General features: G+C 36.9%; 87 protein-coding genes. 32 read left to right on the forward strand and 55 right to left on the reverse strand.

The genetic code is table 11. The features are described 5' to 3' along the window. Positions 1-38: 38 nt before the first annotated feature. Positions 39-413 carry an MGMT family protein gene (locus KO502_RS14645; protein ID WP_354668338.1) on the reverse strand — a complete coding sequence of 125 codons (375 nt, stop codon included), beginning with the start codon at positions 411-413 and terminating at the stop codon, positions 39-41. A gap of 137 nt (positions 414-550) precedes the next feature. Between KO502_RS14645 and KO502_RS14650 the strand changes: the two genes are divergently transcribed. The 3 genes from KO502_RS14650 to KO502_RS14660 all read left to right on the forward strand — a co-directional run bounded on the left by KO502_RS14650 (position 551) and on the right by KO502_RS14660 (position 2,326). Continuing rightward, on the forward strand, positions 551-1,009 hold the full coding sequence (locus tag KO502_RS14650) for a YaiI/YqxD family protein (protein ID WP_216023313.1): 459 nt from the start codon (positions 551-553) through the stop codon (positions 1,007-1,009). Between the two features lie 98 nt (positions 1,010-1,107). After that, positions 1,108-1,914 carry an ion transporter gene (locus KO502_RS14655; protein ID WP_216023314.1) on the forward strand — a complete coding sequence of 269 codons (807 nt, stop codon included), beginning with the start codon at positions 1,108-1,110 and terminating at the stop codon, positions 1,912-1,914. Between the two features lie 13 nt (positions 1,915-1,927). Next, positions 1,928-2,326, forward strand: a complete 399-nt coding sequence (locus KO502_RS14660) for a hypothetical protein (protein WP_216023315.1) — start codon at positions 1,928-1,930, stop codon at positions 2,324-2,326. Positions 2,327-2,350: 24 nt separating this feature from the next. On the opposite strand, the gene KO502_RS14665 is transcribed toward KO502_RS14660, so the two are convergent. After that, a complete protein-coding gene (locus KO502_RS14665; protein ID WP_216023316.1) occupies positions 2,351-6,223 on the reverse strand; it encodes a translocation/assembly module TamB domain-containing protein in 3,873 nt (1,290 codons plus the stop codon). Further along, positions 6,220-7,983, reverse strand: a complete 1,764-nt coding sequence (locus KO502_RS14670) for an autotransporter assembly complex family protein (protein ID WP_216023317.1) — start codon at positions 7,981-7,983, stop codon at positions 6,220-6,222. The genes KO502_RS14665 and KO502_RS14670 overlap by 4 nt, the downstream gene beginning before the upstream one ends. A 196-nt stretch (positions 7,984-8,179) precedes the next feature. On the opposite strand from KO502_RS14670, the gene KO502_RS14675 reads away from it, so the two are divergent. Then, positions 8,180-9,034 carry a universal stress protein gene (locus KO502_RS14675; protein ID WP_216023318.1) on the forward strand — a complete coding sequence of 285 codons (855 nt, stop codon included), beginning with the start codon at positions 8,180-8,182 and terminating at the stop codon, positions 9,032-9,034. 75 nt (positions 9,035-9,109) lie between these two features. Here KO502_RS14675 and KO502_RS14680 read toward each other — a convergent pair whose 3' ends face one another. From KO502_RS14680 to KO502_RS14690, 3 genes are all read right to left on the reverse strand, one after another. Beyond that, positions 9,110-9,388, reverse strand: coding sequence for a hypothetical protein (locus tag KO502_RS14680; RefSeq protein ID WP_216023319.1), 279 nt, complete (start codon positions 9,386-9,388; stop codon positions 9,110-9,112). 129 nt (positions 9,389-9,517) lie between these two features. Then, complete coding sequence (locus tag KO502_RS14685) at positions 9,518-10,303, reverse strand: hypothetical protein (protein ID WP_216023320.1); 786 nt, start codon at positions 10,301-10,303, stop codon at positions 9,518-9,520. A 372-nt stretch (positions 10,304-10,675) separates the two neighbouring features. After that, complete coding sequence (locus tag KO502_RS14690) at positions 10,676-11,647, reverse strand: magnesium transporter CorA family protein (RefSeq protein WP_216023321.1); 972 nt, start codon at positions 11,645-11,647, stop codon at positions 10,676-10,678. A gap of 197 nt (positions 11,648-11,844) precedes the next feature. Here KO502_RS14690 and KO502_RS14695 point away from each other — a divergent pair, with 197 nt between their 5' ends. Together KO502_RS14695 and KO502_RS14700 are read left to right on the forward strand one after the other, a co-directional pair. Beyond that, the gene (locus tag KO502_RS14695) at positions 11,845-12,870 is read left to right on the forward strand and encodes a CNNM domain-containing protein (protein ID WP_216023322.1); all 1,026 of its coding nucleotides are present in this window, start codon (positions 11,845-11,847) and stop codon (positions 12,868-12,870) included. Between the two features lie 72 nt (positions 12,871-12,942). Beyond that, positions 12,943-13,791 carry a mechanosensitive ion channel family protein gene (locus KO502_RS14700; RefSeq protein ID WP_216023323.1) on the forward strand — a complete coding sequence of 283 codons (849 nt, stop codon included), beginning with the start codon at positions 12,943-12,945 and terminating at the stop codon, positions 13,789-13,791. Between the two features lie 136 nt (positions 13,792-13,927). Here KO502_RS14700 and KO502_RS14705 read toward each other — a convergent pair whose 3' ends face one another. The 6 genes from KO502_RS14705 to dnaK form a co-directional block, all read right to left on the reverse strand. After that, positions 13,928-15,295 (reverse strand): magnesium transporter, encoded by a 1,368-nt coding sequence (locus KO502_RS14705; protein WP_252730787.1) that lies wholly within the window; start codon positions 15,293-15,295, stop codon positions 13,928-13,930. Between the two features lie 111 nt (positions 15,296-15,406). Next, complete coding sequence (locus KO502_RS14710) at positions 15,407-17,239, reverse strand: SLC13 family permease (protein WP_216023324.1); 1,833 nt, start codon at positions 17,237-17,239, stop codon at positions 15,407-15,409. Between the two features lie 100 nt (positions 17,240-17,339). Next, complete coding sequence (locus KO502_RS14715; protein ID WP_216023325.1) at positions 17,340-18,212, reverse strand: mechanosensitive ion channel domain-containing protein; 873 nt, start codon at positions 18,210-18,212, stop codon at positions 17,340-17,342. 33 nt (positions 18,213-18,245) lie between these two features. Further along, the gene (locus KO502_RS14720) at positions 18,246-18,680 is read right to left on the reverse strand and encodes a RimK/LysX family protein (RefSeq protein WP_216023326.1); all 435 of its coding nucleotides are present in this window, start codon (positions 18,678-18,680) and stop codon (positions 18,246-18,248) included. A 331-nt stretch (positions 18,681-19,011) separates the two neighbouring features. Beyond that, complete coding sequence (gene rimK, locus KO502_RS14725) at positions 19,012-19,917, reverse strand: 30S ribosomal protein S6--L-glutamate ligase (protein ID WP_216023327.1); 906 nt, start codon at positions 19,915-19,917, stop codon at positions 19,012-19,014. A gap of 525 nt (positions 19,918-20,442) precedes the next feature. Further along, entirely contained in the window at positions 20,443-22,371 is a 1,929-nt protein-coding gene (gene dnaK / locus KO502_RS14730) for a molecular chaperone DnaK (protein ID WP_216023328.1), read from the reverse strand. 319 nt (positions 22,372-22,690) lie between these two features. Here dnaK and KO502_RS14735 point away from each other — a divergent pair, with 319 nt between their 5' ends. Then, positions 22,691-23,461 carry a Crp/Fnr family transcriptional regulator gene (locus KO502_RS14735; RefSeq protein ID WP_216023329.1) on the forward strand — a complete coding sequence of 257 codons (771 nt, stop codon included), beginning with the start codon at positions 22,691-22,693 and terminating at the stop codon, positions 23,459-23,461. 31 nt (positions 23,462-23,492) lie between these two features. On the opposite strand, the gene KO502_RS14740 is transcribed toward KO502_RS14735, so the two are convergent. Continuing rightward, a complete protein-coding gene (locus tag KO502_RS14740; protein WP_216023330.1) occupies positions 23,493-24,152 on the reverse strand; it encodes an MBL fold metallo-hydrolase in 660 nt (219 codons plus the stop codon). A 244-nt stretch (positions 24,153-24,396) separates the two neighbouring features. Between KO502_RS14740 and KO502_RS14745 the strand changes: the two genes are divergently transcribed. Beyond that, the gene (locus KO502_RS14745) at positions 24,397-25,734 is read left to right on the forward strand and encodes a sodium-dependent transporter (RefSeq protein WP_216023331.1); all 1,338 of its coding nucleotides are present in this window, start codon (positions 24,397-24,399) and stop codon (positions 25,732-25,734) included. Positions 25,735-25,829: 95 nt separating this feature from the next. Here KO502_RS14745 and KO502_RS14750 read toward each other — a convergent pair whose 3' ends face one another. Beyond that, on the reverse strand, positions 25,830-27,233 hold the full coding sequence (locus KO502_RS14750) for a DNA recombination protein RmuC (RefSeq protein ID WP_216023332.1): 1,404 nt from the start codon (positions 27,231-27,233) through the stop codon (positions 25,830-25,832). Between the two features lie 409 nt (positions 27,234-27,642). Here KO502_RS14750 and KO502_RS14755 point away from each other — a divergent pair, with 409 nt between their 5' ends. Continuing rightward, the gene (locus KO502_RS14755; RefSeq protein WP_216023333.1) at positions 27,643-28,443 is read left to right on the forward strand and encodes a PEP-CTERM sorting domain-containing protein; all 801 of its coding nucleotides are present in this window, start codon (positions 27,643-27,645) and stop codon (positions 28,441-28,443) included. Positions 28,444-28,573: 130 nt separating this feature from the next. Here the strand turns inward: KO502_RS14755 and nudC are convergent, their stop codons facing one another. Continuing rightward, on the reverse strand, positions 28,574-29,584 hold the full coding sequence (gene nudC / locus KO502_RS14760; RefSeq protein WP_216023334.1) for an NAD(+) diphosphatase: 1,011 nt from the start codon (positions 29,582-29,584) through the stop codon (positions 28,574-28,576). 2 nt (positions 29,585-29,586) lie between these two features. Next, positions 29,587-30,822: an MFS transporter gene (locus KO502_RS14765; protein ID WP_216023335.1), complete on the reverse strand. Its 1,236-nt coding sequence runs from the start codon at positions 30,820-30,822 to the stop codon at positions 29,587-29,589. Positions 30,823-31,005: 183 nt separating this feature from the next. On the opposite strand from KO502_RS14765, the gene KO502_RS14770 reads away from it, so the two are divergent. Then, positions 31,006-31,431, forward strand: coding sequence for a GFA family protein (locus tag KO502_RS14770; protein ID WP_216023336.1), 426 nt, complete (start codon positions 31,006-31,008; stop codon positions 31,429-31,431). A gap of 129 nt (positions 31,432-31,560) precedes the next feature. Here the strand turns inward: KO502_RS14770 and KO502_RS14775 are convergent, their stop codons facing one another. Continuing rightward, on the reverse strand, positions 31,561-33,078 hold the full coding sequence (locus KO502_RS14775; RefSeq protein WP_216023337.1) for a fumarate hydratase: 1,518 nt from the start codon (positions 33,076-33,078) through the stop codon (positions 31,561-31,563). A gap of 329 nt (positions 33,079-33,407) precedes the next feature. Between KO502_RS14775 and pabB the strand changes: the two genes are divergently transcribed. The 3 genes from pabB to KO502_RS14790 all read left to right on the forward strand — a co-directional run bounded on the left by pabB (position 33,408) and on the right by KO502_RS14790 (position 36,995). Next, positions 33,408-34,871, forward strand: coding sequence for an aminodeoxychorismate synthase component I (gene pabB, locus KO502_RS14780; RefSeq protein WP_354668339.1), 1,464 nt, complete (start codon positions 33,408-33,410; stop codon positions 34,869-34,871). A 6-nt stretch (positions 34,872-34,877) separates the two neighbouring features. Beyond that, positions 34,878-35,450, forward strand: a complete 573-nt coding sequence (locus KO502_RS14785; RefSeq protein WP_216023339.1) for a CoA pyrophosphatase — start codon at positions 34,878-34,880, stop codon at positions 35,448-35,450. Between the two features lie 132 nt (positions 35,451-35,582). Next, complete coding sequence (locus KO502_RS14790) at positions 35,583-36,995, forward strand: coniferyl aldehyde dehydrogenase (protein ID WP_216023340.1); 1,413 nt, start codon at positions 35,583-35,585, stop codon at positions 36,993-36,995. Positions 36,996-37,283: 288 nt separating this feature from the next. On the opposite strand, the gene KO502_RS14795 is transcribed toward KO502_RS14790, so the two are convergent. The 5 genes from KO502_RS14795 to rppH form a co-directional block, all read right to left on the reverse strand. Next, positions 37,284-38,135 (reverse strand): thymidylate synthase, encoded by an 852-nt coding sequence (locus KO502_RS14795; protein WP_216023341.1) that lies wholly within the window; start codon positions 38,133-38,135, stop codon positions 37,284-37,286. Further along, positions 38,135-38,986, reverse strand: coding sequence for a prolipoprotein diacylglyceryl transferase (lgt, locus tag KO502_RS14800; protein WP_216023342.1), 852 nt, complete (start codon positions 38,984-38,986; stop codon positions 38,135-38,137). Before lgt ends, KO502_RS14795 begins: the two co-directional genes overlap by 1 nt. Positions 38,987-39,203: 217 nt before the next feature. Next, entirely contained in the window at positions 39,204-40,007 is an 804-nt protein-coding gene (locus tag KO502_RS14805) for a sulfite exporter TauE/SafE family protein (protein ID WP_216023343.1), read from the reverse strand. A 100-nt stretch (positions 40,008-40,107) separates the two neighbouring features. Beyond that, entirely contained in the window at positions 40,108-42,459 is a 2,352-nt protein-coding gene (ptsP, locus tag KO502_RS14810) for a phosphoenolpyruvate--protein phosphotransferase (RefSeq protein WP_216023344.1), read from the reverse strand. Between the two features lie 211 nt (positions 42,460-42,670). Then, on the reverse strand, positions 42,671-43,186 hold the full coding sequence (gene rppH, locus KO502_RS14815) for an RNA pyrophosphohydrolase (protein ID WP_216023345.1): 516 nt from the start codon (positions 43,184-43,186) through the stop codon (positions 42,671-42,673). Between the two features lie 151 nt (positions 43,187-43,337). Between rppH and mutH the strand changes: the two genes are divergently transcribed. Next, positions 43,338-44,006 carry a DNA mismatch repair endonuclease MutH gene (gene mutH, locus KO502_RS14820; RefSeq protein WP_216023346.1) on the forward strand — a complete coding sequence of 223 codons (669 nt, stop codon included), beginning with the start codon at positions 43,338-43,340 and terminating at the stop codon, positions 44,004-44,006. A 33-nt stretch (positions 44,007-44,039) separates the two neighbouring features. Here mutH and KO502_RS14825 read toward each other — a convergent pair whose 3' ends face one another. The 6 genes from KO502_RS14825 to KO502_RS14850 all read right to left on the reverse strand — a co-directional run bounded on the left by KO502_RS14825 (position 44,040) and on the right by KO502_RS14850 (position 50,283). After that, a complete protein-coding gene (locus KO502_RS14825) occupies positions 44,040-45,008 on the reverse strand; it encodes a D-hexose-6-phosphate mutarotase (RefSeq protein ID WP_216023347.1) in 969 nt (322 codons plus the stop codon). 61 nt (positions 45,009-45,069) lie between these two features. Beyond that, positions 45,070-47,274, reverse strand: a complete 2,205-nt coding sequence (locus KO502_RS14830) for a patatin-like phospholipase family protein (protein ID WP_216023348.1) — start codon at positions 47,272-47,274, stop codon at positions 45,070-45,072. A 182-nt stretch (positions 47,275-47,456) separates the two neighbouring features. Next, entirely contained in the window at positions 47,457-48,086 is a 630-nt protein-coding gene (gene msrQ / locus KO502_RS14835; protein WP_216023349.1) for a protein-methionine-sulfoxide reductase heme-binding subunit MsrQ, read from the reverse strand. A 38-nt stretch (positions 48,087-48,124) separates the two neighbouring features. After that, positions 48,125-49,144, reverse strand: a complete 1,020-nt coding sequence (msrP, locus tag KO502_RS14840; protein WP_216023350.1) for a protein-methionine-sulfoxide reductase catalytic subunit MsrP — start codon at positions 49,142-49,144, stop codon at positions 48,125-48,127. 91 nt (positions 49,145-49,235) lie between these two features. After that, positions 49,236-49,604 (reverse strand): glutaredoxin, encoded by a 369-nt coding sequence (locus KO502_RS14845; RefSeq protein WP_216023396.1) that lies wholly within the window; start codon positions 49,602-49,604, stop codon positions 49,236-49,238. Between the two features lie 127 nt (positions 49,605-49,731). After that, entirely contained in the window at positions 49,732-50,283 is a 552-nt protein-coding gene (locus tag KO502_RS14850; protein ID WP_216023351.1) for a DUF2058 domain-containing protein, read from the reverse strand. A gap of 397 nt (positions 50,284-50,680) precedes the next feature. Here KO502_RS14850 and KO502_RS14855 point away from each other — a divergent pair, with 397 nt between their 5' ends. Next, on the forward strand, positions 50,681-50,959 hold the full coding sequence (locus tag KO502_RS14855) for a peptidylprolyl isomerase (protein ID WP_216023352.1): 279 nt from the start codon (positions 50,681-50,683) through the stop codon (positions 50,957-50,959). Between the two features lie 141 nt (positions 50,960-51,100). On the opposite strand, the gene KO502_RS14860 is transcribed toward KO502_RS14855, so the two are convergent. From KO502_RS14860 to KO502_RS14890, 7 genes are all read right to left on the reverse strand, one after another. Further along, a complete protein-coding gene (locus tag KO502_RS14860) occupies positions 51,101-52,396 on the reverse strand; it encodes an inorganic phosphate transporter (protein WP_216023353.1) in 1,296 nt (431 codons plus the stop codon). A 10-nt stretch (positions 52,397-52,406) separates the two neighbouring features. Beyond that, positions 52,407-53,087: a TIGR00153 family protein gene (locus tag KO502_RS14865; protein ID WP_216023354.1), complete on the reverse strand. Its 681-nt coding sequence runs from the start codon at positions 53,085-53,087 to the stop codon at positions 52,407-52,409. 239 nt (positions 53,088-53,326) lie between these two features. Next, positions 53,327-54,028, reverse strand: a complete 702-nt coding sequence (gene phoU, locus KO502_RS14870) for a phosphate signaling complex protein PhoU (protein WP_216023355.1) — start codon at positions 54,026-54,028, stop codon at positions 53,327-53,329. A 123-nt stretch (positions 54,029-54,151) separates the two neighbouring features. Then, on the reverse strand, positions 54,152-54,991 hold the full coding sequence (pstB, locus tag KO502_RS14875) for a phosphate ABC transporter ATP-binding protein PstB (protein WP_216023356.1): 840 nt from the start codon (positions 54,989-54,991) through the stop codon (positions 54,152-54,154). A gap of 158 nt (positions 54,992-55,149) precedes the next feature. After that, entirely contained in the window at positions 55,150-56,787 is a 1,638-nt protein-coding gene (pstA, locus tag KO502_RS14880; protein ID WP_216023357.1) for a phosphate ABC transporter permease PstA, read from the reverse strand. Positions 56,788-57,000: 213 nt separating this feature from the next. Next, positions 57,001-59,307, reverse strand: a complete 2,307-nt coding sequence (locus KO502_RS14885) for an ABC transporter permease subunit (protein ID WP_216023358.1) — start codon at positions 59,305-59,307, stop codon at positions 57,001-57,003. Positions 59,308-59,982: 675 nt separating this feature from the next. Then, the gene (locus KO502_RS14890) at positions 59,983-62,754 is read right to left on the reverse strand and encodes an SLBB domain-containing protein (protein ID WP_216023359.1); all 2,772 of its coding nucleotides are present in this window, start codon (positions 62,752-62,754) and stop codon (positions 59,983-59,985) included. A 768-nt stretch (positions 62,755-63,522) separates the two neighbouring features. Between KO502_RS14890 and KO502_RS14895 the strand changes: the two genes are divergently transcribed. Further along, entirely contained in the window at positions 63,523-65,037 is a 1,515-nt protein-coding gene (locus tag KO502_RS14895) for a peptide MFS transporter (protein WP_216023360.1), read from the forward strand. A 99-nt stretch (positions 65,038-65,136) separates the two neighbouring features. Next, entirely contained in the window at positions 65,137-65,715 is a 579-nt protein-coding gene (locus KO502_RS14900; protein ID WP_216023361.1) for a 5-formyltetrahydrofolate cyclo-ligase, read from the forward strand. Positions 65,716-65,740: 25 nt separating this feature from the next. Here KO502_RS14900 and KO502_RS14905 read toward each other — a convergent pair whose 3' ends face one another. After that, the gene (locus KO502_RS14905) at positions 65,741-66,616 is read right to left on the reverse strand and encodes a tRNA pseudouridine(65) synthase TruC (RefSeq protein ID WP_216023397.1); all 876 of its coding nucleotides are present in this window, start codon (positions 66,614-66,616) and stop codon (positions 65,741-65,743) included. Positions 66,617-66,910: 294 nt separating this feature from the next. Here KO502_RS14905 and KO502_RS14910 point away from each other — a divergent pair, with 294 nt between their 5' ends. Next, complete coding sequence (locus KO502_RS14910; RefSeq protein ID WP_216023362.1) at positions 66,911-67,822, forward strand: tyrosine-type recombinase/integrase; 912 nt, start codon at positions 66,911-66,913, stop codon at positions 67,820-67,822. A 50-nt stretch (positions 67,823-67,872) separates the two neighbouring features. Beyond that, complete coding sequence (locus tag KO502_RS14915; protein WP_216023363.1) at positions 67,873-68,241, forward strand: hypothetical protein; 369 nt, start codon at positions 67,873-67,875, stop codon at positions 68,239-68,241. Positions 68,242-68,312: 71 nt separating this feature from the next. On the opposite strand, the gene KO502_RS14920 is transcribed toward KO502_RS14915, so the two are convergent. The 16 genes from KO502_RS14920 to KO502_RS14995 form a co-directional block, all read right to left on the reverse strand. After that, positions 68,313-68,477, reverse strand: coding sequence for a hypothetical protein (locus KO502_RS14920; RefSeq protein ID WP_216023364.1), 165 nt, complete (start codon positions 68,475-68,477; stop codon positions 68,313-68,315). Further along, positions 68,470-68,790: a hypothetical protein gene (locus tag KO502_RS14925; RefSeq protein WP_216023365.1), complete on the reverse strand. Its 321-nt coding sequence runs from the start codon at positions 68,788-68,790 to the stop codon at positions 68,470-68,472. Before KO502_RS14925 ends, KO502_RS14920 begins: the two co-directional genes overlap by 8 nt. Before the next feature lie 24 nt (positions 68,791-68,814). Then, positions 68,815-69,072 (reverse strand): hypothetical protein, encoded by a 258-nt coding sequence (locus tag KO502_RS14930; RefSeq protein ID WP_216023366.1) that lies wholly within the window; start codon positions 69,070-69,072, stop codon positions 68,815-68,817. After that, positions 69,069-69,476, reverse strand: a complete 408-nt coding sequence (locus tag KO502_RS14935; protein WP_252730788.1) for a virion protein — start codon at positions 69,474-69,476, stop codon at positions 69,069-69,071. Before KO502_RS14935 ends, KO502_RS14930 begins: the two co-directional genes overlap by 4 nt. A gap of 53 nt (positions 69,477-69,529) precedes the next feature. After that, the gene (locus KO502_RS14940; protein ID WP_216023368.1) at positions 69,530-71,059 is read right to left on the reverse strand and encodes a hypothetical protein; all 1,530 of its coding nucleotides are present in this window, start codon (positions 71,057-71,059) and stop codon (positions 69,530-69,532) included. Then, positions 71,059-71,847, reverse strand: a complete 789-nt coding sequence (locus tag KO502_RS14945) for a hypothetical protein (RefSeq protein ID WP_216023369.1) — start codon at positions 71,845-71,847, stop codon at positions 71,059-71,061. Before KO502_RS14945 ends, KO502_RS14940 begins: the two co-directional genes overlap by 1 nt. 3 nt (positions 71,848-71,850) lie before the next feature. After that, positions 71,851-72,006 (reverse strand): hypothetical protein, encoded by a 156-nt coding sequence (locus KO502_RS14950; protein WP_216023370.1) that lies wholly within the window; start codon positions 72,004-72,006, stop codon positions 71,851-71,853. 65 nt (positions 72,007-72,071) lie between these two features. Further along, entirely contained in the window at positions 72,072-72,401 is a 330-nt protein-coding gene (locus KO502_RS14955; protein WP_216023371.1) for a hypothetical protein, read from the reverse strand. 9 nt (positions 72,402-72,410) lie between these two features. Next, positions 72,411-73,280, reverse strand: a complete 870-nt coding sequence (locus KO502_RS14960) for a major capsid protein P2 (protein ID WP_216023372.1) — start codon at positions 73,278-73,280, stop codon at positions 72,411-72,413. A gap of 217 nt (positions 73,281-73,497) precedes the next feature. Then, positions 73,498-74,226 (reverse strand): hypothetical protein, encoded by a 729-nt coding sequence (locus tag KO502_RS14965; RefSeq protein ID WP_216023373.1) that lies wholly within the window; start codon positions 74,224-74,226, stop codon positions 73,498-73,500. Further along, positions 74,216-74,731 (reverse strand): hypothetical protein, encoded by a 516-nt coding sequence (locus tag KO502_RS14970; RefSeq protein WP_216023374.1) that lies wholly within the window; start codon positions 74,729-74,731, stop codon positions 74,216-74,218. The genes KO502_RS14965 and KO502_RS14970 overlap by 11 nt, the downstream gene beginning before the upstream one ends. Further along, positions 74,688-75,071 (reverse strand): hypothetical protein, encoded by a 384-nt coding sequence (locus KO502_RS14975; protein WP_216023375.1) that lies wholly within the window; start codon positions 75,069-75,071, stop codon positions 74,688-74,690. The genes KO502_RS14970 and KO502_RS14975 overlap by 44 nt, the downstream gene beginning before the upstream one ends. Then, positions 75,061-75,237: a hypothetical protein gene (locus tag KO502_RS14980; RefSeq protein ID WP_216023376.1), complete on the reverse strand. Its 177-nt coding sequence runs from the start codon at positions 75,235-75,237 to the stop codon at positions 75,061-75,063. Before KO502_RS14980 ends, KO502_RS14975 begins: the two co-directional genes overlap by 11 nt. Positions 75,238-75,272: 35 nt before the next feature. Continuing rightward, complete coding sequence (locus KO502_RS14985) at positions 75,273-75,509, reverse strand: hypothetical protein (protein WP_216023377.1); 237 nt, start codon at positions 75,507-75,509, stop codon at positions 75,273-75,275. 43 nt (positions 75,510-75,552) lie between these two features. Further along, positions 75,553-75,780: an Rmf/CrpP family protein gene (locus KO502_RS14990; RefSeq protein WP_216023378.1), complete on the reverse strand. Its 228-nt coding sequence runs from the start codon at positions 75,778-75,780 to the stop codon at positions 75,553-75,555. Between the two features lie 786 nt (positions 75,781-76,566). Beyond that, on the reverse strand, positions 76,567-76,734 hold the full coding sequence (locus tag KO502_RS14995; protein ID WP_216023379.1) for a hypothetical protein: 168 nt from the start codon (positions 76,732-76,734) through the stop codon (positions 76,567-76,569). A gap of 228 nt (positions 76,735-76,962) precedes the next feature. On the opposite strand from KO502_RS14995, the gene KO502_RS15000 reads away from it, so the two are divergent. The 4 genes from KO502_RS15000 to KO502_RS15015 all read left to right on the forward strand — a co-directional run bounded on the left by KO502_RS15000 (position 76,963) and on the right by KO502_RS15015 (position 80,381). Then, entirely contained in the window at positions 76,963-77,235 is a 273-nt protein-coding gene (locus KO502_RS15000) for a helix-turn-helix transcriptional regulator (protein WP_216023380.1), read from the forward strand. 313 nt (positions 77,236-77,548) lie between these two features. Beyond that, entirely contained in the window at positions 77,549-78,652 is a 1,104-nt protein-coding gene (locus KO502_RS15005; RefSeq protein ID WP_216023381.1) for a DUF3549 family protein, read from the forward strand. 68 nt (positions 78,653-78,720) lie between these two features. Continuing rightward, a complete protein-coding gene (locus KO502_RS15010; RefSeq protein WP_216023382.1) occupies positions 78,721-79,023 on the forward strand; it encodes a DUF3301 domain-containing protein in 303 nt (100 codons plus the stop codon). Between the two features lie 164 nt (positions 79,024-79,187). Further along, positions 79,188-80,381, forward strand: coding sequence for a DUF805 domain-containing protein (locus KO502_RS15015; protein WP_216023383.1), 1,194 nt, complete (start codon positions 79,188-79,190; stop codon positions 80,379-80,381). 135 nt (positions 80,382-80,516) lie between these two features. Here the strand turns inward: KO502_RS15015 and KO502_RS15020 are convergent, their stop codons facing one another. Continuing rightward, positions 80,517-82,058: a cobyric acid synthase gene (locus KO502_RS15020; RefSeq protein WP_252730792.1), complete on the reverse strand. Its 1,542-nt coding sequence runs from the start codon at positions 82,056-82,058 to the stop codon at positions 80,517-80,519. Positions 82,059-82,399: 341 nt separating this feature from the next. On the opposite strand from KO502_RS15020, the gene KO502_RS15025 reads away from it, so the two are divergent. Continuing rightward, positions 82,400-82,942: a hypothetical protein gene (locus KO502_RS15025; protein WP_216023384.1), complete on the forward strand. Its 543-nt coding sequence runs from the start codon at positions 82,400-82,402 to the stop codon at positions 82,940-82,942. A gap of 323 nt (positions 82,943-83,265) precedes the next feature. Here KO502_RS15025 and KO502_RS15030 read toward each other — a convergent pair whose 3' ends face one another. Both KO502_RS15030 and KO502_RS15035 read right to left on the reverse strand, forming a co-directional pair. Then, entirely contained in the window at positions 83,266-84,384 is a 1,119-nt protein-coding gene (locus KO502_RS15030) for a PilT/PilU family type 4a pilus ATPase (RefSeq protein ID WP_216023385.1), read from the reverse strand. Between the two features lie 75 nt (positions 84,385-84,459). Further along, positions 84,460-85,503 (reverse strand): type IV pilus twitching motility protein PilT, encoded by a 1,044-nt coding sequence (locus KO502_RS15035; protein ID WP_216023386.1) that lies wholly within the window; start codon positions 85,501-85,503, stop codon positions 84,460-84,462. A 226-nt stretch (positions 85,504-85,729) separates the two neighbouring features. Here KO502_RS15035 and KO502_RS15040 point away from each other — a divergent pair, with 226 nt between their 5' ends. The 8 genes from KO502_RS15040 to tadA all read left to right on the forward strand — a co-directional run bounded on the left by KO502_RS15040 (position 85,730) and on the right by tadA (position 91,633). Then, positions 85,730-86,446 (forward strand): YggS family pyridoxal phosphate-dependent enzyme, encoded by a 717-nt coding sequence (locus tag KO502_RS15040; RefSeq protein ID WP_216023387.1) that lies wholly within the window; start codon positions 85,730-85,732, stop codon positions 86,444-86,446. A 25-nt stretch (positions 86,447-86,471) separates the two neighbouring features. After that, positions 86,472-87,296: a pyrroline-5-carboxylate reductase gene (gene proC / locus KO502_RS15045; RefSeq protein ID WP_216023388.1), complete on the forward strand. Its 825-nt coding sequence runs from the start codon at positions 86,472-86,474 to the stop codon at positions 87,294-87,296. Between the two features lie 127 nt (positions 87,297-87,423). Then, positions 87,424-87,969 carry a YggT family protein gene (locus tag KO502_RS15050; protein WP_216023389.1) on the forward strand — a complete coding sequence of 182 codons (546 nt, stop codon included), beginning with the start codon at positions 87,424-87,426 and terminating at the stop codon, positions 87,967-87,969. 42 nt (positions 87,970-88,011) lie between these two features. After that, positions 88,012-88,458 carry a DUF4426 domain-containing protein gene (locus KO502_RS15055; protein WP_216023390.1) on the forward strand — a complete coding sequence of 149 codons (447 nt, stop codon included), beginning with the start codon at positions 88,012-88,014 and terminating at the stop codon, positions 88,456-88,458. 43 nt (positions 88,459-88,501) lie between these two features. Then, positions 88,502-88,912 (forward strand): hypothetical protein, encoded by a 411-nt coding sequence (locus KO502_RS15060; RefSeq protein WP_216023391.1) that lies wholly within the window; start codon positions 88,502-88,504, stop codon positions 88,910-88,912. Between the two features lie 172 nt (positions 88,913-89,084). Continuing rightward, complete coding sequence (gene rdgB, locus KO502_RS15065) at positions 89,085-89,684, forward strand: RdgB/HAM1 family non-canonical purine NTP pyrophosphatase (RefSeq protein ID WP_216023392.1); 600 nt, start codon at positions 89,085-89,087, stop codon at positions 89,682-89,684. Positions 89,685-89,831: 147 nt separating this feature from the next. Next, complete coding sequence (gene hemW, locus KO502_RS15070; protein ID WP_216023393.1) at positions 89,832-90,989, forward strand: radical SAM family heme chaperone HemW; 1,158 nt, start codon at positions 89,832-89,834, stop codon at positions 90,987-90,989. A 152-nt stretch (positions 90,990-91,141) separates the two neighbouring features. Further along, the gene (gene tadA, locus KO502_RS15075) at positions 91,142-91,633 is read left to right on the forward strand and encodes a tRNA adenosine(34) deaminase TadA (RefSeq protein WP_216023399.1); all 492 of its coding nucleotides are present in this window, start codon (positions 91,142-91,144) and stop codon (positions 91,631-91,633) included. The last annotated feature ends 495 nt before the right edge of the window (positions 91,634-92,128 follow it).

Here is a 92,128-nt window from a genome sequence, read left to right on the forward strand (position 1 = left end):
TAATCAACTTGGTATTAGTCTTTAACTAACAAAGTAACCTAAAACTCTAGAGAAAATAATATTTCCGACAAGTCGGGTTGCCATTCAAAGTCTTTTAACTTTATCTTATTACCTATCACAACAACGTTTTCTGCTTGTAAATGTTGCTTTTGTCTTTCGAACTGTTCACCACCGAGAGGAAATGATATTTTACCTTGTGAGTTAATCACTCTAAACCATGGTACGGGTTTTCCACGCCAACCTGATTTAGGTATTTTACCTAAAGACTTTCCTACTAAACGCGCTTTACCAGGCAAGCCAGCTAAGTCAGCAACCTTACCATAACTACTTACTTTGCCTTGCGGGATCTGCTGCACTGTTTGCCAGATCCGCTGATAATTGTTTTCTGTATTTTGTTTACGCTCTTTTGTCACCTTTAAACCCATTTATCTTATTAAACTTTAATGATTTATAATAAAGATTGTCATGCTATCAGCACTTAAATTGCGGTATTATAGTTAATGTTAACAGGTATATACCATATCAGAAATTTAGTAAGTTAAGGAAACACATGAAAATTTGGGTTGATGCCGATGCCTGTCCAGTGGTTATTAAAGAAATATTATTTAAAGCCGCCGATAGAGCAAAAATAACTACCACCTTAGTTGCTAACCACCATGTACGTATTCCACCATCATCTTTTATTAAATTCATGCAAGTAAGCAGTGGTTTTGATATTGCTGATGATGAAATTGTTAAACGCGTAGCAGAAAATGATTTAGTTATTACCAGCGATATAGCACTTGCCGATGAGGTTATTACGAAAAAAGGACGAGCATTAAGTCCTCGCGGTGAGTTATATACCAAAGAGAATATAAAGTCTCGGCTTAACATTCGTGATTTTATGGACACTATGCGCTCTAGCGGAGTACAAACAGGTGGCCCTTCAGCATTAAGTCAAACGGATCGACAAAACTTTGCTAATCATCTAGACCGAATTATCACCCAATATAAACAAGCTAAAGAATAATAAAAAATACCATTGATAAAACAAAAAACGACTTTATATTGTTATCACGTATAATGCCTATATATAGGCATTGCCAGACTATTAAAAGCTAATAAGACATGTACGAAACCATACAAAGCAAGTTGATTAAACTCAAAGAAAACAAAATATTTGAATTTTTTGTGGTTGCTGTAATTATTATTTCCGCCCTAGAGATTGGCGCCAAAACGTTTGAGCTACCCGATACAGCAATTTCGCTTACAGGCGTACTTGATATTTTTATTACCGTGTTCTTTTTATTTGAGATCACCGTTCGTTTTATTGCCGATCCAGATAAAAAAAACTTTTTTAAAAAAGGTTGGAATATTTTTGACTCTCTCGTAGTCGCGATCAGTTTAATACCTATCAATGACAGTGAAATGGCATTACTGGCCAGATTAGTGCGAATATTTAGAGTATTGCGTATGGTATCTGTAGTGCCTGAACTTAGAGTATTGATAAATTCTTTAATAAAAGCTTTGCCTCAATTAGGTTACGTGGTATTACTAATGTTTATTATCTTTTATATTTATGCCGCCTTTGGTAGTTATGTATTTAAAGATATAAACCCTTTCTTGTGGGGTGATATCGCAATTTCAATGCTAACGTTATTTAGAATTATGACCTTTGAAGATTGGACTGATATTCAATATGAAACAATGGCAGTATACCCTTGGTCTTGGATTTTTTATCTCACGTTTATTTTCTTTACTGCTTTTGCCTTTTTAAATATGGTGATTGGTATTGTCGTTAACGTAATGGAAGAAGAACACGCCGCAATGAAGCAAGGAAAAGAGCCTTCTTTAACTGAACTTCAAAATGAAATTAAAGAGTTAAAAGATTTAATTATGGCAAATCAAATAGTTGAAAAGCCAAAAGATAAGTAATTATTGAGAACATATGCAAACACACGGCTCATTTATTATATTTAACCAAGACAATACCTTAGTTGTAAAACCAATAGGTGCTTGGAACTATGAAACTGCTGTAATGTGCGGCCTAGAATATAAACAGCTAGTAGGTGAGTTTAAAGGAAAACCTTGGGCCTGTTTGCTAGACCTTACTGAATGGGAGTTTTTTACTCCTGATGCTGCAGCTTATATTGATGAACTTAATGCTTGGGGTAATATAAACAACCAAAAATATGAAGTAGTCATCTCTAAATCTGCACTGCAAATAGCCTTATTAGAAAAAAGCCATAAAGTATTAACAAATGTTGAAACAAAGTTTTGTGATAACATTGAAGATGCTTACCAATGGCTAGAAGAGCTAGGTGTTATTAACGTAAGCATTACCTAAAATAATACCATAAGTTTTATTTCATTATTTTATATCGAATGAGTAATAAATACTGGCTGAGCTCTCTAAGCTAGCAACTGTTTCAAGCCAAAGTCTACTGAGTATGTAAAATCTTACCGTTAGCTCATTAATAGGCTCAACAACGCCTACACCATATTTTATATAAATTTTATCACCTAAATAACCGGCAATTGAAGCTTGCTGATCATCACCTTCAATCTCAATTCTATTTACCAAGGGTAATTTTTCTAGTTCGGTTAATATACCAGAATAATTAGTAACCGCTGTACCCAAAGCCATACCTAAAGCAGCTCCACCACCACTCGATTCTACATCTAAGCCTCTGCCACGAACTAAATAAGAGAGTATTTCAGACTGTTGCATACTCGGTTTAGAAAACAGTTTTACAGTTAAGTTATTCGCTAAACCAGAAACATCAACTCCAACACTAACATCTTCTTGTTCAATACTGCGTGTCGCTTGCATTGATACATAAGGGTTATTAACAGGGCCATTAAAAGAAATATTCCCTTTAGTCATAGATAAATCTTGTCCATAAGCACGATAACGCCCTTCTGGGATCACTAAACCACCGAACAGTTGTATTGGTTGATGTGCATGTTGACTCACTTGTAATTCGCCGCCTAATCGGCCAATAAAACCTTGTCCTTCAACCTTAAAAACGTCTTTAATAATAACTCTAATATTGGTTGATATATCAAACCTAGTATCTGTTTGTGCAATTTCTCCTTCATCATTCACTATAATGACATCTTTACTTAAACTCACACTGCCTTGCGGTAACTTATCAACAGAGAGCTTACCTTCAAGCACTTCAACATTACCGCTAAAATTAAGCGCTTTTTCGGTAAGTTTGGCGTTTAAATGTGGAGAAAACGTTACCGTAAGATCAGGTGGAACTGACAACATGATTGATTCGCCATCAAGATTTACGTCTGCTTGAAATATATCCTGCCAATTAGCCCTTCCGGTAATTGTTGCTGGTTTCTTATTAACATTAAGACCGCCTGTAATTACCGCCTTTTGCCCTGAAAAATCAAGCGCTAGATTAATATCTTCAATGTTATTTATATCTCCTGAAATATTGGTCTTCCCTTGAGTTACCGCGATATTTCCGTCGATGATTGGTGATGATAAATCACCTTTTACTGACACCTTACTGTTTAATACTCCTTCAACAACGGCAAGATCAGGAACAAAAGCCTGTAAAGCTGATAAATTAAAGTCTTGTATTGTTATTTGACTTGCAACAACGCCTTTAGCTAGGTCGTAATCCGTTTTAGGCAGTTTTATTACCGTACTTGCTTTAATTGCCTCAACGCCGTCAAGGCGAGTTAATCCAATCTGAGCAGTTAACTTTTGATGACTTAATTTTTCTTGGTTTAACTTGTTCTGGTTTGACTGGTTCTGGTTCTGGTTTAAGTTGTTCTGATTTAACTCTTTATTATTTAAATTGAACGTCAAATAACCTTCCTGCCATGTTAATAATGAATATAGTGTGCCAAGACTATTAGCTTTAAAATCGCCTGCGCTTATCGCCAAGTTAGCGGCAACTATGGGTAAAGAACCTTGTTGCCAAGTCATATTAATTTGTCCATCAACTGCGCTATTAATTGCTGTATCTTTGGGCATAAATAGATTAAGTAAAGGTGCATCTATTTGAGTTGTTAACGATAAATCTCCCTGCTTTTCACTTAACGTAGCTTTATCATCTAAACATAATTTTGAGGTATTTATTTGCCAACAATGTTTATTAACCAGTAACGATTTATCGACCTCGTTATAAACAAGCGCTAAAGGCTTGTTCGATGTAAAGTCAAATTCCTCAAAAACAAAGGCGGTATTGGCCGTGTTAATACTCCATTGCGATTTGTCTGCTAGATATTGACTATTCACCAATAAATCAATGGATGAATCTCCTAACCAAGCTATATTTAATGCTTGTTTGGTTAAGTCGCCATGACTCGATAAATTAACAGTATTTACATTATGCTCGGTTAGCGATACTGCTGCGCTAGTTACGTTCACTTGGTGTTGGTGATTATCCAGTGGACTATATTGCACATCAAAACTAATATTATCACTTGATAACGTCGCCATCATCAAATCAGTAAACTGCCCCTGTAAACTAAAAACAGGTTGTTGAATAGGGCCTGTGATGGCTATTTTACTACTCAGCTGGCTACTGATATTTTCTACCCATAAATTAGTATTTTCAACACTTACGTTACCGTTAATATGCCATTGTGTATCACTATAACCGTTAAGTGTTAATGCGGTATTTCCATACTCAATCAGTACATCACTTGGTGCTACTTCCCCCTGTTGATTCATATCAATATTGGCTTTAGCGGTTAGTTTACGTTGATTAATTTCACCTTTTACAACGGAGTTTTTAACTTGTAATGCCCACTCATCATCTTGCCAAAAACCTTTACTATTAATGCTGCCTTGTACTCGCCCAGAAATATCTTGGTTAATTTCAGGTATAGTGATCCCTGAAGATTTTACACGAATATCCCATGCTATTTTTTCAGCTAATTTAAGCTCACCAGTCATACTTAAATCATTTTCATCATGCAAATCTTGCAGCGTAAAGGTATCTATTTTAATTGTATTATTTTGATGTTCTGCGGCTAAATTAAGTGCCACATTTTGATAACCTAAAGCACTAAATTCACTTTTAAAATTAAGCACCTGCTGATTCAAATCACCTTCACTTCGCAATGAAAAAGTACTTGGTGAAATAGATAGAGGTATTTGCTGATAAATATCATTTGGTAAAATAAACTGGCTAACACTAAGGTTAATCGCAAAAGGGAGGTTAGCGTCTGTTAAATTAATGCTATTTTGCGATGTAAAGCTGATTGCACCATCACTACTCGCATTAATGGCTAGTTGCGATAAATCACCCTGTAAAAACAGCTTTTGCTCGGTTTCATTAAAGTACGGAAAAGCGTCACTACTTTTAAATGAATTCTTGATAGCTAAATCAACTTGATAAGGTGCCAGGGAATTAAGCTTGCCGCTTAAAGAAATCGCATCCGTTATGGCCTCATCATTTACCGTAACTAACGTTGATGAAAGTTGGTTAATTGTCAGTTTTGTTTGCACCCAAGAGATTCTTGCTACGGTATTGATTAATGACAATTGCGTTTTATCCGCAGCATTTTTCACCTGTGTATCAACGGTTAAGCGCTTAATTGTAAAAGGTTGTATTGACAAGGTAAAAGGTATCGTTATTTTCGGTAATGCCGCTAAAGGCCAAATTGTATCGTTAGTATTATTCGCTGTTACTGCGCTGGTATTGCTAACACTTGACTCTTTTTGTTCAGAAATAATAAAACCAGCTGTTGCCAACTTTGCTTGAGCTATTTTTATAGCCGTATCATTCATTGATAACGCTGTTGAGAAGTCTGTTAAGTTTATCGCTATTGTGGGCGTATCAATATGCACCTGAGCTAATGCCAAATGCTTAATTTGTAGCGAAAATGGTAAGCTTGGTAAAGGCGGAATAACAATATCGTTAACTACCGTTGCTGTTGTCTTTGCTTCACTATCAAGTACTTTGACACTTAAAGCGCTAACACTTAATTCATCAACACATAATTGCTTTTTCCATAGACAACGTAAATGCAGCTGTAAATGTAAATCGTTAAGTTGTGTACGTACTTGTTCGTTTTCAATGCTAACTTGCGTTAACGTCAGTGCCCGTAAAAGCGCCCCACTTTTATATTCAATATGTATTGGTGTAACTTTATTAACAACAAAAACAGTTAATTGAGCGCCCCACGGCGTTGATAACAAAATAGCCAAAAAACAAAGTAGACCGGTAATAAAGGTCATTAATGTAATTTTTATACTTTGATAACTCATAACTCTGTACCAATAGTAAAGTGAATTCGCAACGAAGGATCTTCTTCACTGATGGGGTAACCTAATTCCAAACGAATAGCGCCAACGGGTGAAATATAATGAATACCTGTGCCAACTGAATAAACCAAGTTAAGTTCATTAATATTGTTAACGCTGCCCGCATCGGTAAACCACGCGCCACGCCAATTTTCGGTAAAGTAATATTGATACTCTAAGCTACCCACAATTAAGTTTGTACCACCAGTTACGATTGTTTCGCTTGACTCCCCTGGCTCACTCAGCGTTACTTCAGGGCCTATTGACTGATAGGCAAAACCGCGAATACTTTGATCACCGCCGGCATAAAAACGTAGTGATGGCGAAAGCCCTTCGCCAACTTCATCTTTTGCTACAATGTAGCCAAGCTCTGCTCTGCTCACAAAGCGATGCTTATCTGCAAATGATCTAATATATTTCCACTGCGCGTTTAAGCGTAAAAAAGAGGTCTGAGAGTCGAGAGCTTCAAAACTCCCCTCTGCGTTATAATATTCTTGAAATCCATCGGTCGGGTTTAATGCAGATCCTTGCCACGATTTATCAGTCCAAGTCATGCCTGGGATCACATAGCGCACATCACTAGTTATTCCATCAACAGTCCATTTCTCAGTAAGGTGCCTTATATAAGGTTGACGTAACATTTGATCTTTTAGGTACACTCGACCAACTTGAAATATCATAAACTTACTGGTTAAATCGGCAAAATCATCTTCTTCCACTAACGCTTTCAGTTGTAATACGTCGTTATTTGCATGTGATAATGGGATGCTGTAAATAAAGTAACCTGTTGGATTTATGGTAGAATAAGATAGTTTCGTTTCTTGTCGGTGACCCAAACGGTTAACTAATGGCGTTTTCCAACCGATAGAAATGTTTTCTTTGGTGTCGGTAGCATAACCTAAACCTAAATCGATTTGATGACTTTTCGCTTTAGTTAATGACACATCAATTGGGATAGCAGCATTTTTTGACTTATCAAGATCAGGACGAACAATAACGCTATTAAAATATTCAGTAAGGTCAAGTTCATGTTGTAAATTTTGAAGTAAGTGCTGTTGATAAAAATCATCGGCTCTAAAAGGTGTTAATGCTGTTAATACATCGGCGTTAATGTCTTCAAAATTAAAAGCAACATCACCAAAGCGGTAACGAGGACCACTGTTAAACTCGATAATAATATCTGCTGTTTGTAAGTTTTTAGGTATAGCGATAACAGATTGAGTAAATTTATTATCAAAATAGCCTCGCTCTAATGCCAATGACACCAGATCTGATTTTATTTTCTCGTATTCACCATGATTTAATTTATCTCCTTCTTTGATGGCAATAGTTCGCACTAAGTCAGTAAATGCACTGTCATTATTTGCTTCGCCCTTAATAACAACATCTAACTTTTTAATTGATGTCGGCTCATTTAACACAACATCAATAACCAGCTCCCCGTGAGTGTTATTTTGCTCACCAACAGCTTGCTCGCTAACCGATGTACTTACTTTGGCGCGATAATAACCTAAAGCTTTAAGCGCATCTTTGGTGTTTTTAGTCGCAGAAAAAACAAAAGCTGTTCGCTCATTTTCATTACTAGGTAATGTACCTAAATAAGCGTGAATATTTTGTTTTACTGCGCGAGGTAGCGCATCAGATAGGGTAACAGAAAAGGTGTCCGATGATGCAAAAGGAGAAATGAATAAAAATAAAAACAACCAAAAAACACATCTTTGCATTGAGGGTAATTACCAATAAACCTTAAAGTTATTAATTACCCATAGCATAACAGTAAATGCACTTTGGCCGATACTACTGTTTAATGATAAAAAGCTATCTATATTTGAATAGTTACTATAAATTCATAACTGTTGATTCAAGGTAATGTTTTTGAGTTTTTAGCAAATAATGGCTATTAAAGCTAAAGGAAATAAAATGATAAGCGAGCAGTTAATCTGGTTTATAGATGGACGTTATTTCTATAAAAATATCACCTTAGATAAAATAGTCCAGCTAGCTAATTCTCATAACAAACACCTTAAAATAATCATTGATGTAAAAGTACGGGCAACTGACCGCTGGTATTGGCATTCAATGGTTGATAAGTCATTAACTTCTCTTGAAGGTTTAAACAGCATTGAGAAGAAAAAGCAAAACTTACTTAGTGCGTTGCAGATGAGTGCAATTAAAGCAGATATTATAACGACGGAATCTTCTGATCATGTAAATATCATCAACGCTGAAATAGAAAAATCAACCAATAACCTAGTAATTATTGAAGATGCACCACTGAAGCTTCGCCATGCTATTTTTCAAAGGCTGACAGAAATAGACGCGCCGGTATTATTACTAAGTAAAAAAGTGTGGACTAAACCAATCAAAATTATTGGTGCGGTAGACCCATTACATGAACATGATAAACACGCAAAAATAGATGAACATATTGTTGAACACCTAAAATATTGGGCTCAAACCCTGACGGTAAAATGGCAAGTAGTACACGCCTGCTACATTTCATCGGTATTATATGAATACCAACACAAGGTGCAAAAAATGCATCAAAGTGCTTTAACGGATTTTGCAAAAAAACTTGCTATCAAAGCAGAACAATATATTTTACTTGATGGTTTACCCGAAGACGTTATAAGCACTTTTATTAATAAGCAGCATATCGACGTATTATGCATAGGCTTAGTCAATAGAAATAAGTTAAATACCTTTTGGGTAGGTAGTACAACGACTCACTTTTTGTCTGAGCCACCTTGTGATTTATTACTTATTAAGCGTTAGAGCGTGTTCTCATAAAACGGACATTTTTAGTGTTCGTTTTATCGAAGGAATGATCATTTTCGTTTAATTGCTTTGTTATATAGCCGTTCTTCTATTGTAAACGGCTAAAGCGATACCAAACATAATGATGCCAACTATAAAGCAAACAATTGAACTTGCGTATATACCAAATATTGGACTTAAAAAATCTGATACTAAATTCATTACGGCAGTATATTTATTAAAACTATTTGAAAATAACTTACCATCATCTGCCCAAGCTTTATATCCGCGATGGAAAGATAGTAAAGCCACAATAATATATAGGGTGATTAGAAAGCTAGATAATTTAAAACCAAAAACTTTTTGATTCATGTTGTTGGCTCCAAAGTCTGCAACATAATAAAGTTATATAACGCCCATATTAACAGGCTAAAAATTGTGGGCTAAAATACGAACGGAGTGAGATAGCCAGCTGTTTTTAGTCCTTGTTGAATTGTCTTGTTATGTTTCTTTGTTATAGGCCCAATGTTTATCAATATTGTATTTAGTTTTACACTTGTCACATGAAATGTGGGATGGAACTTTTAACTTATAATAATTTATAAATATGGACTCACCGCACTCACAATCGATCACAAATTGATTCGGTTTAAATTTATACTTTCCATCAATTTCTTCCTCACAAACATACATCATTCCACAATTTTCTTTTAAACAACGAATTGCTTTACCGACTTTTAATGTATCTGCATTGTGATAAATCTTATGCTTACAATCTTCACATTCAAAACTGACAGTTTTACCTAGTCTCATATCGAATGTCGTATTTACAATCGGTTCTATACGTTTAATGAACTTTTCTAACGTAGTTTGTAATTTTTGAGAAGCACTCAAATATGAATTCTGCTTTGAGATTGTTGGAGTATGTAAATAATATCCAAGCTTATTATAGATTTTCTTAATTTCTTTTAAGGTAAGAGTTTCATGATTATCCTGGAGAATAAGCTTATCTCGATCACCATTTCTATCTTCGCTGTAAATTTTTACAGAGTAACTCTGATCCGCAGTTGGCTCCATTTCTAATAGAAACTCATAGACCCTCTTCGGCAACCATTCTTGAAATTCAGATTCAGGCACTACCTTCTTGTATGTCTTCAATTTTGAATAACAAATAGATTCGATGCATTGCCTCAATTCTAAGCAAGCGTACCTCAAAGCTACTGTTTCTTTTCTTTCAACTAATTCTTTTGCACGTTCAAAACAATCACGTTTATGAAAGCTAATCATTCGGGCTCCTTGAAACATAACAGCTTATTATCAAGACCTCTCTGTAATGTCAGTCTCATAAATATAATTAATTTATATTTAATACCCCATATATTCAATAATTTAGAAAGTATAAAAACATATAATACAAATTTTTTGGCTATTACTGAGAAGTCTCTTTAACATATAAAAGTAGATAAGATATAGAAGTTTTAATTATCAATTAGTTAGCCTGTTATTTTCTTACTGTTGCCATATTGCTAAGATTTATCAGTAATACGGCAATATAATTTAAAAAAAATATTATTAGCAATATAGCTATGCTCTTTAATTAAAATTACCTATGGGTTATGTCAATAATAAGTTCACAGCTGCCATTGATTAACTGAGCAATTACAACCAACGCTTTCTTTTAAAAACAGCAATCAAAACAACAGAAATAACCGCCATTACCCCAAGTAAAATAAAATAGCCGTTTTCAAATTTAAGTTCGGGGATATACTCAAAGTTCATTCCGTAAATACCCGCCAGAAACGTTAACGGTACAAATAGCGCGGTGATCACCGTTAATATTCGCATTGTTGAGTTTAATTGATGCGAGGTTATCGACATATAACCATTAATTAAATCGCCACAAATATCGTAATACATTTGCGATAAGCTTAATAAGCGATCAAGTCGTTCACGTAAATCATTGACGGTGTGAATCTCTTTTTCAGTAATTAGATCGGTTTCGTCATCTTCCATGTAAGAGTTTAACGTATCGCCAATAGTGACATGATAGCTAAAGGTACGTCTTATTTTTACTAATCGGGAACGATGAGCGGTAATTTCTCGCATCATGTGATCGTTACCACTTACTTGAAATTTATCCTCAATAGCTTCAAGGTGCGCTTCAAAATCAAATAACTGTTGTAAATAATTACCACAACTACTATGGAATATTTTTAACGCTAAATGAATTGGGCTACGTGCTAAGTGCTTCTCGCCAGTATTATTAAATAAGCTATTTATAGCGACAGAGCTTTCTGCATGACAAGTAATTAAAATGCGTTTGCCAATAAACAGTCCTATTTGTACATGCTCAAAGGTTAAGTTTTGCTCTTTAGCAACAAAACCACGGTAAAGTAGAAAAATATAATCATCAAATAATTCAACTTTAGGCGGATGTCTATCTCGTTGTGCATCACTGATAGCTAAAGCATGACAACCAAATTCTGTTAATATTTCTTTTTCCCGTGCTCGCTCAACTTTATCTAGATCAAGCCACAAGGTAGTGGTTTCATCCTGCTGCCATTGAGCAATTAATTCTTCCCCACCTGTTTTTGTCGGTGCAGAAGGAGAAATCAACATACATTTGATCATGGTAAATCCTTAGAAATCAGTATCGAAAATAATACACGGCGATAATAAACTAACTAAAATTGATTACCTACAATAATATTAGGCTTAACTTGCAAATAAATCTTAAAAATAAAGCTTTATAATGAGTTGTTATCTCAACAGTTAACCTTGATAATCCAGTTTTAAATACATTACATACTGCTAATTAGGATCACAACATGTCTACTGAAATTATCATCTGGTTAGGTATTGTTATTTGCATCACCCATTCAGCTATTTTCTCAGGATTAAACCTTGCCTTTTTTTCTATCAGTCGTCTGCATTTAGAAGTAGAAACCAAGAAAGGTAATAAAGCCGCACAAAAAGTATTGAAGTTAAGAGATGACTCTAATTTTTTACTCTCAACTATTTTATGGGGCAATGTTGGTATTAATGTTTTATTAACTATGCTGTCAGATTCTGTTTTAACTGGCGTAAGCGCATTTTTATTTTCAACTATCGCTATTACTATTATTGGCGAAATAACTCCACAAGCTTATTTTTCAAGACACGCATTAAAAATGGGTAGCTTATTAGCACCTGTTATTCGCTTTTATCAATTTCTGTTTTATCCGGTTGCAAAACCGACAGCACTCATTTTAGACGGTTGGTTAGGAAAAGAAGGTATTACTTATCTTGAGGAAAGTGAGTTAAGAAATATTATTCGTCAGCACATTACCGCTGAAGAAGCAGATCTTAACCAAGTAGAAGGTATCGGTGCATTAAATTTTTTTGCCTTAGATGAAATCCATGTAACGCAAGAAGGGGAAATATTAGATCCTAAATCTGTTATTGCGCTACCCACCAAATTAGACTTACCTATAATTCCTAGCATACAACAAACAGCTGAAGATCCTTTTCTTTGTTTAGTAAATCAAACCAATCATAGCTGGGTTATTTTAACTAATGAAGCAGGTTACCCTTTACTTGTACTAGATGCTGATGGCTTTTCACGTGCAGCGTTATATCAAAAAGAAGGATTTGATCCTTATAATTATTGTCATCGCCCTGTTGTTATCACCGATGAAACCACTCCGCTTAATGAAGCCATATTACAGATGAAGGTAAACACTTCTACAGATAAAAATTTTGATGGGGTTATTGAGCATGACGTTTTATTAATTTGGGGCGAAACTAGACGTATTATTACTGGCGCAGATATTTTCGGATTACTGCTCAAAGGTATGCTACCTGTGGTAAAGTAGTGCATTAAAACACAAATTTAATATTAGCTATAAATAACGAGGTATATTTTTATAATGGAGTGGTTAACTACAATGTTCGATATCACAGGTTTTTCTGATTTTTTAATAAAAAATAAGTTCATTGTAACTTTTTTAGTGATTGCCACATTTTTTTTAGTTAAACATGTCATTTTAAAAATAATAAAACGTAAATCAAAAAAAGATAAACGAGCACCAATTAACACCGTAAACAACCTTTTTACCATTTTACTTATTATTATGGTTTTTAACTTGTGGTCGGAAGAAATTCAAAAGTTTGCTTTCTCTATTGCGGCTTTTATCGTGGCAATTGTGTTAGCTACCCGCGAGTTTATTCAATGTTTTATTGGCTTTATTTATATTATCTCGAGTAGACCGTTTCGCGTAGGAGATTGGATCCAAGTAGGTCCTCATGTTGGTGAAGTGCATTCAACCGATTGGGCAAAATTAACCTTGCTTGAAGTGAACCAAGATGACTATCAATATACGGGTAAAACACTCTATGTGCCGAATAGCAGTTTAATCACCTCGGTCATTAAAAACCTTAACTTTCTTAAACGTTATGCGATGCATCACTTCACTATTGTACGAGATGAAAGTGTCAACCCTTTTGATTTTTTAGATATTTTATATGAAAAAGCAAACTCATATTGTGATGGTTTTAGAGATGTTGCGGTGCGTTATAATCATCTTATTGAAAATAGATTAGATGTTAAGATTTCAGGGCCTAAACCGCATATTCAAGTAGCCACATCAGATATAGGCGATACTCAGGTATTTTTCACTATTTTTTGTCCGACCGAAAGTGCAATGAAGATTGAGCAAGAGTTAACGAAAGATTTTTTAAACTTGTGGTTTGAGCGTAAAGCAATAAAAGAACAAGAGAAAGAGCAGGCTCAATAATATTATTGTTCATTATCAACAAGCCCAATAGTAATCATCTAGTTTTAGATGATTACTGACTCATTGCCACGCGGAGCATGGGTATTAAGTGCCTGAGAAGCGGTGAATTCATTTAATTTTTCTCCCCTGCTCAGCCCTATAATAAGAACATACTTCCCAAACCTAAAAACACCAAGAAGCCGACTACATCAGTAACCGTTGTCAATAATACCGAGCCTGATAAAGCGGGATCTATGTTTAATCGGTTTAATATAGACGGTATCAACACACCTGACGCTGCTGCTGCAATTAAATTACCGAGAATGGCAACACCTAATACCAAGCTGATACCAAGATCGTTAAACCAAAGATAAGTAATACTGCCAATAATAACAGACCAAATAATACCGTTGGTTAAACCCACTTTTAACTCTTTAATCAGTAACGCTTTTAAGTTAGCTTCGGTAATTTGTCCTAACGCTAACCCTCTAACAATAAGTGTTAAGGTTTGACTACCTGAAATACCGCCCATAGAAGCAACCACTGGCATTAATACTGCCAGTAATACGACTTGTTGTAATGTCACTTCAAATAAGCCAATAACGCCTGATGCTAAAAAAGCAGTAAGTAAATTAATACCTAACCAAATACCTCGGTTTTTAGCACTTTGCGATACCGTTGCAAATAAGTCTTCGTCGTTATTTAAACCACCCGATTGATTTAACTTTTTAGCAGCTTCAGCTTCTTTAAAATAATAAGCAGAGGCAACAGTAAAACGCCCCATAAACAGGCCTGATTCATCACACACAGGTAACGACATTTTTTCAGATAAAATTAACGCTTCTGACGCTTCTTCTACCTCAGTAGTCGCATTTAACTTTAAGAAGTTAGGTTCAATTAAATCACTTAATATGGCTGAGTCATCAGCATTAAGCAGCGTATTAATATTAACAACCCCGGTTAATATGCCTTGTTTGTTTACCGTATAAAATTCATCGGTATAAATGTTTAAGCCTTTTTTAATTAAGCGTTTAGCGCTGGTTACTTTAAGCTTTTCAGAAATACGTACATAGTCATAATCGAGATTATGACCTAATTCACTTTCATCATATTGTTGTGCTTGTTGATAAAGTGCTTTTTGCGATTCATCTAACTGTTTAATGGCATACGTTAAAAAGCGATCAGGTAATGCTTCAGCTATTTCTAATAACTCTTCAAGATCAATTTCCGCCAGTAGCTCAAAACATTGTTCATCCGATAAAACATCAACCAACCATAAACGTGTTTCGTTTTTTACTTGAATGAAAGTAATGCGCTGAATGTCGATAGTAAAATGCGACCAAACAGCAAGTCTTTTATCAAGAGGTACCGCCTCAATTAATAATGGGTATTGATCATTGAATAAAGTGGTATCTAAGTTTTCAAGAAGACTATTGAGCTCAGTACCACTTTTACTCGCTAAAATATCATTTATTAACAGAGGTAATTGATCGACTGTGTTTTCACTCATTATTTGTTCACTCATCACTTTTATTCATATTCCTTATTTTCAACGCTTGGAAATAGTTGTTTTCAATATTATTACTTTAAAAGGTGGCTGCTCACGTAAAAATAATACTTAAACCTAAACTTAAACTTAAAGATACAGCCAGTTTAACAGGAAGGATAAAGTTACCCACATTAATAAAATTAATGGAATACCAACTCGCATAAAGTCAGAAAATTGGTAACCACCAGCATTCATTACCAATAAATTAGTTTTATAAGCCATAGGTGTGGCGTAACTTAAGTTAGCACCAAATAAAACCGCTAATATAAAGGGCTCTGCTGGTAGGTTTAATTGACTAGCCACCGAAATAGCAATAGGCGTTCCAATAACCGCGGCCGCATTGTTTGAAACAATATTGGTTAATATCGCTAATAACAACATTAATGAAGCTAAAATACCGCCTGGTGGCAAGCCAAAGGAAACACCTACAAAAACTTGTGCTATATATTCCGCCCCCCCTGTTACCATCATAGCTGAGCCTAACGCCAGCGATGCCGCTACAATTAAAATGACTTGGGTACTTAATGCTGAAGAAGCTTCTTCCCAATTTAAACATTTAGTCAGTAATAAAATTAACACTCCCAAAATAGAGCTAATTTCAATAGGCAAAATACCTAACGCCGAAATAACAACAACAGCAAACAAAGTCCCTAAAGCAATAGGTGCTTTACTGGTTTGAGGAAGCGATTCCGCGCCATCAATAGTTAAAAAGCCTTGTCTTGATTTTAACACCTTAATTTGCTCTGTTTCACCTTGTACCAATAACACATCACCAATTCTTAATCGTGTATTACCAATACTACTACGCCCTATTTCCATCGCTTTACCGGCTCTATGTAGAGCAACAACTGACACTGCATATTTTTGAATAAAGTGCGCTTGTTGTAAGGTTTTACCTACTAAGCCAGAGCCTGAAATAATAACAACTTCAGCAAGGGTTTGTTTCTCTGCTTTTAACGGGTGCTCATCATCAACTTTATTGATCCCTGAAAACAAAGTAGCTTTGAGTACTGTTTCGTATTCTTTTAAACGATCTGGGTAATCATGTACTTTTAATCTATCGCCAACAGTTAATACGGTATCAGGTAAGGGAATAATATTACGGCTGTCTGGACCACGCTGTACACTTTCAATTTTAATTTGGCCGTCAGTCAACGCGATTACATCGGCAATAGTTTTCTCGTTAATAAGACTTTCTTCATTGATATTTAAATACGCACTAAATAACCGTGGCGAAATGTCTGGCATGGTTGGCACTCGGCGCGGTAGTAGTTTTGGCGCAATTAACCATAAGTAAATAACCGCAACCACAGAGGCAATAAGTGCAGGTTTAGCAAAATCAAAAAGCCCAAACTCTACAACGCCCATATTTTTAGCAATACTCACAACTAATAAGTTTGTTGAAGTACCAATGGTCGTAACCATGCCGCCAACCAGTGTTGCTAACCCCATAGGCAATAACATTGGCGATGAGTCACTTTTTGTGCGTATTGAAACACTAATTAAAATAGGCAATAAAAGCACAACAACAGGAGTGTTATTGATAAAAGCACTTAATGTTCCGGCTAAAATAAGGGTTAACAATAATGATAATGCTGGGCTAATTTTCCATAACTTTGCTAAATATCGACCAATGGGCTCAAGCGCGCCGGTGCGAACAATACCTGAGCCTATAATCATCAAAGCACATACAGTTACTAAAGCTTCATGACCAAAACCAAAAAATAAAGAGCTTGCTTCAAAATGTTTTTCGTCCGCTTGATAAAACGGAAAGACCGAAAAAAATACACATAAAACAGTAATAACGGCTAACGATGACGTTTCTAAAGGCACGTCATCTCGGCGAAATAAATATAAGGCAAAGACGGTAATTAATAAAACCGCTAGCGCATGATAATTAGGTAGGTCTGGAATATTCAAAAGTAACACCCTGTCTTTAAATGAATGACGGCTCTATTGCTTTAATATTAATACGTAATTTTAGTTATATACGTTTTATCGGAAATAAATTAATAACTTTTTATTTTACAGGGCTACTGTTAATGACTGTTATAGCACCATCAAGATGTACGTCACGCTGAGGGAACGAAATAACAATATCGTTTTTATCAAATAAATCATCAATGGCAAAGCGTACATTGCTTTTTGCAACGCGTAAGCCGCCTTCAACATTAGATTGAATCCAAAAATTCACTTCAAACACGAGTGAGCTGTCACCAAAATCTTCAAAACTGACTATCGGTTTTGGCTCTTTTAACGCTTCTTTTTGGGCGAGTGTCGCTTCTAAAATAAGATCGGCAACTTGTCGAGCAGGGCTACCATAGGCAACCCCTACCGAAACAGTGGCTCTCACTAAGTTATCGCGTAAGGTCCAGTTAACGACGGTATTTTCAAGTAACTTACTATTAGGAATAAGCAGGTGCACACCATCAACTCTTCGTATGCGGGTTGAACGAGTGTTAATTTCTTCAACAACACCTTTGGTATTTTCTACCTCTAAAAAGTCACCTATTTTAATCGGGCGCTCCCACATTAATATCCAACCACTGATAAAGTTGTTGATTATATTTTGTGCACCAAACCCAAAACCAATCGCGATTGCCCCTGATAAAAAAGCAAAGGCCGTAATCGGGATATTAATCATATCAAGAGTTGTGATCAACATGACAACAATGGCGATCACATAAAAAACACGTTGCATCAAATGTATGATGTTTGGATCGGTATTGTGATTAGTTAGACGACGAGTAAGCAACCGTACTGACCACTTAGTGAGTAATAAGCCTATGTAAATAAAAATAGGGATTAATAACACTTCACCGATTGTAATCGCTTGCTCAGAAACCGTAAAAGCGGTAATTGATAAAATTGATTTTATTTGTTCAAAATCCATAACTATCCCTTAGCTGTAATTTTACTGATAAGCTTACTTTGAACCTAAAAATACTTTAGCAGGATCAACAAGAAACCTTTTACCAAGCGCCTCTCGACCAAACAGCATTAAGTTACTCATGTCAGAACGATCAGTTAAAGTAATTTCTATCGACCATTCCTCTTCTCCTAATATTACTGGTGTTTCAATAACATAACGTTCTTCTGAGGTACCATTAGATGATTTTACTTTTCTGATATCACTTATTGGCGCGGTACACTGTTTAATAGCATCAACATTATGTACATCAGGATGAAGATCAAAAGTGACGCTATGAATACCATTAACTATAGATTTTTTAATATTATCGACATGTAGGGAAGACGTTTTTGCTCCTGTATCTACACGCACTTGTAAGTCTGTAATAGCGAGTTCAGGCAATGTAATTGACTCTAAACGTCCAATAATTATTTTATTTTTTTGACTCATTATCTATCTTCTCGAATGTGCATTAGGAGTTGTCTGCTTTAATAGCTATCTGCTAGCCAATAATTTCATTATTTATTTTTTACTTATTAATTTACTATCGATTAATTTATATCGAAAACTAAGTACTGTCATTATTTTCAGGTAATATTTGACCTTTGATGATTTGGTCACCGTCGAGCGCCTTGTCATGCATTAATGCTTTAATACATTTAACACACCTTTCATACCTGCTCGAATGGAAAACTCGTCAAAACGTAATATATCCATAAAACCGTTTTACAGTGTAATAACGATATTATTTAGTGAATTTAAAGAGTTGGTAATTTTGTAATCAACCTTTACCACGGGTTCTGGTGCTATTCGGTTTTGCATTTTTTTCTAAAAATTCAAACACCATACCGGCTACGTTTTTGCCTGTAGCTGTTTCAATACCTTCTAAGCCTGGCGAAGAGTTAACTTCCATTACCATTGGTCCATTTTGTGAGCGAAGTAAATCAACACCGCACATATTTAAGCCCATCACTTTCGCTGCATTTACAGCAGTTTCGCGTTCTGCTTTAGTTAACCTAACCACTTCTGCAGAGCCGCCACGGTGTAAGTTAGAGCGAAACTCACCTTCGGCGCCTTGGCGTTTCATTGCTGCAACTACTTTACCGCCAATAACTAAACAGCGAATATCCGCACCACCCGCCTCTTTTACAAATTCTTGTACTAAAATGTTGGCTTTTAAGCCCATGAAAGCTTCGATGATCGCTTCTGCAGCTTTGGCAGTATCCGCTAACACCACACCAATACCTTGCGTACCTTCTAATAGTTTAATTACAACTGGCGCACCACCTACATTTTTAATTAAATCTTTAATGTTATCAGGTCGGCTAGCAAAACCTGTGCGTGGTAAGCCAATACCTTTGCGTGACAATAATTGTAATGAGCGTAACTTATCGCGCGAGCGACTTATCGCAACCGACTCATTAATATTAAAAGTGCCCATCATTTCAAATTGTCTAGCTACTGCAGTACCATAAAAAGTTACTGACGCACCAATGCGCGGAATAATAGCGTCATATTTAGGAAGCTCTTTACCATGGTAACGTACTGTTGAGTTATTACTGGTGATATCCATGTAGCAATGTAAGGTATCAATAATATCAACTTCATGCCCCATGGCTTCACCCGCTTCTTTTAAGCGGCGTGTAGAATAGAGGTTTTTATTTCGAGATAAAATGGCGACTTTCATAATCTTTCCTTTGGATTTATTTAATTAATACTTTTACATTGTCATGTTCAGTCAGACATTAAAAGTAATGTATTAATTTATATGATTTTTAGAATGCCTTATTAATTCACTCAATAAGAGAATAACACCATAAGGCTTCGATTTAAGTTTATAAACCTAGTAAGCCACAATATTTTGGTGATTTTAATCATAAAAAATCTTTAAAATCAATTTAATATCATCATTGCTTGAATAGTATAGAGTATTTGAGTTAGTTGATGGTGTGTCATTAAATTTAATAGTGTTACAAGGCGTTAAATTGACCATATTTCATATGATGAAGGCAAAATGGCCAACTTATATTTAACGAGTTAAATCAACATTTTTAATCCACAACTAAAATCATTAAATCTACTAAAACAAGACTAAATAAAATAAGAATAAAGTAAGAGTAAGCGCATCAAAAAAAGCCCCTCTAATATTTGCTATTAGAGGGGCTTTAAACTTAGTTAATAAAAAAGTTAATTAGTTAGTTAATAGTACTCATTAACCGTTGCTTACGTCTTCAAATTCAGCATCAATAATATCGTCGTTAGCACTATCTTGCTTGCTACCTTGTGCCGATTGTTGCTGATTTTGACTTGCTTGCGATTGTTCTGCTTTTGCTTGCTCAGCTTGCGTAATATTACTGTAAGCTTGTTGTAATGCCTCTTTTCGCATTTCAATCGCTGACTTATCGTTGCCATTAACAGCCATTTTCAGTTGCTCAATTAATGCTTTAAGCTCTGTTTGCTGTTCATCACTCAAACTAGTCATTGACGTTTGCACGGTATGAATTAGCTGATCGGCTTGGTTACGCTGCTCCACTAATTCACGTTTTGCTTTATCTTCCGTGGCATGATTTTCTGCATCTTTAAGCATACGGTTAATTTCATCTTCGCTTAAACCACTTGATGAAGTAATTTTAATGCTTTGCTCTTTACCTGTTGCTTGGTCTTTCGCTGACACATTTAAAATACCGTCGGCATCAATATCAAAAGTTACTTCTACTTTTACCGAGCCGCGTGGACCAGGGTTAATATCAGTTAGATTAAATTGCCCTAACGATTTGTTGTCTGTTGCCATTTCACGCTGACCTTGTAACACATGTATCGTTACTGCCGCTTGATTATCTTCAGCGGTTGAAAACACTTCCGAGGCACGTGTTGGTATTGTGGTATTTTTATCAATAAGTTGCGTCATTACCCCACCTAAAGTTTCAATACCCAATGACAATGGTGTTACATCAAGTAATAACACGTCATTTACAGTACCCGATAATACCCCTGCTTGAATTGATGCCCCTAAGGCAACTGCTTCATCAGGGTTTACATCTTTACGCGCTTCTTTACCAAAGAATGCATTAACTGCTTCTTGTACTTTTGGCATACGTGTTTGACCACCAACCAAAATAACTTCGTTAATGTCACCTTTTGATAAACCCGCATCTTTTAACGCTTGCTCACACGGAGCAATAGTCGCTTTAATTAAATCTTCAACTAAAGATTCTAATTTCGCTCGCGTTACTTTCACGTTTAAATGTTTAGGCCCACTAGCATCAGCAGTTACATAAGGTAAGTTCACCTCAGTTTGTTGAGTTGATGACAATTCAATTTTAGCTTTTTCAGCGGCTTCTTTAATGCGCTGTAAGGCTAATGGATCGTTATGAACATCAATACCGCTGTCTTTTTTAAATTCATCGGCAAGATAATTAATTAGGCGTAAATCAAAATCTTCACCACCTAAAAAGGTATCACCGTTGGTAGCTAATACTTCAAATTGCTTTTCACCGTCAACATTCGCTATTTCAATAATAGAAACATCAAAAGTACCGCCACCTAAATCGTAAACCACCACGTTTTGCTCTGCTTTACCCTTTTTGTCAACACCATAGGCAAGTGCTGCAGCTGTTGGCTCGTTAATGATACGTTTGACATTTAAGCCGGCAATTTTACCCGCATCTTTAGTGGCTTGACGTTGCGAATCATTAAAGTAAGCCGGTACGGTAATAACCGCCTCTGTTACTTTTTCACCTAAATAGGCTTCAGCATCTTTTTTCAGTTTACGTAATATTTGTGCTGATACTTCTTGTGGAGATAAAGCTTTGCCATTAACTTCAACCCAAGCATCACCATTGTCTGCCTTCACAATTTTGTATGGCGCTAATTTAATATCTTTTTGTACTTCTTGGTCGCTAAATTTACGCCCAATGAGTCGCTTAATGGCGAATAAAGTATTGTTTGAGTTGGTTACGGCTTGTCTTTTTGCAGGTTGACCTGCCAACGTTTCATTATCGCTATATGCAACAATTGACGGTGTAGTACGGCTACCTTCAGCGTTTTCTATAATTTTAGCAACGCCGCCTTCCATAACCGCTACACATGAGTTAGTTGTACCTAAATCAATACCAATAACTTTTGATGTAATGTTTGTCATAATAATCACCTATTCATTTAAAATGTAATAAAAGGTCTTATGCGTATGGTATTTATCCTGTATGCAGTTTGACCGTATAAACAACCTTTAAACATATTGTGAAACCGACTTACTTAACTTGATTAATATAATGCGTTAACCTTGTGTAGTAATCTTATTGGCTTTAGCACATGATGTTTGGTTAGTGAGGCTATAATACGTAAGTGGTAAAATTGCTTCTGTCACTTATATGACAGTTAGCTACATTTAATTAAAATAAATCTACAAATGTACGCAACGTATTGTTATTTGAATCATATTTATTAGGTCTTCTTTTATAATGAACAACACTCTAGGTTTACCACAACGTGCTAATCCCGTACTCGTTAAACAATCAAATATTTTTGCAGGTTTGCCAGAAAAGTTAATTGAAGACTTTCAACAAGAATTTCAGTTAAATGAATGGCACAAAGACGATTATATTAATTCAGATATTTTAACAAAGCGCTTCTTTGTCATACTTTCAGGGCAGCTAGAAATAAAGCAAAGTAATGCTGATACAGGGAAAGAAGCAACGTTAGATATGCTTTATGCGGGGGATTGTTTTGATTTAATGGTGTTACTTGATGATCAACCGCATGATATTACTATCTCGCCCCTGACAACAGTAAAGTTATTGTCGGTAAAGTTAGAAACAATGCGCCAATGGCTGTGGACTTATCCTGCTTTTAATAAACAGTTCATGCCTTATTTAGCCAAAAAGATGCGCGAGAAGGAGCAGCAAGTGAGTAACCTTGCCTTGCACGATGTCACCACACGCTTGGGTAGAATTATTTTAGATCACATTAATAAAATTAAGTTTTACACAGGACGTGCTGAAGAAGAGCATCGTCACCATTTAATTAATGGTTTAACTGATGAAACTTTAGCAAGAATGACAGGCTCGGTACGACAAGTCATTAATAAGCAATTACAGCTATGGAAACAAGCTGACATTATTGATAAAAAACGCAATCAGCTTATTATTAAAGATTTAGAAGCATTAGAAGAAGAGGCAAAATATACGCAAAACCTGTCAAACTCTCCAAGCTCTGCGTTATCAAAGGGTTAACTTATATTTAACCTTATAAGTAGCCTTATCACTAGCTCAGTCCAAGTGCTCTATCACTAACATGCGGGTTACTACGACGCTCTTGCCCAAAGGTACTCATAGGTCCATGCCCAGGAATAAATCTAACATCATCGCCTAACGGAAATAAATTTTCACGAATAGAGCGAATTAATGTGCCGTGATCGCCTCTTGGAAAGTCAGTTCGACCAATAGAGCCACTAAATAACACATCACCCACTTGCGCTATTTTTGAATCACGGTGGAAAAATATAACGTGACCCGGTGTATGCCCTGGGCAAAAATAAACCTCCATAACAATATTGCCAAACCCTACGGTGTCGCCTTGCTCTAAAAATCGTGTTGGTACAAATTTGGTTGCATAAGAAAAGTAACCACCGAAACGTTGTTTTTGATCTTCAATACCGTCAATCCAAAATTGATCACCTTTATGCGGCCCTTCAATTTCAACACTAAAATGATCAGCTAATGCTTTCGTGGCGCCAGCATGATCAATATGGGCGTGGGTAATTAATATTTTTTCTAACGTTACACCATTACGAGCAATAGCCGCTTTGATTTTTTCAATATCGCCACCAGGGTCAACCACTGCGGCTTGATTAGTTTCACTACACCAAAATAAGGTACAGTTTTGTTCAAAAGGTGTTACGGGAATAATTTCATGCTTTAACATAGTGGACTGCTCATCGTTTACTTATTTGATTCAGGGTTATATTAAGGATTACATTCAGAATTACGTTTAGAGTTATATTTAGAGTTAATTCTGTTGCATTCAAAGTTATATTTACTTACGTTCAGGAGAAAACTTGCACATAATAACACATCAATTATTATTTTAATTTAAGAGATAAATCCTTTCACTTCAGTACTTAAATCGCTAAGCTTTAATCATTAAATTTTTCAAAGCGTTATTTTCAATGTCTGATTCATCAACACGCGATTCTTTTCATTCTCGCCTTGGTTTTGTACTGGCTGCGGCTGGTGCTGCTATTGGTTTAGGTAATATTTGGGGTTTCCCAACCCAAGCGGCTAATAACGGCGGCGGCGCGTTTTTAGTAGTTTATCTGATTGTAACTGTATTATTAGCTCTACCGGCGCTTTATGCAGAAGTGACTATTGGTAATCAAGCACAAACTAATCCTGTTTCAGCATTAACAAAAGCCTGTGGCGATAAATTATCAAAACTGGGTCATGGTGCAGGAATTATCGGCATTATTGGTGCGTTAATGATGCTAAGTTTCTACACTATAGTCGCCGGTTGGATGTTAGCTCATGCTTTGGCCGCTGTATTTGAGCTAATTGGTTTACAGCAAATATCATTGTGGTTATCTACTTCTAGCACATTACGTAATCTCCTTTTTACACCCATTTTTATTGTGTTAAGTGCCGCCATTGTTTTTCAAGGAGTGCACAGCGGCATAGAACGTTGGTCAGCGCGATTAATGCCTTTGCTACTAATAATGATGCTCGGCTTAATCATTTACATGCTACAACAAGAAGGCGCACAAGCAGGTTTAGCGCTTTATTTAGTGCCTGATTTTAGCCAAATAACTGAACCAACCTTAGTTATTTCAGCGATGGGACAAGCATTCTTCTCATTAGCAATTGGTGTTGGCGCTATGATGGCATATGGCTCATATATTCCAAAAGGTAAAGGTATCGGCAAGTTAGTATTGTCGATTACCCTGCTTGATACTTTTATTGCCTTTATAGCGGGTTTATTAATTATCCCTGCACTTTTTGTAGCGCAACATAACGGCCAAACCGTTTTTATTGATGGTAATTTAGTTGGCGGTGGCCAGTTAATTTTTAGTATTTTACCAACGTTATTTAATGAAATGGGTACTATGGGTTTAGTGGTGTCTTTGCTGTTTTTTAGTCTACTTTCAATTGCGGCATTAACTTCAACTATTTCAACGACAGAAGTACCGGTAGCTTATCTTATTGAAGATAAAAGTATGAGTCGAAAACAAGCGACTTATTTCACCTCTGGCATAGTCTTTATTGCTAGCTTACTGGTGATTATCTTTTTTGAACCACTATTTGAATTAGTGATTCAACTGCTGACTACAATTTTACAGCCGTTAATGTCACTGTTTTATTTCATTGTCATCGGTTGGTTATGGCAACGAGGTAATAAATTAACTGACTTAGCTGAGTTGAATAACAAAACATCGTTAAAGCTATTAGGTTTCTACCTACGATTTATTTGCCCTGTGTTGCTGATGATAGTTTTTGTTAATGTAGCGTTTTAGTTGGGTATTTAAATTTGAAATTATCAATTTATTGTTACTGCAGTGCTTTATTCGCTAACAACTCTGATTTTGTTCTCATCAATAAAAGTAGCATTTTATTTTTCTAACAATTCTACCTCTTCTTTCGCTAACTCTACTTGCTCTATTTTTTCAAAACGTGTCGATATTTTATCTGCCGAGGTATGTATTTGTTTTACATCACTCGCCGCTTGATCTATATGTTTGGCAAGGTTAGCGAAGCGTGTTTTAAAACGATTAAAATCTTTACCTAAATCAGACAAGTGCGCTTGAATTATGTGAATTTGTTGACGAGTCGCCTCATCTTTAAGTACAGAACGCGCGGTAGTTAGTATTGCCATTAACGTTGTTGGTGAAGTTAACCAAACCCGTTTTTGATTGGCGTATTCTACTAAATCACTTTGATGTCCGTGAATTTCAGCAAAAATAGCTTCCGCGGGAATAAACATAATAGCGCCATCGGCAGTTTCGTTATCAATCAGGTATTTTTCACTAATATCATTTATATGTTTTTTGATATCGACTTTAAACTGACGCATGGCAATAGTTCGGTCAGTTTCATGAGCTTCTAAGTCGACCATTTTACGATAACTTTCTAACGGGAATTTAGAGTCAACAACCACATTACCGGTAGGTTTAGGTAAAAAGAGTACGCAGTCAGCGATTTTACCGTTAGATAGCGTATGTTGTAGTTTAAAGCTTTGCTCCGGTAAGACATTACGAATCAAACTATTTAATTGCACTTCACCAAAAGCGCCGCGCGAACGTTTATCGTTAAGTACTTCTTGTAAGCTCACCACGTTAGTTGAAAGCTCGGTAATTTTCTTTTGAGCATCATCAATAAGAGCTAAACGCTGTAAAATATCACTAAAGGTTTTCGTGGTTTTTTCAAAACCTTCGGCAAGGCGCTTTTCAACCTGACCGCTAATTTCTTGCAAGCGATTATCTGTAGCTTGCGTTAAACCATCAATGCGCTTACTCATTTGCTCACTGGTTTGCGCCAAAGTTTTCGCTAACTCTTCACGGTTAGCTTGCCCCGTGTTATTTAAATGATTGATCACTTGATCGAGTGATTGGCTTTGCTGATTCGTTAATTGAGTTTGCAAATCATTCATTTGTCTCATTAATTTAAGACGTAAATCAGCCATTTGTTGATCAATAGTATTTGCTAACTGTATTTGTTGTTTATCATGCGCTTGCGCTAATTGTTGCTGATTAGTTTGTTGGTAACTTTGTTGTAAGCTACTTAGTTGATTAGCGAAGTGATTAGAAAATTGCTGAGCTAATTCTTGATTTAGCGTCTGAGTTAACAACGACTTAATGCGTTCTTCTTGTTCTAAATTTGGGCTTAACATTGCCTTTTTAATTTGTGCTATTTGATATAACAGCCACATCATAATGATGAAGAATATTAAAACTAAGGTGAGTGCCAAGGGTAAAGTATGCTGTGGCGCAATATTAATGTCGATAGGAAAATTCATAACTGACTCTCAAATAAAATAGTGATTAGCTAGTTTGGAACTAGCCCTAATCTAGCCAAACAAACAAAAAACACTGTTTTTTATTACAGTACCTATATATTAGAACATACGTCGCTATATTCAACCAGTAATTTTACTAATTTGCGGTTTAAATAACTTAAAACAATATCATTTATTAAATATAAACATACGCGCTACAGGCACAAATTAGTGTCGGTTTTTTTTACACATAAACACCAACCCGTTAACTATTAATTTACACAAACAAAACCAAAAAGAAACAACCAACCTTAAATGCATGAAATATAACAACAAACAAAATAAAAACAAAACGGACAAATAACGGCTTGTTTTTTGCTTTACGCCGAGTGATATTTTTAAATTTAATTAAACTTAAGGAACAAGATAAATGATAAAAAACAAAGCACTTATTGCTTTTACAGGATTACTCTTAGCTGTAACTTCTATTACAAGCCAAGCTACCATAATGAACGCGGACGATTTAGGTGTTAAAACTAACGCAGTAACTTGGGAAGATTGCCCATCCTATTGTACTGGTGAATACTCAAATAATGAGGGCTTCGGGGTTAACAGTTCTTCATCACAAGAAAATAGTTATGGAACATCCCAAGCAATAGGTAATTACTCACCTCTAACTATGTTACCAGATTTAAAAGTATATGCTAAGGCAAGTGATGGACAAATGGCACAAGCATTTGCTGCTGGCGTACAAGGTTTTAATTATACAGGCGTCGGATCATCAACTTATGACTTAGACTTTAATCTACATGGTTCGGTATCAGGAAGTGGAGCTTACCTAACTTCCACTATTGCTGTTATAATTGCATCTGAGCTAGACTGGGATTACAGTATTGAAACTATTTATTACGAAGTTATATCACGTAATGAGCGAGCTGGTATAGAAAGTTTAGCAATCAATAACGGTATGGACGTTAATAAAACTAGTAGCATTAGTTTTGATCTTCTAGAAGGCCAATCTTTCTTCGTATATTCTGAGATTATTGCTACTTCTGGTTCTAATGATGGTATTGCCGATGGTTTAAATACTTTAACAATGTCCTTTCAAGATTCGACAGGTCTACAAGTAGTTGGTTCAGATCCTTCGACAACTTCAGTACCGGAGCCTTCTCCATTAATGCTATTTGGTTTATCATTAGTATTATTTGTTAGGCGTCAAATGACTAAATAGATGAAGCAATAACTGTTATTAAACACCTTATGGAAAACGGCTTTAATTTACTCAATTAAAGCCGTTTTTATTTTTACTACTTTTTATTATCGATCTTTGGGCTTATCTCTATTATTTCGATATATTATTCTTAATACTGCCCTATTTCTTTATTTTTCCATGCTTTAATTAAATACGCTGAAATAGAGCTACTACTGCTTATTTTAAATTCTACTTCGTTATTTTGCTCTCCGACTTCACTTTTAACGCCAAAATTACTAAGTTGCTCGCGTGAAAACCATTGAGCATCTTCTAAGGCATCGTGAGTAACATCAATGGCATCTGTTTTTGCAACCGCGGTGAAGCCTAACATGATAGAGGCTGGAAACGGCCAAGGTTGCGAGCTACAATATTTTGGGTTTTCAACGACAATTCCTGACTCTTCAGCGACTTCTCTAATCACCGCTTGTTCGAGACTTTCACCTGGATCAACAAATCCAGCTAAGGTTGAATAAACGCCCTTCTCCCAACTTGCTTGTCGGCCTAATAAACATCGCGGAATACCATCAGCAAACATTTTTTCAACTAACATGATCACCGCAGGATCGGTACGTGGAAAACTCATATTACGACAGTCATTACAACGTCTGGCGTGCCCTGCTTCAACAGCTCGACTATGGTTTCCGCAAAGTCCGCAAAACTGATGGCTAATATGCCAATGCACCATGCCTTTAGCGAGTGCTAATATTGAAGCATCTGCAGGTGACAAATTAGGCGTCATTGCTTTTAAAGGTTGCCATTGTCCTATCTCAGTTAACTCTTCCTGAGTGGAGAACCGTAGCTTATTAAAATCGACAGTAAAAATGGAAACAGCTTTATTACTTTCGATATGTGTTGCTGCGTTTGTGTCGGTGATTTCTGCTTGGCTTAAAGCTATATCTCCTTTACCTAAATAAATACAGCTATCAACACTAAGCGTGGGTAACTGCCCTTTCGTTAGATAAATTGGTGCAATAATGCCATTAGTAGCAAAAAGCCCCATGCCATCATTAATCACACAAAATAGAGTATTATCGTTGTTAAACTCTGTTTTTAACCATGATTTATTTTTTCGTTGGTTAGTACATCGGTCTAACGGCATGTCAGCATAAGCGAATGTCATTGTTATATTTTACCCTCTATTATCTGAAGTTTTTCTGCGTTTAAGCTTTTAGTAATTAACTGGCTTGCTAGCAACGATATAAGGGCAAAGCCTGCACCTGCATAAAAAACTAATGAGGCATCATAAAGCCAAATTAAACCAAACACCGCTGGAATAACTACCGCGGCAATGTGGTTAATACTAAAACTAACGCCAGCACTTGAGGCAATATCTTTTGGATCGGCTATTTTTTGAAAGTAAGTTTTTAAGGCTATCGCCATCGCAAAAAATAAATGATCAATCACATAAAGTGCTGCGGCAACATTTGCTGACTCAACCAACGCATAACCCACAAAAACAATAATTAAGCCTGTGTATTCAACCGTTAACGCTCTACGCTCGCCAACTCTAGCAATCCACTTACCTATTTTCGGTGCCAAAAAGAAGTTAATTACATGATTAAGCATATACAAAAAGGTAATTTGTTGCACGCTGTAACCAAACTTTTCAACCATTAAAAAACCTGCAAAAACGACAAATATCTGCCTGCGTGCGCCAGATAAAAAGGTGAGAAAATAGAATAGGCTATAACGTTTTCTTAAAATTAACTTCTTATGCTGAACATGCTCCATTGGAAATTTAGGCATGGCAAACGCTAACCATAACGTGAGCAATAAACCGCTTAATCCAAAAAATAAATACATAGCTTGATAACTAGCAGAAATAACACTAAAACCAATCCAAATTAAGGCATAACAGGTTAATGATGCAGCTGATTTGATTGACATTAACTTACCAAGTTTCTCAGCGGCTTCACCTTTTTTAAACCACTGTAAACTTAACGAGGTGTTAATTGTTTCATAGTAATGAAAGCCTATCGACATTAATACCGTAGTAGCATAGAGTCCATAAATACTAGGGAATACGCCAGTAAAAGCAACGCCAATAGATAATAAGCATAAGGCTACAACCGCAAAAACTTGCTCTGTAAAAACCAATAAAACGAACACCGCGGTAAAGGCTAAAAATCCAGGTATTTCACGCAAAGAATGTAACATACCAATTTCAGCGCCAGTGAATGCTGCTCGCTCAATAACAAAGTTGTTGAGCATTGCCATCCAAGCGGCAAAAGTAATAGCCATAACAATGCTAGCAACGGCTAAGAAAACAAACGGAGTTTGCCATTTACTTCCCTGTGTTAGCTTATTTTCTGTTGGCTTACCTTGTGTTGATGTGGATGTCACTTGGGTGCTTTCCATCGTGCTTTGTACCTTATTCTTGATAGGGGGTTAATTTAAGAGCTGCTCTATATTGTTAATAATATTTTATCGAAGGTAATTATATGCTGATTTACGCTTTATCCCTAGCAACAATAGTGCTTTGTTTTTTAGGTTAATCACGTTAAGTTAGTATATTAAACGTTATTTCCTGAGGTATGATTAATGAGTTTTCCAATTAAATTTCCAATAATGGGCGCTTGTCAATGTGGACAATTAACCTATCAATTGTTTGAAAAACCCAAGATGGTATTAGCGTGTCATTGTACTGAATGTCAAAAACTCGCAGGTAGTCCGTTTAGTGTAACCGCTGTAATAGATACAGCTGCTATTAAGTTTTCTGGTGAAATGAAAGAGTGGATCCGCAGTGCTGATAGCGGTAATAAAAACCACGCTAAATTCTGCCCTAACTGCGGCACCCGAATTTACCATTATAATCCTGCAGATATGAGTACGGTAAAATTAAAGTTAAAACCAATAATGCCTGAAGTTGCCGAATTATTTGCGCCGCAAGTACATGTTTGGGTTAGTGAAAAGCTGAGTTGGTACAAAATACCTGATGATATGAAATGTATTGATAAGCAGCCTTGATGCGCTTTCCATTCAATAGGTAAAACTGTCGATTATTCAATTAAGGTCAAAAATCAGAAACAAAAAAGGCGCTTAAAGCGCCTTTTTATTATTTAATTTTAATAAGTAAAAACAAGATTGAGTTAAAAGCTACGCTTTACCTTCCGCTTCTTGAATTTTAACTTTCCAAATTTCAGGGCCTGTTACGTGCGCTGATTCACCTGTACTATCAACCGCTACTGTTACTGGCATATCTTCTACTTCAAATTCGTAAATAGCTTCCATACCCATATCTTCAAAGGCAACTACTTTCGCTTTTTTGATTGCTTTCGAAACTAAGTAAGCCGCGCCACCAACTGCCATTAAATACACAGATTTATGGTTTTTAATGCTTTCACACGTTGCCGCGCCACGCTCTGCTTTACCGATAGATCCTAAAAGACCGGTTTGCGCTAACATCATCTCGTTGAATTTATCCATACGTGTTGCTGTTGTAGGGCCTGCAGGACCAACCGCTTCATTACCAATAGCATCAACTGGACCTACGTAATAAATAAACTTGTTAGTAAAGTCTACCGGTAATTCTTCACCGTTTGCTAACATTTCTTGAATACGTTTATGCGCTGCATCACGACCTGTTAAGATAGTACCGCTTAATAATACCGTTTCGCCAGTTTTCCATTCAGCGATATCTGCTTTAGTTAAGCCATCAACGTTAACGCGACGAACATTTTCGCCAACTTCCCAAGTGATTTCTGGCCATTCTTCCAATTTAGGTGGTGTTAAGTCCGCAGGACCTGAGCCATCAAGGTGGAAATGTACGTGACGCGTTGCCGCACAGTTTGGGATCATAACTACCGGTTTAGACGCCGCGTGTGTTGGCACTGAATTAATTTTAACATCAACAACCGTTGTTAAACCGCCAAGACCTTGGGCACCAATACCTAATTTGTTTACGCGCTCAAAAATCTCAAGACGTAATTCTTCTTCAGCATTTTGCGGACCGCGTTCCATTAACTCTTGAATGTTTACAGGATCCATTAAACTTTCTTTAGCTAATACGCCAGCTTTTTCAGCCGTACCACCAACACCTATACCTAACATACCTGGCGGACACCAACCTGCGCCCATTGTTGGTAAGGTTTTAACAACCCAATCAGCAATTGAGTCAGACGGGTTTAACATCGCCATTTTAGTTTTGTTTTCACTACCGCCGCCTTTCGCTGCGATCATGATTTCAAGACCAGTACCTGGCACCATATCAATATGTACAACGGCAGGCGTATTATCTTTAGTATTAACACGTTTGCCTGTAGGATCGGCAACAATTGAAGCACGTAAAGGATTATCAGGATTTAAGTAAGCACGACGTGTACCTTCATCAACCATTTGTTGTACGGTCATATCAGTTTTATCCCACTGAACAGCCATACCTACTTTCACGAAACAAGTAACAATACCTGTGTCTTGGCAGATTGGACGTTTGCCCTGCGCTGACATACGTGAGTTAATTAAAATTTGTGCTATTGCATCTTTCGCTGCAGTTGATTCTTCTTTGTTATACGCTTTTTCTAACGCTTGAATAAAATCAAGAGGATGGTAATAAGAAATATATTGTAATGCGTCTTCAATACTATCGATTACGTCTTGTTGTTTAATGATGGCCATAGTGCTCTCTATTAGCTTTACTTGTATATTAAGATGAATCGCTTAAAACTGCGTTAATACTCTTTAATACAAGGTTGTTGAAAGATATAATAAATCTAACCCTATAATAACTCGCTAATGAAAGTGCTGCCACCGCAAATGCTTTATAATGACTATTTAACTAGCGAATAATGAGAGAATGCAAAAATTTGTGCAATTCGACTGACACTAGCAACAGCAATCCACTAAAACCTGCTCGTATTACAGCTAAAAAAATCACCTTTGCTCATCTTATCCGTGAAGCTAATAACTGTGATGTTAATAACTGTGATGTTAATACTGAAGAAAATATTACTAGTGAAAGGTTGTTCAGCTTGTTCTCACATCAACCGTGGGCAATGTGGTTAGACTCTTGTGAAAGTGAACATGTCGATAGTCGTTTTGATATTATAGTTTGGCAGCCTATTGCGACAATTACTACCCGTTATAATTCATCACAAATTTGTTTTTTCAATCAATATAAAAAGCAGAATGAAAAACAAAGTAAGGTTAAAACAACCAGTACTGACGATCCGTTAACCTTACTAAAAAACCTGCAAGCGCAATTGTTTGATATATCAAGCCCTAAGCATGAACACCTCCCCTATTTAGGTGGTGCATTGGGTTATTTATCTTATGATTTAGGTCGTCGTTTTGAAACCTTACCCAGTATTGCCGAGCAGGATATTAATTTACCTGATATGGCGATGGGCTTGTACGATCAGGCCATTATTTTTGATAAAGTCGAACAGTGTTTTTACCTTATTTGCCAAGAGGACAAACGCCAAAGTATTGAAACATTTATTTATGATGCTCTTGCTCAAAAACAATTACACTTAAATAATATACCTAAGCATGTTAAAGCAAAAACAGCCTTTCAATTAACTTCGTCATGGCAAGCGAATATGACTAAAGAAAGTTATATTGAAAAATTTAAGCAAGTGCAAGAATACTTATTATCCGGCGATTGTTATCAAATTAATCTCGCACAACGCTTTAGCACGAGTTACCAAGGTGATGAATTTGAAGCTTACTTAGCCCTTAGAAAAGCCAACAAAGCCCCTTTTTCAGCTTTTATCCGATTAGATAACTCAGCTATTTTAAGTGTTTCCCCTGAGCGCTTTTTACAACTTTCAAACGGTAAAGTCGAAAGTAAACCTATAAAAGGCACCATGCCGCGCAGCGAAGATCCAATACAAGATGCTAAAAACGCTGAAACTTTAAAAAATTCTCCCAAAGACAACGCTGAAAACCTCATGATTGTTGATTTACTGCGAAATGATATCAGCAGAAGCTGTGAAGCAGGTACAGTGAAAGTACCGTCACTTTTTGCTATTGAAAGCTTTCCTGCGGTACATCATTTAGTGAGTACGGTTGAAGGGGTTTTATCACCAAATAAGCATGCTACCGATTTACTGCGAGGTGCATTTCCTGGTGGCTCAATTACTGGCGCACCTAAAATTCGCGCTATGGAAATTATTGAAGAACTAGAGCCACACCGTCGTAGTGTGTATTGCGGTTCAATTGGTTATATTTCCAATTGCGGCACTATGGATACCAGTATTACTATTCGTACGCTTATTTGTAAGAAAGAAGTTTGTCCGCAAGAAGCCTCTCAGCAAAACACGGATAATGCCCCAACATCTACAGGTGAAATTCATTGTTGGGCGGGTGGCGGTTTAGTTGCTGATTCAACAGCAAATAGTGAATATCAAGAAACTTTTGATAAAGTGAATTGTATATTACCTGTTTTATCAAAACTGAATCAGGTATAGCCCCAAATGACCAAGGATGAATTTTTAGCACGCTTTAATTTATTAACTTTGGTTGAATCTGAACATATTTATAAACATCCTTTACCTTTACGCTCTGCCGCCGTACTTATTGCGTTAATTGACACTAATAATGGTTTACAAGTCTTACTCACCAAACGCGCCAGTCATTTAAAGCATCACGCCTCACAAATAAGCTTCCCAGGTGGCAAGGTTGAACAATATGACGCGTCTTTAGTCGATACTGCATTAAGAGAAGCCTTTGAAGAAATAGGTTTACGCCAAAATAATATAACTATTGTTGGTCAGCTTCCGCCTTATGAAACACTGAGTGGCTTTCAAATAACGCCTGTGGTTGGTATTGTTAAATCAGCTCAAAGTTATTTAATGGATACTGGTGAAGTTGCTGAAATATTTCATGTACCATTACAGCATTTTTTAACACTAAGTAATCACAGGGTTGTCAGTTCAACCCTTAATGGTTTTCAACATAACGTACATTTTTTTCCTTACAAGCATTACAACATCTGGGGCGCAACGGCAGTAATGCTCAAAGATTTAGTCGCCCATATTAATTTTTAGTTTAAGTGTTTACTCGAACCGCCATGACATTTTCATAATTGGATCACCGCCAAGATACCTCTGGGGATGACGCACCTATACAAAGTGCATAGGCATAGGCATAGGCATATAACATAATATAACCAAGGTGAAATGAATATGATTCATAATAAGCAATCTCTAACCGCTATTTTAGCTAAACAGCAATTGGCTTATAAACTATCACCAGCACCTTCTATTGATTATAGAAAAATTCAATTAATGGCCTTAAAAGAAGCCTTATTATCACATCAAGAGGCTTTAATATCAGCACTCAATAGCGATTATGGACAACGCGCCAAACAAGACAGTTTAATTGCTGATATTTTGCCTTGTATCATGAATATAAAGTACACCCTTAAAAACCTTAAAAAATGGACGAAACCACAGCGCCGTCATTCAGGGTTATTGCTATCGCCTGCAAAAGTTACTGTGCATTACCAACCTCTTGGCGTGATCGGTATTATGGTGCCATGGAATTTTCCAGTGATGTTATCAATCGGTCCTTTAATTACCGCTTTGGCCGCGGGTAATCGCGCTATGATTAAGTTATCTGAATATACTCCTGCAACAAATGCAGTACTTAGCACCATGCTCGCTAGTATTTTTGACAGTGAAATTGTCGCTGTAATTGAAGGTGAAGCCGATGTTGCGGCTGATTTTTCAGCACTGCCTTTTAATCATTTATTGTTTACCGGCTCAACAAATATAGGCAAGCACGTTATGCGTGCTGCTGCGGATAACTTAACTCCCGTCACTTTAGAATTAGGTGGGAAATCACCGGTAATTATTACTGACGACATAACTATTGAAACAGCCGTTGAGCGCTTAATTTATGGTAAATGTTTAAATGCTGGACAAATATGCGTTGCCCCTGATTATGTTTTTTGCCCTGAAGCTAAGGTCGAGGAATTTATTAAGGCTTATCAACACAAATTTCAAACAATGTATCCTAACAATGAAAATAGTGACTACACGAATATAATCAATGAGACTCAGCATCAACGTTTACTCACTTGGCTTGATGATGCCAAAGCTAAAGGTGCGACGGTAATTTCAGCAAGCAGTGAAAAAGTAGATCGATCTTCAAGGCAACTTGCCACGCAATTAATTACTGAAGTAAATGACGATATGTTAATCATGCAAGAAGAAATTTTTGGCCCTTTGTTGCCAATATTGCCATACAAAGAGCTTGATGATGTTGTAAATTATATTAATGATCGCCCTCGCCCATTGGCTTTATACATCATGAGTTTTGATAAAAGCACACAACAATTAATTCTTGATAAAACTCACTCAGGTGGTGTAGGTATAAATGATACGGTTATGCATGTTGCTGCAGACGATGCACCTTTTGGTGGTATTGGTGATTCAGGGATGGGACATTATCACGGTAAAGAAGGATTTTTAACTTTTTCAAAGGCGAAAACAGTACTAACACAAGGTAAATTGAATATGGGCAAGTTTATCCACCCGCCTTATGAGCGTTTTGCTCAAAAATTACTGTTGAAGATTTTTATGCGATAACGCTAACTGTTTTTTATTAGTAGCCTTTTCCTTAGGTCTATAATTTATGTCTAAACTTGTGTCTAAACTTATGACTAAGCGAAACTACTACCGATAAAAAATAAGCACTCTTTAGCATACAAAGATCGTATAAAGACGACTCTGATAAGTTTGTATTCAATCTGTAGAAAATAAAAAGCCAATAATTATTAGTTAAAGTAATTTATTGGCTTTTTGAGAGACTAGAAGCTTAAATTAATACAGAGCTTAAATCACAACTCAAATCAGAGCTAAAAGACCTTGTAATAATTACACTGCAAATGGGTATTTAATTGCATCATGGCACTCATAGCCTTCAACAGTAAAGTCATCCATGGTTACCCAAGTTTCCAGATCTTCTAATGTTTTTATTTTAGGGTTAATGATCAATTTAGGTAATGGAAGCGGCTCACGCTTTAATTGCACGTCTTGCATCAATTGTAATTGGTCTTCATAAATATGAGCATTCACAATTTTATGATACGCCGTACCTGCTTTTTTCCCTGTTATTTGTGCCATTAGCGCTAAAAAAGTAAATACTTGCACTTGATTAAAATTAAGACCTAGTGGAACGTCACACGAGCGCTGAAAACTTGTCAAATGCAAGGTATCTCCCACTAAAGAAAAATTGTGAGTGTGCATGCAGGGGCGTAAACAGCCCATGTGAAATTCACCGGGATTATAAAAGGTTAAAATTTCTGCGCGATCATCAATACCATTAGTGAGGTTATCAACAATCTTTTTAAGTTGATCAATGCTACCACCATCTGGTTTTGCCCAACTACGACCTTGAATACCATAAACACGGCCCATATCATCTTCACCTTTACGGTGAGAGTTATTGAGCCAATCTTCATTTAAGTTAGCATTTGCATCCCATGTTTTAGTGCCTAATTTACGAAAATCTGCGGCGTTATCGTAACCTCGAATATAACCAATAAACTCAGCAATAGCAGATTTAAAGAAGCTTTTACGGGTGGTTATTAAAGGGAATTCATTATCGCCAACGTTATATTGCAAATCGGCGTTAATCACAGTTAAACAACGTTTACCTGTGCGCTCGTTCTCAATCCAAGTGCCTTCATCAATAATTCGTTGACATAAATCTAAATAAGCGCGCATTAGCTGTTCCCTTTTATTGTTTTTTTAGTGTTTGAGCCATTCTGACTAATTGCTGACTTTTGTTGTGCTAAATGGCCTACGTAAATCATTAATATCCCCGCTAAAATCATTGGAATACTTAATATTTGCCCTTTTGAAATGAAAGAGAAATATAAACCAAGGTGAGCATCAGGCTCGCGGAAAAACTCAACGATACTTCTAAACACACCGTAACCAATTAAGAATACACCTGATGCTAACCCTAAACGATTAGTTTTACGGCTAATAAAGTATAAAATAGCAAAAAGTACTACTCCTTCTAAAGCGAATTCATACAATTGTGACGGATGACGAGGCAGTTGTAACGGATCGGTAGGAAACACCATAGCCCATGGCACATCAGTCTCACGCCCCCAAAGCTCAGCATTAATAAAGTTACCTAAACGGCCCATACCTAAACCAATAGGTACGAGAGGCGCAACAAAATCACCTACCGTTAAAAAGGATTTATTGGTTTTACGAGCAAAAATAAATATAGCTAAAATAACCCCTAACAAACCACCATGGAATGACATTCCACCTTGCCATATTTCAAATAAATACAAAGGATCAGATAAGAAATATTCAAACTGATAAAACAGCACGTAACCAACACGACCACCTAAAATAACACCTAAAAAACTGTAAAATAATAAATCACTTACTTGTTCACGTGTCCATTCACCTTTGCTGTTATCAGCGGCTTTATTTGCCAAAAACATAGCGGCAAGAAAACCAATTAAATACATAGCACCATACCAACGCAGTGATACTGGACCAATACTAAAAATAATTGGGTCTATTACAGGAAATTGTAAAAACTGATCTGTCATTGCTTATCCGTCTCTTTAAGGGGGAATTTAAAATATAATTAGGTAATAACTTAGTTTGAGCTAATTAGTACATGAGTATTGGTTATTTGAACATTGTTTACTTGAACACTGTTTATTGACAACATCATGTCAATAAACAGACATTTTCGTTATGGTTTACCATCTTTTTATCGAGCTAGTATACGTGTTTAAATATTAAATTTCTTCGTTAAAGCACTTAACCGAGCATCATTTTTATTGCCACAAAAATAAGAAACACTGCAAAAAACTTATTTAATGTTTTAACAGGTAATTTACTCGCAAGTTTAACTCCTATAGGCGCGACAAGCGATGAACTAACAACAATACCAAATAAGGCTGGTAAGTAAATATAACCAATACTCCAATCAGGCAAGTTAGCTACATTCCAACCCGTGATAATGTAGCCAATAGAGCCAAATAGCGCAACCATAACCCCACAAGCAGTGGCAATACCAATAGCATGCCTTACCCGTAAACCAAAAAAACTCAAAGCAGGAACCAATATAGCACCACCAGCAATGCCCATTAAACTTGAGGTTATGCCAGTAATAAAGCTCAATAACTGCAACACATAAGCAGCAGGGAGCGATTTAACTTCGCTTACCTTACTGGCTTTTATTGACAATAACATATAAACCGCAAGTAAAATAACCACGATAGAGAAAAAGTGAGTGAGTGTTTTTACAGAAAGCGAATCTGCAATAAAAGCGCCCATTAAAGCGCCAACAGCGACTAAAACCATTAACTGTTTTGCTAGCTGCCAAGGAATATTATGATTTTTATGATGTGCAAAAGCTGCACTTGTGGAAGTAATAACAATAGCTGCTAAAGAAGTACCAAGCGACATAGGAAAAATAATATCATTACTTACTCCTATCATAGGCAACAAATAAATAAGTGCGGGGACAATAATAAGGCCACCACCGATTCCTAACAACCCAGCCAGAAAACCAACGATGCTGCCTAAGACAATACAAGAAATTAATACCGTTAAAATCATCTGCTGTGCGGAAAACCGCTCCCCAAAAGGTTATAAACTAGTTATTTCTATTACGTCAGATAAATGAAAGAATCTCTTTATTATGATAGGATAAGTGCGCTTAAAAACCAGCACGAATAAAACCACCAAGCCCAAATATTTCAAGCTGTTCATTAAGATAGCTATGCACTTCTTTCGTTGTTGATAATGTTAACGTTTTATCTAATAAGTTTACTGCTTGTTCAAAAGTAATATGACGAATTACCCATTTGATACGTGGTACATTGTGACCATTCATACTTATTTTATCAAAGCCCATTGCTAATAATAAAATAGCGCCGGCTGGCTCTGAAGCTAACTCACCACACAAACTGATAGGGGTTAAATATTGTGCCGATTGCTTCGCTAAGCTATTTAAAGCACTTAATACCGCAGGATGAAAAGCATCGTATAAATTAGCCACTTGACTATTATTTCTGTCAACGGCTAATAAATATTGAGTAAGGTCATTACTACCCACCGAGAAAAAATCAACGCGTTTCGACAAAGCTTCCATTTGAAAAATTACCGATGGAACTTCTAACATAATACCTATTTTAGGGCGAGTTAACGCAGCAGAAACCGCTTTAGCTTTTTGTTGTGCCTGAAGTAATGTTAACTGATTTTGGCTGTTATTAGACATTAACTCATTGGCAATATCAGTGGTTAATTCAACTTTTAACTCAAAAAATGCCTGATTGATTAACCTAACCGCTTCATCAACTTCCTCAACACTTGAGATCATCGGCAACATAATTTCTAAGTTATTCAAACCTTGATTAGCGCGTAACATGGCTCTAACTTGCACAAGAAATATTTCAGGATGATCTAAGGTTATTCTAATGCCACGCCAGCCAAGAAAGGGGTTTTCCTCAGTAATAGGAAAATAAGGTAGTGACTTATCGCCACCAACATCCAATGTACGCATGGTCACGCCATGTTTTGGAAACGCTTGTAATACTTTACGATAAATCTGTGTTTGCTCTTGCTCTGAAGGGAAACAACTACGTGTCATAAACGGGATTTCAGTACGATACAAACCAATACCTAAAGCGCCCAGTTTAGCTGAGTGTTCAAAACCTGCTGATAACCCGGCATTGAGTAACACTTCAATAGCTCTTCCATCTTGCGTTATGCATGGCAAATCTGCCACTTCCATAACTTTATTGGTTAGCTCTTCTTCTTGGTTGAGTAAATATTCGTATTCTTGTTTTAACGTGTCGTTAGGGTTGATAAATAACTGACCGCTATAACCATCAATAATTGCCTGCTGTTGGTGTAACTGGCTCAATACAACGGCATTTACTCCCATAACAGCTGGCAAGCCTAATGAACGTGCAATAATAGCGGCATGGGAGTTATTAGAGCCTGATAGCGAAATAATTCCTAACAAACCTTGATGTTGATATTGCGCAACCATTGAAGCACTGACATCTTGAGCAAGTAAAATAAATTGTTGAGGTAATGTTAATTCTTCTTGAGATTGCTGCTGAAGGTGTACTAGCAAACGCGTGCCTAAATCACGTATATCACTAGCACGCTCGCGAAAATAACTGTCGTCTAATGCTTCAAATTGACTAATATAATGTTCAATTACTAATTTAAGAGCACTGTCTGCACGCCAGCCTTCATTAATTTTAGCAGTAATCTCTTGCCCTAAATTTGCTTGTTCTAATAACTGTTTATAAACATCAAAAATAGCTAAGCTATCATCATTAATCGTTTCACTAAGTTTATTACTTAATTGATTAAACTCTTGACGGGTATTTTCAACAGCTTGTTCAAAACGTAATAATTGATTGTTGGTATCATCAGATTTTTTTAATGATATAGCAGCGAGATCGGCTTGCGGCTGACATACAACAATTTCACTTAACGCAATACCTGGAGAGCCAGCAATACCATGTAGTTGTTTAACTCCTTGGTTTCTCTCTTCTTGTTGATTAAGCAAGCTTTTAATTTCAGCATTCGCTAAGGCGTTTGCTAATTGCGCACTCAAGGTAACTAAAAAGGCCTCGTCATTTTCGGTAAACAACCGAGACTCTGTTTGTTGTACCGACAAAATACCAATAACTTTTCGTTGATGAATTATGGGGGTGCCAAGAAAAGCATTAAAGTCATCTTCTTCAACTTCAGGGGCATGAATAAAGTCTTGATGTTTATGGGCGTCAGATATATTTAACGGCTCTTCACGTTGACCAACTAAACCAATTAAGCCTTCAGAAAAGCCTATACAGGTTTGCCCTTGTGAGCCCTTAGCTAAACCGTCAGATGCCATTAATACAAAGTGTTGCTGATTATAATCGGCAAGATAAATTGAACAACAATCCGTTGCCATCGCTTTTTTTACGCTAGTTACTATACGTTCAAGCGCAACTTGCAACTCTGCTTCTTGGCTAAACTCCAAGACGATACGGCGTAAAGTAGTTAACATTCTATTCCTTTGCGATGACTATAATTGAGCCAAGGTGTACTTTAGCACTTTCTTATTGAGTGCTTTGTAGTAAATAATTTAGTGAGTAAATATACCCGACTAATATTAAAGCTTGTAAATAAATAGCCCACAATAAAGTGGGCTATTAGGATTCTTAACGCGAATCTTCAATCATAATAATAATTAATGTTTTTTATTAACAATAAAAAATTTAAGCCCGACGTTTACGACGTTCTGGACGCCTTTCGTACGTTAACGGTAAAGCATAACTAGCGAACTCTTTCATGACCTTACGATAAACATCACGCTTAAAAGAAACTACCTGTCTCACTGGATACCAGTAACTTACCCATCGCCAATCATCAAACTCAGGATGCGAACTATGTAGTAAATCAACAGATGATTCAGCAGACGTTAATTTTAATAAAAACCATTTTTGTTTTTGACCAACACAAACAGGTTTAGAGTCATGTCTAATATAACGCTTTGGTAATCTATATTTTAACCAATGTTTGGTTGAAGCAACAATTTTCACGTGTTCAGGTTTTAAGCCAACTTCTTCATGTAACTCTCGATACATAGTTTCTTCAGCTGATTCACCTTCATCAACACCACCTTGTGGATATTGCCATGAATGTTGTCCAAACCGTCTTGCCCAAAATACTTGTCCCCTGTCATTAATTATTACTATGCCGACGTTGGCGCGATAGCCTTCGGCATCGATCACAGGAACTCCTGACAATATATATAATACTTACTTCAATTCAATCATATTAACGGCTATTGGGCAAATGATTACTTTGATTTTTTTAGCAAATCTATGATAATAATGGTTAACTTACTTTAGAAAATACCTGCAAGCTTATTTAACTTCCTATATGAACATTCCCTCCTCAGAACAAGAGCTGATCAATAGAGCGACAAACCTTGCTGGTTTAACCTTAGGTGAAATAGCCGAGCAAGCAGGTATTGCCGTACCAAAAGATTTAACCCGTAATAAAGGTTGGATAGGCTTGTTACTAGAACACGTTTTAGGTGCTAGTGCCAGTTCAAGACCTGAGCCAGACTTTCCTCACTTAGGCATTGAGTTAAAGACCTTACCTATAAATGAGCAGGCTAAACCGCTTGAAACAACCTTTGTTAGTGTCGCCCCTTTAACAGGCCTTGTGGGTATAAACTGGCATAATTGTTACGTGCGTAAAAAGTTAGCGCGGGTACTTTGGGTGCCTATTATTACCGACAAAGCAGCACCAATTAGCGAGCGTTTAGTCGGAACGCCTTTTTTATGGTCACCCAATGCTGAAGAAGAAGCTCTACTCGCGCAAGATTGGCAAGAATTAACTGATATGATAGTGCTAGGCGAAGTGGAAAATATTCACGGTAAACATGGCCAAGTGATGCAGTTAAGACCTAAAGCAGCAAACAGTAAAGCTAAAACGCAAGCGTTTGATAAAAAAGGCAAACCTTTTATGACATTACCCAGAGGCTTTTATCTCAAAATTAACTTTACCCAAGGTTTGTTACATCGCTATTTACGAATAAACTAAAACAAGATAAACAATTAAAACTGAAATAAGTAATTAAAGTTGAGATACCTTTATTGTTTGGCTAATAGTCACCGTTTTACCTGCCGGTAATGTTTGCCATTGGGTATTGGCCGCCTCTAAACAAACATACTCTTGTTCACCATGATCGTGAACATCAGCCATAGAGTTTGCTAATTCAGTACCTGGATTCCATAACACCCACTGCTGACAATGTGTACTCACTATATCAATTCTTCGCTGCCACTGACTGTCAATGAGACTCATCTTATCACTACTATGATATACGCGGTCTATCTCACCAACACAACTTACAGACTGTTGTTGCACATTGGATTTGCCTGTTACTTTATCGTCATATTCAACACCAGTTAACGCAGGAATAGTAATATTTTCAGGATTACTAACGCTAAAATAACTATGCAGAGCAGCCGAGTAATGTGTATCTTCTTTACTATGGTTACTCATCGCTAATGTTTGTTCAAAGTTTTTACCAAAAAATAGTGTCTGAGTTAATTGGTAAGCATTTGGCCAAAGTGGATGTTGGTTTTCACCGACTAAAGTTAAAACCAGGGTAACACCTTGCTCGTCAGCACTCACATCTGTAACTGTCCACGGTAACTGTCGAGCAAAGCCATGATTCACAGAGGCCGATAGTAATGGCTCTGTTTCGGTAATATTAACCTTTGATTTTTCCTCTGCGTCTAACGGTGGTGTTGCCATCGATTGAAGTTCAGGTCTTTTATACGGACCAAACCAAGGCCAACACAGTGGTATGCCACCTCGAATTGCTTTACCTTTTTGGTAACTTGCTTGTTCGCTTAACCAAAAAATATCTTTATGCCCCGTTGGGGTAAAACTTAAAACATGACCACCATATAAGCTAACAACTGCAGTACAATGCGCATGCGTAATAGTAAGTGCTTGATGGCTATCTCCCTCATTTTGACTTAATACTCGCGTGGTGACTTTAGTAAAAGGGTTTTCTAACAAACTTTTAGTCATGACGTATTTTCCTGCTATTTAATAGATTACTGTTGAATTTAAATAAGAATAAAAAGGTACTTTACCAATTTTTACCTACCGATAAGAAAAAGCTATACTCCCCATCTGTGGCCAGACCAACACCTAAAGCAGCAGGGCCAACACTAGTATCAGTGCCAAAATAAACACTACCTGAATATATTAATTCATTAATATTAATTTTTTCATCAACATTCCAGACATTGCCGGCTTCTAAGCTAGTACCTAAATACAACGGTAAGTCTAAACCGCCGGGTACATCTTGCCCTAAATCATATTGATAAACAGCCGCAGCAAATGCCGAATGAACACCAAGTAACGCATCTTCTTGATAGCCCGAAAGATTTAAAAAACCGCCCAATTCAGTTACATGAATATTAAAAGGGTTTTCATTTTTAAGGGTTGTAAACGATGTAATCCCAACAAAAGTATGGCCCCCAATACCTACAGCGCCACGCCAGTTAAAGGTTAGCCTTAAGGTTTCATCGTCTTCCTCAAGTGCTAAACCTTGATCATATTTATCTTTTAACCACTGTAATTCTATATGTAATTGGTTGCCAGATGTGGGGAAGTTAATACTATTTAATGTATCATATCCATAAGCAATGAATGTACCTGCACTCTCATACCCTAAACGACCAGCGCCAACAATATCAACCGAAAGCTCCCCTTTTTCAGCAATAGCACCGACTTCAAAAATACCTTTAAAAGAGTAATCGTAACCTAAAGCTAATGTCGCTCGATAGAAGTCATTTTTTAATTCGTCTCGTTCACTTGTTTTTTCCCACTTATCTTGGGCAAAAGCTAAACGAGCACGAGTATAAAGATCAGGCTCTCTTAAGAAAGGTTGATGAAACTCTGTCGATAATGCAACCTCCCAACCTAATTCAATCTCATTTAACCAACGACCACCATAGCTGTTCATATCGGTTAATAAATAGGACATATTTATTGTGGCAATAGAGCGATCAGAAAAGTCTGTTCGCAGATTAAAACCAAAATCAAAGTAATTAGGCCCCCAAGATTTAGCTTTAGTATGCAAGGTGATAATTCGACCCGCTTCAGTGTTTATGAAATCAACGGTTACCTGTTCAAATTTATCTAATGCAAAAACCCTATTAATGGCAGCATTTAATTCGTCTTTAGATAGTGCTTTATTTAACTCAACATCAAAGTATTGGAGTATAACTTTGTTCTCTACTTTGGAATTATTTTCAACATTAATAGCGATAATTTTTGCTGAAAACTCATTGCGAAATTTTTGATTTTTTAATTTTTTATTAGCTTGGTATGCCTGATAATCGTCATCGCTTAGTGAGTAATTATTTAATATTGATAACTGGGCTCTTGCAGCTTCTTCTCCTAATGCTAAGGCTTTAGGCATAATAGACCAATCTGCGGTCCCTAATAAATCAATCGCGGGACGTAATAAAACATCTTTATCCGTTAATAATTTTTTTTGCGTTAAGCTAGTATTATTAGTCAATATAGTGGAAAGCTGATTAACTACTGAAACCGTACTGGTTAATTCACTTTGAGCAACTAAAGGGGAGCCGATATCAACTGCAATAATAATATCTGCACCCATAGCTTTCGCTACATCAACCGGCATATTATTAGTAATCCCTCCATCAACTAACATTTGCCCATCAATTTCAACTGCAGCAACAATCCCCGGTATAGCAGCCGACGCATTCATTGCGCGATTAATACTACCAGAGTCAAGCACGACCATTTCTGCTGTCGCAATATTAGAAGCTACGGCACGGTATGGAATAGCAAGATCATCAAAACTCGTAAATACACCCACCACATCAGTTGATGTTTGTATTAATTGGTAGGCTGTTTGCCCTAATAAGAGTCCATGAGGCACTTTAAATTCAGCGTCGCTATAACCTAAGCGAATACCTAAATTATACATATCTCGGTGTTGTTTATTGATATAAGACAACGATTCTCTTGGGATACTGTCAGAAAAACCATCTGACCAACTCAAGCCAAGCATGGTGGTTTCAATATCTTCAATGCTATAGCCCAATGCGTACATACCACCAACATAAGCACCAATACTTGTACCAGCAATATAATCCACTGGAATATTATGCGCTTCTAACTCCTTGATAACGCCAATATGAGCGGCGCCTTTTGCACCACCACCACTGAGCACTAATCCTATTTTTTCGCGTGCTTCAATGGCAAAGCTAAAAGCTAATACATAAAGCAATATAAAATAAAAAATATAACGCATAAAGGCACTTAAAAAGTAGTTAGTTGGATATGGGCGGCGACACACCTAAACAGGCATCGCAGAGACTTTCGAGGTACAGGGTACAGATAGTACAACAAAATTAACGCAAACAAAATGGATATGCTGTGGCTAAAGGGGAACAAAGTAGGAACAGGCAGAAAAAATCTAGGTACAAAGACTAATTACTTTTTACCCTTACAAAATAATAAGAGTAATAGACTTTTTATTTTTCGATGACGAAAAGCTAATAAAATAATCGTCAGCAGAATATAAAGCATAGGGGATATTAGCTCGGACTTAACTGACCAATAAAAATGTACTGCAACTAAAATCACAATAAGGTAATTAAAATTATGCAATTTTTGCCAAGACGCTCCCATTTTTCGCCTCAAAGCATTATGAGACGTTATCGCCAATAAAGTTAGCAACACAAACGCCGCCATACCAATAGAGATATACGGGCGTTTAACAACCTCATTAAAAAAAAGTGACCAGGCAAACTGTAAATCAAAAGAAATAAAATTTAATACATGAAATAAAGCATAACTAAAAGCGTATAAGCCAAGTAAACGTCTAACTTGTAATAAATATCCTTGTTTCAATATTTTTGCTAACGGGGTAACCAATAAGGTAATTAATAATAAGTTAAAAGCACCAATACCAGTAAAATGAATAACCCGCTGTACCGGATCGGCACTTAATTGATCCGTAAACGCCAAATAATAAAGATTTAATAATGGTAATAGTGCTGAAAGGTGAATAATAACTTTTAGTAAAAGGACTTTAGTTGATGTTTTTAGCTTAGCGTTCATTGACTTGATTCCAATTACTAATAGTCATAACTATTATTCTAATAATACTTGCTTAAATCCATACCTTTATAGAGGTGAGCGACTTGTTCACCATAACCATTAAACGGTAATGTTTCTATGCGGTTGCGAGCAAACAAACCGCCAGAGGTAATACGCCTTTCACTTGCTTGACTCCACCTTGGGTGATCGTGATTTGGATTGACATTAGCATAAAAGCCATATTCATTAGGCGCTAATTGTTGCCAGGTCGTTTTCGGCTGCTTACTGACTAACTTAATAGAGACGATTGATTTAATGCTTTTAAAACCATATTTCCACGGTACAACTAAACGTATGGGTGCACCATTTTGCGGTGGTAAGGTTTTACCGTATAAACCAACGCTCATCAAGGTTAGCGGGTTCATTGCTTCATCGAGTCGTAAGCCTTCAACATAAGGATAAGAAATACCCCCACCTAAACGTCTGTCTGCTTGTCCTGGCATTTGTTTGGGGTCATACAAGGTTTCAAACTGTACGTACTTAGCTGATGAATTAGGAACTACTTTCTTTAATAACTCAGCTAAAGAAAAGCCAATCCAAGGAACAACCATTGACCATGTTTCCACACAGCGCAGTCGATAAATTCGCTCTTCTAATGCAAACATTTTAGTTAAATCATCGTAATCTAACATTATCGGTTTTTCACACTCACCGGAAATAGTAAGTTGCCATGGATCAACATTAAAATTTTGTGCTAATTCTGCAGGCTGATTTTTTTGCGCGCCAAATTCATAAAAATTATTATGCGTAATAATTTTATTTTCTGGGGTTTTAATTAAAGATTGATTCTTTGTATCGGTGGTAAATTTCAGCTCCGTGGTTTTGAACACGGTATCTTTTTTAGCAGGTGCACTGTCAAAAAAACCTGCTTGAGCATTTTTAGCGATGGCAGAGCTAAGTATAGCGCCTGCTCCTAAAAAACCCATATTTTTAACCAGTTGACGACGTTGTAAATAAACAGACTCGTCTGTAACGTCAGAGGCTTTCAGTTGGTCTTTATTTTTGAACTTTATTAACATAAAAGTGCCTACTCGGTTTCATCTAGAATTTAAATCAAGTGATTAACCTAATAGACACGTTGAACTGATAAATAATTTCAAAGCAAAGTATTTATTTTGGTTTAGTTAGCGCTTCTAAATAACTAACTATATCGTTTGATTCATATAACCACTGTACTTGTCCCGCTTGTTTTTCTATACGTAAACAAGGCACTTTACGTTTACCTCCTTCACGGGTAAGTTCCTCACTAAAATCATTTTGACCGTTGATATTACGTAACTCAATAGTTAAGCCTTCACGTTTGATAGCTCTGCGTACTTTTACACAAAATGGGCATGACGGTAATTGATATAAACTTAACCCTTGTGTTTTGGCGTCAAACGTTGCTTGTTCGTCGGCAGTGCGTTTAGGCGAACTTGGTGAAAATATCACATTTAGTAATAATATTAATTGCCCTATTGGCCAACGGATTGCTTTCATTAACATAGTAAGTAATAACTCTTTAGTTTAGTTTAGTTTAAATTTAAGGTGGATTTAAAGTGTGATTGTAAACACTAAATAGAAGTGTAAAACACAGCTGAAATAAATGAGACTAGTTTGCAGCTTATTACCACATTAAATCATCAGGAATTTGATAATCCGCATACGGATCTTCTTCATCAACCTCTGGTGTATCAACTTTGTCATTTTGCACAAGAATAATACTGCTATCTAATTCAGCTATTTTTGCTGCAGTTTCACTGGTCACAATAAAAGTAGTTTCATTTAAGCCACATAACGCTAAGCGGCCATTGACCAATGCTTTATGCGTATTGCTATCAAGCGCTAGTTTTTTAACTTTATTAGCAAAGGTATAGTTATACTCATTATCACCACTAACACCTTTAAGTTGATGATGTTCAAGTATTTGTTTAATACGTAATTGCTGTTCTTTATTCGCTAGTTCTAGCTTTTTAGCTTCATTAAGCGCGGCATCTTTCGCGGCTTTGTCTGCTTTTGAGATAGCTAAATCTTGTTTTACTTGTTCTTGCAAAGTAGCACCGTGAGCAACACCACTACGCTTTTGTTTGTTTTTTTTACGTTGGTCAGAGTTAGCCTGACGTGCTTTTTGTTTAGTGGTTAATCCTGCTTTAAGCAGCTGTTCCTGAAGAGAAGCCATCAATAATCCTTACATAATTAAGCAATTAATTGTAGCCGCCTGTTATTACGATGAGGCTAGCTGATCACAGTTATTGCATAATAAGTTAATAAGTTGGGTTAATAATATTGCCGTTATTCTACCTACATTTAAAGGTAAGTGCGAACCTATACCGCCCAAATAAACAAAGATTACCCCATAAGTTTATTTTGATTAGAAGCTTTCTTTGTAAGCGACTAAATACAGGCAATGCACAGGCAATATATCCATTTATTTGTTGCTATATTACGAGCTTAAACCGCCTGACTTTCAATTGTTGGAAATATGCGTTACTGTACGTTGGCTCAATTATATATATTTTAATATAACTATATTTCGATATAACTATAATTTCACATTACAGAAATAGGAAAAAAGTATGTCTCAAGCAAGCGCACGCCACCTTTTAGTGGAAACAGAAGAACAGTGTTTAGCCTTAAAAGCTGAAATAGAAGCCGGTAAAGACTTTGCTGAAGTTGCGAAAGAACATTCAAGTTGTCCGTCAAATGCACAAGGTGGTGACTTAGGTAGTTTTGGTCCTGGCCAAATGGTTCCTGAGTTTGACAAAGTAGTTTTTTCAGCTCCTCTAAATACAGTGCAAGGCCCAGTACAAACTCAATTTGGTTACCACTTATTAGAAGTAACAAATCGTAGCTAATCAGCTTGTTCCTTTTAATTAATGTATCAATAAGTAAAAATAAAAAAGCCGCAATAAATTGCGGCTTTTTTGTATCTTGAAAATATTAACAAGTTAACTGTAATAGATAACTTGTTAAATCACTTCGCTTTGATTAAGTAATTATCCAAACCATGCTTGCATCATCCAGAAGAAGATGATTGATAAACCAGCACCTACCGGTAAGGTAATTACCCAAGAAACTACAATATTACGAACCACACTCAAATTAATAGCAGCAATACCGCGCGCCATACCAACACCTAACACAGCTCCAACAAGTGTTTGGGTAGTAGAGATAGGTAAACCAGCACCAGAGGCTATAACAACGGTACTTGCCGCCGCTAATTCTGCAGCAAAACCACGACTTGGTGTTAAATGCGTGATGCCTTGTCCAATAGTCGCGATAACCTTATGACCAAATATAGCTAGACCTGCAACAATACCAAAACCACCTAATGGTAATATCCACCAAGCAATCGTTGACTTAGCAGCAATTTCACCATTGTGCTCAACAATACTTACTACCGCCGCTAATGGGCCAATAGCATTAGCAACATCATTTGAACCATGAGCAAACGCCATTGCACAAGCAGTTACAATCATTAAAATAGCAAAAACTTTTTCAACATTAACGTAATGCGCTTCTTTCGCTAAATTTTCATCGAACTGTAAACGCCTAATAAATATTTTACCGATAGCCGCAACAATCACAGCGATAATCGCCGCTAAGTAAAAGCCACCGGGGCCATTAAGTTCAAAACTAACAAAACCTAAATCGACATTGTCTAAGCCAATATGCTTAAGTCCTTTTTTGATAGTAACTAATGATAAAACAAACCCGGCAAGAAACATATAAGCAGGAACCCAACGTTGAGCTTGCTTTAGTGGATGGTCTGTATCAAAAATAAGTTTTTGAGCGCTATTAAATATAAGAAAAGCAATAACACCAGAAATAAGTGGGGTGATAATCCAACTGCCGACAATACCAACAACTTTACTCCACTCTACTGCTTCAGCACTAACGCCTACCGCAGCAAAACCAACAATAGCCCCAACAATTGAATGTGTTGTAGATACTGGCCAACCTAATGCTGACGCAATTAATAACCAGGTTGCTGCAGCAAAAAGCGCTGAAATCATCCCGTAAATAAGTAACTCAGGGCTACTTATAAAGTAACTTGCATCAATAATCCCTTTACGTATTGTTGATGTTACTTCTCCACCGGCAAGGTAAGCACCGGCAAATTCAAAAATCATTGCGATAATGATAGCTTGTTTAATTGTTAATGCTTTAGAGCCAACTGATGTGCCCATTGCGTTTGCAACATCATTAGCACCAATACCCCATGCCATGAAAAAACCGACAACAGCGGCAAGTATAATAAAAGTACTACCTGAGTTAAGAATAATATCCATGAATTAAGCCTTATTTTCTAGCAAGAAGAATTTCTAAACGCGCACCTACACGTTCAGCTAGATCGGCTAAATCACCAACCCAATCAATAATTTGATATAAGAATATTACATCAACTGGATTCAAGTCCTTTTCAATCGCTAATAAATGTTTACGTATTGACACTTGTAATCTATCGGTATCATCTTCGATAGCATCTAATTGACTTATCATGTTTTCAACTAAACGAACTTCACGGCCTCGAAAGCCTGTTTCTAATAAGTCATCAAGTTCATTAATGGCTTCTTCAGCTTTTTCTGTTGCTTCAATACAACGTGTTAAATAAGCAGTAAATTCAGCTTGTAAGCTTGCTGGGATTTCAAGGCTACGCCCTAAAACACGACCAGCAATATCTTTTGCTTTGTTTGCTATTTTATCTTGTTGTGACACTAGCTCAAGTAAGTCTGTTCTATCAACAGGCATAAATAAGCCCCCTGGTAGTTCTAAACGTAATTGACGTTTTACAGCATCAGCATCTTGCTCTAGCTTGGATAATTTACGACGAACATTTGCCGCTTCATTCCAGTCTTGAGCGGTACAAGCTTCAAAAAAAGGGATTAGTTGTTGGCTACATTTAACAACTATTTGAATATGATTTACTAACGGTTTTATCGGTGATTTTGCAAATACACCTAAGATTGTATTTTTATTCATAATTTGTCCAGTCAGTCTATAACTCTCGTCATTGCTATTCGCCGCGGATAGTACCCCATTTAACCGTTAATGTTAAATGCTAATATCAGCATAACACTACTCAGATATTAGCTAGACAATACTATCAAGAATATATCATTACTATTTTGTACTTTATTAACGTTTTCCTATTTATAAAATAGTTAGGTAATCAATTGAATTAAATATAATTATTTACACTCAGATGAAACTTTATGTTTTCAAAGGTTTTGCATATCTTCTGCTGTGGTATGGCGTACAACTTTACCTTTTACAAAGTAAATAATATATTCACAGATGTTTTGACAGCGATCACCAATACGTTCTAATGCGCGTGCTGACCAAATTACCGTCATGACTTGTGGAATTGAACGTGGGTCTTCCATCATATAAGTCATTAATTGACGCATTAAGGCTTCATACTCACGATTAATTTTATCATCCATTTGGTGTATTTTAATCGCCGTTTCAAAATCCATACGAGTAAAAGCATCAAGACTCGCTTGTAAAAACTCCAATACTTGACGACCCAAATTATCAAGGTTAACAAGTAAATCTTGCTGTGAAGATGAAAAACTTTCCAGCGCTACTTTTGCAATTTTTTCAGCTTCATCACCAATACGCTCTAAGTCTGCAATAGTTTTCACAACGGCCATAATTAAACGTAAATCACCAGCAGCTGGTTGGCGCTTAGCAATAATGCGGGTACATTCGTCATCAATACTGACTTCATAAGCGTTAATTTGATAGTCATTGCTCAACACTTGTTTAGCTAAATTCACATCAGACTGACCAACAGCAGCTAAGGCGTCAATTAACTGTTTTTCAACTAAGCCGCCCATGTGCATTACATTGTTGATAACACGCTCTAAATCTTCATTGAATTGACCTGAAATATGTCGGCCAATTTGTAACTTATCCATGATATATCCCTTTATAGGTATCTACTTTATCTAGGTACTTGTAAAAGTTAATACTTTATAGGCTTAACTTTTATTTAAACTATTCATTATCATTACTACTACGATAATTGTTAATACGAGCGATTAACCGTAACGACCGGTAATATAATCTTCAGTTTTCTTTTTTTGTGGTGTCGTAAATAAGGTATTTGTATCGCTATACTCAATTAAGTCGCCCATATACATAAATGCGGTTTGGTCTGACACTCGTGCCGCTTGTTGCATGTTATGAGTAACGATTACTACAGTAAACTGTTCTTTAAGATCGTTTATCAACTCTTCAATCGTTAAGGTAGAAATAGGGTCTAGTGCCGATGTTGGCTCATCAAGTAATAATACTTCAGGTTGAATCGCAATAGCGCGAGCAATAACCAAACGTTGTTGTTGTCCACCAGATAAACCTAACGCACTTTCATGTAACCTGTCTTTTACTTCATTCCAAAGCGCTGCGCTGCGTAACGATTTTTCAACGGCTTCATCAAGATTACGTCGATTGTTTTCACCCATAATACGTAAACCATAAACAACATTTTCATAAATAGTTTTCGGAAAAGGATTAGGTCGCTGAAATACCATACCTACTTTTCGTCTAAGCTCGGCTACATCAACATGTTTATTATAGATGTTATTACCGTGCAGGTTTATTTCACCACTAATATGACAATCATCAACTAAATCGTTCATGCGGTTAATACAACGTAATAACGTTGATTTACCACAACCACTTGGACCGATAAACGCGGTTACCTGCCCTTTTGGTATCGACATTGAAATATTGTTTAACGCTTGTTTCTTACCATAAAACAAATTCAATTTGTTAATGTCTAAAGCAACTTGCTCTGGCGTTAAGTTGGTTAAATCTAACTTGCTCTCAAAAGAGGTTTCTGAGCCTGTAGCCTGTGCTTTTGGGGTAATAGAAATCATAATAGCCTATTCTCTAATTCTTTTTCATTGTTCAATACTTATAAAAAGTCATTTACGGTTTTATAAATATTGATTGTTTATAGTATTTACTACTGTTTTTAATGCTGCTTATAAATATAGATAGTGCAAGTAGTTATTACTGCACTATTTATTAAATATTAATGTTCTAGCATTTTATATCGTTCACGTAACTTATTACGAATTGATACAGCAGTCATATTCAAAGCAACAATTATAGTCACTAATAATAATGCGGTTGCAAAAACAAGTGGGCGTGCCGCTTCAACATTCGGGCTTTGGAAACCAACATCATAAATGTGGAAACCTAAGTGCATAAACTTTCTATCTAAATGTAAGAATGGGAAGTTACCATCTAACGGTAAGTTAGGTGCCATTTTAACAACACCAACTAACATTAGCGGTGCAACTTCACCGGCAGCGCGCGCTATCGCTAAAATAATACCTGTCATGATCGCTGGGCTAGCAATAGGTAAGATAATACGCCACAAGGTTTCTGCCTTTGTTGCGCCAAGTGCTAATGAGCCATGTCGCATAGCCGATGGAATACGAGACAGGCCTTCTTCTGTTGATACAATAACAACCGGTAATGTTAATATTGCTAAAGTTAACGCTGACCATAAAACACCTGGGGTACCAAAAGTTGGACTTGGTAAATTCTCTGAATAGAATAATTGGTCAAGTGAACCACCCACCATATAAACAAAGAAGCCTAAACCAAATACTCCATAAACAATGGAAGGTACACCGGCGAGATTAATAACCGCGATACGTAAAATTTTAGTTAATGCATTTTTACCTGCATATTCATGTAAATAAATAGCGGCGATAACGCCAAATGGTGAGACGATTATCGTCATTAATAACACCATTAATACCGTACCAAAAATAGCGGGAAAAACACCACCTTCGGTATTGGCTTCACGTGGGTCTTCAACTAAGAATCCCCAAATTTGGCTAAAGAACATGCCTGTTTTTTGAAAAACATTTAGTTGATTATTAAAAGTTACTTTTAAGATGTGTTCAAAGTTAACGGTAACTAGTTGACCGTCCATAGCACGCATTACAATATGATCACGTGCTACCTTTTCTCGGTAACCCATTAATTCAGCTTCAAGTTTTTCGTAATCTTGTTTTAAAATCTCTGTTTCGCTATCAATCTCTGCTTGTCTAGCTGGTGTTAATTCGTTATCTAATTGATATTTACGTTTTTGTAAACGTAAACGCTCTAACTTGTAATTGATTGCACCAATATCTGACTTTTGTAATTCATCAATTTGCTCTTGAAACGCGTCAACACGCTCTAAAAGTTTAGGTAACTCACTTTGGTCAACAGTTTTTCCGTCAAGTACTACGCTATCAATGTAACCATAAAAGTTACCGTGTGTGCGACGTTCAACAACGGCTATTTCTTTTGGTTTTTCAGTTTTAGTAATGTAATTACTTAATAACCAACGAAAGTCTAAACTAACTAGTTCTCTATTACCGGTTTTAATTAATAAGCGTTCTAACACTTCTTGGTTAGGATCAAGTTGCAGGTTTAAATGTGCTAATTGACTAACAGGAATTTCTTCACGATCATAGATCTCACCAATAACAACACTTTTAGCACCATTTTGATCGGTAATATCAAATTGATATAAGTCACTTGGCCAAAAATAAGATAAACCTCGAGAAGCAATAAGCCATAAAAGGCCGAGTACTGAGATTAAACTAATACTTACGCCACCTGCTGATAACCATATCCACGGTGAGCCTGATTTAAACCATTTATTCATAAATAACTCTTTATTGGTAAGTAGTTATCATCTTGTCGCTATATAGCTAAATTTAGACAGAAACAATACTCATTGATAGTCATCAACTCCGTATTCTTTATTTTAAATTTAATCATATAGCTTAAAGCTGACACACTGCTTTATCTCTATAACTTTTATTGTAACTTTAATAATTAACTTCTAATCTTGTACTGATTGACTAAATAAACTTGCCTACATTGAGCTGTATTTTTCACGTAAACGTTGACGAACAAATTCAGCAATAGTGTTAAAAATGAAGGTAAAAATAAATAGTACAAAAGCTGCTAAAAATAAGATGCGGTAATGTGAACTACCTACTTCTGACTCAGGCATTTCTACCGCAATGTTTGCCGCTAATGTTCTCATTCCTTGGAAAATGCTCCAGTCTAAAATAGGGGTATTACCTGTTGCCATTAATACAATCATGGTTTCACCAACGGCTCGACCTAAGCCCATCATAACAGCTGAGAATATACCAGGGCTGGCAGTAAGTAAGACAACTTTAGCTAAGGTTTGCCATTGTGTAGCACCCAATGCTAAGGAACCACTTGTTAAGTGGCTTGGCACACTAAAAATTGCATCTTCAGCCATAGAAAATATGGTAGGAATAACCGCGAAACCCATAGCAAGACCTACAACTAGTGCATTACGTTGGTCAAAGTCGATACCAAGATCATTGGTTAAATATTGACGCATATCTCCTTGAAATAAAGTACTTTCAAGTACCCCCGATAAAGAAAAAGCCAAGTAAATAGCCAACACGAGTACAGGAATAAGTAATAAAGGTGCTAGGGTTTCTGGTATTTTCTCTTTCCATTCATTTGGTAGGTTGTGCCACGCAAAAGCCGTAATGAGTGTTGCTAGTGGTAAGAAAAAGAACAGTAAGAAAATTGCTGGTAAATATTCTTCCATTATTGGCGCCAACCATAAGCCAGCCAAAAAACCTAAAATAACGGTAGGTAATGCTTCCATCATTTCAATGGTAGGCTTTACTTTTTTACGCATAGCGGGTGTCATAAAATAAGCGGTATATATAGCTGCAGTTAAAGCAATTGGCACGGCAAATAACATGGCATATAGCGCCGCTTTAACCGTACCAAATGAAATAGGAACTAAGGAGAACTTACCTTCAAAATCATCAGAACCAGAAGTTGATTGCCAAACATAATCAGGCTCAGGGTAACCTTCATACCAAACTTCTTGCCATAATGCTTGCCAAGTTACCTCAGGATGTTCATTGGTCACACTAAAGGTTTGCAAGTTAATGTTATTAGCTGAGTCTTTGCTAACGGTAATTAAGCCATTTGAGCGAGGAGCTATAGCAAAAGCTTCAGTTGCAGCATTAACTAATTGACCCTGCCATAAATGTGCGTCACTCGTGGTATAAAACACATTAACTAAACCACTGTTAGTCATAGTGTAAAAACTTTTTCTAAAACGTTCAGTATGGATTGCCGTAATGGCATTTGATAATTTGTTATCATTATCAGTTTCAAAGGTTCTAATTTGTTTAAACTGACGACCATTATCCGTTGCTACTTCAAACCATTGACTAACACGACCGCTACTGTCACCAAGTAATACTGAGCTACTACCAGAAAGCAATGCCATTGACGTTAAGTAAGTATCAGAGTTTTTCAGTGTTGGGGTGATAGTTGCTTTTAATTCTGCATCATACTCTTCATTTAGATCATACACATACACTGTTGAGTCACTACGAATAAAAGCTAAATTTAAATCGGGAGTAACATGAACCTCATCAACATGGTGTTCGAAATCAATTTCTTGAAAAACCGTTTCGTATTCAACATCATAACCATCATTTGAAGAGCCAAAATCATCTTCTGCAATATAGGTAGTTTTAATTAAACGGTTATCTTCTGTAAAACCCACAAAAACAATTAATTCATCGTTCATAGCGAAAGATAATTTTGATAAAGGCATTTCTTGCTCATCAATAATTAAAGCATCTTGACCTAACGGATAGTTAACTTGCGGGATTATTTCTCGAATATCTTTTTCATAGCTGGCAAAAAAACTAGGTGCTACAAGTAATGTTTTCCCTGCAACAGTGTGGATTAATTTATTTTCAGAAAAGGAATCAACAATACTTGTGATTTTTTTTTCAGCGAAGTCATCACTTTCAAGTAATGATTGAGATAAAGCGACATCACCTAGATTAAATGCTTTATTTACACCTTTAGTGCTACTTTTCAAATGATAAAAATTAATAGTGCCCGCATCATTAATTTGATAAGCAACTTCTTGTAGCTCGTCAACACCTGTTGCTAATACTTTTTCCGAATTTACTAACTGCAGACTTATATTAACGTTATTTTCTATTTCCGCAGATTCAAAAACAGGTTTAACAACATAAAGTAAATATAAGAAAATGAGTACTAACGTAAATAAAACGCTAATACCGCCTAAGGTGATGAACCACCTTGCTAATGAGTTTTTAACCCCGCGACTGCGGTTAGAGCTAATAAGAGTTGTCACTTCGTTAACCTTATCATCAATAAACTACTTGATAGTTTATTTAATAGTGAGAATATGATTTTATAATGAGGCGAAGTATAAGTGAGTAATATGACACTTTTATTACAGGCGTTAGATTGCTCGAAGATTAAAGGGATATGGCTATTACTAGCTATTATTTTGCTAGATTTAAAAAAATACTAAAATTAACTAGATAAGTTATTGAGAAAACAATTAAAAACAAAAATACCCAATAATCAATATTATTGGATATTTAACGATGAAGCTGTTCTGTTTACTGTACTTAGCTTACTAATATGAACAGTAAACACTAGTTATATTACAAATTAATAACAGTTAGGTTACGTTTATATTAACTGCAAAGTTAACTAACCTCAACTCTGGTTAAGGCACAGTTACTCAACAAGCTATTTTAAGCTTAACATCTTGAATTTGTTATTATACCAACCTCACAAACTAAGCGAACATTTATACGGGCTAAAATAGATCACTTAATTAATGGAACTGGTATTAATAGCCAACTATTGTCTTGGATACAAAGTCCATTTCATTAGTTATAAACTATTAATATTGAGCGGTAATATACCCTAAAATATAACAGAGTTTAGTTATTTGATTGATATACAGTGTTTTTTTGTTGATTTTATAATATAAATTAACCAAATCCTAAGCTAACTAAATACCATTAATAGCCGCAATTGCCACAGCTGAGTTATAAATAATACTAGTAACACTTGACCATAAAGCGAGATTATTCGTATATTCAGCGTCAAGTGGTACAACAATGGTATCCCCTGGTTTTAAATTATCACCTACATCACCGGTGAACCAATTACCACTATTCATCATTTTAATACTACCGTTTGCGGAAATAATATAAATTCTGCTTTCATCTGCTCGTTTTTTACTACCACCACTTTGTGCTAAATAATCATCGGCAGTTAAGCTTGGATCATATATATGCGACGAAGTAACTTGTACTTGACCGACAACGTTGATTGAGCTTTTCTTTGTTGGTACATAAAGAACATCTCCGCCTTCAAGTAAAACATCATAATTGTCATCAGTCATAACTTTAGGCAAGTCGATAACTAAACGTCCTACAGGTTGTACATTTGCCATATCTGCTAACATTTGTTTCACTTCAGCATACGATTGAGAGTAATCGTCATCTGTCAATGATTTAGATGCCATTTCAATGCGTAAATCTGCCGTTAATTTTAAGAGATTTTGTTGTTCTATTTTACGTAATTGTGTACGTGTAAATACTGATCCATCTTCATGTGCAAACTGGGTGAAGCCGCCTGCTTTAACGATTAAGTCAGCTAAACTTTCACCACGACGAATTGTATATTTACCGGGAAAAACAAATTCTCCTCTTAGCTCAACAACGTTATTTTCACTCCATGAGGGTATTTTGTGAATATTTAACCTATCTTTTGACTTAAGTAATATATTGTCTTGCTCATTACCATTAATTGCATTGCCTAAGTTGATCGAAATAGACGTTTGTTGCGCCATATGATTTATAATTTGGTTTCTAGTTACTTCAGATCGTTCTAAGTAAGCTGACTCAGTTAACCCTCCTCCAGCTTTAATTAAATTGTCAATCCTTCCCTCTTGAGCTAATGGGTAAACACCAGGAAACTTCACTTCACCATCAATTTCGACTAATGATATAGGCTGGCCAGAGCGTCCTTGTCGCTTTAATTGCTCAATAATGGGTATTAATAAGCGTTGACGAGAGAATACAGTTAATTCTTTAATATCTATATCTTCTTCTATATCGCCACCACTTAATTGAGCAATAGATCTCTCAATTAACTTTGCTTCTGCGTTTTTATCGCTGTCTAACGCTGAAAGTTGCTCTTCATCACCATACTTCAACCAAAATTGTTTTTTATTATATTCGTCCTTTGCTGTGTCTTGCTCTTTCCTAACTAAATTTTCTTGGGTAAAGGCTAAAGCATCTATATTAACTTTATTGTCAACTGATTTTAGGATATTAGAAAAAACAAGTATTTTATCATTACCCTGTAACAGTAAATTATCTTTTGAACCAGGTGACGCTAATGCTTTTGCAAGATCAAACTGTAAAACTTCGATATTACGTGCGTTATCAATTTCTCGAACTACAAGCGAGTAGTTAAGATCTGCATAATGTAGTACATGCGAATTAATATCGGGGAAAACATCGGTAATACGTTGGCCATTTTGCCATTGATATTTACCAGGACGAGTTACCGCACCTATAACGGTAATAGATTGCTCAAACATTTCAGCTGCTTTCATTACAAATACGGCATCGCCTGCTTTAGCTTTTTTAGCTAAATCACTGTCTTTGGTTAAATCAATATTAACAACAGAGCGTAAAGCACCTTGATTGTAACGCTCAACTCGTGTTGTTTTTGAAAATGCAGTAGGTAATAAACCACCTGACATAGCTACTACGTCAGCAAAACTTTCGTTCTCAGTTAATTCATAAATAGCAGGACGACGAACTTCACCTTCAACCGAGATAGTGCCGCCTTTAGGTGAAATAAAGACCACGTCGCCAGATTGTAATAATAAATCACCGCTTGAATCGCCTTTTATTAATAAGTCATATAAATCTAAGGTATCAATTAATTTTCCTGAACGTTTGAGTTGGATAGTACGCAAACTACCTAAGTCACTTACACCGCCCGCGGCGAATATAGCGTGAGTAATACTTGATAATGAACTTAAGGTGTAAGGCCCTGGCTTATGCGCATCACCTAAAACAAAAATACGCATAGATCGTAATGAAGCGATACCAACCACCACATCTACACCAATTATTTTTTCTTTAATTCGTGCTGTTAATAAGTTTTTCATCTCGTTAAATGTTAAGCCTGAAACAGTAAATGGGCCATGTTCGGGAAATACTATTTGTCCTTCACGATTCACTTCTAATTCAAGCTCATGCTTTTCTTTCCCAAAAACTTGAATAGAAATTTGATCGCCAGGGCCAATAATATAATCAGCAGGAATGGCTATATCCATTGTAGGAGCAAAAGTTTGCGGGGCATTGGCAAAAACATCATAACCGAAGGGCTTTACTTTGTTGTCTTCCTCTAATATTTCTAACTCAGTTAATTCGCCTTCAGTGATAGGGTTGCCTTCTGCATCAAATTGAGTACCACGAGGAAAAACTGCAGTATTAAGTTTTTCACCCGATGCATTTCCACCTGAGATTTGCCCTTGAATACTATTAAGATCAATACCCATGCTTTTTGCAAGCGACTCTTGTTGCGATCTAGGGAGTTTTTTAAATTGCTCTATTTGTTGCTGACTAACAGCAGCAAAAGCCAAGGCTTTATTTGGTACCGTCAAAAGTGTAAGCGTAAATATCATTAAAGCTGCAACAATCGGGCTAGCTATGTCAAAATTACGACGATTAAAAAACTGTTTCATGGTGATTATCATTTTAACAATAGGTTCCTATCTTTATAGCTTGTATTTCAGACAAATTAAAAACTTAAATACTATAAACATTTTGGTAAATACAGCTATTCATTCTTGAATTAAAATTAGAATACAAGAATAACAGCATAAAGCTTACTCACTAGATTTAGTGACGACGAAGTTTACCAGTATATACTTGTGCAAACAATATATTAGCTTAACTCCCCTTGAGTAATTATTATGAAAAATTAATTCTCATTAAATTTTTCATAATAATTTATATCCGTTACCAATTAAGATTTAGGCTTCAAAGTATTTGAGTTACATATCAAGTTGCAATAAGGAGACGCTGTGATGTCGGTGTACTCATTATCTTGCAATGAACACCAATGAAGTAAATATTTAACTTGAACTCGGTTTAAGATGTTTTAAGTTCCATTGAAAACTCTGTACTTTGAATAGTAATAGCTATAAAAAACAACAAGGATGTTGTATATAAAAAAGGCATCTGTAAAAAGTTAATGACACTCTATGCTTACTCTTCACACTGCCTTTTTAACTTCTGAACACAGCTATAGACATTTTTGAATATCGTAATAGTGATTCATTTTCTTTATATTCTCATTCAGTTATAACATTTGCCTCGTTAATAATGTTACTGGTAAAGTAGATTTAATGACTTTGCAAATAATAATCTCGAACAATAAGCCAAACACTTTTCAACAACAACAACAACAACAACAACAACAACAACAACAATCGTTCTGCGTATTTTGAAAGGAAAATATTATGTCAACTCAAACTGACACTGCTTTTTTTGGCCAACCTGCGGGCCTAAAGACTTTATTCTTCACCGAAATGTGGGAGCGCATGAGTTACTACGGTATGAGAATGTTGCTGGTTTTATTCATGACAGCAACATTACAAGAAGGTGGTTTAGGTCTTACTGTTGCTTCTGCTGCTGCAATTTATGGCCTTTATACAGGTAGCGTTTATTTCATGGGCTTACCCGGCGGTTGGATTGCCGATAGGTTAATTGGTGGTCAAAAAGCAGTGTGGTATGGCGGCTTAATTATTATGTGTGGTCATATAATCCTAGCGATACCTAATGATAATACTTTTTTTGTCGGCTTAGTTTTTGTCATGTTAGGTACAGGTTTATTAAAACCTAATATTGGTGTTTTAGTCGGGCAACTATATTCTTACGAAGATAAAAGACGTGACGGTGGCTACGCTATCTACTATATGGGCATCAATATAGGTGCTGTTATTGGTTACTCTGTTTGTGGCTATTTAATGGAAGATCAAGAAAATTACGGTTGGCATTGGGCATTTGGTGCCGCAGCTGTAGGTATGGCTTTCGGTTTACTTCATTATCGAAAGACGCTTGCTACCTTAAACGGTGCCGGCGCAAAACCTTCTTTCCCGCTATCAGTCAAAAATACAAAAATAAGCTGGATAATAATCAGCAGTATTTTGGTAACTATCTCTGTTGTGATGGGTTTAATTATGACGGGATTAATGACAGTTAACCCTGTTGCTATCGCCCAATATATTGCGGTTACTTTTACCTTAGTTTTCTTTATCTATTATGGCTCTATTTATTTTGGCGGTAATTTAACGACTAATGAAAAGAAGCGTTTGTGGGCACTATTACTCGTTTGTGTGGCATCCGCTTGTTTCTGGTCAGGCTTTGAGCAAGCAGGATCTTCTCTTAATTTATTTACTCGAGATTATACCGATCGCATGATAGGTAATTACGAAGTCCCTACCGGCTGGTTTCAATCGTTAAACGCTATTTTCATCGTACTTCTCTCGCCTTTTTTTGCTGCCTTATGGATTAATTTAGGTAAACGTTTAGTTAGCCCGTCTTACGGTATTAAGTGTGCTATGGGCTTAATAGTTATGGCCAGTGGTTTTCTGGTAATGTTTTTTGCAGCGCAATATGCCGCATCAGGCATGAAGGTAGCGCCATACTGGTTAGTGGCAACCTACTTTTTACATACCGTTGGTGAGTTATGCTTAAGCCCAGTAGCCCTGAGCGCGGTAAGTAAATTATCGCCGCGACGTTTTGCAGGGCAAATGATGGGCATATTCGTACTAACTTACTCAATAGGTAATATCATTTCAGGTTTGTTAGCTGGTAATTTTGATCCTAATAATGTTGAGCAACTACCTTATCTTTACCTACAAATTGGATTATTTAGTATTGGCATAGGTATTGTGATTTTATTAATTGCTTTTAAAAGTCGTTTCTGGGAAAGCTTGGCTGACGAAGAAACTGACAATAAAATTAGAGTATAGCAACATTGACTAAAACGATGAGTCATTGTGTACTCATCGTTTAATTTTCTTGGTTATTATGCTGATAATAAACCCTACAACCTTGCTACAGATACGCCCATGAATATGAGAACACAACTTCGTAAAGAAATAAGACAACGTCGTAATTCACTTTCAAGCATTGAACAAAATGCAGCGGCAATTGCACTAAGTGAACGGTTAGCTACCCATAAAATAATTCAACAAGCGCAACATATTGCACTTTATTTGAGTAATGATGGTGAGTTATCAACAACTCGGTTTATTGATTGGTGTTGGCAACAAAATAAAGCCGTGTACTTACCGGTAATTCACCCTTTTAGCCCTGGTAATTTACTCTTTTTGCGCTACCAAAAAGACACGCCTCTGATCAATAATATTTACGGTATTTTAGAGCCGAAATTAGATGTGACTCAAGTATGCCCGCTGAATCAGCTAGATGTTATTTTCACGCCTTTAGTCGCTTTTGATGGCTCAGGCGCAAGGTTAGGTATGGGCGGTGGTTTTTACGATCGCAGCTTAGCTAACTGGCAAAGCACAAAGTTATATCCGCTTGGCTTAGCTCATGACTGTCAGCGTGTTGAAGAAGTCCCTGTAGAAAGTTGGGATATTCCTTTACCTGAAATAATTACCCCGAGTAAAAGTTACTGTTTTAGTTAGAGAAATATAAAGTAGGAACTAGAGCTTAATCTATTGACCAATCCAGTTCAGTAAACACCTGCTGCCACTGTTCATCAAAAGGCGCGACAATGTTAATTCGCTCATGAGTGATAGGGTGATCAAAGGCTAATGATTGTGCATGTAACATTAACCGTTTAAAGCCAAAATGCTGATTAAAAAATGGGTTTTGCTTATTATCACCATAATTAATATCGCCGATAATAGGGGTTCTCAAGTGAGCAAGATGACGACGTATTTGATGTCGCCTTCCCGTAACGGGGCGTACTTCAACAAGAGAGTAACGCACGCTATCAAATTTTCCTAACGGGATGGGTAAACTCGCTTGTTGTTTTATCTGATAATAACTCTGCGCCGATTGTGCGGGCTTATCACGACTAACATTTTTATCGCCTAACTTATCTAGCTTTTCTTTAAGTGGATGATCAATTAAACCTTCAGGTACAGTTAAATGACCACGTACGAGCGCATAATAGGTTTTAACCATTGTGCTAGCTTGTGATGCAGCTTCAATATCAGATGCCGCTCTCCCCTTTTCTTCGGCACTAATATCTGACGCTTTTAAGGAGGTTATTAAAAGATCCGCTTGTTTAGATTTATTAGCAAAAGCCTCACTTAACAAAGTCGCTACTTCTTTTGTTAAAGCAAAAAGCAGTACTCCAGATGTTGGCCTATCTAAACGGTGAACGGGATAAACATATTGTCCAATTTGGTCACGCACTAACTGCAAAGCAAAATAAATTTCATCTCTGTCCATAAAACTACGATGGACAAATAATCCCGCAGGTTTATCGACAGCCACCATAAACTCATCTTGATATAAAATAGTCAAAACGGGCTTATCTGGATCTTCATTAATTTCAGCTTGATTATCGATATTCATTTGCAAGTTACTATTAGCTTTAAGTACTACTTCATCATTCATGTTTTTTACTGCCTAGTTCATACTAATAATCACATAAAAATACGAGTTCAGCGTACTTGAATTTGAGTAATAGCTGAGTTTTATTAGGTTAATGTCGTCATTATCCTTAAAATACCACCTAATTGTACTTTAAAAACCGCTTTAACTGTTGTTTTTTAGTGTTTCACTCTATTTTTTTATATAAACCTTTAAAAATCATTGTTTCGACTTTTTTATTTAAGTGACCCATATATAACAAAAAGGAATTAAAAATTGAATATAAACAACAAAAAAATCTATAAAAACCCCGCAGAAAATTATATTTTTTCTCTCGATTCCCCAGTAAATGCACAAAACACGGCTTTAGCTCTTAATCGTTTATGCAATAAATTACAAAAAAATAGTAATTATTTGTCATTCGATTGGTCAAAACTAAGCTATTCCGCATTAATAAAGTTAAAACATGATCTTCAGAATGACGATTATAGCGCGGGAACGATTAACACTTACTTATCTATATTTAAAAGCGTTGCGCTTGATGCATGGCGTTTAAAATTGATTGCAACGGATGATTATTTACATATAAAAGATATAAAGCGTGTAAAAGGTTCACGCGTTGCAACTGGCCGAGCGCTCACACCAAAAGAGATCAACAATATAGTTAAGCGCTGCTTGAACTTAAAAACAATGGCAGGTTGCAGGAACGCAGCTATAATAGCCATAACTTACGGCGCAGGGTTAAGAGTTAGTGAGCTTGCGAGCATTAAGAAAGAAAACATAAACAATGATGTTTTAGTTGTAATAGGTAAAGGAAACAAGCAAAGAATAATCCCTTTGCCCGCTTTTGTACTTAAACACGTTAAAAGGTGGTTAAAGTCTAGGCTTGCTTTTGATTGTGAGTACGTTTTTTTGCGGGTGCAAAAAGGCGATCACATCATCAACGAGCGCATTGCAAAAAAAGGATATAGCGACATATTCAGTAAAATAGCTAAATATTCAAAACAAGAACATTTTACACCGCACGACTTACGGCGCAGCTATGCAACCAATCTTTTAGAATGTAATGTTGATTTATTTACAGTACAAAGCCTTTTAGGGCATTCTAGCCCAGACACAACAAAAATTTATGATTTACGGGGAGAAAAGACAAAGGCCGAAGCTGTTAAACTGTTGCCGTTTCAATAATTAAGCTTTACCCTATCAATAAAATACTAATTAAAAATAAGGATCATTTAATGAGAAATTTACTCTTAACTGCCGCGGCCTTATCTGTGTTAATGGCTGGCTGCTCTTCAAAGCCGAGTTTATATAGTGCAGTAACACCGTTAAAAGGCGGCGAATTAATAACAATTACTACGGCTATTAGTAGAGAAGAGGCACTATTAAAGGCGAACACTAACGCAGAAAACTATTGTGAATATAAGCAGTTTTCAGGTTATGAAGTAAATGAAGTAAACACTATTTACCAAGGCTTATACGAAAACGAAAAAGCCGCGCAAAAAGTAAAGAAAGGCGAGCAAGTATTAGGTAGATTTACGGCGGGAATGTTTAGGACAGATTCTAAAACAGATTTTAAAACAGATTTAAGCTTTAGGTGCATTTAATAACATTATTAATGTTTGTTCGCACGAACACGCCCCCTTGTACGTACGAACAAACTTAACAACGTTATAATTTAACACTTTGCACATTTTTCAGCAGCCTGCTCAAGTAGCGCTAAACGCTTATCAAAGCCGCTTGTTATTTTGTTAAACTTAAACAAGAAAAAAAGCGCCATACCGCCTACGGGCGTTATTCCTAATTCCGCCAGGTCTTTTAATGTTGGTAATAAATCAATCATTGTTTTTTTTCCACCTAAAGAGCTTATCTATACCAAAAACAGCAAAACTTATAGATAAAAACCCGCCAACGTACCAGTCAGGGAAAATCCCCAATTGTTCAAAAGCTGCCTGCGTTGATTCCCGCAGGGGCGGGATAAACAAGCTTATAAAAGGATATGACCAAATCAACACTAAAAATTCATCAGACCAACCAATCAAGCTGTTTTTTGAATTTTCAATTTTTGCCTCCGCTTTTAGTAGTTCTGCTTTTGATTTACTACTAACCCAATCTTTAAACGTTCCGCCGATAATCGACAAGATAAGAGACATCATGTTACCCACTCCCACAACTTAAAGTTAATCATGCGTAATATCATAAATCCACCCGCCTAAACTCCAATTGCTAGACCCTGATAACTTTGCTCCAACAGCGTTAACACCGCTAGCAAAGATATTATCGTTATTTAACGGATTGATAGAATTACCAACAACCCCCGCCGCCTGTGTCGCTGCTTGCGCTGCTTTTTGCGTGGCAAAATACCCCACCACACCAAGCGCTAAAACACCAACACCAACCATGGCCGCTTTACTGTTTAGTATTTTTTCTACTTTCATGAATAAAAGCCCATTTTAAAACCGTCTTGTATTGTTGATATGGTGTACGGCTGCTGTCCGTTTTCGTGATAAATCATAGCTTCGATAAGCTTTATATAATCAATTTCACTTAACGACTCTTCAGCACTAACACCAACCTTTTGAGCAACGCTATTAATATAGCTATCAGTATCGTTTTCGGTCGGCGGTGCCCATCGCGTGATAATTTCCGTTATTGTTGTTAACCCGTACTTATCACGATAGCTTTTTAGAATTCGGGAGGCTGCTCTTATGCCATGTTCTGCCGTTTCAAACTGCACGAACGAACCATCATTACCGACCGAACCAAACCAATCATCATTACTTGTGCGAATGTTTAACGGATTGTTGTTTCTAATGCCTCGCGGCGTAGAATTATTTTTCATGATATAAAATCCTAAAATAAAAACGGCGGCTATCGCTGCCGCTTTAGCTTTCATTAATTTAACTCTGACATTATCGAGACACCTAACCCGCCAACTGTGACAACTTCGCCCGCCAACTCTATAACATGAACCCCTGCCGACTGAAGTAACAAGAAAACTTTGCCGCTGTTATCTACCGCTAACCCTCTATGTGTAATATCACCACCAACAACACCCCTTAACTGTAATGAATCCCACGCGCCCGCTTCTACATCATAAGAAAGTACGCCGTCACGGGTCAGTATATGCAAATACCCCCCCGAAACACCGAACCGTTGTATATCACTATGTCGCCCATTCATCATCGGTGCCTCAATCATATCGTTATACGTGTAGCCACCATCGCTAGAATAAAAAATATCACTCCCCGAACAGAGATATATTCTACCTCTTTCAGTATCAATACCTGTTTTTTTTTCATTTGTGTACGTATCAGCTATACTTAAAGGTACTGACGTCCACGTCACCCCTAAATCTTCTGTTACTGCGCAAACCCCGTCCCTCCCCATAACAGCGATATTTCCATCCTTGTTTATATACGCAGCCGCTGCAATTTTGTTCGTCCAATTCAGTGTTGATAAGTCAACGACTTGGGCGGATGAATTATCAAAACTACCAATAACGACATTGTCACCACTATTCGGACCATACTTAACTAAATACTTAGAACCGTAAATCTCTGCATGTCCCGCATTACCTACGCTTACGCCACCACTAATATCTTTATCTATATAACTATAATCAGATAATTCGATTGTTCTTTCTGTCATCTTCCCCCCCACAAGACACAAAATAACAAGTGTATCACCCACCACACGACCGGTGCCTATCATCAGATTAAACGAGGAGCCACCATTGCACGGCAAAGATGCACCCATAGTACTCAAGTCAGCACTTAGCGCGTAAAACTTTAAGCCGTAGCCGCGATAAGCCATTACCTCATTCAATACATGATTAAAGTACATGTCATCACACTGCCCCACATCTGCGCTTGCTCTATTTACCTGCATAGGTATTGCGGGTTTTGATACCTCTACTTCAATATCATCTTTATCTAACGAATGCGCATATATTGCATCCTGAGTATTAATACTAAAACTATCACCCGCCTGTATTGTAATAGTGCTATTTAATGTTGAACCTATGCCGCCTATATTAAACGCCTTATTTGCTTGTACTGTCACTTTTCCGCGACCAATTCTGGGTGGTACTAGCTCTGTAATTTTACCAAAAAACACGCTTTTTCTGCTTTGCGTTAAAGAGCTTGCGCCTACCGTTTTCAACTCCAACGGTATATAGCTTAGCGGCAAATCACCGAGCCATATTTTGGTTTGCTGTGTAACTTCACTTCTAAATGCCACACTCACAAAACCAACAGGAACAGGAAAAGCCATACCGCTAACTAGCTTAGTCTCAAATGTTGTTGAGTTTTGCATTGTTATTCGCGCGTCAATATCACCCGCGGCAAGCACTACATTAATATGTTTCCCTAAAGCGGATATCGAATTCCATTCATTAGCCTTTAATAAAATATTTTGCAGCATTATTTTTTACCTTTTAACGTCCAAGCAATAAAACCAAGCCCCGCAAGACCGCCTATCACCATAAACATTTTATTTGTTGATTCTGCTAAATTTGCACCGTCCGAACGCGACACATTATCAGCAAATTGCATCATTGACTTAAAACCATTATTTAGTGAATCATTATTATCTTGCTGCTGCAAAAATGACGTATTACTAAGGCTTTCCGCCAAATCATTTCCTGCCATCAACTGCATATAGCCTAACTCACCCATACTCAATGCCGCATTTAAATTGTTATCGCTTTGATTAGCAATCAACTGTGCAGCGTTATCCAAAACCATACCGTTAGCGCTCAAACTTGAGTTGAGCATATGCGTAGACAAATCACCATACTGCGAAACTAGCGCAGCATTTGTATTTATTGCGCCGTCAGCAAAGGCGAAAGCATCACCCGTTAATGAATACGCGTTATTTGCTGAATTATTAGCTATTGCCGCTATATCTTTTGTAACACCTTCAGCAAAAGAGTAAGCGCCGCTTGTTGCACCTTCAGCTAGTCGCATGGCTTCGCCTATCGAGCCATGGTCTGTTTGCTCTATTATTACAGACCCCGCAGAAGCCGCAGAGCTTGAACCATCTTTCGCTTTCTCGCCGAAATCAATATTTACAGGTGAAACCGAAGAGTAAACAGTATTAGCGCCCGAAAAATCCTGCGTATTTGAAAAGTTATTGGTTCTAGTTTCGGTGTTACCCGTGTTTGTTTTGCCGCCCGACCCGAAAAAGCCGCCGCCACTGAAAAGCCCCATTCACTACCCCTTTTTCAACAAGAACAAAAGAGCAACAACAGCAACAACAGCAATAACATTGCTATCTATTCCTGAATTACCTTTGATTAATGAACCACCTGTAAACCCTACGTCTGTAGCGCTTGATGTTTGGTCGCTTGTGCTCGAACTCAACTGCATCGCACCCACCTTAAACTCCTTAATAAAAGCCGCCGACTTGGGCGGCCATTATTACTATCAATTAATTATCTAGCGCCATTCATGCGCATATAAAACGCAAGACCCAACAAGCCAAGACTAGCAATAAGCAACGGCTTATTAACGTTTATCGTTGTTGGCTTAGTGTGAGCACCAACCGCCAAAAGCGATTGGTCTACTTGCACCGCTGCGGCATTATCTAGCTCTGGCTCGTATACTGCCGCTTGCAAATCTTGACCCGAGGTGCTTCGGTCAGCTTTTATCTGCTCAACTTGACCCCAAAGGCTTAACGCATCACCCAGACCGCCGTTAATTGATTGCCAAAGCCCGCCCGCACTAGCTGTTGCCACGGGTGTAGCTGTATTTTCAATACTCATAACAACCCCTTAGAAGCGACCCGCTCCCCAAACATCAATATATTCAACCATCAGCTCGACTTGACCCGCGCTTGCTGCTTCGCAGCGCAATCGCATATCTTGGATTGGTAACTGATTACCGCTACTGTCCTTGTAGGAAAGCGGCAAAGCGTGTTGAACATCACCATCTAAAATCAAATCAATAACAGTCGAATCAGATACTTGTGGCGTTCTTCCGTTAAGCTGCTGAAATACCGCCGCCTTACTTGCCGATAAATCATGCCAGTTCGTATTATCAACAAGCAATTCGGCTTTTGTTATTTCACATAAACCATCGGAGTTTTCATCGCCAACATCTGGCATATACAAGTGAATAGCTGCAATTGATGCTCCTACGGGCTTCGGTATATTGTCTATTTCAAACGTACCTGCCGCGGACACATTAACAAACATACGGCGCACTTTTGTTAAGTAATTCGGCACACCTTGAACGCTTTGCACTGTTTGAGCATAAGCCGTTAAAACAGGCGCGCTTGCTGCTGCATCAATTTCAATTGAGATATTTGCTGTTGTAATGCCTTGGCTTCGGTTTGTATCAAAACCGAAAAAGCGAGTATCCCCAAGTTTGTGTAATTCGGGGCGGTTAAAATTAAAAATTAACACGCCGCTTTTTTGGGTTCTTGAGTAGTGCGAATCCATGCTAATCAAGCGTGTTCCACTCGGATATTCAGAAATTAAACGGTTGTTAGCTTCAATTTTAATGTTTTTTAGCTGCGCAGCGGTTACACCTGAATAATGTAAGTGTATTGCTTCATACGTATTACCAACGGGCAACATGATAGATACGTTATTACCCGCCGCAACATTGGCAATCGTTGGTAATTGTTTAAGAGACTTCATGAATCAGCCCCTTATAAGTGTTTTGTTACAGAGAATGGCGCAAACTTCTTAACTAGCGCCAAAACTAAAATAGAAGCTAAAGAGCTTTTAATTGTGCTTTTGATGTTCATGTGTTTTGTCTCCCGACATAAAAAAAACTGTGGGCGTGTTTCGCAACAGTACCCACTAGGAGACACAATTTAATAAGACGTTTCGCTAGCGTGTAAAGCTCGTTTCGCTATGCTGTTTTAGTGTTTTTCGCTGTTTTCGCTCTGCTTTTGTCAAAAATATGTCTTAAATCCAGTTTTTCGACATTACCCAAGCCGCCAGTCGCTTTAAAATACGTTAGCGGCTCAAGGCTTTTTATATCAGCAAGCGTTAAATCACACTCTTTACCCATGCGCTCCGCATCGCTTCTCGATTCCTGAACTCCGATAATTTTAAAAGGTGATTGACTTAGTATTGTTTTGCTCACTTCTGTTGAGCGCTGAAAAACTGTGTGAACAACTAAGCCGAATTTTCTACCGCCCGTCAAACACTCACCCAATCTACCGGTCTCTTTTGCGTTTGAATCAGTCCAACGCGCTAACTCTTCGATAACCATATCCAACCGCCTGTTACCGTCACACGCGCGCCACATCAATTCACAAAACCACAACATTTCCTTTCGTGTCGGCTCTTTTGGCATATACGCAATGCGAAAAGGCAAACCACTCCGCCACGCCTTAGCAAACTGATTTGCAAATTTTACCCTTGTTTCAAAATGATGTACCTTTTTACCCGCAAAACCGCGGTTTTTTGGGTCTCCGCGGTGGAATTCATAATCTCCGTAAGGGTCGAAAATAGCCAAACAGGGGTTGGCGGGTACGGTTCCTGCGTATTGCACTGCGACACTTTTACCGCCTCCCGTCCCTGCCGTATAACAGCAATGCAAAGCTTTTAAAGAGTTATCTTTATTAATCGCCATCGCTCGCCCCTGTTGCATAATCCTGACTCGGTGTTTTCGCTTCAAGCTCTTGATTGTTTTTTATCTCTTGCTCTTTATCAAATGCTTTTTTCTGGCGGTACACCGAAAAAGCAAAAGTCCCCAACGACACGCCGAGCGCTATTTCTTCTTTGAACTTTTCAAGCCATGGCGGTAACTCAGCATTACCGAAATGTTTTTGTATTACCGCCGTTGCTTTGCTTGCTATATCTTCTTTTTGACTATCGGGTATCACAATATCAGCACCGACATAGGCGCTTGATAATGTCTCTAAATAACTAACACCCCCCGCCGCAAAGGTAAAAGCATCTTCCTTAGACATACCGCCCGAATTTTCGTTTTTATTTTCGGGTGCTGCCTCGCTTGTGTCGCTTGCACCACTTGCGGTTCCGGTAAATTGGTCTAAATCATCATAGCTTGGTAATTCTTCCGCAATTAATCCGCTATCTTGCGCCGAATCCAAGAATGACGGCGGCGGCGATTCCAAGTCCTGCGAGCGCTTTAAATCCGCCGCCACTTCTTCCGCTATCGTCTTTGTTGCTTTTCTCGTTGTCGCTGTTGCTGTTACCATCTTCTGGCTCCCACTCGTTAAGGTTATTGTTTGATTTTTCATTAATTAAAGAACTTTTTTCACGTTCGGGCGGTAAAGCTGCGCCACCATCAATGGCCTGTTGCCAACGCTCCTGCAAGAGCTTTCCGCTTCTTTGGTCTAGGCCGCAATTTTTACAATGCAAATAGAGCAGTTTTTTACCTGTTTTTTTTCGTTTTATGTGGGCATCACCATTGCAACCAGAGCAACTAATTAGCCCCAGTGATTCATTGGCCATTAGTGTTAACCTCTAAAGTTTCGATTCTTTCCGCCATTTCTGACATTAAAGAGATCGCTTTATTGAGTGCATTTTTAAGATGAGTAACTTTTTGCGCGGGGCGAAAGTCGCTAGTATTTTCAGCGGCTTCAATTTCAAGTTGAATATCTTTGATTTGTTTTTGCATTTTCGTGTCTCCCGACAGTAAATGTATTTAAGCCTTTAAGCTTGAGTGATTTTCTCTAATTGCTCTATAGCGTTTTCAGCTTTGGCAATATTCAGCAATAGAACTTGCTTTCTATTGTAAAGAGCTTCAATTTTATTATTAGCAAAGATAATTTCATCAACATCTAAGTCAACACGTTCAGACAGTGAATCAATTTTTTCTTGAAAGGTGTTTAGTGTTTCATCAACACTAGGGCAAAGTTTAGATTTAAAGAATTTAAGTAGTTTTTTCATTTATCGTGTCTCCCGACAGTTTAAAGTAAAGTTTAGGGGCGTTTCACAACGTGCCGCTATTGGGTTTAAAGAGTTTTCTTAGATTTTTTATGTGACCGTGTGTCGATTCTGTTGTAGTTACTGTGGGATTGTTGGTGTTTTCGTACGTAGCAGCGCGAAAACCTCGCAACCAAGCAGCTTTACGATGCGGTAATTTGAACGGGCATTCGCTATGATGTTTACCACCAAAAAAAGCGCTTTGTCCTAATTCAAAATCAACAACTTTTTGCATTACCGGTCACCTTTATTGCCGCGTTTTTTTTGAGGCGAAAAATTTCAACCCCTGATAGATTCGAGCACTACCGTAGTTAAGGTTGTCCCGCTAAGGCTTGGTAGTAGGCTCACTCTGCTGTGTTATTGTTAATTGCTTTAAAACTGAATATTAAAACAAAGACCTCTTACAAGCCCTTTCAGGGCTCGCGCTTAAAGGTGGTCGCTATCGCTCCAATTCTCCACCTTAGAGATAATGATGCTGGGCGCAAGCGCCTAAAGCTGTACCCTTGTTATCTCTTCCACTTCGTTTCAGAGATAACAAGCCCCTTGCAAATCAGTATTAAAAAATGCGACTTGCTGTCGCTTTTAACACTTAAATTGCAATAGTCAGTTACCAATGAAACAAATAGTTAAAAAAACCACTCGTAAGAATGCACTTTTTAACTATGTTTCAGCTGATAGAGGTGGGCTATACGAACGCTTTCACGCCCCCATACCAATCGCCCCACCAAACTAAATACTATTGAAAAAACTATCTACCGCGCGTTTTTAGACTGGTGCTGTGGTGAACCCCGACCCAGATTTTCAATGCAAGGCACTACCCCCGCGTATTTAGCACTTCGTACGATGTAGGCTTGTTGGTAATACTTCCGTGATAGCCTACTTTGGTTACTCAAACCCACCGCTTAACATGAATACAACCACAAATAATTCACTATGATCCAATCGCACCCTGAACAGTTAAACAGCTTTTTAACGAGCAAAAGAAAGCCCACGCTTTACAGCATGGGCTTTGTTTTGTTCGCTAAAGGTTGTATGTAGCGGCGTTTCTACGCCAATCGGATGCGGCATTTAAATTCATAGCCGCAGACTCAATACAGCCTTTTAAACGCCAATATCTAGCGCCTTTCAAGCAATCTTTGGCTAATTCAATACAGCGTTCTTTTGTAAATATCGGTTGTTCAGTTTGCATTAAGTTTATCCCCGTTATGATTTACCCCGTAAAATTAATGGCGGCCAGTTGGCCAACTGGCCGCCACGGGGAACTAAGTAAATGTTTCGGGCTTTGTGACCTACAGCGTCAACCACAAGGTGAAATCAAAGCCCGAAAGCAAACGTAACGTATCACAATGATGAAACAAGAAAAAGACCCCAAAAGGGAAACGTATTGCGCTTGTGAAGCAGTTGGACTATCATTCAATTGTCAACTACAAAAGGTGAAAGCATGAATTTTCAAGACGTACTCAATGCAGTTACGGCAGGCGATTCCGACTACCTAACAGCTAAAAAGCTAGGTATAACAAGGGGAACGTTTAGTAAGTACCGTTGCGGCAACAAAACCCCCTCAGATGAAACACTGGATAAAATGGTGGAACTTAGCGGCTTACCCGCTGAAAAAGTCTACCTTGCTGCATATGCTGAAAAGCTACACAACCCAGTGGTTGCAGAAGCATTTAGACACTTGGCAGCATAAAGAAAAACAGACGAAAAAGGCGCTTAACATCAGCAGTTAAGCGCCTTTTTTGTTTATAACGATAAATTGTAAGCGTTTAATATTTAAGCGCTTAATATTATTCAAAATAACAAAGCACATAAAAAACAGTGTTAACCAGTAAAAACAAGGCTTACAGTGTACTTTTAACGGTTGGATAACTAGAACATTATCCTTATAATATCTCGCGATAACAAGCAGCAATACGCTTGGGTTACTGTTGAGCCTCAGTTAAAATGTGGCCAATAATTTTAGAATCAACACTTTACTGCAAACGACTTTATAAAGACGGCTTATGACACAACCTACATCAATACAAAATATTGCAACTATTTCAGAGTTACTCAAGCTTTCAGGCTCTCAATATCGGCTTTATGACATGGGGAGGTTAGTTACTAAACTATCTAAAGAAGTGTTTGAGAAAGTAGAGTTAAACCAATTACCTTATCCAACCCCCACACAAGGCCATGCTTGCTTTGCTATTGCATTTTGGCAAAAAAAATCGGCACAACCTTATTTATGGATATTAAAACTTCCCTTAGATGAACGCGGACTATTAAACCAAGGCGCGAGAAATCATTTAATTGCTATTATTGTTGAAGCCTTAGGTGCTGATTTAACGCAACAAGCGTCAAAAAAACAAGAGGAATTGCTAAGTAGTAATCCATACCTTTTTACGCCAGCACAATATAAATTAGCCAGTCTAAATAGCAAAATCAAAGTTGATTTAAAGCAAGCGCCGAGTGAACACTTTCTTGTATTTAAACAATATTTAATACAAAACATAAGTAACATGACAGCAAGCGATAACAAGCAAATTGCTGCTTGGCAAAACTGGCAGCATATTGGCGTACAAGGTATTACTGATTTTATCGCCAGAATAAATCAAGATAACCACAGTGAATTATTAAAAGCTGCCTTACCTTATTTACCCGAGCAAGTATTATCGCCTGTTTGTAGTGCATTAGAAAACGAGCAATACCCCATCGCTTTACTTGAAATTTTACTGAGTCTTTTAGAGGCCGAGTTATCTACCACTTCAACAAAGGCTGCAGCACAACCAATAAAAACGACGCAATTATTACGCGCCCTTGCAGCAAGTAGTAATCATCCCCATATGAAAGTGATGGTTGAGCAACTTTTAGCTAAAGATAAAGTCAGTAAAGAGTTACTTATTACTTTATCAAGTCGCTGTTGGCAGGTACTCGCGGATAAAGAAATATTAATGTGTTATTTTGAACAGTTGCTAAAACATAATGATTTACAATTATTTTCTAGCATCTTTAAAGACCTAGTTTCTGTGCCTTTAGTTAGACATGTTGCTTTTGCTTGTATTCGTTGTGAGAACAGATCAACTGAGCTGGCAGAGGCTATTGGACAACTATATAGTCCACGATAGTTTAGTCCGCGATAGCTTGCAGCGAGATTAGAATTCAATAAAAATAAAGTTTAAGTAAGGTTATCCATATGGAAAATATTTATTACCTATTGCTCTTTTGTTTGTTTTGTTGGTACTTTGTTTACCTACGAAAAGTATCAGAATTAGCTGAGCATCATATTCGCCGTTACTGCAAAGAAGGTGACTTACAATTTATCGCATTGGCTAGGCGCTCAAGCCGGTTAAAGTTTAGTAAACAACATGGTCCATGTATTTACAGTATTTTTGATTTTGACTTTAGTGGTGATGGTGAATCAAACAATCAAGGTAGCTTGTCATTTTACGGCTTAAAGTTAGAAAAAATTGATTTACCTGCTTACCGAATTCATTAGTACTGATTTCTAACTTGATAATTATTACCATGTTAATTACCGTATTAATTACCATATTGATTACCATGTAATATAGCCAAATAATTATTGAATTTGTAAGCTTGCTAATAGCTTACAACAAACCAAGAATCACGTGTTTTTAACTATTTTTAATGGGAGTTTTTGTGCCATTTATACAAGCAACATTTTGTTTCAAAGGGTTTGATAATCGTAGCCGTTTTTTGGCTACTACATTATTCAGCCTGCTTAGCTTTATTTTTTTCTCTGCTATTTTTTCTAGCGCTTTAGCTTTTAACTTTATCGTACTCCTCTTATTAACTACGGTACTTGTTTGTAGTACAAAACGTCGCTTACATGACGCCCAATTAACTAAAAACTGGCAGCTTGTCCCAGGTGGTTTATTTCTTCTAACCGGTGTAATGAGTTTATTTATAGATAACAGCAGTAGTTATTACTTATTTATTTTACCGTTATTAAGTACCGCTCTACTTCTGACTTACCCAAGTAGAAATAAAAAAGCTAAAGGAGCCTATATTTTAGGATATTACGGCCCCGTTGATTTAAGTAGTTATATTGATGCCCCTGCGAACACACAAACACATAATCAAAGAATTGAACCAACTTTAGCCACGCAAAAAGGTAATGAACAACAACAAACAAGCGAAAATATAGCAGAGCTTAATACCATTGCAGGCTTTAATGCGAATAACAACGAAGAATACCCTAGCGACTTTTCTAATGGTTATGCTAATCATATAAATGATACAGAGCATAAACAAGCAGATATTGGCGAGCTTATTCGTTTGAAGTTTCTTAGTAATAGGAAACTGCAACTTGGTATGCTTATAACCGTTGCTTTAATTTTTATTGCTGTACTTGTTAATAGTCTACTTAATGCTTTTAGCCAACCTGATGAGGTGATAAAGACACCTGAAGTAATGCAAGAGCAAGTATTACTACAAAATAGTGCTAGCTCGTTAGTAGCAAATAGAGAGCACTTATTAGCCATGCCTGATAATTTCAATTTATATTTATCGCAATACCAAGGCATTATTATTCATTGGCAAGCAGACCAAGTAGACGACGGCGAACGCTGGTCATTAGCCTCAGCAAAAGGTGATGAGAGTTGTGAAAAAATTAGCTTTAACAAAGGCGATCCTATTCGCCCACTAGCCGTTATTGTTGAAAATGGTAGTGAATACTTTGCGAGTTTCTCACCACTTGATAGTACTGAAATAGTACAAGCTCTCGCTTTTAGAGGCAGCTTTACCTTATGTGGTTATAATTTCTCACTTAAAGGTACGCAGGCAATACTGGGTAAAAACAATCAATATGCGCCTTTTTTAGCAAGTAATTAATTTGCTAGATAGGAAAATAGCTAAAGCCTTAAACTAACTAAGCACTTAAGGCTTTAAGTTATATTTTTGTTTGATGCATCAAGCTGATATGTTTCAAGTTTACTGCTATTTTTTACACTGTAAATCATTACCTAACTATTTATACCAAGCTTCCACAATGTCTTGAATTTTCGCTATATCTAAATGGCTTTGACAAGCTTTATTCACTCTTTCAATCGCTTGCTCTTCTAATATTTCTATACTTGGCGCTTCAACCACACTAAAGCCAAGCCAATCCATAAAGAGTTGCAGCGCTTTAGGCTGATCAAACAATCCATGTATATAGCAACCAGCTACTTGCTCATCAGCACTTAACATACCTTTATCTAAATCTAAACCAACCGACTCAAGTGATTGTTGGGCATGTAAAGTATTAACTAAGTTTTTAATCGCGGGTTGCTTGTTGGTAAGCGTACTTTCACCCGCATGAATTTCATAACCTTTGATAGTTGCCTCTTTTTCTCCCAGCTGCATGCTGCCGACAACATTGGTTAAGGTTTTTTCAGCTTTTAGTTGTGTCTGCATAGGGAAATATCCTAGCCCTTTGCTTGCACCGATCTCACCTTCTAAACCTTGAGGATCACTAATAATTTCACCAAGCATTTGATAGCCGCCACAAATACCAATAACTTTACCTTGATAACGTAAGTGCTTGGCAATATCAGTATCCCAGCCTCGTTGTCGTAAAAAATCTAAATCACTGCGTACATTTTTACTACCCGGTAAGATAATCAAATCACACCCAGGGATCGCCACTTTCTCAACGCTAGTTTCCTCTGCAGAGCCTGTTGCGAATAAAAACTGACAATCAATATCGTTATGGTGGCGCAGTGCATCAAAGTCAGTATGATTACTCATGTGTGGGTATACTAAAACAACTACACGTACCTTAGTTATATTATTGATATTATTTTGTTGCGTCGCTAAGGCGTCTTCTGAAGAGATATCTAAACCGTGTAAATAAGGTAAAACACCTAATACGGGCTTATAGGTTTTTTCTTCTAACCATTTTAAGCCTGGCTCCAGTAATTTTATGTCGCCACGAAAACGATTAATAATAAAGCCTGCGACTCGGTCTTGCTCTGACTGTGATAACAACATTAACGTGCCGACAAGTTGTGCGAAAACGCCACCTTTATCAATATCAGCAATAATTAACACTGGGCAGTCAACCGCTTCAGCAAACCCCATGTTGGCAATATCACCTTCGCGTAAATTCACTTCTGCAGGACTACCTGCTCCTTCAACGACGATCAAATCATAGGCTTGAGTTAAACGTTGATGCGACTCGAGTACCGCTTGCATGGCCTGCTTTTTATATTGGTGGTATTCGCCCGCTTCCATATTAGACGAAATTTTATGAGTCAGTGCTTTACCGTGTACAATAACTTGCGCGCCAGTATCACTATTAGGTTTGAGTAATATTGGATTAAAATCAACACTTAATGGCAGACGTGCAGCTTTAGCTTGCAATGCTTGCGCACGACCAATTTCACCACCACAAGGAGTAACGGCGCTATTTAGCGCCATATTTTGCGGTTTAAAAGGAGCAACATTTACGCCTAAATCAGCAAACAAACGACATAAGCCAGCAACTAAAGTGGTTTTACCTGCATCAGAAGTTGTGCCTTGAATCATCAAGGTTTTGCCTTGCTGTTTACTTTTTTCTAGTTGACGGTGATGGTGATTATTCAGCGGAGTATCATTTTCTTGCATTATATCTCTAATTATATTTTCTAATTGAATCAGCATTAAAAAATGCTCAATGAGCAGAGTGAACAGTAAGTAACTGTTCACGCAATAACATTATTTTAAGTTATAGGTGTTATTTATAACAGTAAATAACTTTATTAATACTTAGTTAGCGCTTAGTTATTGCTTGTGCTAGGAAAAAGCGTTAAAACTCTGTAACATTAAGTTTACTCTTTTAAGTGTAAAAATATTTTCCCTAAAATTTCACATCAGGCTGATATAATTTTATGAAAACAGGTATCAAATCACTCGCTATTTTGTCTAGTTTATTCTTAGCAAGTTGCGCAAATCAAAATACAAAAATTACTGACAATCTCATGCCAACCACTAACGCTTGCGTTAAATTAGAATTAATCAAAAAAGATTACTCAACTAATTTCGCTTCGTTAAAGTCAGAAGAAATTGTTGGCCGAATGAGTAATATGTGGAAAGCTAAATACCAGTTATTTGGTGAAAATTGTCAAATTTTTTCATGGGGTGGCGCGCAGCATACCTATTCTTGTAATGTGGTAGCACCAGATGAAATTACTGCGAAGAAATACTATGAAAATGCTAAAAAAGTGACCGAACAGTGCTTAGGTGATGAGTGGAAACTTGAAGAAAGCACGAGAGCCCATGATAACGGTTTAAAAGCAATGTTTACTCATTCAGATCCAACATCTAAAGAGCCCGTAACCTTTTCTACACAGTTAATTCCAAGCTCAGGTCTTTTTTCGACAACCTGGACTTTATATTATTACATCGGCAACATTAAAGAGCCTAAAAGTTAAGTAGCGCTTATGTTGATTTATACCTATTTCATTAATTAAGTGATCTATTTTAGACAGAGATAAAATCATTAAAGACAAGGCATTTATTTACATAACTAGTTGTTCAGGACAATTGCTCCTGCATTGTATAATAAGCTGCATCCAACAGCGTTAATTATTAAATAAATAACGCTGTAGTTAGTGCTTTTAGCCCTTATAAATGTTCACTTAGTTTGTGATATTGGTATTAAAGCCCTTTTCATGAGAGTAGCAGATCAAAAAAGCGAATAGGTTTTATACAAACACTATTCGCTTTTTTTTATTAATTGACCCTTAATTGATGACTAACTGTCATCACCATCAAGGGTAACCCCAGAAAAGGCGCCTGAGCCACCTTGTTCATTACTACGTAATTTAATCATTAAACGTAAATCGTTAGGTGAGTCTGCGTGATGCAGTGCATCAGCATAAGTAATGGTGCCATGTTGATAATGCTTAAATAGCGCCTGATCAAATGTTTGCATACCAAGTTCATTTGATTTTTCCATCACTTCTTTAACGCCACCAATATCACCTTTTTTAATTAACTCTGAAACATAAGGTGAGTTAAGTAAAATTTCAATCGCAGCTACACGGCTATGCCCATCTTGAGTAGGTACTAATTGTTGAGCAATAATGCCGCGCAAATTTAATGCTAAATCAAATAACAATTTACCATGTTGATCTGACGGCACTAAATGCATAATACGATCAATTGCTTGGTTCGCATTGTTTGCATGTAAAGTAGCAATACATAAATGCCCTGTTTCTGCAAAACTTAACGCATGCTCCATAATTTCTCGGCTACGAATCTCACCAATTAAGATAACATCTGGTGCCTGACGTAAAGAGCTTTGTAGCGCAGCATCAAAAGATTCAGTATCTAAACCAACTTCACGCTGAGTGATCATACTTTTACCGTGTTCGTGAACAAACTCGACAGGATCTTCAATGGTTAAAATATGGCCGTGAGAGTTACGATTACGATAACCAATTAATGATGCCATTGACGTTGACTTACCTGTACCCGTACCACCAACAAAAAGTACCAAGCCACGTTTAGACATAACAACATCTTTAAGAATCGATGGTAAACCTAAATCATCAACATCGGGTATGTCAGTTACAATACGACGTACAACCATACCAGCCATGTCACGTTGCCAAAAGGCAGAAATACGAAAACGACCAATTTCATCTATTTCAATAGCAAAGTTACATTCTTTTTCAAGATCAAACTGTTTTTGTTGTTTGGCATTCATAGCATCATGTACAAGCTTTAATGACTCTTCTGCTGTTAACACAACATCGTCTATAGGTTGTAATTCACCATTAATTTTAGCGCTTACTTTAAGTTTTGCTGTAACAAACATATCAGAAGCGTCATTTTTAACCATGCGCTCTAATAATTCATGAAGTCTCATTTATTATCCTTTTTCATTTTTACTGTTTATATATCGCTAGCATGCCGACTAAAAATAAACATACTAACTCAAGGATTAAAAACCTGAAAATTGGTTTTTATCTACAGCTTTTTCCATTGCATCTTTTTTGGTAATCATACCGCGGTTAACAAGGCCTTGTAAGCATTGATCCATAGTTTGCATACCATGTTGCATACCGGTTTGAATCGCTGAATACATTTGCGCTATTTTATCTTCGCGAATAAGATTTCGAATAGCCGGTACACCAATCATAATTTCATGAGCCGCTACACGACCACCACCTACTCGTTTAATTAAGGTTTGTGAGATAACTGCACGTAATGATTCTGATAACATTGATCGAACCATTGATTTTTCTTCCCCAGGGAATACATCAATAATACGGTCAATAGTTTTAGGTGCAGAAGTTGTATGTAATGTACCAAAAACTAAATGACCCGTTTCTGCTGCCGTCATAGCTAAACGAATGGTTTCTAAATCACGCATTTCACCAACAAGAATTACATCAGGATCTTCACGTAATGCTGAGCGAAGTGCGGCTTCAAAGCTTAGGGTATCGCGATGTACTTCACGTTGGTTAATTAAACACTTTTTATTTTCATGAACAAATTCTATTGGATCTTCAATGGTTAGAATATGATCGTTTTTATTGTCATTAATATAATCAACCATAGCAGCTAAGGTAGTCGATTTACCCGAACCCGTTGGTCCGGTAACTAACACTAAACCACGTGGTGTGTCAGAGATGTCACGGAATATATCAGGACAACCTAAATCATCTAGTGATAAAATTTTACTTGGGATAGTACGAAATACAGCAGCAGGACCACGATTTTGGTTAAAAGCATTAACACGAAATCGCGCTAAATTAGGCACTTCAAAAGAAAAATCGACTTCTAGTTTCTCTTCATACTCTTTACGCTGCTTATCATTCATGATGTCATACACTAAAGCATTAACATCTTTGGCATCAAAAGCAGGAATATTAAGTTTACGTACATCACCATCAACACGAATAGCCGGTGGTACGCCTGTAGATAAATGTAAATCTGATGCTTCATGTTGCACACTAAATGCGAGTAATTCGGTAATGTCCATAAAAGTCTCTTTATTAATTAGTGGGTGTTTACTTAATAAGTATTTAATATTAGAACGCTGTAATAAATACTCACTAGTTAAGTGTTAATTTCGGTATTAATTTAATTGTTAAACTATTAATAGGCAAAGCCTAATAGGGTATACTAACCAGAAAATAAGGTAATATAAAACAGTTATCTACCGATTTAATTTAAAATTAGGGTTAATGACAGTTAAAAAATTTAACATGATAAATATTAAAAATAATATTGATAAAATTAAAGCTCAAATTCAGCAAGCTTGCCAAGAAAATGTTCGATTAACTGCAGATGCTGGTTCAGCCAACATCCCTTCTCCGGTCACATTGCTTGCGGTAAGTAAAACCAAACCAGCTGAACTCATTGAGCAAGCCCATTTAGCAGGACAAAATGACTTTGGCGAAAATTATCTTCAAGAAGCTATAGATAAAATCACACAATTAGCTCATTTACCACAATTAACTTGGCATTTTATCGGGCCTATTCAGTCTAATAAAACCAAACAAATTGCCCATAATTTTTCTTGGGTTCACAGTATAGATAGAGAAAGAATAGCGCTAAGGTTAAATCAACATCTTACTGAAGACGGCTCTCACAATACCCCGCTAAATGTCTGTTTACAAGTCAATATTAGTAACGAAGCGTCTAAATCTGGCGTCGCCATTAAAGATGTTTTCACACTCGCTGAAATAGTTAATAACTGTGATAAACTAACCTTACGCGGATTAATGGCTGTCCCTGAAAAAAATGCAGATAAAGCTTGTTATCAAGAGATGCAAATATTGTTTGCACAACTTAAAAAAACATACCCTAGCGTCGATACACTTTCATTAGGTATGTCGAGTGATTTAGAACAAGCTATCGCCCATGGTTCAACCATGGTTAGAATTGGCACCGCTATTTTTGGCGAACGAGTAAAAAATTAATTTATAGGAACTTATAGGAATTTATATGAACAAGATTGCTTTTATTGGCGCAGGTAACATGGCACGCGCAATTATTATTGGTTTAGTCAACTCAGGCGTTGCGCCAAAAGATATTATGGTCGCTAATCCATCAGAAGGTAAAAGATTACAACTTGAGCAAGAATTCGGCGTACAACAAACAAATGATAACCTCAAAGCTAGCGAGTTTGCGAACGTTGTTGTACTTTGTGTTAAACCACACTTTATTGAAGATGTTTGTGCGCAAATAACGCAGGCAATTGATATTACAGGCAAGTTATTTATTTCAGTAGCTGCTGGTACTACCGTTGCACAAATACAAGCGGCACTTGCAAACGGCAATACGACTAACTTAGCGCCGGTAGTACGGGTGATGCCAAATACACCATCTCAACTTGGTTTAGGCATGAGTGGTTTATACGCTTCTCAAGAAGTAACCGCTGAACAAAAGTCTAGTGCTGACACATTGATGAGTGCCGTAGGCAAAATTATCTGGCTAGCAACCGAAGCTAAAATTAATGATGTTATTGCGGTGGCAGGCTCTGCACCCGCTTACTATTTCTTATTTATGGAAGCGATGGAAAAACACGCAATTACTTTAGGTTTTAGCGCCGAAGAAAGCCGTATGTTAGTTCAACAAACTGCCCTTGGCTCAGCCGAAATGGTTGTACAAAACAGTGATTTAGAAATAAGCACGTTACGTGGCAATGTTACTTCTAAAGGCGGTACCACTCATGCTGCAATTGAAAAGTTCAAAGAGCAAGGTATTGATGAAATGGTTAAAAACTCTATGAATGCTGCCATTGCTCGCGCTGAAGAAATGGCGAAGTAGTTTTAGGCAATACATTAACGATAATTTTGTATACATTTTATTTTTATAAAATGTATACAAATATCACTTAACAAACCTGTTTTAATAAATACTTTAATCATATTGAAGTTTACGTAGAGGAAAAACAATGGAAGCGATTATTTACTTGCTTAGATTCGTATTCGACGCCTTATTAATGATTTTAATCGTTCGTGTTTGGCTGCAATGGGTAAAAGCTGACTTTTATAACCCATTGAGCCAATTTGTGGTAAAAATAAGTAACCCATTAGTTGTGCCTCTTCGCCGCATCATCCCTGGTTTTGGCGGACTTGATATCGCAACTTTGTTACTTGCGTATACAGTAGCTACTTTGAAATTTGTTTCATTAGCGGCTTTATCAGGGCAAAATCTCGGTGTTTTCGCATTTTACATTGGTTTGTTAGCGTTAATTAAGCAAGCTGGATTTTTATTGTTTATCATCATGATAATAATGGCAGTAATGAGCTGGGTGGTTCAAGGTTATAACGCAACTTTAATGGTTTTAAGTCAATTAACTGAGCCGTTTTTAAATCCTATTCGTAAAATAATTCCTAACATGGGCGGTTTAGACTTATCTATGTTGGTTGCCTTTTTAGCCATGAACGTTATTAATATATTATTGTCAAACTCAGTACCTTACTGGGCAGCACTTTAATCAGTAGACCTCTTCAAAGCTTACTCAAGATCGGAGATTTATATGAAATCATCACTAATTAAATTAGTAATGACATTTATTATCAGCATTAGCCTATTTTTTATTGGTCATGCTAGTGCTGAAAACATGAAAAAACTAGGCACAATGAACGTTCATTATATGGCTGTGGCATCAACTTTTTTCACGCCTGAAACCGCTAAAAACTACGGGATAACCCGCAGTAGATATAATGCTTTAGTTAACATATCCGTTTTAGATAATAGTCAAACAGGTAAGCCAGCTAAAACCGTTAGTATTATGGGGCAAGCAAAAAACAACTTAGGTCAATTCAAGGCGTTAGAATTTGAAGAAGTTAAAGAAGGTGAAGCCATTTATTATCTTGCACAAGTTAACTATAACAACGAAGAAACATTACACTTTGATATTATGATTAATGATGGCAAAGAGCAGCAAAGGTTAAAGTTTTCGAAAATGTTTTATGTTGATTAACTATCACTAATTAGCAAAAAATAATGATTAAGAAGGACAAATAATGAATCAAGTAAAGGGCTTTATATTATCCTTGGTGATTGTAATCATTGTCTTTGTCATTGTAGCTTTTTCGGCTGGAGCATTAGCCGGTTTAGCAGGGGTATGGAAAAAACCAATTATTGGCGGTGTTGCCGCTTTTGGTGTGGTTATAACTGGTTATATTACAGCACCTAATCATAAACAGTTTGCGGCTGCATTTTGGTTAGTTGCCGGCGCTGTCGCTGCTTGGATTTTAGCGGGTGATTCCTATTACCCAGAAGATCACCAATACGCTTATCAGCTTACTATCATTCCTTTACTAGCGACTTATGTTAGTGGTGCATTGGCATTATTACTCTGTGTTACTTGGCATAGGAAATGGCATAAACAACATGAAAAGCGAATTGATAAAAATGATGCTGCTTTAAAGTAAAGCTCAACCGCACTATTTAAACCTTCGACATTTTTTACACCGAAAAAGCGCTTAATGCGCTTTTTTTATCGCTAATTTTTAGTGTTCAATTCGTTAATAGCGTAGAATACTCAACTTATAAAATACAGCACTTAAAAATCATTTAAAACGTCATTATTCACAGGAAATACTCATGTCAAGAATTGTCCTCGCCACAGGAAACCAAGGTAAAGTAAAAGAATTAGCACAATTACTGGCTGAGCAAGCAATTGAAATAATTCCGCAAAGTGAATTTAATGTGCCCGATGTTGCCGAAACCGGTACTACGTTTGTTGAAAACGCTATAATAAAAGCACGCCATGCCGCAAAAATTACCGGTTTACCTGCCATCGCCGATGACTCTGGCCTTGAGGTTGACGCATTAAATGGTGCTCCAGGAGTTTATTCCGCACGTTACGCTGCAGATACTGTGACAGGTAAAGTGACTGATGATGACAATACCAACAAATTACTTTCTGCATTAGCAAATACCCCAGACGAGTTACGTACTGCTCGTTTTCATTGTGTTTTAGTGTATATGAAACATGAAAACGATCCGACTCCTGTAATTTGTCATGGCGTTTGGGAAGGTTCTATCTCTCGAGAAAAGCGTGGCGAGCAAGGCTTTGGTTATGATCCTATTTTTTGGCAAGCCGATGTACAGCAATCTTCTGCTGAATTATCTCGTGATGTTAAAAATAGCCGTAGTCACCGTGGCCAAGCACTTGCTAAACTCGTAGCAAAACTATCCTAGCGATTAATTCGGTTACTTATATAATAATTTTACAGATTAGCGCTATACATATTAGCGTTATATTAGCGTTTATAAAATAACGTCAAAATCCGTAAAATATATCAGTATGAATGACTTACTAAGCACAAATAATATCGTGAGAAAATCATGTTAAAAAACCAACCGCTATCACTTTATATTCATATTCCATGGTGTGTCGAAAAGTGCCCTTATTGTGATTTTAACTCTCATGCGGTGAAAGAAGCGATCCCAGAAGCAAACTACGTTACCGCATTAATTGCTGATTTAGATGCCGATATAACACGTTTTCAATTGCAAAACCGCCCGTTGCATTCTATTTTCATTGGTGGCGGCACGCCAAGTTTATTTTCTGCTGATTCAATCGAAAGTATATTAAGCCAAGTGCTTAGTCGTTTTGAACATAAAAAAGACATAGAAATTACCTTAGAAGCAAACCCTGGTACCGTTGAAGCGGATAAATTCATTGGTTTTTTCAACGCAGGAGTTAGCCGACTTTCTATTGGCGTACAAAGCTTTGCTTCAGATAAATTAATAAAACTAGGTAGAATTCATAATAGTGATCAAGCCAAAACAGCTGCGCAACTAGCAACGATGAGTGGTGTCACTAGCTTTAATTTAGATTTAATGCATGGCTTGCCTAATCAATCAATTGAGAATGCCCTTGATGATTTAAAAACAGCAATCAGTTTAAATCCTAGTCATATCTCTTGGTATCAATTAACTATTGAACCTAATACTATTTTTCACTCTAAACCACCTAAATTACCGGTTGATGATATTTTATGGGAAATCCAAGACCAAGGCGTAAAGTTACTCAATGCTGCAGGTTACCAACAATATGAGATTTCCGCCTATGCCAAACCGGGTTATCAATGCCAGCACAATCTAAATTATTGGCAATATGGTGATTACTTAGGCATTGGCTGTGGCGCTCATGGAAAAATCACCCTAAGTGATAGCAATAAAATCATGCGTACTGTCAAAGTAAAGCATCCTAAAGGTTATTTAGATGATGAACGTGATTTTTTAGATCAGTTACTTGAAGTAGATGAAACTGATCGCCCCTTTGAATTTATGATGAATCAGTTAAGGCTACACAGCGCTTTTAATACTCAGCAGTTTGAACAAAGTACAGGGTTGAGCATCAACACCGTAATGCCAATCGTTAAAGCCGCTCAAGCCAAAGAACTATTAACAGTTGAGTCAATAAATAATATAGATTATTGGCGAGTAACAAGCACAGGAAAACGCTATTTAAATGATCTGTTGGAGATGTTTTTATGATCAAAAAAACAAATTTACCAGCAAGTTCAGTAGTAAATATTGAGAAAACACCTGACTTAAACACTGATTTAAACACTCAATTAAACGCTGAGCCTAATTCAGCTAATGAAACACAGGTTAGCGAAGCGCAAGCAAAGCTTGATTTACAGTTTATGCGACGCGCTTTTGAGTTAGCACAACAAGCTGAACAACATGATGAAATTCCTGTTGGCGCGGTTGTTGTTCACCAAGGCAAAATTATCGGCGAAGGCTTTAATCAATCGATCATGCTTAATGATCCCTCAAGTCATGCTGAAATGAATGCGATAAGACAAGCGGGTCAACACCTTAACAACTACCGCCTGCTTGATTGTACTTTATATGTAACTTTAGAGCCCTGCCCTATGTGTGCTGGTTTATTGGTACATAGTAGAATCGAACGTTTAGTTTATGCCGCCAACGATTTAAAAACAGGTGCTGCAGGCAGTGCATTTAACTTAGTTAATAACGAGCAATTAAATCATCAAATTCAAGTTTATGCGCACGTTATGCAAACAGAATGCAGTCAACTACTTTCTGCTTTTTTTAAACGCCGTAGACAAGAAAAAAAAGCTACCAAAAAACGTTTACGCGATACAATTAAAAATAGCGGCACAGACCACTAGCCCCGTAACAATCCTCAGGTCTATTGATGATATTAACTAAATAAATATACCTTATGAATTAAGATGGTTAATTTGGGATGCTGTGCTAAATTATAGTTATCCTTTAATTTTTGTAATAATACCAATTTGATTAAATTTCTTCCCAACTCAGAGCTATGCTCGATGTGCAATAACAAGGCGAATTTGTTTAGGTCTAGTCATTCTAAATCAAATAAATTTAACGATGTTAGTGTGCATCGAACAAGCTCCCAAGGGCGAGTTTAAAAGGCTTATATGCAGTGTTATTAATTTTGACAAGGGAACAACCATTCTCTTCAATCAATGCCTTGCCTCTAAGCCTTTTAATTCTCGCTGAGTGGGAAAGAACTTAATCAAATTGGTATTACTACAATCTATAATATTCTTTCTATACCTAGCTAAAGCAAGTTAACTAACTTAAATTAAACAGTGGAGATCAGTTCAATGCAATTATTTAGTCGATTAATTGTTATATTG

The organism is Colwellia sp. E2M01 (genome assembly GCF_018860585.1).
GTDB lineage: Bacteria > Pseudomonadota > Gammaproteobacteria > Enterobacterales > Alteromonadaceae > Colwellia.

What these genes read in the sequence shown, in the direction of transcription:
- KO502_RS15010 (WP_216023382.1), top strand. Translation starts at nt 78,721, where the DNA reads ATGGAAAATATTTATTACCTATTGCTCTTTTGTTTGTTTTGTTGGTAC.
- msrQ (WP_216023349.1), bottom strand. Translation starts at nt 48,086, where the DNA reads ATGAACGCTAAGCTAAAAACATCAACTAAAGTCCTTTTACTAAAAGTT.
- proC (WP_216023388.1), top strand. Translation starts at nt 86,472, where the DNA reads ATGAACAAGATTGCTTTTATTGGCGCAGGTAACATGGCACGCGCAATT.
- KO502_RS14975 (WP_216023375.1), bottom strand. Translation starts at nt 75,071, where the DNA reads ATGGCCAATGAATCACTGGGGCTAATTAGTTGCTCTGGTTGCAATGGT.
- KO502_RS14785 (WP_216023339.1), top strand. Translation starts at nt 34,878, where the DNA reads ATGACCAAGGATGAATTTTTAGCACGCTTTAATTTATTAACTTTGGTT.
- msrP (WP_216023350.1), bottom strand. Translation starts at nt 49,144, where the DNA reads ATGTTAATAAAGTTCAAAAATAAAGACCAACTGAAAGCCTCTGACGTT.
- KO502_RS14985 (WP_216023377.1), bottom strand. Translation starts at nt 75,509, where the DNA reads ATGAAAAAACTACTTAAATTCTTTAAATCTAAACTTTGCCCTAGTGTT.
- KO502_RS14855 (WP_216023352.1), top strand. Translation starts at nt 50,681, where the DNA reads ATGTCTCAAGCAAGCGCACGCCACCTTTTAGTGGAAACAGAAGAACAG.
- hemW (WP_216023393.1), top strand. Translation starts at nt 89,832, where the DNA reads ATGTTAAAAAACCAACCGCTATCACTTTATATTCATATTCCATGGTGT.
- KO502_RS14895 (WP_216023360.1), top strand. Translation starts at nt 63,523, where the DNA reads ATGTCAACTCAAACTGACACTGCTTTTTTTGGCCAACCTGCGGGCCTA.
- KO502_RS14960 (WP_216023372.1), bottom strand. Translation starts at nt 73,280, where the DNA reads ATGAAGTCTCTTAAACAATTACCAACGATTGCCAATGTTGCGGCGGGT.
- KO502_RS14850 (WP_216023351.1), bottom strand. Translation starts at nt 50,283, where the DNA reads ATGGCTTCTCTTCAGGAACAGCTGCTTAAAGCAGGATTAACCACTAAA.
- KO502_RS14735 (WP_216023329.1), top strand. Translation starts at nt 22,691, where the DNA reads ATGAACAACACTCTAGGTTTACCACAACGTGCTAATCCCGTACTCGTT.
- KO502_RS15055 (WP_216023390.1), top strand. Translation starts at nt 88,012, where the DNA reads ATGAAATCATCACTAATTAAATTAGTAATGACATTTATTATCAGCATT.
- KO502_RS14860 (WP_216023353.1), bottom strand. Translation starts at nt 52,396, where the DNA reads ATGGATATTATTCTTAACTCAGGTAGTACTTTTATTATACTTGCCGCT.
- KO502_RS14765 (WP_216023335.1), bottom strand. Translation starts at nt 30,822, where the DNA reads ATGGAAAGCACCCAAGTGACATCCACATCAACACAAGGTAAGCCAACA.
- KO502_RS14980 (WP_216023376.1), bottom strand. Translation starts at nt 75,237, where the DNA reads ATGCAAAAACAAATCAAAGATATTCAACTTGAAATTGAAGCCGCTGAA.
- KO502_RS14920 (WP_216023364.1), bottom strand. Translation starts at nt 68,477, where the DNA reads ATGATTGATTTATTACCAACATTAAAAGACCTGGCGGAATTAGGAATA.
- KO502_RS14915 (WP_216023363.1), top strand. Translation starts at nt 67,873, where the DNA reads ATGAGAAATTTACTCTTAACTGCCGCGGCCTTATCTGTGTTAATGGCT.
- KO502_RS14680 (WP_216023319.1), bottom strand. Translation starts at nt 9,388, where the DNA reads ATGAATCAAAAAGTTTTTGGTTTTAAATTATCTAGCTTTCTAATCACC.
- KO502_RS14650 (WP_216023313.1), top strand. Translation starts at nt 551, where the DNA reads ATGAAAATTTGGGTTGATGCCGATGCCTGTCCAGTGGTTATTAAAGAA.
- KO502_RS14890 (WP_216023359.1), bottom strand. Translation starts at nt 62,754, where the DNA reads ATGATAATCACCATGAAACAGTTTTTTAATCGTCGTAATTTTGACATA.
- tadA (WP_216023399.1), top strand. Translation starts at nt 91,142, where the DNA reads ATGCGACGCGCTTTTGAGTTAGCACAACAAGCTGAACAACATGATGAA.
- KO502_RS14775 (WP_216023337.1), bottom strand. Translation starts at nt 33,078, where the DNA reads ATGGCCATCATTAAACAACAAGACGTAATCGATAGTATTGAAGACGCA.
- KO502_RS15005 (WP_216023381.1), top strand. Translation starts at nt 77,549, where the DNA reads ATGACACAACCTACATCAATACAAAATATTGCAACTATTTCAGAGTTA.
- phoU (WP_216023355.1), bottom strand. Translation starts at nt 54,028, where the DNA reads ATGGATAAGTTACAAATTGGCCGACATATTTCAGGTCAATTCAATGAA.
- KO502_RS15050 (WP_216023389.1), top strand. Translation starts at nt 87,424, where the DNA reads ATGGAAGCGATTATTTACTTGCTTAGATTCGTATTCGACGCCTTATTA.
- dnaK (WP_216023328.1), bottom strand. Translation starts at nt 22,371, where the DNA reads ATGACAAACATTACATCAAAAGTTATTGGTATTGATTTAGGTACAACT.
- KO502_RS14715 (WP_216023325.1), bottom strand. Translation starts at nt 18,212, where the DNA reads ATGGATTTTGAACAAATAAAATCAATTTTATCAATTACCGCTTTTACG.
- KO502_RS14900 (WP_216023361.1), top strand. Translation starts at nt 65,137, where the DNA reads ATGAATATGAGAACACAACTTCGTAAAGAAATAAGACAACGTCGTAAT.
- pstA (WP_216023357.1), bottom strand. Translation starts at nt 56,787, where the DNA reads ATGAATAAATGGTTTAAATCAGGCTCACCGTGGATATGGTTATCAGCA.
- KO502_RS14930 (WP_216023366.1), bottom strand. Translation starts at nt 69,072, where the DNA reads ATGAAAGTAGAAAAAATACTAAACAGTAAAGCGGCCATGGTTGGTGTT.
- KO502_RS14825 (WP_216023347.1), bottom strand. Translation starts at nt 45,008, where the DNA reads ATGACTAAAAGTTTGTTAGAAAACCCTTTTACTAAAGTCACCACGCGA.
- KO502_RS14925 (WP_216023365.1), bottom strand. Translation starts at nt 68,790, where the DNA reads ATGATGTCTCTTATCTTGTCGATTATCGGCGGAACGTTTAAAGATTGG.
- KO502_RS14805 (WP_216023343.1), bottom strand. Translation starts at nt 40,007, where the DNA reads ATGATTTTAACGGTATTAATTTCTTGTATTGTCTTAGGCAGCATCGTT.
- KO502_RS14845 (WP_216023396.1), bottom strand. Translation starts at nt 49,604, where the DNA reads ATGAAAGCAATCCGTTGGCCAATAGGGCAATTAATATTATTACTAAAT.
- KO502_RS14655 (WP_216023314.1), top strand. Translation starts at nt 1,108, where the DNA reads ATGTACGAAACCATACAAAGCAAGTTGATTAAACTCAAAGAAAACAAA.
- KO502_RS14770 (WP_216023336.1), top strand. Translation starts at nt 31,006, where the DNA reads ATGAGTTTTCCAATTAAATTTCCAATAATGGGCGCTTGTCAATGTGGA.
- KO502_RS15040 (WP_216023387.1), top strand. Translation starts at nt 85,730, where the DNA reads ATGATAAATATTAAAAATAATATTGATAAAATTAAAGCTCAAATTCAG.
- KO502_RS14965 (WP_216023373.1), bottom strand. Translation starts at nt 74,226, where the DNA reads ATGGCGATTAATAAAGATAACTCTTTAAAAGCTTTGCATTGCTGTTAT.
- KO502_RS14675 (WP_216023318.1), top strand. Translation starts at nt 8,180, where the DNA reads ATGATAAGCGAGCAGTTAATCTGGTTTATAGATGGACGTTATTTCTAT.
- nudC (WP_216023334.1), bottom strand. Translation starts at nt 29,584, where the DNA reads ATGACATTCGCTTATGCTGACATGCCGTTAGACCGATGTACTAACCAA.
- KO502_RS14950 (WP_216023370.1), bottom strand. Translation starts at nt 72,006, where the DNA reads ATGCAGTTGAGTTCGAGCACAAGCGACCAAACATCAAGCGCTACAGAC.
- KO502_RS15020 (WP_252730792.1), bottom strand. Translation starts at nt 82,058, where the DNA reads ATGATTCAAGGCACAACTTCTGATGCAGGTAAAACCACTTTAGTTGCT.
- KO502_RS14830 (WP_216023348.1), bottom strand. Translation starts at nt 47,274, where the DNA reads ATGCGTTATATTTTTTATTTTATATTGCTTTATGTATTAGCTTTTAGC.
- KO502_RS14695 (WP_216023322.1), top strand. Translation starts at nt 11,845, where the DNA reads ATGTCTACTGAAATTATCATCTGGTTAGGTATTGTTATTTGCATCACC.
- KO502_RS15060 (WP_216023391.1), top strand. Translation starts at nt 88,502, where the DNA reads ATGAATCAAGTAAAGGGCTTTATATTATCCTTGGTGATTGTAATCATT.
- KO502_RS14700 (WP_216023323.1), top strand. Translation starts at nt 12,943, where the DNA reads ATGTTCGATATCACAGGTTTTTCTGATTTTTTAATAAAAAATAAGTTC.
- rdgB (WP_216023392.1), top strand. Translation starts at nt 89,085, where the DNA reads ATGTCAAGAATTGTCCTCGCCACAGGAAACCAAGGTAAAGTAAAAGAA.
- KO502_RS14665 (WP_216023316.1), bottom strand. Translation starts at nt 6,223, where the DNA reads ATGAGTTATCAAAGTATAAAAATTACATTAATGACCTTTATTACCGGT.
- KO502_RS14940 (WP_216023368.1), bottom strand. Translation starts at nt 71,059, where the DNA reads ATGCTGCAAAATATTTTATTAAAGGCTAATGAATGGAATTCGATATCC.
- lgt (WP_216023342.1), bottom strand. Translation starts at nt 38,986, where the DNA reads ATGACAGATCAGTTTTTACAATTTCCTGTAATAGACCCAATTATTTTT.
- KO502_RS14690 (WP_216023321.1), bottom strand. Translation starts at nt 11,647, where the DNA reads ATGATCAAATGTATGTTGATTTCTCCTTCTGCACCGACAAAAACAGGT.
- KO502_RS14865 (WP_216023354.1), bottom strand. Translation starts at nt 53,087, where the DNA reads ATGAATAAAAATACAATCTTAGGTGTATTTGCAAAATCACCGATAAAA.
- KO502_RS14740 (WP_216023330.1), bottom strand. Translation starts at nt 24,152, where the DNA reads ATGTTAAAGCATGAAATTATTCCCGTAACACCTTTTGAACAAAACTGT.
- KO502_RS14755 (WP_216023333.1), top strand. Translation starts at nt 27,643, where the DNA reads ATGATAAAAAACAAAGCACTTATTGCTTTTACAGGATTACTCTTAGCT.
- mutH (WP_216023346.1), top strand. Translation starts at nt 43,338, where the DNA reads ATGAACATTCCCTCCTCAGAACAAGAGCTGATCAATAGAGCGACAAAC.
- KO502_RS14905 (WP_216023397.1), bottom strand. Translation starts at nt 66,616, where the DNA reads ATGAATATCGATAATCAAGCTGAAATTAATGAAGATCCAGATAAGCCC.
- KO502_RS14745 (WP_216023331.1), top strand. Translation starts at nt 24,397, where the DNA reads ATGTCTGATTCATCAACACGCGATTCTTTTCATTCTCGCCTTGGTTTT.
- KO502_RS14705 (WP_252730787.1), bottom strand. Translation starts at nt 15,295, where the DNA reads ATGAGTGAACAAATAATGAGTGAAAACACAGTCGATCAATTACCTCTG.
- KO502_RS14720 (WP_216023326.1), bottom strand. Translation starts at nt 18,680, where the DNA reads ATGAGTCAAAAAAATAAAATAATTATTGGACGTTTAGAGTCAATTACA.
- KO502_RS14935 (WP_252730788.1), bottom strand. Translation starts at nt 69,476, where the DNA reads ATGAAAAATAATTCTACGCCGCGAGGCATTAGAAACAACAATCCGTTA.
- KO502_RS14790 (WP_216023340.1), top strand. Translation starts at nt 35,583, where the DNA reads ATGAATATGATTCATAATAAGCAATCTCTAACCGCTATTTTAGCTAAA.
- rimK (WP_216023327.1), bottom strand. Translation starts at nt 19,917, where the DNA reads ATGAAAGTCGCCATTTTATCTCGAAATAAAAACCTCTATTCTACACGC.
- KO502_RS14945 (WP_216023369.1), bottom strand. Translation starts at nt 71,847, where the DNA reads ATGGGGCTTTTCAGTGGCGGCGGCTTTTTCGGGTCGGGCGGCAAAACA.
- KO502_RS14995 (WP_216023379.1), bottom strand. Translation starts at nt 76,734, where the DNA reads ATGCAAACTGAACAACCGATATTTACAAAAGAACGCTGTATTGAATTA.
- KO502_RS14685 (WP_216023320.1), bottom strand. Translation starts at nt 10,303, where the DNA reads ATGATTAGCTTTCATAAACGTGATTGTTTTGAACGTGCAAAAGAATTA.
- KO502_RS15030 (WP_216023385.1), bottom strand. Translation starts at nt 84,384, where the DNA reads ATGAGACTTCATGAATTATTAGAGCGCATGGTTAAAAATGACGCTTCT.
- KO502_RS14795 (WP_216023341.1), bottom strand. Translation starts at nt 38,135, where the DNA reads ATGCGCGCTTATTTAGATTTATGTCAACGAATTATTGATGAAGGCACT.
- KO502_RS14955 (WP_216023371.1), bottom strand. Translation starts at nt 72,401, where the DNA reads ATGAGTATTGAAAATACAGCTACACCCGTGGCAACAGCTAGTGCGGGC.
- KO502_RS14990 (WP_216023378.1), bottom strand. Translation starts at nt 75,780, where the DNA reads ATGCAAAAAGTTGTTGATTTTGAATTAGGACAAAGCGCTTTTTTTGGT.
- ptsP (WP_216023344.1), bottom strand. Translation starts at nt 42,459, where the DNA reads ATGTTAACTACTTTACGCCGTATCGTCTTGGAGTTTAGCCAAGAAGCA.
- KO502_RS15025 (WP_216023384.1), top strand. Translation starts at nt 82,400, where the DNA reads ATGAAAACAGGTATCAAATCACTCGCTATTTTGTCTAGTTTATTCTTA.
- pstB (WP_216023356.1), bottom strand. Translation starts at nt 54,991, where the DNA reads ATGATTTCTATTACCCCAAAAGCACAGGCTACAGGCTCAGAAACCTCT.
- KO502_RS14660 (WP_216023315.1), top strand. Translation starts at nt 1,928, where the DNA reads ATGCAAACACACGGCTCATTTATTATATTTAACCAAGACAATACCTTA.
- KO502_RS14670 (WP_216023317.1), bottom strand. Translation starts at nt 7,983, where the DNA reads ATGCAAAGATGTGTTTTTTGGTTGTTTTTATTTTTATTCATTTCTCCT.
- KO502_RS15035 (WP_216023386.1), bottom strand. Translation starts at nt 85,503, where the DNA reads ATGGACATTACCGAATTACTCGCATTTAGTGTGCAACATGAAGCATCA.
- KO502_RS14750 (WP_216023332.1), bottom strand. Translation starts at nt 27,233, where the DNA reads ATGAATTTTCCTATCGACATTAATATTGCGCCACAGCATACTTTACCC.